The organism is Kribbella sp. NPDC051952 (assembly GCF_040680855.1).
Classification (GTDB): Bacteria; Actinomycetota; Actinomycetes; order Propionibacteriales; family Kribbellaceae; genus Kribbella.
On sequence record NZ_JBFAXQ010000015.1, the window covers coordinates 59,233 to 170,676 of the forward strand.

The following is a 111,444-nucleotide window of genomic DNA, read 5'->3' on the forward strand; positions in this document are numbered from 1 at the left end:
CCGGCAACCTGATCTACCGCGTCTACTTCCCGCGCTGCGGGAGGTATCAGGCGGGGTACAGCACGAGCTTCGTCATCCGGGGGATCTGATGCGAACCCTGCGCGCGGTGCTCACGGCGCTGGCCGTGATCGGGTCGACCCTGGTCGCGATCCCTGCAGCCGAAGGCGTTCCGGACCCCAAGCTGACGGTTACCAGCGTCACGCTCGGACGTACCTCGGTCGCCGTCTCCGGCATGAACACCGTGCCGGTGTCGGTGCGGGTGAAGGCGAGCTACGACTCGGACAGCCCGTATGTTCAGCTGGTCGTGTTCCTGAAGCGCACGGCCGGGACCGGGCAGCTCGCGACGATGATCGCGATCGACCTGGCCCGCGTGTCCGGCACGACCCAGGACGGCGAGTGGCTCGGCACGCTGAACGTGCCCTCGACGGCGAACGGGACCTTCCAGGTGAGCGCCGTACAGGTCGGTCCTTACACGGTGAACGCGAGCGGGAACAATCCGATCGACCCGACCCCGTTCGTCGGGCCGAATCTGACCGTGGCCGGCTTCCATCTGCCGAAGCTGAGCGCGACAGTCATTCCTCGCGTCGTGCCGTTCGGGTCCGGGTTCACGGTCCGGGGCGCGGTGACGGACTCCGCCACCGGGAAGCCGTACGGGACCGGGATCCCGATCCGGCTCCTGGCCGCCGCGTGGTGCAAGCAGATCGCGGTCAGCGAGGGCCCGCGCAGCAACCCGGCCGGGGTGGTCGAGGAGTCGTACACCGGCGGGCTGGCCGACAGCGTCACCTGCGTCCGGCTGATCAACGGCCCGTTCGACAAGCTCTCGCTCACCTTCCTGGTAGCGCGGCCGGGCATCGTGGCCGCGGTCCCATCGAAGGCAAGCGCGTCGGTCGGGACAGTCGTGCCGGTCAACGGCTCGGTCGCCGGTGCGCCCGCGGGTTGTCTCGTCGTCCTGCAGCGACTGCTCGGCGCCACCCAATGGCGCACCGCCAGCCAGGCAGCCGTCCGCTCGAGCGGACGCTTCACCGTCCTCGCCCAGCCGCCGTACGCCGGCAATGTCCTCTACCGGGTGTCCTTCCCGACCTGCACCCGCTACCAGGCCGGAGTCAGCAAGAGCTTCGTCATCCGCGGCCTCTGACTCGGCACTACAGCCCACCACGCAGACTGGGCGTGTGAAACGGTTCCTGCGTCGGCTGCTGCTGGGCATCTTGGCCTTCTGGTTGGCGATCACCATCGCATCGCTCGGCTACAACGCCTTCACGAACGGAACCGCCGAACCACCGCCCGGCCTGAAGTTCGTCCAGACCGGAGACGTCAAGACCCGCTACGACAGCTGGGGTACGACGGGAACGCCGATCGTGCTCGTCCATGGCGCGGTCGAATCGGTCGACACCTGGTCCCGGCTCGTGCCACTGCTGGCGAAGAATCACCGGGTCTATGCGTACGACATCACCGGATACGGCTACAGCGAGCGCAAGGCGCCGTACACGATCGAGCACCTGACCGCGCAGCTCCTCGGGTTCCTGGATGCGATGCACCTGGGTGGTCCGGGCGAGCCGCGGCCGATCCTGGTCGGGCATTCGCTGGGTGCGGGTATCGCGGCCGAGGCGACGCTGGAAGCGCCGGCGCGGATCGGCGGCATCATGTTCCTCGACGGCGACGGACTGCCGCTGCCCAACGACGGACCGCGGCCGTTGGTCGTTCCGCCGTACCGGACCACGCTGCTGCGGCTCGTGCTGGGATCGGACTGGCTGATTCGCAAGATCTACAACGGCGTCTGCGCGCCCGACTGCCCCGCGCCGGATGTTGATCAATGGACCCGGCCGTTCCGTCAGCCCGGCGCGGAGAAGGCGGTCTGGCAGATGACCGCCCACGGCATTCCCGCGGTCTCCGCCGAGCGGCTGACCAAGCTCCGTGACCTCGCGATCCCGAAGTCGGTGGTCTTCGGCGCACTCGACACGAACGGCGGCAACGCGACCGAAACGGCCACTCGCATCGGCGCCCCGCCGCCCACGCTGATTCCTGACGCCAACCACCTGACCCCGATCTCCAACCCGACCGAAGTCGCGGCAGCGATCAACGGTCTCGCTGGAAATCGGGCCGAGGGCGACGGATGATCGAGATATGGCCCGTTACGAAGTGGTTGCGCGTGCGAAGACCGACCGACGACTCTCCGACTCCGACTACCTCAAGCTGTCGCTGAAATCCTTCAGCCTGGACAAGGGCATGCGGCTCCAGCGGGTCGAGGACCTGCCGGACGGTTCGATCGCCGTCGTGCTGCAGCAGAAGTTCTCGCCGCGCAAGCACGACACGGCGTGCGAGATGGCGAACCGCAGTCTGATCCAGCTGGGGATCCCGGCCAGCCAGGTCCAGCAGATCGACCTGCACCGGCTCTCCCGCAACGGCCGGACCCTGGTCCGTTCGTGGGTCGGGCCGAGCACGCCGCCCGGCCCGGATACCGCGGGCGACCGCGAGCCTCGTCGCCCGAAGCCCGCCCCGCCACACCTGAACGCAGCCCTCGACCTACCGCACGAATAGCTCACACGCGGCCGTCGACCTGCCGCGCGAATAGCTCACACGCGGCCCTCGAGCTACCGCGCGAATGGCTAATACGCGGCCCTCGAGCCAGCGCGAGTAGCTGGTCACATGTCGAAGACCTCGAAGCGGGCGCCGTACTTGGTCCCGAGGAGCGTGCCGGTCGGGCGTGACGCGCCTTCGAGGAACTCCTCCGGGTCGAAGTGCGGCCAGTTGAGACCGTCGATGTAAGCCTTGTGCGCCTTCAGCGACTGGACCCCGATGTCGAACGTGTCCGTGGTGTCCACACCATGCTTCGACCCAGGCGATCCACCCGCCCAGACCTGACGTACGCCGCCCCACTTCTCCCCCGCGTCCGGGAAGATCCACCGGTTGGCGGCATCGCGAACGGCGTCCAACGTGGCGTGGCCGGTGTTCATGTGGTCGGCCTGGTTGAGCGTCGTCGCGCCGTCCCAGGTGTCCCGGAAGTTGTTGGTGATCACGATCTCCGGCTGGTGCCGGCGGATCACCTCCGTGATGACCCGGCGGAGCGGTACGCCGTACTCGATCGTGCCGTCCGGCTGGCCGAGGAACTCGACCGCCGAGACCCCGACGATCCGGGCCGACTCGATCTGCTCGGCCTCGCGCAACGGACCGCACTCGGCCGGCGCGACGCCGTCGATCCCGGCCTCGCCGGAGGTCAGCATGCAGTACACGATCTCCTTGCCCTGCGCCGTCCACCGCGCGATCGCCGCCGCCGTCCCGAACTCCAGATCATCCGGGTGTGCGACCACCGCGAGTGCCTTCTGCCAATCCTCGACTACCGGTTCGAGCCCCTCCACAGCATTCATGTCGGCAGACTAACCTGATCCGGAGCCCGGGCTCAGCCGAAAATCTGGCGGGTGTACGGGTTCTCGAAGGTTCGCCGTGGATCGAGCCGGTCGCGGACGGCGAGGTAGTCCTCGAAGTGTGGGTAGCGGGTCCGAAGGTCGGCGGCGGTAAGCGTGTGCAGCTTCCCCCAGTGCGGACGACCGTTGTAGTCGGCCACGATGCGCTCGAACGCACGGAAGTACGGCTCGTGCGGCAACCGGTGGTACTGGTGGATCGCGACGTACGCCGTGTCCCGCCCGGACGCCGTGGACAACCAGATGTCGTCCGCCGCCGCCACCCGGACCTCGATCGGGAACGGGAAGTGGTGACCCGAACTGTCGATCCAGTCCCGCAACCGGCGGATCACCTCGACCACATGCTCCCGCGGTACGGCGTACTCGGACTCGCGGAACACCACGTTGCGTTCGGAGCAGAACACCTTGTACGACGCGTCGACATACTCGCGGGCGGACAGTGCACGGGACGCGAGCCCGTTGATCCGCGGAACCAGGCCGGGTCGTCGCATCGCCAGCCGGTTGGTCAGCTCGAAGACCTTGTTGGACAGGAGTTCGTCGTCGATCCAGCCGCGGACCCGGCCGACCGGGGACGCCTCGACGCCGGCCGCGACCCGGTTGTTGCGTTTGGTCAGCGCGATGTCCGTGTGCGGGAACCAGTAGAACTCGAAGTGATCGTTGCCATCGACAAACTCATCGAACCCCTGCAGCACGTCACCCAGCGGAAGCGGCATCTCCTGTGCCCGCAGGAGGAATGCCGGCACACACTGCAACGTGAGTGAACTGATCACGCCGAGCGCACCGACCGACACTCGGGCGGCCGCGAAGACATCCGGATTCTCCTCCGCCGAGCAGTGCAGCACCGAACCGTCCGCCGTGACCAGGTCTAGCCCAACGATCTGGGTAGCCAGACCACCGAGGCGCGCACCGGTGCCGTGGGTCCCGGTGGAGACCGCGCCGGAGATCGTCTGTTTGTCGATGTCGCCGAGATTCGCCATCGCCAGATCGAAGGCGGCGAGGCCGGCATTCAGCTTGCGCAGACCGGTGCCCGCGCCGACCGTGACCAGCCCGGATCCCTTGTCCGCATGGAGGATCGAGGACAGGCCCTCCATCCGGATCATCACCTGCTCGGGCACCGAGCAGCCCGTGAACGAGTGGCCGGCACCGACGGCCTTGAGCTTCTTGCCCTGCTCGGCGGCGGTCTTCACCGCCGCCGCGAGCTCGTCGACCGAAGTTGGTTGCAGGACCTCCACACCGGTGGCGGACTCGGTGCCCGCCCAGTTCCGCCAGGTGCTCATCCGAAGTTCTTCCCCTCGCCCCGGTAGGTGGCGAGCTCCGTCAACTCGTCACCATCGATCGCGTGCACGACCTCGAATCTCTCCAGCATTTCGCCCGCCTTCGCATAGCGCATCCAAACTCTGTCTCCAAGATGCAGCCCAGCGGCGGAACTCCCAAGGACCGGAGTCTGCACTTCTCCGGCACCTTCTGTGCCCAAAAGCTTCAAGCCGGCCGGCCACGTCGGCGAAGGCAGGCGCGATTTCTTCGCCGGGCCCGAGGCGACATAACCACCACCGAAGAGCGTGGCGATCCGCGGCGCAGGACGGCGTACGACGTCCAGTGCGTAGGCGACCGCGTGTTCCGGCTGGAATACGTCGTACTTGTCGAAGAGGGTCGGTCCGTAGAGGCCCGAGCCCGCGGTGACCTCGGTGACGACCGGGTCGGCGCTGCTGACCTCGATGCTGCCGGTGCCACCGCTGTTGACGAGGCGGAGCGGTGCGAACTGCTTGACCGCGTCGACCACCGCACCACGGCGGTCGGCAAGCTCAGCGGCCGAACGGCGCTTCACCCAACGCACAGCCGGTGAGGTGTCAGGGAGTCCGGCGATCTGGGCCTCGTAGAACATCACCCCGACCAACTCGAAGGCGTCGTCCGCGGCGACCGTACGAGCGAGGTCGGCGACGTCAGCCGGGGTCCGCAGCGGAGAACGCCGTACGCCGAGATGCTGGCCGAAGACCCGCAACGACGCGTCCACGTCCAGGCAGACCTGGATGCGCGCGCTCCCCGTGGCGACCGACTTGATGAACTCGAGGTGCTCAGGCGAGTCGATCATCAGCGTGATCCGACCAGCCGCCTCGGAGTCCTCGGAGAGGGCTCGCAGGGCGGTGCGGTGCGTAGTCGGGTACCCGAGCAGGATGTCGTCGACACCGTTCTGAGCCAGCCAGAGCGCCTCGGGGAGCGCGTAACTCATCACGCCGTGGAACCCGGGCCGCTCGAGCGCCGCCGCGATCAGGGCGCGGCAACGCACCGACTTGGAGGCAATCCGGATCGGCGTCCCGTTGGCCCGCCGGACCAGATCGTCCGCGTTCCGGCGGAACGCGGCCAGGTCGACCACCGCGTACGGCGCGTCGAGGTCCGCGGTCAGGCGGGCATACCGGTCGAAGTCACCCATAACCGGAGTGTAGGTCAAGGAATACTGAAAGGTAATACAGCTTCTACGGCGAATCCATCACGGCTTCGAAGGCTGGTACGACGCCGTGGGCCCAGTCGGCCTGCGTGTCGGGCTTGTCGGAGGTCGCAGCGAGCAACGCGAGCGTCGACCCGTGCATCACGGAGACGTCGACGTACGACTCGGCTCCCGCGTACGTCCGAACGGCCGCCGCAGCACTGTCCTCCGACCACAGCCCCTTGACCGACAGATCCCCACCGGATCCGCACGCCTTCATCCGACTCTGATAGCCAGTGAAGTACGCCGTCGCCTTGGCAGCGTCAGCGAACCGCAGCAGCAACGCAGTCGCGGGCTGCGTGTCCGACGTGCGATAAGTGCCGGAGAGCGCGTACTGCGGGACCGGCAGCGACCCCGCGACCGGCTGCCCCGAGCACCCGGAGGGCAGCGCCTCGTACGACGCCTGATGCGCATCCCGGCGACGGGTCCAGGTCTTGTTGCCCAAGAACCCCGCCTCCGCCCCACCCGGGTCGACGTACGTCTTCCACCCGGCCCCGAGCTTGTCCGGCGTCGGCAGGTTGCGCCCACTGAGCGGACCGGCCGTAGCCGGAGGCGGTGCGGTCGCCTGCTCCGGCACCTCCGGCGGAACGGCCGCATCGGTCGGCTTCACCGTGCTCAACGTGTTGGTCGGCACCGGCACCGTCCCACCCACCGTGCTGGGGATGACCGGAGTCGGGGTCGCGGACGGCTTGGACTCGGCCGCTTCCCCCGAGCCGCTGCAGCCCACCAGCAGGACTGAGAAGACCGCAGCGGCTACGAGTGCTTTCACTTCGGCTCGAAGTGCTGGTAGTCAGGCTTGGCCCAGCCGGCGCCCCAGAAATAGCCCTGGGCAACCAGAGACTTCGTGGCCACGCTGCTCGCGAAGAGCATGCCCGGACGCGCCGGCGTGCGGGTGCGGTACGAGAGACCGTTCGACGGGTACCAGACGCCATTGGCGGCCAGGTACGGGTTCTCCACGGTGTTGATGTCGATCGCCCAGCCGTACGAGTGCGGTGAGAGCGAGTAGGGGTCACCGGTGACCCGGCGGCAGTTGAAGGCCGAGGTGTTGTCGGCGGCCATCGACTTCACGTCGCTCCCGCCGAACACGTCCACCCGGCGCATCTGCCGGATCGGGAACTTCGAGTTGAACGTCGCGGTCCAGACCGTGATCATCTTCGCCACAGCGGCGTCCCGCAGCACCAGCTCACCCCGGTGCACCTTGCCGTCGAAACCCCAGTAGTTCAGTTGCAGCAGCCGCAGTGACGCCGGCTTGACCGGGCAGCCCGCCCGGTAAGTGTTCGCGACCATCGCGGCCGACACGGCGTACACCTTGGGGTTCAGTGCAGCCTTGATGACGATCTTGGCGAGCCCTGAGTACTCCATTGCCGGCTGGCTGACGTAGCGGGTCAGCACGCGGACGGTCCGGGTGGACGGGAGGTCGTCGGGGACCCGGAGCCGGAAGTTGCCCTTCGTATCCATCTTCGCGATGCCCAGCAGCCGCCACTTGCCGCTGCCGAGGTAGTCCTGCAGTGCGAGCTCCTTGCCCGGCTCGGCCGGAGTCATCCGGCCGGTCACGGACACACCGGTCAGCGTCGCGTACCAGGCGGCCGGGGTGTTGATCACGATCTTCCGGTCCTGGATCGGCACGGTCCGGTACGCCGAGATCGCCAGCGCAGTCGTGTCCTTGACCCCGATCATCGTGCGGAACGCCCAGGACCCGGTGTACGCCGACGTGTAGCTGAACTTGTACACGCCACCAGCGGTGGTCCGGGTGGAACCGCGCAGCACCCACGCACCGGGGACCCGCTGCCACAGGGTGATGTACGAGCCGGTGATCGGCTGGCTGATCTTCCCGGTGAACACCGTCGGCTTGTCCTCCCAGGACGCCGCCGGCTGGTCCAGCGTGATCGACCAGGCCGCCGCCGGAGTGACCGGCTGCGAGGGGGTGACCGGCTGCGTCGGGGTGACCGACGGGGACTCGGCGGCGGGCGGAGGCGTCACCACCGAGGGATCAGCAGTCTTCCCCACCGAAGGCGGTGGCGTCTCGGTCGCCGGAGACTCGGTCGCCGGCGACGATGGTGTTACGGATGGATCATCTGCCGCCTGGGCGGTGCCGACCGGCACCATCCCGAGCAGAAGCACCCCCACCACCCCGATGGAACGCCACGTGTTGCGCATGCCTTCCCCTCCATTGAGTTCACCTACCCCCTTAAGAGGCAGTCACACAGGAAGACGTCACACTCGACGTGGAAAGTTCTCTTATTCGTGCAGTCTTTTCACTGCAGCATCGATCCGCTCGTCGGTCCCGGTCAAGGCCACCCGCACGTGTCGCTCTCCCGCGGTGCCGTAAAAGGCGCCCGGCGCAACCAGGATGCCCCGGTCGGCCAGCGCTCCCACCGACCCATAAGCGTCGTACGACGGGTGCGAAGCCCACAGGTAGAGCCCACCGTTGGACAGGGTGATCGCCCAGCCCGCAGCGGTCAGCGCATCCCGCAGTACCGACCGGCGGCGCAGGTATCGAGCCCGCTGCTCCTCCACGTGCGTGTCATCCGCGAACGCAGCAGCCATGGCAGCCTGGATCGGCGCGGGCACCATCAGACCAGCGTGCTTGCGTACGGCGAGCAGCTCCGCCACCACCGTCGGATCACCGGCCACGAAGCCACCCCGGTAGCCGGCCAGGTTGGACCGCTTGGACAGCGAGTGCACCGCGAGCAGGTTGTCGAAGCTGCCACCACAGACGTCCGGGTGCAGCACGGACACCGGCCGCTCGTCCCAGCCGAACTCGGTGTAGCACTCGTCGCTGACCAGCAGTACGTCGTTCGCCCGGGCCCACTCGACCGTACGGCGCAGCTCGTCGGCCGAGGTGATCTCACCGGACGGGTTGCGCGGGGAGTTCAGGTAGGCCACCCGGACCGGCCCGTCGTACGTCGTCGGGTCCGCAACGGGGACGCTCGTCGCACGGGACAGGGCAGCGCCCGCCTCGTACGTCGGGTAGGCCAGGTCCGGGATGAGGACCGTGTCACCCGCGCCGATGCCCAGCAGCGTCGGCAGCATCATGATCAACTCTTTGGTCCCGATCACGGGCAGTACGTCGGTCTGCGGGTCCACTCCGGTGACGTCGATCCGCCGGGCCATCCAGTCCACAGCCGCCTGCCGGGCGGCCGACGTACCGAGGGTGGTCGGGTACCCAGGGGCGTCCGCCGCGTCGGCCAGGGCCTGCTTCACCAGGTCCGGGACCGGGTCCACCGGGCTGCCGATGGACAGGTCGACGATGCCGTCAGGATGCTCGGCCGCCTTCTGCTTGTAGGGGGCGAGCTTGTCCCACGGAAAATCGGGCAACCGGCTGGAGGTCTCGAAGATCACCCGGCCATTGTCTCCCGATCGGCTCAGCAGGGCTTACCCGGATCGACCCTTGAGAGGATCTGGTCGGCGATGACCTTGAGCTGGGCGAGTTGCTCCGGGGTGAGGCCGGCGATGACGTACTCGCGGACCGTCGTGACGTGACCCGGCGCCGCGGCGACGAGAACCTCGTAGCCGGAATCGGTGATCGTGGCCACGGTGATCCGGCCGTCGTCCTCGGCCGGCCGACGGTCGACGAAACCGCGCTGTTCGAGCCGTTTGACCACGTGCGAGAGCCGCGACAACGAGCCGTTCGCGAAGCCGGCCAGGTCGCTCATCCGCCGCGACCGGCCGGGCGACTCCGACAGCCCGGCGAGCACGAGGTACTCGAAATGGGTCAGCCCGGAGTCACGCTGCAGCTGGTAGTCCAGGACGCCGGGCAGCTTGAACATCAGGGCGGCCAGCGACATCCACGTCGCCAGCTCGTCCGGCTCCAACCACTCGGTCTCCCCCGCCACGGCATTAGTCTACCCACTTAGTTGACGCTTCAAGTCATCCGGTCTAGGTTTGAGTTGATACATCAACCAATGACCGAGAGTGGGATATGAACATCTTTCTGTGGATCGTCGCGGGGGTCCTGGCCGCCTTCTTCCTCGCCGCGGGGATCACCAAGCTGTCGCAGTCGAAGGAGAAGCTGCAGGCCGGGCAGATGAAGTGGGTCGAGGACTTCTCGGCCGGCACGGTCAAGTTCATCGGAGCCGTCGAGCTCCTCGGCGCGATCGGGCTGATCCTGCCCGCCGCCCTCGACATCGCCCCGATCCTGGTCCCGCTGGCCGCGACCGGACTCGCCGTGATCATGATCGGCGCGATCGTGACCCACGGCCGCCGCAAGGAGTTCCCGCCGGTCGCGATCAACGTGGTCATCCTGATCCTGGCCTTGCTGGTGGCGATCTTCCGGTTCGGCCCGAACAGCTTCTAGGCCTGCCAGGTCCACTGCCCGGCGACGAGTGTCGCGTGCACGGGGGTGGTGCGGAGGTCGTCGATGCCGGCCGTCACCGGATCGGCATCGAGTACGACGAGATCCGCCGTACCACCCTCGACCGGCGTCCGCCCGCCGCGCGTCGACGCATCCAGCGCAGCCGTCACCGGGATCTCCTGCTCCGGATGCCACGACTCCCGCCCGTCGTCCGACCGCCGTACAGCAGCCGCCATCGACAGCCACGGATCGAGCGGCGCGACCGGCGCATCGGACCCCAACCGCAGCTCGGCTCCGGCCGCCAGCAGACCAGCAAAGGCGAACGCGCGATCCGTCCGCCCGGACCAGTGCCGATCCGCCACATCCCGGTCGTCCAGCGCGTGCACCGGCTGCACGCTCGCCGCCACTCCCAGCTGCTTGAACCGCGGGAAGTCCGCCGGTGCGATCAGCTGCGCATGCTCGATCGTCCCGCCAATCCCAAGCGTCTCGAACGCATCCAGGACCAGCCCGTTGGCGTGGTCCCCGATCGCGTGGATGGTGCTCGCGATCCCATGCTCGTGCGCCTTCCGCATCAGCGGCACCAGGACCTCAGGCGGTACGACAAGCAGCCCATAGTCGTCCAGTCCCGGATAGGGGTCGTGGCAGTACGCCGTACGCGTGTTGAGCGACCCGTCCGTCATCACCTTCAACGGCCCCATCGTGACCAGCCCGCCGGTCTCCGGTACGACGTCACCCGTCCGCAGCCCCTGTGGCCTGCGCGGCCTCTGTCACCAAGGCGGTGGACGGTGCGGCGCTCTGCATCAGTGCCATCACCGGCGCGAACTCGGTCTCCCGCACCACACCGCTCGGTCGATCCGCGGCACCGATCAGCCGAAGCGCTGCGCTGTTCAGCCAGCCGCTATGTAGGTCTGCACTCGCCAGCGCGACGGGTACGTCCCCAGAGACCTCGTCGAGCATCGATTTGAGCGGCTGGTCCGGCCAGAGTCCGTCGCGGAACCCGTACCCGAGCAGTCCGGCTCCGGCTGAGGGCGGGTTGGTGGCGAGGCGGTCCCGGACCCGATCGGCGACCTCTCGGGCGGACGTCGTACCGGACAGGTCGAGGTGCTGCCGGGACAACGCCCACTGCTGGAAGTGCACGTGGTGGTCCCACAGACCGTTCATCAGGTAGCGGCCGTCCAGGTCGACCACCTCACCGACGGACTCGGTGCCGACCGGGCTGACGCGCGCGATGGTCCCATCGGTGATCAAGACATCGACCGGATCGGCAGCCAGGCCAGCACGGACCAGGCGGACGCGCCGAAGCAGAAGGTCAGTCATGGCCCTTACTCTGCATGTTCAGGAGCCGACGCAGGTTCAGCAGCCCACGCGAACGGAGTGTCCATGTACGTCGACCCTGACTACGCCGAACCCGATCTCGACGAGGTCGCCCGGCTGATCGAGGCCCACCCCTTCGCGACCCTGATCACGGACGAGCCCGAGCTGCGGATCGCCCACGTGCCGGTGCAGGTACGCCGGGACTCCGCCGGCGGACTCGAGTTGGTGGCACACGTGGCCGGGCTGGACCCGTTCGCCGAGTCGATCCGGCAACAGGCGCGGATCCTGGTCAGCGTGGTCGGTCCTTCGGTGTACGTGAGCCCGGCGTGGTACGCGAGCCGCGGACTGCCGACGTACAACTTCGTCGCGATCGAGGTACGCGGGCAGGCGGTCCCGATGGACGATCCGGACGCCGTACGGGTGCACCTGATGCGGCTGGTCCAGGACCACGAGCAGGCGCTCAACCCAGACGATGCGAAGGCCCGGTGGCGGGTGGACGAGTGGGCGCGCGACCGGACCACCGAACTGCTGCCGGAACTGCAGGCCTTCACGCTGCGGGCCGAGCAGGTCACCGCGAAGGTCAAGATGGGTCAGAACCGAACCGAAGGCGACCGGGTGGGCACGATGGCCGCACTGCACGATTCAGCACGCGCGGATCACCAAGCAGTGCAAGGCTTGATGCGCGACCGGTACGACGGTGAGGGTCGCGTAAAGGGGTGACGATGACGTACGACGTGGCTGTGGTGGGGGCCGGCGCGATGGGGTCGGCGGCGGCGCGGGCACTGGCGGCTGCCGGGCGTGAGGTCGTCGTACTGGAGCAGTTCACGCTCGGCCACGACCGGGGTGGATCGCATGGCGGCACCCGGCTGTTCCGGCCGGCTGCGGACAACGCCGACGTGGCCCGGCTGACCGAGCAGGCTCGACCGCTGTGGCAGGAGCTGGAGTCGGACTCCGGGGAGACGCTGTTCGAGGTCACCGGCGGCATCGACCACGGTCTCGACGACAAGGGCATCGAGACGTTCCGATCGTTGCATGCGGCAACTGGTGAGGTACTGACCCCGGCGGAAGCGACTGAGCGCTGGCCGGGCTTCCGCTTCGAGACACCGGTGCTGTACCAGCCCGGCTCAGGCCGCCTGTACGCCGATCGCACGGTGAAGGCACTGCAGACCGTGGCAACCCGGCTGGGTGCGGAGTTCCGCGTGCAGTCGCCAGTGCGGTCGCTGCGGGTCCACGACGAGCTGGTAGAGCTCGACGTACCGGGCGGTGCGGTGCGGGCGCGGCACGTGGTCGTGACGGCTGGGTCGTGGGCGCCCAAGTTGCTGACCGGACTGGTGCCACTACCGGAGCTGACCGTGACTCAGGAGCAGCCTCGGTTCTTCACGCCTAGGTCAGACGAGCTGGAGTGGCCGAGCTTCGTGCACTGGGGTCCGGACGCCTATGGGCTGTTCGAGGCCGGGTCCGGTGTGAAGGTCGGACTGCATGCCAGCGGGACGGTCGTCGACCCGGACACCCGGGACTTCTCGGTGGAGCCAGAACGAGACGCCAAGCTCGTGCGGTACGTCGACGAGTGGTACCCCAGCCTGGACAGCAGCAGGTCGACAGCGATCAGCTGCCTGTACGACAACACCCCGAAGGACAACTTCGTCATCGACCGGGCCGGACCGATCACGGTCGCGGTCGGCTTCTGCGGCCAGGGCTTCAAATTCGTGCCACTGATCGGCACCTTCGTCCGCGACCTGGTCATCGGCGAGGCCGAGATACCCGCACGCTTCCGGCTGGCGAGTCATGCTGCCTGACCTGCCGCTGATCGACCATCACGTGCACGGCGTGGTGACAGGTCCCCTCGATCGGGCCGGGTTCGAGCAGCTCATCACCGAGTCGGACCGGCCGGTTCCACCGGGGATGTCGACGTTCGACTCCCAACTGGGGCTGGCCATCCGCCGACACTGTGCACCGCTGCTCGAACTGGATCCACATGCCTCGGCCGACGACTACCTGGCCGCTCGGGCCCAGCAGGACCCGAGTGTCTTCCTCCGCGCCGCAGGTGTCAGCGACTACCTCGTCGACACCGGTTATCTAGGCAACCTGGACGACTTGGCGACGCTGAGTGGAGCGCGTACGCATGAGGTAGTCAGGCTCGAGTCGGAGCTCGAGTACGTCGCGTCCCACGAATCCAGCGCGGCCGCCGTACCTGATGCCTTCGTACGGCGGTTGGCGGAGCGGACCGCGGATGCGGTCGGACTGAAGAGCATCGTTGCCTACCGCCACGGCTTCGACCTCGACCCGACCGAGCCGAGTGCCACCGAGGTCCTGACCGCGCTCGACCGCTGGTACGCCGCCGGAGCCGAGCGGGTCACCGACCCGGTCCTGCTGCGGTGGTTGCTGTGGATGGGGGTACGACGAGGTCTTCCGCTGCAGCTGCATACGGGCTTCGGCGACCCGGATCTGAACCTCCACACCGCCAATCCCCTCCTGCTCACCGAGTGGCTGCGCCTCGTCGAGCCGCTCGGCACACCGGTCGTGTTGCTGCACTGCTACCCGTTCCACCGCGAGGCCGGGTATCTGGCGCAGGTCTTCCCCCACGTGAGCTTCGACGTCGGCCTCACCACCATGTACGTCGGTGCCCGCGCAGCCGCCGTCGTCGCGGAGTCCCTCGAGCTGGCGCCCTTCGCCAAACTCCTCTACTCGTCGGACGCCGCCGGCCCAGCCGAGCTGCACTACCTAGGAGCCGCCCTGTGGCGCCGCGCCGTCGACACAGTGCTCAACGGCTTCGTGGAGCAGGGTGAATGGTCGCGCGCAGACGCCGAACGAGTAGCCCGGCTGTGGGGCCGCGAGAACGCCCAACGCCTCTACCAGATCTAAAAGGCGGCTCTACCAGATCTAGAGGTAGAGGCCGGTCTGGCCGTCTTCGAGGCGGCCGGCCGCTACCGCGTGCAGGTCGCGCTCGCGCAGCAGGATGTAGTCGTCGCCGCGGACCTCGACCTCGGCCCGGTCCTCCGGGTCGAACAGGACCCGGTCGGCCACCTCGACGGTCCGCACGTTGGCACCGACCGCGACCACCTTCGCCCAGGCGAGCCGGCGGCCCATCTGCGCGGTGGCCGGGATCAAGATGCCGGCCGACGACTTCCGCTCGCCCTCCTGCTCGACCGAGACCAGCACCCGGTCGTGCAGCATCCGGATCGGCAGCTTGTCGTCAGAGAGCTTCTTGCGAGGCGTCACCGGCGACCCACCAGCCGGCGGATCAGCAGCAGGACGCCGATCACGCCGACCGCCGCACCGGCGACCGCCACGATCTTCTGGGTGCGCAACTGGCCGCTCTCGTCGAACACCTGGGACTTGGCCTGCTCGACCTGCCGCAGGGCCACGTTCTTCGGGTTCGCCCGGTCGACCAGCTCGTCCACGGTCGAGGCCAGGCGCGCACGGGTGGCGGCGATGTCCGCCTCGATCTGCTCGGCGGTCCGAGCCTTCGTGTCCGACACCTGTCGGCGCTCCCTTCCGGGCCTGCCCCGGGATGGCCGGGCCTGCCCTGTCTACTGCCCATCCTTGCAGGTCATCCCCGCAAGTCCACGACCACCTTGATGTCATCCGGTTCCCGGACCAATGCGGACGGCCAGTCGGACAGCGGGACGGTCCGCGTGATCAGCCGCTCGAGCCAGGACCGGTCGGCGGCGCCCAGTACGTCCACAGCGTCCGCGTAGTGCCGTTTACCGGCATTCACCGTCCCGACCAACGCAGCGTTGCGCACCACCAGTTGGCGGACCAGCGCATCGAGCTGTACGTCGATCGTCGCCGGACCGGGGTGGATTCCAGCTAGGCACATCACCCCGGCCGGCGGCAGCAGCTGGGCGCAGTCGAACACAACCTGCCCCACGCCGGTCGCCTCGATCACCACATCAGGTACGACGCTCAGCTGCTGGAGGTCGGTGAGATACGTCCCGCCCAGCGCCCGCACGAGCTCGGGCTTCGGCCCGTCCACGACCCGGTCCAGGACATGTACGCCGTACCCGCGTTGCGTCGCGATCAGTGCGGCGAGCAGTCCGATTGGTCCGGCGCCCGTGATGAGCACCTGCTCCGGTCCGTACCAGGAGCGCGCGCCGACCCGGTCCACCTGTTCCCACGCCTTCGTGAGGATGCTGGTCGGCTCGACGAGTACGCCGAGGTGCCCTAGCGCAGCCGGGACGGGTACGGCGAAGTACGGGTCGACGCGCCACCGCTCAGCGCCGTACCCGTCCATCTCTTTGATGCCGCGCTCGGTGTAGAGCCCGTTGCGGCAGAAGTCCCACTCACCACGCGCACAGGCCGCGCAGGGCTCCGGATCGGGTCTACGGACCACTCCCGCGACCAGATCGCCCGGACTGAAGCCAGAGCCCGCAGGGGCTTCCAGCACTCGACCCAGCGACTCGTGGCCGATAACCAAGTGGTCCGAGCCCGGTCTGCCGGTGCCGAACAGACCGGAGACCAGCTCGATGTCGGTCCCGCAGATCCCCGTGAAGAGACCCTCCACCAGAACCGAGCCGTCATCCTCAGGTGGCTCTGCTACTTCGCCGAGCTTTGCCGAGTCGGCTTTTCCCGGCGTGACTGTCATGGCCCGCATGCGTTCAGGCTAACCGGGTCGTGCCGACGGTCACCTCAACGGCCGTCGCCGTACCGCCGGAGCAGCTGCCCTCCGCACGTAACATTGCCCGCAGTTCACTCGATCCCCGTGGAGGGCCTGATGTCCGAACGTCTGTCGGCCGGCGACACCGCACCCGATTTCACCCTTCCCGATGCCGACGGCAACGACGTCGCGCTGAAGGATCTGCGCGGGAAGAACGTGATCGTCTACTTCTACCCGGCCGCGATGACCCCGGGCTGCACCAAGCAGGCCTGCGACTTCCGGGACTCGCTGGACTCGCTCCAGGCCGCCGGCTACGCCGTCCTCGGCATCTCCCCCGACAAGCCGGCCAAGCTGGCCAAGTTCCGTGAGCGCGACGGCGTGACGTTCCCGCTGCTGAGCGACCCGGACAAGGAAGTACTGCAGGCGTACGGCGCCTTCGGTGAGAAGACCATGTACGGGAAGAAGGTGACCGGCGTGATCCGGTCCACCTTCGTCGTGGACCCCGAGGGGAAGGTCGCGATCGCGCAGTACAACGTCAAGGCGACCGGGCACGTGGCGAAGCTGCGCCGCGACCTCGGGCTGTGAACTCTGTGGTGACCCTGGTGTGAAAGACAACCTTGTCACTCACGTCTTCGGAGGGAAACCTTCGACCGTTTCATGACGAGTGGTCCATGAGACGGTCGTTTGAGCAAAGTCGTAGTGTGATTTGGATCACACCCACTTCTCACCACACCGCAGCCGTCACGCTACGTACGGTGATTTTTACAGCGTTCTTGTGAAAGAGCGGTACTGGCGGGGTCTCCGGCGTTCATCGAACGGTGTGTCAAGAACGGTTGCGTCTTTCGCCGCTACCTGCCGAAACCGGGTAATCTGCGCGCGCAGTCAGCCTCTGGGAGGGAGCACTGCCGCGATGGGAAAACATTCCTCTGCGGTGACACGAAGTAACACCAACAACAACCGCCGTACGGTGTACATCACCGCGGTTGGTCTGCTCGTGCTGTCGCTGGGTGCCGTGTTCGTGGTCCGGTCGTTCGGATCCGAGTCGGGGGCCGACGGCTTCCTGGGCGGCAGCAAGTCGTGTGACGACCCGACGCAGATCCAGTTGACCACCACACCGGAGATGCAGGGCACGCTGGAGACGGCGGCCAAGTCACTGGCGACCAAGGGCGGTAAGAACAACACTCCGTGTCTGCAGTTCACCATCACCTCGGCGCCCTCGTCGAAGGTTGCCCAGGACGTCGCGAACGGCAGTGACAGCCGGCCCGACCTGTGGGTGCCGGACTCCTCGCTGTGGGTGGCCCAGGCCGACGACGGCGACAGCGTGCCGACCATCGCCGTACCCTCCATCGCTACCTCACCGATGGTCCTGGTCGGGCAGAAGTCGGCCTTCGCCGACACCTCCTCCTGGCTGCGCACGATGGCGTTGCCGAACGAGGCGGCGCTGCTGGACCCGCTGAGCACGTCGGCCGGCGCGCTGACGCTGCTGGCGATCCAGTCGGAGCGGCAGAAGACCTCCACGTCCGACGGCCAGGTGTCGGAGGTGATCGTGCCGCTGGCGCAGGCCCTCGGCTCGATGGCCAAGCCGCTCACCGATGGCAACGCCCTGCTCAGCCGGGCGGCCGTCGAGGGCAGCAAGTCCGTCGTACCGACGTCGGAGCAGGCCTTCGTGAAGTGGCAGGCAGCCAACCCGAACGCTCAGCTCAAGCCGATCGTGCCGAGCACCGGCACGCTGTTCCTGGACTACCCGATCGTCGTGACGGCGAAGTCCGAAACCGAGCAGGCCACCTCGGCCGCCAACGCCCTGGCCGCGGAGATGCTGTCCGACAGCTACTCCCAGGCCCGGGCCGACGCCGGCTTCCGGGACGCACAGATGAGCCCGCTCAGTGGCGGCCGCGGCGTCGGCGACGTCACTCAACTGGCCAAGCCGACCAGCCAGGGCATCGACAAGGCGCTGCTGAACTGGACCCGCCTGTCGTTGTCCACCCACTCGCTGGCCGTGATCGACGTGTCCGGGTCGATGGCGGAGAAGGTCGGCAACAAGACCCGGATGCAGCTGACGATCGAGGCAGCCATGGGTGGTCTGTCGCTGTTCCCGTCGAGCGCATCGCTCGGCCTGTGGACGTTCTCGACCACGATCGGCACGGACAAGGCCGACTACAAGGAACTGGTCCCGATCGCTCCGCTGTCGGACAACCAGCGCGGGAAGATCCTCGGTCAGCTCAAGATCCAGCACCCGATCCCCAACGGCGGCACCGGCCTGTACGACACCGCGATCGCGGCGGTGCGCCAGGTCCGCCAGCAGTACGACCAGTCCGCGGTCAACACCGTCCTGCTGTTCACGGACGGCAAGAACGACGACCCGGGCAGCCCGACGCTGCAGGAGACGGTCCGCCGGCTCAAGGCCCAGGCAGACGAGACCCGCCCGGTCCGCATCATCGCCCTCGGGATGGGGCCGGACGCGAACCCGGACGAGCTCCGCACCCTGGCCGCGGCCACCGGCGGCCAGGCCTACGTCGCCCGCGACCCGGGTGACCTCCGCAAGGTCTTCATCGACGCCCTGCAGAGCCGCTAGACAGCACCGCTGTGCAGAACCGCTAGGCAGAACCGCTTGGCAGACCGCTGGGCAGACCGGCGAAGCCGCTAGATCGGGGCTGCTCCCCTAAGATGTCTCACCGAGGGGAGCAGCCCCCTCCAGCCAGAGTGGTGGAACGGCAGACACGCCGGCTTTAGGTGCCGGTGCCCCCGGGCGTGCGGGTTCGAGTCCCGCCTCTGGCACCGGATTGCGACACGATTCCGGTCGAGCCGTCGATGGTGACGGGTTCGCCGTCGGCGAGGTAGGTCATGGCGTCGGGGACGCCCAGGACCGCGGGGATGTGCTGTTCGCGGGCGACAATCGCCGCGTGCGAGAGGACTCCGCCGATCTCGGTGACGACGCCCGCGACGATGCGTAGCAGCGGTGTCCAGGCCGGGTCGGTGAAACGGCAGACGAGGATGTCGCCGGGCCGCACCCGCCGGAAATCTCCTGGCCCACGAACGATCCTGGCCGGGCCGGTCGCCGTACCGTGGCTGCCCGGAGTCCCTGTACTGGCGCCACCCGGTGGAGGTGGCGCGGTCACCGGGCGGGACTGCAGGAGCCAAAGGTGGCCGTCGGCAACCGTCCACTCGATGTCCTGCGAACTCCCTTGTACGGCGGCAACCTCATACCCCAGGTGTGCCAGCCGTACAGCGGTTTCGTCGGTGAGTGTGGGCTCGTCCACGATCGTGCGGGTGACGGAATCGTCCGCAGCGACGCGGTAGGCGTCCGGCGTGACCCGGCCCTCGACGACATTCGGCCCGAGTCCCCAGGCCGCCTCGATCAAGGTGTCGCCGCCTGGATCCGCCGGCGTGAACATGACGCCGGAGACCTCTCCGTCCACCTGTCGCTGCACGATGACAGCCATTGATGGACAGTCAGCCCCGTCTCGATACGCGATGGCGCGCGGCGTCCAGAGCGACGCCCGGCAGGCGCGCACGGCCTCCACCACCGCCGCGACACCCTGCACCCTGAGGAAGCTGTCGTGCTGCCCGGCCGCGGACGTCGTTGTGGTGTCCTCGTTCGCAGCGGACGAACGGACCGCGACGACCGGATCGCCCGCAGCCTCGAGCCACCGCCCAAGCTCGTCTACAAGTGGCTCGCCGTCGTACGGCACGACGATCCCGTCCGGGACCGGGAGGTGAGCCCGGATCAGCGCGCCAAGACCGCCCGCCTTGCCACCGCACGTATCGGCGGTTGCCGCGGCCAACGGAATCAGCATCCGGCTCCTCCTATCAACACAACGTTGACAACGTTTTGTTGATGATCCATCGTGTGGGCATGCGACGCAAGCCGGACCCAGCCCGGGCAGCCCAAGCCGATCAGGCCCAAGCCCAGCGCCAGCGAGGAGCGCGAGTACGTCTCCTCGATCGGGGCGCGGACGAGCTGCCCGCGCGGCCGTGGCGGCCCGAGCCGATGCCGTTGTCCTCGGTCGACTTCGTGCAATTCGCGCTGTCGCGATCCTCCGAGCTGGACCTCGACGACCTGCTCGCCGCGCTCGCCCTGTTGCCGGCCGCGCGGGCCGAGGTCGAGGAGCTCGAGTCCGGCCTGTACTTCACCGCTCGGAGCGCCGGCCTGACCTGGGCGGAGATGGCCACGGCGATGGGGTTCTCCTCTCCGCAGGCCTGCCAGCAGCGCTTCAACCGGCTGACCGCACGGATGGACTCGTGACCCGGCCGATACTGCTGGCGTTGCACGGCGTACGCCTGACAGGGTTTGCGGAGACACCAGTAGTTGCCCGGCGCTTCGGGCTTGCGGCTGAACAGATCGACGAGCTGTTGCGCGACGCCCAATCGCAGGGGTGGGTCGAGTACTCCACCTTCGCCGGCACGAGCGGATGGTCGCTGACCGAGGAAGGCCGGCAGCAGAACGAGCACCTACTCGCGGCTGAAGTCGCGGGTGCCGCAGACGCCGTACGGGCGGTCTACCAAGACTTCCTGCCGCTCAATGCCCTCCTGCAACGCGCCTGCACCGACTGGCAACTGCGCCCGACCTCTACCGAACCACTAGCCGCGAACGACCACTCCGATCCCGAGTGGGATGCCGGCGTACTGCATGAGCTGGCTGTGATCGACCGCGCCCTCGGCCCGCTCGCCGCCCGCCTCGCCGGCATCCTCCCGCGCTTCCGCGGCTACGACACTCGCTTCACCGCCGCGCTCGCCCGCGCGACCGCGGGCGAGACAGCGTGGGTAGACCGCAGCGACGTCGACTCCTGCCACCGCGTCTGGTTCGAGCTGCACGAGGACCTCCTCGCGACCCTCAACCTGCACCGGGGCGACTAGCTGACCAGGCAGGGCTGCAGCACCGCGTCCCCAGGCTGCAAGCCGAAGTAGGCAGCGGCCGACCCACCTCGGATCACCAGCTCGGTGAAGTCGGAGCCGGAGCTGCCGGGGATCAGGCCTGGGGTGTCGCGAGGCACGGCGGTCAGGTGCGGGTAGTAGGTGACTTCAGTGTGGTCACGTCCGATCGGAACGGAGTCGCCCGGGACGAGCTCGAGTCGCCGGTCCAGCTTGCAGTTGCCGAAGTTGTCGACCACGCTCACGGTCGGCTCCCCGTCCAGCACCTCGGGTACGGCGGTTGCCGTCGACGGGACCGCATGCCCGTCCGCGACCCACTTCGCCAGCAGAGGTAGGTACCACAGGCTGCGGAACTGGGTGGTGACGATCTTCTCGAGTTCCGCCGTACTGAAGTCGGCCCATGCCCCGGCCGCGTCCATGACCTCGCGGATGTCGGTGACGTGAACCCGGTCGATGCCGAGCTCACGCCGTACCAAGGACAGCGCGCGGGCGTTGAAGGTGCTGGCGACGATGTGCTGGCCGTAGGTGAAGTAGCAGAACGGGACGCCGTTCGGCCAGACGCCGTCGCGGGGTGCGATGTTGAGCAGCGTGATGGTCGGATGGCCGGCCGCACCGAGGGACTCGGTCGATCTCAGACAGTCGAGCAGGGTGAGTGCGGCGAACGACTCCGGATCGGGTCCGTCGGCCGCGACGATGATCGGCGACCGGCCGAACAGCGCGCCGATCCGGGTGCTGAGTCTGGCGCGGGCATTGCCGTCGAAACAGTCGGTGACATAGGTGATCGGGTACATCGAAGGCTCCTGGGTGGTTGCAGCTGTGGGGAAATGAAAGAGGCCCCCGACACAGGGGGCCTCTCTCGCTGCAAGCACATGTGCCTACGCCGCTAGAGTCCTCCGCATCGAGGGCTCAGCATTCGCAGTGCGGCGTACCGGGTCACATCCGGGATGCTACCTCAACGCACCTGGCCGTTGTCGAAGTAGTTGATCAGGGTCTGGTCGAGCGGCGGGATGTCCATCGGGGTGCCGTTCGAGCGCAGCGACATCGTGGCTGCGTACCCGGCAGCGACCGCGGCCCGGGCCGCGACCGGCGACGTGAGCGTCGCGCCGCCGTCACGGACGAACCGGATGAACTCGGCCACCAGATGCGGGTCCGCACCACCGTGGTGCTCGGTCTCGCCGGCGATCTCGACGACCTGGTCGGCGTCCTCGCGGTAGCCGGAGCGGCGGCTGTTCCACACCTTCACCACACCGCCGGCGGTGTCACCGAAGTTCTCCAGCCGGCCGTGCGTGCCGATGACCGTGTAGTTGCGCCAGTAGTCCGGCGTGTAGTGGCACTGCTCGTAGGTCATCAGTACGCCGTTGTCCAGCAGGAGATTCGCCGTCGACAGGTCCTCGACGTCCATCACCGGCGCGAGGCCCTTCTGCTCCAGCGGCGGCCAGTTCGACTCCGACACGAAGTCGCCGAACCGCTGGTCCGAACGGTCGAGCCGGTCCTCGATCCCGCCGTACAGGGTGAGGGCGCCCATCGCGTTCACGCGGGTCGTATAGCCACCGGCCAGCCAGTGCATCACATCGATGTCATGGGCACCCTTCTGCAGCAGCAGTCCGGTGCTGCGGCGGCGGTCGGCGTGCCAGTCCTTGAAGTAGAAGTCGCCGCCGTGGCCGACGAAGTGCCGGCACCAGATCGCCTTCACGTCGCCGATCGCGCCGTCCTGGATCAGCTGCCGCATCGTCAGGACCACGGGCATGTGCCGCATGTTGTGGCCGACGTACAGCCGGGCGCCGGAGTCGTACGCCGCCCGCAGCACCCGGTCGCAGCCCTCCGTGGTGATCGCCAGCGGCTTCTCCACGAAGACGGACACCCCGGCCTCGAGGAAGTCGATCGCCGGTCCCTCGTGCAGGTCGTCCGGTGTGGTCAGGAAGACCCCGTCGAGCTTCAGGTCGAGCAGCTCGGTGTGGTCGCCGTACGCCGTCGCGTCCGGGTACCGCTCGAGGGTCAGCTCCCGCTGCGGGGCGGACGGGTCGGCCACCGCCACGATCGCGGAGCCCTCACCGGGCCGGTGTGCGTACTGCGCCAGGCGGCTCCGGGACCCGAGTCCGACCAGACCAAACCGAAGATCACTCATCAGCTAGCAACTCCTGCACATAGTTGTTTGCAACAGCCTAACTCCGCGCAATTCCGCCACTCAATGGTGACCTGTCTCTCGCTGCCCGGACCCCAATGCTCGGTTGGTGTTGACATGACGGCAACCTCGGTCTCACCGGGATCTCGCTCCGTGCGCCCACCATGGCGGAATGTGAGCCTCCACTACGTGGCACTGGGGGACTCGACCACCGTGGGTGTCGGGGACCCGATGAACGGCAGCAGTACGACCGACCTATCCGGTGCCGGCGCGCGCCCGGGCGAAGGGTGGCGGGGCTGGGCCTCGCTGCTCGCCGACTCCCTGGCCAGTTCCCACCGTGTGACGTTCTCCAACTACGCGACCAGCGGCGCGACCGTGCCCCTGGTCGCGACCGAGCAACTGCCCGATGCCGTCTCCACCGGCCCGATCGACATCGCCTCGCTCATCGTCGGGGTGAACGACACCCTGCGCTCCACCTTCGACGCCGGCCGGATCCGCGCGCACCTGAACCTGTGCGCCGAGCAACTGACCGCCCGCGGCGCGCTCCTCCTCACCGTCCGCTTCCACGACCACGGCCAGGTGTTCGGCCTGCCGAGGTGGCTGCGCCGGCCGCTGTGGAACCGGATCGAGCAGGTCAACCTCGCGTACGACGACCTGCACGCCAGGTTCGGTGGTATCCGGCTGGACATGGCCGACTACCCCGAGGTGTACCGCCGGGACTTCTGGAGCATCGACCGACTGCATCCGGGTGAACGCGGTCACCGCAAGCTGGCCAGGGCGTTCGCGGACGAACTCGTCCGGCGTGGCGTGCAGATCGACGTACGGCCGGAGCTGGACTGCGCCTACAAGTCGCCGGGTAAGTGGGCGGACGCCGTCTGGCTGGTCAAGGAGGGTGTGCCGTGGCTGGGGCGCCGGGCCAACGACCTGCTGCCTTGGGCGGCCCGGATGGCGGTCACCCAGTTCCGTCCCTCGCCTGGTCCCCTCGTGCTTCCGCCATCGTCCGGCATGGCGTCCGGCATGGCGTCCGGCATCGCGTCCGGTTCGGAGGTCCAGCGCCTGGAGGCATAGGGTCTGGTCCATGGCGCGTATTGATGGACGTACGGCGGATCAACTGCGGCCCGTGACGCTGACCCGGAAGTGGCTCGACCATGCCGAAGGTTCGGTGTTGGTCGAGTTCGGGCGGACCCGGGTGCTGTGCGCGGCGAGCGTGACCGAGGGCGTGCCGCGGTGGCGGAAGGGCTCCGGGCTCGGCTGGGTCAGCGCGGAGTACGCGATGCTCCCGCGGGCGACCAACACCCGCTCGGACCGCGAGTCGGTGAAGGGCAAGATCGGCGGCCGGACGCACGAGATCTCCCGGCTGATCGGGCGTTCGCTGCGGGCCGTGATCGACTACAAGGCCCTTGGTGAGAACACGATCCTGCTCGACTGCGACGTACTGCAGGCCGACGGCGGGACCCGGACCGCGGCGATCACCGGCGCGTACGTCGCCCTCGCCGACGCGGTGTCGTTCCTGCGGGAGAAGAAGCTGCTGAAGAGTGAGCCGCTCACCGGGACTGTGTCCGCGGTGTCAGTCGGGATCATCGACGGCGCCCCGATGCTCGACCTCTGCTACGAGGAGGACGTCCGGGCCGAGACCGACATGAACCTGGTGATCACCGGCGACGGCAAGTTCATCGAGGTGCAGGGCACGGCCGAGGGCGCGCCGTTCGACCGCGCCGAGCTGGACAGCCTGCTCGAGCTCGGTACGGCGGGATGCGCGGACCTGGCCAAGCTGCAGCAGGAGGCGCTGGCGTGAGCCGAGTCCTACTGGCGTCGAACAACAAGAAGAAGCTCGAGGAGCTGCGCCGGATCCTGACCCCGATCGTGCCGGGGATCGAGGTGCTCGGGCTGGGCGACGTACCGGCGTACGCCGAACCGGCCGAGACCGAGCCGACGTTCGAGGGGAACGCGCTGTTGAAGGCCCACGCGGCCCTCGCGGCGACCGGCCTGCCGTCGATCGCGGACGACAGCGGCATCTGTGTCGACGCGCTGAACGGGATGCCCGGCGTACTGTCGGCGCGCTGGTCCGGGCCGTTGAAGGACAACCACGCGAACAACCAGCTGTTGCTCGGGCAACTCGAGGACGTGCCGGACGAGCGCCGGGGCGCGTCGTTCATCGCGGCCGTCGCGTTCGTCCGTCCGGATGCGCCTGACGAGCTGGTGCTCGGCGAGATGCGCGGATCGGTGATCCGGGAGCTGCGCGGCACCGGCGGCTTCGGGTACGACGTCCTGTTCCAGGCGGACGGGTACGACCGCACCACCGCGGAGCTGTCGATCGAGGAGAAGGACGCGATCAGCCACCGGGGCAAGGCGCTGCGTGCGCTCGCCCCGATCGTGGCGAAGGCGCTGGGAGGCTAGGACCATGTTGTTTGCCGGATCAGATCGCGACGGGGTTGCGGACGGGAAGATCACCGTCGCGTACCGGCGCTGGGCCGAGGCCCGGGTGGTCGAGGGGCGGATCTACCGCACCAACGCCGGCCGGATCGAGATCGACAGCGTCCGCCAGGTCAACCCCGACCTGATCGCGGACACCGACGAGGACGTGGCCGCCGCTGACCGTCGCAACGCCAAGGACGTCCGCCGGCGCCTCCGTGGCGACGACTCCCAGCCGACCTTCCTGATCAGGTTCCACCTGGTCGAAGGACCGGACCCCCGAGAAGAACTGGCCGCCCAGTCTGAGTTGTCCGCCGACGACCTGGCCGACCTGACCTCCCGCCTCACCCGCTTCGACGAGCTGAGCCACCACGGCGCCTGGACCACGGACACCCTCCGCCTGATCCAGTCCAAGCCCGCCACCCGAGCCGCAGACCTCGCCGCCTCGGTAGGCCGCGAAACGGCCCCCTTCAAACTCGACGTCCGCAAACTGAAAAACCTAGGCCTGACCCAAAGCCTCGAAGTCGGCTACCAACTAACCCCCCGAGGCGAAACCTACCTATCCACGCTCGACGGGTAGGACCTTTCTCGGACGGTAGGAGCTACTTCTCGAAGGGTAGGCCTGCGGCTAGGTGGGTGAAGGCTTTGTCGATGGTGGCCATGTATTCGGGGAGGGGGGCTTCGGTGGCTTCCTGGTAGGTGGCCATGACTACGCCTACTACGGCGCCGGCCCAGGCTCGGGCGGCGAAATCGGTGGGGGGTACGCCGACTCGCTCGGCAGCTAATGCGGCGAGCAGGTCGATGCCGGCGTACAGCTGGTCGAGCATCCGGACGCGGAGTTCGGGAGCGTTCATGACGAGGCGCTGGCGTTGCGACTCGAGTTCCCATTCCTCCGGTGACAGGGTGTCCACGCTCTGCCGGATCGCCGCGCTCAGCGCCTCGGTCGGGCTCAGCTCGGGCGGCTGAGACCGGAACAGGTCGATCATCACCGGGTCCAGCCGGTCCAGGACGATCGTGTCCTCCTTGGTCGGGAAGTACCGGAAGAACGTCGCCGGGGAGACCTCCGCCGCAGCCGCGATCTCCTGGACGGTCGTCTCGACGTACCCCTGATCGCGGAACAGCCGCAGCGCGTGCTCCTGGATGGCCGCCCGGGTCTTCGCCTTCTTGCGCTCGCGCAGCCCGGCCGGCTTGTCCCCTGGCGCGGTGAAAGGCTCAGTCATAAGGCGATTGTGGCAACTTCTTCCGGCTCAGGCTCGGCAATCGTCGTACGGCGTGGCAGGAACGCCAGCGCGAGGACGAGCCCGAGGGTGGCGACCGCCGCGCAGGTCCAGAGGGTCGCACTCATGCCATGGACGAACGCGTTCCGCGCCGACTCGGCCAGCGCCGGCAACTTCGCCTGCGCCGCGATCGCCACCGCACCGGACGCACTGTCGCGCGCCGCATGCGCCGCTGCCGGCGGCAGGCCGGTGACGTCGAGCCGATCCCGGTACGCCGAGTTGAGCACCGTACCGAGGATCGCGACGCCGATCGTGCCGCCGACCTGACGCAGTGCCTGGATCAGCGCCGATCCGGATCCACTCCGCTCCCTGGTCAGCGCGCCGATCGCCAGATCCATCACCGGCGGCAACGTGAACCCGATGCTCAGGCCGACCACACTGACCCAGATCGCGGTGTATCCGTACCCGACGTCGACCCCGTTCGCAGCGCCGAGCGTAAGCCCGCCAAGCATCAGTGCGAACCCGACAGCAACCGTCAACCGCGCTCCGATCGCGAGCGAGAGTCGCTCGGCCACCTTGGCGCCGACGAGCAGCCCACCGATGATCGGCAGCAGCCGCAGCCCGGTGTGCAGCGCATCCGCACCCTGCACCGCCTGGAACAACTGCGGCAGGACGAACAGCAACCCCATCAGCGCGAACGACGCGAGCGTCGCCAGCACCGTGCCCCACGTGAACGGCCGCGACCTGAACAGCGCGAGCTCGACCAACGGATCCGTCACCCGCGCCTGCCACGACACGAACCCGAGCAGCAGCACCAACCCACCTGCGATGCACCCCAACGTGAGCGGATCGCCCCAGCCGCGCTCGCCGGCCTCGACGAATCCATACGTGACCGACACCAGCCCAGCCGCGGACAACAGAATCCCCGGTACGTCGATCCGTCCGGACCGGTGACCGCGGGTCGACGGGATGAGCAGCGCCACCGCCACCAGTCCGATCGCGACGAGCGGCAGGTTGATCAGGAACACCGATCCCCAGCGGTAGTTGTCCAGCAGCCAGCCGCCGAGCACGGGTCCGAGCGGGATGCCGAGCGAGTTCGCCATCACCCAGATCGTCATCGCCCGAGCCCGCTCCCCCGGCGCGAACAGCACGTTGAGCAGCGACATCGACAACGGGATCAGGAACGCCGCCCCGATCCCCAGCGCCGCGCGGGCCGCGATCAGCTGACCCGGCGACGACGCGAACGCACACGCAGCCGACGCGAGCCCGAACATGGCCAGTGCCCCGATCAGCAACCGCTTCTGCCCGAACCGATCCCCGAGCAGCCCGGCCGGCAACAGCAGCGCCGCCAGCACGAGCGTGTACGCGTTCGCGAACCACTGCAGCTGACTCGTCGACGCCTCGAGCTCGGTCGCCAGCGTCGGCAACGCGACGTTCAGCACGGTCAGATCCAGTCCGATCACGATCAGGCTGAGCGACATCGCCCCCAGCGCCCACCACCGGCGCGGGTCGAGCGTAACTGTGGACATGGCGAACACCTTTCTGAGATCAGCTCTTTTTTGAGAGTAGATCTCAGAATTGCGTTTTGTCCAGTGGCGGTCAGATGTCGAAGACGGCGTCGGGGGTGGCGATCTCGATCGGGCCGGGGAAGGTCCGGCTCGCGTTCTCGGCTTGGGTTTCGCGGTCGTACCAGGGCGGGACGTGCGTGATCACGAGCCGTTTCACCCCGGCCTTCTTCGCATGTTCGCCGGCGTCCGCGGGAGTGAGATGCAGGTCGGTCGGATTGTCCGGATCGTTGTCCTGCAAGGCGGCCTCGGACAGGAACAGGTCCGCGCCGCGAGCGATCTCGACAAGCGCTTCATTGGGTCCGGTGTCACCGGTGTAGACGATCGATTTGTTGCCGTGCTCGACCCGGATCGCGTACGCCGGAACCGGATGCACCATCGACGCGGTCCGGACGGTGAAGGGACCGATCTGCTGAACGTCCTGCCAGGCATGGAATTCCAGCTCCTCCTCCATCCCGGGATCGAGCGGCAGGTCGTACGCGAGCGCCATCCGGTACGCCGCACCGGGCGGGCCGAACACCGGGATCCGCGGGATCGGTGCCCCCGGCGCGTACTTGGCCGCGACGTACAGCCCGCACAGGTCCATGCAGTGGTCAGGATGCAAGTGGGACAGGCCGATCGCACCGATCTCCGGTACGGCGAGATGCCGCTGGAGCGAGCCGAGCGCGCCACTGCCGAGGTCCAGGATCAGGTTGAAACCGTCGGCGGTGAGCAGATAGCTCGAGGCGGCCGAGTCCGGCCCGGGTACGGACCCGGAGCAACCGATCACGGTGAGCTTCATACCTGGAACACTACCGGCGGGTTCCGACGTTCGCAGGGAAGCCGGTGGCGTCGATCCGGTTACCTGTCAGCGATTCCGGCTCGTTCCGGTGCCCTCGACAACGTCCGGTGCGACCCACGTCACACGCCCGCTAACGGATCCAGGCGAACTGGTCGACGGCCGACAGGACCGGGCCGAGGAACCGCGACCCGATGGCGGCGAACTCGTCGGGGCTGCCGGTGGTGACGAAGCGATGCCGGGGCTCGGGCAGGTGGTCCGGGCGGAGCAGGCCGGTCTTGGTGAGTACGCCGTACACATCCTTGGCGCACTCTTCCGCGCTGCTGACCAGGGTGACGTTGTCGCCCATCACGTACGAGATCACGCCCGTCAGCAGCGGGTAGTGCGTGCAGCCGAGGATGAGCGTGTCCACGCCGGCCTCGACCAGCGGATCGAGGTACTCATGCGCGGCCTCGAGCAACTCCGGTCCGGACGTCACCCCACGCTCGACGAAGTCGACGAACTCCGGGCAGGCGCGAGTGATCAGCTCCACCTGCGGCGCGGCCGCGAACCCATCTTCATAAGCAAGCGATTGCGCAGTCGCACGAGTGCAGATCACGCCTACGCGCTGATTCCGCGTCGCGGCAACGGCCCGTCTCGCAGCAGGCAGGATCACTTCGACCACGGGTACGTCGTACCGCTCGCGCGCATCGCGCAGCATCGCGGCACTGGCCGAGTTGCAGGCGATCACGAGCATCTTCACGCCGGCCTCGACCAGGTGATCGAGACACTCCAACGCGTACTCACGGACCTCGGCGATCGGCTTGGGTCCGTACGGCTGGCGGGCGGTGTCGCCGAGATACAGGATCGGTTCATGGGGCAACTGATCGAGCACCGCGCGGGCGACGGTGAGTCCCCCGAAGCCTGAATCGAAGATCCCCACCGGTGCGTCTGCCACAGGACAGAGCTTATACGGGTCCGATCGCGGGCAGTTCAGAAGCCAGCCTTACCTAACCCGGTCGAACGACACGCCGTGCTTGTCCACATCTTTACGTTATGGAATTGCCTTTTCGCGTGACGCGCGCCACTCTGGAGCGATGTTCGTTCGACCGCCCCTCGTGATGCCATGAGTCTGGCGCACCACATCGCGGTGGTGCTGAGCACCGCCGCCGCACCGAATCCGCACCCCAACGACGCCACGGCGGCCAACCAGGCCGCGGCCAGTCAGGCTGCGGAAACGCACAGCACCGCCGCGGACATCATGACGGCCCTCGGGCCGACAGGAATGATGCTGGTGCTGGCCATGGCGGCGTTCGCCTTGTACGTCGTCTCGTTGTCGCTGCACCCGAACGCCAAATGCGCCCGCTGCAAGGGCGCCGGCCGGCACCGCGGCGCACTCTTCAGCTACGCCCAACGCCCCTGCAACAGCTGCAAGGGCCGCGGCGTCCACCCCCGACTAGGACGCAAAGTCCTGTTCAAGCAGCCATAGGAGCCCACAGCAACTATCAGGCCCAAATCGGTCTGACCAAATCAGTCCGGGCCGATCGGTCTGGCCTCACCGGTCAGGCCCAGAGTTGGCCTTCGAGGCGATCTTCGGCTTCGTCGATGGTGCCTTCGTACGCGCCGGTGGACAGGTACTTCCAGCCGCCGTCGGCGACGACGAACGCGATGTCTGCGGTCTCGCCCTCGCGAACGCACTTGGCCGCCTGGCCCAGCGCCGCGTGCAGGATCGCGCCGCTCGAGATGCCGGCGAAGATGCCCTCGTTGTCGAGTAGTTCGCGGACCCGTCGTACGGCGTCTCGTGGGCCGACCGAGAACCGGGCGTCGATGAGCGTCTCGTCGTACAACTCGGGGACGAAGCCCTCGTCGAGGTTGCGTAGCCCGTAGACGAGCTCGCCGTACCGGGGTTCGGCGGCGACGATGCGCACCTCTGGTTTGTGTTCGCGGAAGAAGCGGCCGGCGCCCATCAGCGTGCCGGTGGTGCCGAGGCCCGCGACGAAGTGGGTCACCGACGGCAGGTCCTCGAAGATCTCGCGCGCAGTGCCGTCGTAGTGCGCGGCCGCGTTCGACGGGTTGCCGTACTGGTAGAGCATCACCCAGTCGGGGTGGTCCTCCGCGACCTGCTTGGCCACCCGGACCGCCTCGTTCGAACCACCCGCGGCCGGGGAGGAGATGATCTCGGCTCCCCACATCCGCAGGATCTGGCGGCGCTCCTCGGAGGTGTTCTCCGGCATGACGCAGACCATCCGGTACCCGCGCAGCTTCGCCGCCATCGCGAGCGAGATGCCGGTGTTGCCGGAGGTCGGTTCGAGGATCGTGTTCCCCGGCCGGAGCCGCCCGTCCTTCTCGGCGTCAAGGAGCATCCGCAGCGCGGCCCGGTCCTTGATCGAGCCGGTCGGGTTGTGGTCCTCGAGCTTGGCCCAGAGCCGGACATCGCCCGACGGGGACAACTTCGGAAGACCGACCAACGGCGTACCGCCGACCGAGTCGAGCAGGCTGTCGAAGCGCATCTCCTTGGCCCGGTCCGTCAGCCGCCGGCGACCGCGGGCAGTACGACGACCACGTCGCCGTCCTTCACGCTGGTCTTCAGTCCGCCGGTGAACCGGACGTCCTCGTCGTTCACATAAACGTTCACGAACCGGCGCAGCTCCTCCGGCTGTCCCTCGACGATGCGCTCCTTCAGGCCCGGGTGGGCGCCTTCCACATTGTCGATGAACTCGGCCAGTGTGGCGCCATCGCCGTTGACCGCCTTCTCACCCTGGGTATACGTGCGCAAGATCGTCGGCACGCGCAGCTCGATCGCCATATCAGTGCTCTCCTTCAGTCTCTTCATAAGAACCAACCACGCGTACTTCTTCTTCCACGACCTCGCCGTCGATGATCCGGTACGAGCGGAACTCGACAGGTCCGTCGTACGCCGGAGAGTCCGCACCGTCCCGCGTCGACACCAGCACGTAGTGCGCGCCGGGCTCCTGGGCCAGGTTGATATCGGTGCGCGACGGGTACGCCTCGGTGGCCGTATGCGAGTGGTAGATCACCACCGGCTCCTCGTCCCGCTCGTCCATCTCCTTGTAGAGCTGGAACAGATCACCGGAGTCGAACTCGTAGAACGTCGGCGACATCGCCGCATTGAGCATCGGCACGTACCTGGTGGCCCGGTCCGACCCCGCAGGCCCGGCCACCACGCCACACGCCTCGTCAGGGTGATCCTTACGGGCATGCCCGACGATCGCGTCGTACGTCGCCTGCTCGATGATCAACACAACACCACGGTAGTTGCCCGAAACGCCCCATCCGGACGACCGCACTCTGTGTCCGGATGCTGGATGGTTTCGGAGAGCGATTATCCGGTGATATTGCGTGACCATTAGGGATCGCGGAAGTACAGGGCCGAGACCTGGGCCGGGCAGCTCTGCCGGAACAACGCGGGCGGGATCTTGATGGGGTGCAGCTACCGGCAGCACAAGTGGCAGAAGCTGAAGCTCGCCTTCGTCCCGCGTCGCTGGAGGGAGCTGAACAAGGGGCTCTGGGTGAGCGGCGGGAAGATCCTGGCGACGCTCAGCGCGATCCTCGCCATCATCTCCGGCATCGTCAGCACGACCCTCGCGGTGGTCAACTCCTGAGGTTCACCAGCGATCGTGGATCTGAGGGCGAATGAGGTCGTCGTAGGTCTGGCGTACGGCTGCGAGCTGGTCCTCGGTGAGCGGCGGCAACGTCGCGGCGGAGAGGTTGCCGGTGACCTGAGCCGGGTTGCGGGCGCCGGGGATTACTACCGTGACGCCGGGCTGGTCGAGGATCCAGCGGAGGGCGAACTGGGCCATCGTGGCGCCGGCCGGCAGCCAGGGCATCAGGCGGCGGACGGCTTCGAGGCCGGTACCGAAGTCGACACCGGAGAAGGTCTCGCCGACGTCGAACGCCTCCCCGTGACGGTTGTAGGTGCGGTGATCGTCGGCTCCGAAGACGGTGTTCTCGTCGTACTTGCCCGACAACAGACCACTCGCCAGCGGGACGCGCGCGATGATGCCGACGCCGGCTTCTTGTGCCGCCGGGAGGACCTCGTCGAGAGGCTTCAGGCGGAGGGCGTTCAAGATGATCTGCACCGATGCCACGTTGGGTCGCGCGATCGCGGTCAGCGCCTCGGCGCAGGTCTCCACACTCACCCCGTACGCCGCGATCCGGCCCTCATCGACCAGGGTGTCGAGCGCGTCGAAGACCTCGTCCGTCGAGTAGACCGGCGTCGGTGGGCAGTGCAGCTGGACGAGATCGATCGTGTCGACGCCGAGGTTCGTGCGGGACCGGTCGTTCCATGCGCGGAAGTTGTCCAGCGTGTAGTTCTCCGGCACCTGGTCCACCCGGCGACCCATCTTCGTCGCTACCGTCAGGCCGCCAGAACTGTTGGACGCGGTCCCTTTGAGCACCTGCCCAACAAGCCGCTCGCTCCGTCCATCCCCATACACATCCGCGGTATCAACAAACGTGACCCCACCTTCAACCGCGGCACGCAACACGCCTAGGGCATCACCTTCATCAACCTCACCCCAGTCGGCCCCCAACTGCCAGGCCCCCAGCCCAACCACACCCACATCCCGCCCAGTCCGCCCCAACCGCCGCATCTCCATGCCCGCCACCTTAAGCCGCCCGCCACCTCCCAAGCCCACGCCCTACGATCGCTCCGCTCCGCGAACAGCTGGCCTTCAGGTACGCGTCGCCACTCCGAATACACGCCGCCACTCCAAATCGCTGCCTCTGACGGCTCCCCCGACTCAAGCGCGACGGTTGGCGGACAGTGCTCCTCTAGGAAACCGACGGTCGGACCTAGAACAGCGGCGGATCACCTGTCGCGGGAGCAGTTCGGCGGGACAGCTTCTCAACGGATGCGACGGTCCAGACCTAGAACGGCGGCAGATCACCGCTCGCGGGAGCATGCCTTTCGTCACGACTCGAGTGATCCTCGCCGCGACTCGAGTGATCGACGCGGCTTGAACGATCGTCGTCGCGGTGCGGGTGATCCTCGCGGCTCGCGTAACTCTCGCGACTCAGAGGATCGGCGTGGTGACTTGAGTTGCCGTGGCGGTTCAAATGAACGTCGTCGCGGCTCGCGGGATCCGCAGGGCTCGCGTGATCCTTGCGGCACGGGTGATCGTCGTGGCTCGTGGGATCGGGATTGGTGGGTGGGGTTGAGCGGGAAGAGGTTGGCGAGAGGGGTTGGGTGATTGGGCCGCGGGCGGTTGGGACAGTCCTGTGGCGATGGCCGGTGGGTGTGGTGAGGGTGATCGAGCCGTCGGGGTGGCTGGTGGTGGTCCAGCCCCAGGCGGGGGTGTCTTTGATGACGTGGTGGTACTCGCAGTACGGCGCCAACCCGGTAAGGCTCGTCGTACCAGTCCGGGCGAACGGCGTCGTGTGGTCGCGATCGCAGTCTCGCGAGGTCCGGTTGCAGCCGGGCCACGCGCAGACGGGATACCTGGCGAGCAGGGTCTCGCTCACGATCGCGCCGGGATCGTGGCGGGTGGTTGATGCTTCCAGGACGGCACCGTTCATTGGGTCGGTCAGCAGCCGCCGCCAGGTGCCGTCGTGGGCGATACGGCGAGCCATGTCAGCAGGCACTGGACCGTAGCCGGTGAGCTCAGCAGGGTCGTCGTCCAGGCCCAGCAGGGTCGACGCGGGTACGACGACTTCGATGTGGGGGCGGCGCCGGTGTTGATCGGGGAGCCGGCGGCCGAGCCAGTCAAGGCCGTTGCGCAGGATGTGTTCGAACAGGTCCGCAGCAACGTCAGCCCGACGCTGCTCGGCGTTCCGCTCATCCTTAATCGACGCAGCAGCCTCAATCCTGATCGGACCAGCAGCCTCAGCCCTCATCGAACCAGCGACCTGAGCTTTGATCGGAGCAACAGCCCCGGCCCTGGTCGGTGCAGCAGCCTCAACCCTCATCGGACCAGCAGCCTCGGCCCTGGTCGGTGCAGCAGCCTCAGCCCTGGTTGGAGCGGGAACACCGCCCTCGATCGGCTTGCCGCTGATCGGGTCGGCAGCCGAGTCTGCGGTGCCGGGAGCTGAGGTGTTGGCGTTCGTGGCTGAGTCGTTGGTCGGCGGGTTTGGTGTGGCGGATTCTCGTTTGGCGAGGTTTGCGATTGCTTGGATGGTGACCCACATCTGCTGGACCTTGTCGGCTGTGTGGACGATCCAGAGACCGGCCATGCCATCAGCTAGCGGGACCATCTTGCAGGTGCGTTCGGTCACGGCGGCGTGGTATTTGGCAGCGGCTTCGTGGGTGGTGTGTTTGGCAACTTGCCGGTGTAGAGATCTGACCAGGTTCTGATGAGTCTGCGAACTGGCGCGCTTCAGTACGTGGGCTTCAACCGCTCGGGCCGCGTCGTCGGGCAGGTCGCTGGTGGCTTCGGATATGGCCAGTGCCTTGCCCCAGGTCAACGCGCCGCATTTGAGCCCGGTGTGAGTGGCAGACAGCGTGGAGGTCAGCCGCAGTGCCGTGTCGACCCGGCGGCCGACGGTGCTGGGCGAAAGGCCGAGAGCCAGGGCGATCTCGCCGTACCAGGATCGCTCGGGGTCGATCGGGCGACCCTTCGAGTCGATCTGAATCGGGCGCGGTGATTCGCGATGCTCGGCTTGGCGCTGCCGGTAGAACGACGCCATCGCGGTGGCCTTGATCGACTCGGCCCAACCCGACAGGCGGTTGGCGCTCTTCATCAATTCGACCAGGGCCATCGGCGACATCGCCTCGGGTCGAGTCTCTTCCAACGCGGTTGCCAACTCACCGCCGGGCGGCAGGAACACCCACGCCGGGGCGTCGCGCCGCAACATCTCACGCTCCGCCTCGTCCTGTTCGATCCCGTTCCAGAGCTCCCAGTCCAACGCATCCACGCGCGAGAACCTGTCCCGGCCCAGGACCGCATCCAGCTCGGCATCCCACCGGTCCTGGTCGCTGAGGTACCGCGGCTCCGCCGGATCATCGGGTATGTAGGTATGCAGGTAGGCATCGGGGATGGCGGCGTCGGCTGGCATCAGCGGGCCATCAGTCAGCGCGAGGACCCAGGCGGGGACATCGCCGGGCACAGACAGAACGCCGACCGCAGTGCCGTCCGGCGCGATCATGCCGTCCGGCGCGATCATGCCGTCCGGCGCGGTCAAGCTGTCGGGCGCCATCATGCGGTCGGGCGCGATCGTGCAGTCGGGCACGGTCGAGTTGCCGGGCGCGATCGTGCAGTCGGGCGCGGTCGAGTTGCCGGGCGCGATCGTGCAGTCGGGCGCGGTCGAGTTGCCAGGCGCGATCATGCGGTCAGGCGCGGTTGCGCTGCTGGGCGCATCCGCGGCGGCGGCTTGGGTGTCCGCGCCGCCCGACCGAAGGACCGACGTTCCTCTCATGCGCAAATACTAGAACATGTGTTCGATTAAAAGAAATCCGCAGCAGAGCGTTGGTCTGAAGTTGGCGTTGTGGAACTGTGTCCGCGGCACGGCAGCAGGTGTGCGTGGGGTCAGAGGCCGATGAGGAGGAGTACGCCGGCGACGAGTAGGCCGATCTCGACCAGGAGGACGAAGATGCGGTCGCTGATGCGGCCGACGATCTGCTTGCCCGCCCAGGCGCCAAGTAGCGTTGCGGGAGTCAATGCGATGCCGTACAGCAGGACTTGGCGTGTGAGCAGGTCACCGGCTCCGTAGGTGGCGATCTTGGTGAGGTGCATGGTCAGGGCGCTGACTGCTTCGGTTCCGATGTAGGCCGCGCGGGTGAGTCCGTAGGCCAGGAAGAACGGCGCAGTGAGTGGGCCGACCGAGCCGAGCAGCGCCGAGCCGAGACCGGATGCTGCGCCGACCGCGGCAAAGGCCGGATCGTCGGGTTTACGAGGGTGTGGCTTGAGCCGTCGCCAGATCACCACGCCGATCAGGAATACACCCAGCAACCGCTTCAGTGGCGCGAGTGGTGCGTGCGCGAGCAGGAGACCGCCGGCGACCGCGCACGGCACCGCGCCGAGGGCGAACCAGCCGATCAGCGGCCAACGGAGTTCGCGCCGGTTCAGCCAGGCCCGCGACCCGTTGCTGGACAGCTGGGTCAGGGTCAGCATCGGCACCGCCACCCGCAGGCCGAACAAGGCAGTGAACACCGGCAGCAACAGCACCCCGCCCCCGAAGCCGGCGACCGCTGACAACGCGGCCAGCCCGAACGCCGCCGCCGAGGCGAGGAGCAGGGTGGGCAGCAGGTCGGTGAGCATGTCTCAGGAGACCGCAGGGAGCGCAGCGAGGAGCAGGGTGGGCAGGAAGTCGGTGAGCATGTCTCAGGAGACCGCAGGGAGCGCAGCGAGGAGCAGGGTGGGCAGGAAGTCGGTGAGCATGTCTTAGGAAACCGCGGGGAGGCTAGCGAGGCGACGTACGGCGGCGAGGCCGTCGGGTGACCCCGGCCAGTGTCGGTCCAGCGCGGCCGGTCCGGCGCGGCGGGTGACGGACCGGAGCGCGAACGCGACGATGACCGCGTCGTCCGCGTAGCCGATCACCGGGATGAAGTCGGGCACCAGGTCGAACGGCATTGCGAGATAGACCAGCAGGAGCCAGAGCCGGATCCGTACCCCGCGAGGCAGTGTCCGATCGCCTGCCAAGCGCCGTAGGAGCAGTACCAGGTCGGGCAGCAGCCGCAGCGCGTCACGGATGCGCAGATCGTCGGGTCGCACGAACCACAGAGCCACGATCAGCGCTATCCACAACAAGACAACGCCACCCACGACGCCCGCCACCGCAGACCACCACCACGACGCTGTCACCTCGCTCATTGTGCCCGCAGGCGCTGTGAGGGCGGTCTGTAACGTCAGCCGCGGCGGCCGGTCCATCGCGGCGGGTCGAGCACCCGCGACGCGCCGGGCGCCGAGAGGCTGTCGTCGCAGGAGGCGGTGACCTGCCACGGTCGGCTCTTCCCCACGGTCTGCGCCGCGCCGGAGGCGTCAGACGCTGTGACCTTCCGCCGGTGGAGGTGGAGGTGGAGGTGGGGGTGGGGGTTACCTCATGTTGTGGAGCAAGGCTGATTGGAGGTAGCCGAGCCAGTCGTAGAGGTCGTAGGTGAGGCGGCGGGGGTCGTCGTCGGGGAGTTTTTCCCAGGTGGAGTAGTCGTCTTCTTCTTTGATGTCCAGGCGGGTGCCGATGGCCAGACGGAGGTCGTTCAACGCCCGGAGCCAGGAGAGTTGCTCGTCGGGCTCGAGGGCGATCTCGTCAGCGCCTGACTCCTCCAAAGCCGACAACACCCGCCGCGCGTCGGTCACCTTGCCCTCACGCAGACCACGCTCGGTGAAGCGACGGAACTCCGACGACGCCATGTCGTCCTGCTTGTACGCGTCCGGCAGCAACCGTTGGAGTACGACGTCCTCCGGCGGCGACGTAGGTCCGTCGCTTTCGAGCAGGGCGGCAAGCGGGTCGCTGGTGTCGGTGGCGCGGGGTGGGAGGCCGTCGTACAGGAGCTCCACGAGGTTGCGGAGGAGGTTCGCCAGGATGTCCGCCTCGTGCTCGGCGAAGCTGACGACGACGGTCTTGCGGCGCTTGCGGAACCGGGTCACGACTTCTCGCAGGTGGCCCACAGGCCGTAGGTGTGCATCGCTTCGACGTCGCGTTCCATGGCCTCACGGTTGCCGTTCGACACGGCCGATTTGCCCTCCTGGTGGACCTGCATCATCAGCTTCTCCGCCTTCTGCTTGGAGTAGCCGAAGTAGGTCTGGAACACGAACGTGACGTAGTCCATCAGGTTCACCGGGTCGTTCCAGACGATCGTCACCCACGGTGGGCTCAGCTCGATCGCCTCGTCGACCTCGGGGCTCTCGAGTTCGCTGGGTGCGGTGCTCACCGGTCCATTCTCTCCATCATCGGTTCGTCGTTCGCAATAGGCTGCCTCTGTGACCAACACTGCGACGCAGTCGACCGCTCTGCTCACGGACCACTATGAGCTGACCATGCTGCAGGCAAGCCTGGCCGACGGCACTGCGCAGCGCCGCTCGGTCTTCGAGCTGTTCGCCCGCCGCCTGCCCGACGGCCGCCGGTACGGCGTGGTCGCCGGGGTGAACCGGCTGCTCGACGCGCTGGAGCGGTTCCGCTTCGACGAGTCGGCCATCGCCTTCCTCGCCGATCGCGGCGTCGTCGACCAGGCTACCCGTGACTGGCTGGCCGACTACCGGTTCAGCGGCGACATCTCCGGTTACGCCGACGGCGAGATCTTCTTCCCCGGCTCCCCGGTGCTGGTGGTGGAGTCGAGCTTCGCCGAAGCCGTCCTCCTGGAAACCGTGTTCCTGTCCATCCTGAACCACGACTCCGCGGTCGCCTCGGCCGCCTCCCGGATGACCTGGTGGGCCGGTGGGCGGCCCTGTATCGAGATGGGCTCGCGGCGGACCCATGAGGAATCCGCGGTCGCGAGTGCGCTGGCGGCGTACATCGCGGGGTTCGCGACCACCTCCAACCTGGAGGCGGCGCGCCGGTACGGCGTCCCGAGCGCGGGTACGGCGGCGCACTCGTTCACGCTCCTGCACGACACCGAGAAGGAGGCGTTCACCTCGCAGATCGATGCCCTCGGCAAGGGGACGACGCTGCTGGTGGACACGTACGACGTGGCCGAGGCGGTCCGGACCGCGATCGAGATCACGGGTCCCGAGCTCGGCGCGGTCCGGCTCGACTCCGGCGACCTGCCGTCGCTGGCCGGTCAGGTCCGTGAGCAGCTCGACGCGCTCGGCGCCACCAAGACCCGGATCATCGTGACGAGCGACCTGGACGAGTACCAGATCGCCGCGCTCGCGCCGGCGCCGGTCGACGGGTACGGCGTGGGTACGTCGCTTGTGACCGGGAGCGGGTATCCGACCTGCGGGTTCGTGTACAAGCTGGTCGCCCGGGAGGACTCGAGCGGCAAGCTGGTCCCGGTCGCTAAGAAGAGCCCGGACAAGATCTCCATCGGGGGTCGCAAGTGGGCGTTGCGGCGTCGCTCGCCCAGTGGAGTCGCCGAGATCGAGCTGATCGGTGTCGGCGAGCAGCCGGTCGACGACGGTGACGACCGGCTGCTGCTCAAGTCGCTGGTCGAGGCCGGGAAGATCGTCGGGCGTACGACGCCGGCCGAATCGCAGGCGCATCACCTCAAGGTCCGGGACGAGCTCCCCCGGTCCGCCAGCCAGCTCAGCCGCGGCGAACCGGCCATCCCGACCGAGTACACCGGCGACTACGACGCCCGCAATCCCTTCCTCGCCCGGAGCCACACATGAGCACGGACCAGACCGAATGGCCTGCCGATGCGCCGGCCAGTGAAGCTGATGTGATCATCGCGCTGCGGTTTGCGGACAGGGCGGCTCGGAAAGCTGTGACCGAGGAGCTGGCCGGCACGGGTCTGCACACCGGCCAGGAGCTTGTCCTGGCCAAGCTCCTCCACCTCGGCTCGCTCCCGGTCGCTCAGCTTGCCAAGGTCCTCGACGTCGAGGTCCCGACCGCGACGAAGACCACCCAGCGGATGGAAGCGTCGGGCCTCGTTCGCCGGGTCAAGAGCAGCACCGACGCGCGCCAGGTCGGCATCGAGCTCACCGACCGGGGTACCGAGCTGGCCCACACCGTCCAGGAGGTCTACGACCGCGCCGGCCGCCGGGCGCTGGCCAAGCTCACGCCCGAGAACCGCCGGATCATGCGCAACCTCCTCTGGACGATAACGACGACCCTTGAGCCTTAGCGGGCGTCGAATACCTTCGCCAGCACGCTCAGGGCTTCCCGCAGCAGCTCGGGTGGCATCACCAGCGGCGGCAGGAACCGAAGCACGTTTCCGTAGGTGCCCGCCGTCAGCACCACCAGCCCCTCCGCGTGACAGGCCTTGGCAATCGAAGCAGTCGCCACCGGATCCGGGTCACCCGACGCATCGACCAACTCGACCGCGATCATCGCACCGCGCCCGCGAACATCCCCGATGACCGGATGCCGCGCAGCCAACTCGGTCAGCGCCGGCACCATGATGTCGCCAATCTCCCGTGCCCGGGCCGGCAGATCGTCCGCCTCGATGGTCGCGATCGCCGCGAGCGCAGCCGCGCATGCGACCGGGTTCCCGCCGTACGTTCCGCCCAGGCCGCTCACGTGCGGCGCGTCCATGATCTCGGCCCGCCCGGTGACCGCGGCGAGCGGGAGCCCGCCGGCGATCCCCTTCGCCAGCGTGATCAGGTCCGGTACGACGCCCTCGAAGTCCGAAGCAAACAGATCGCCGGTCCGCCCGAACCCGGTCTGGATCTCGTCGGCGACAAACACAACCCCGTGATCCTGACACCACGAAGCGACAGCAGGCAGGAACCCAGGAGCCGGTACGACGAACCCGCCCTCCCCATGGATCGGCTCGATCACCACGCACGCCACATTCGAAGCACCGACGTACTTCTCGATCGCCGCCACCGACCTCGCCGCCGCGTCCGGCCCACTCAACCCGTCCCGATACGGGTACGACGTCGGAACCCGGTACACCTCGGGAGCGAACGGCCCGAACCCGTCCTTGTACGGCATGTTCTTCGCGGTCATCGCCATCGTCAGGTTGGTGCGGCCGTGGTACCCGTGGTCGAACACCACCACCGCGTCCCGCTTCGTGTGTGCACGGGCGATCTTGACCGCGTTCTCGACCGCCTCCGCGCCCGAGTTCAGCAGCACCGACCGCTTCTCGTGGTCACCCGGCGTGATCCGGTTCAGCGCCTCACACACCTCGAGATACCCCTCGTACGGCGTGACCATGAAGCAGGTGTGGGTGAATCGCGCCACCTGCTCCTGCACCGCCTCAACCACAGCAGGTGCCGCGTTCCCGACGTTCACCACGGCGATCCCGGACCCGAGATCGATCAACTGGTTGCCATCAGCATCGACCAGGATGCCGCCACCTCCGTCGGTCACGAACACCGGCAGCGTGATCCCGATCCCCTTCGCAACCGAGCGCCGTACCCGCTCCATCAGCTCCACCGAGCGCGGCCCGGGAATCTCCGTAACCAACTTCCGTTCCTGCCCCACGGTCATCGTCCAGCTCCTAGTGATTCGGCGTCGCCTGAGAGTTTTTGTGCCAGCCAGACCGGGATGACCGAGAAGACGATCAGCGCGGCGGCGACCACGTTGACCACCGGTGCCTGGTTGGGCCGGAACAGGTTGTTGAAGATCCAGATCGGTAGCGTCTGCTGGTTCGCGCCGGCCGTGAAGGTGGTCACGATGATTTCGTCGAACGACAGCGCGAACGCGAGCAACGCTCCCGCAAGCAACGCCGACCGGATCATCGGAAAGGTCACCAGCCGGAACGTGGTGAACCCGGACGCGCCCAGATCGGCCGACGCCTGCTCCAGCTGTACGCCGGTACGGCGCAGCCGCGCGATCACGTTGTTGAACACGGTCACGATGCAGAACGTCGCGTGCGCGATCACGATCGTGATGAACCCGAGCTGCCACCCGAAGATCGTCCGGAACGCGTTGTTCAGCGCGATCCCGGTGACGATGCCCGGCAGCGCGATCGGCAGGATCACCAGCAGTGAGACCGCGTCCCGCCCGTAGAAGTCGAACCGTTGCAGCGCGAACGCGATCATCGTGCCGAGCACCAGCGCGATGACGGTCGCGGCCAGCCCCACCCGCACACTCACCCACAACGCGTCCAGCGCACCCTGGCTCTCCGCCGCCCGGCGCCACCACTCCAAGGTGAACTCACGCGGCGGCCAGGCGAACGTCTTGTTCACATTGAACGAGTTCACCAGTACCAGCAACAGCGGCACATAGATCAGCCCGAGTATCAGTACGGTCAGCACCCGCAGCACGATCCGGGTCGAACGGGAGATCGTCATCACAGGCTCTCCATCGCTCCGGTACGCCGTACCGCGGCCAAATACGCCAGCATCACCACAACCGGCACCGTGGCAACCGCCGCGGCGAAGGGCAGGTTGTTGGCGGCACCCACGTTGTCGTAGACAACGTTGCCGAGTAGCTGATTGGTGCCACCGACGATCCGGACCGCGATGTAATCACCCAGGGACAGGCTGAACGTGAAGATCGACCCGGCAACCATCGCCGGGATCACCATCGGCACGATCACCCGGCGGACCGTCTGGGCGGTCTTGCCACCGAGGTCAGCCGATGCCTCCAGCAACGAGTTCGGCAACCGTTCCAGCCCGGTGTAGATCGGCAGGATCATGTACGGCAACCACAGATACGCCAGCGTCACGATCGTTGCCGTCAGCCCGTACCCGGGTGACTTCAGCCCGACCGCCTCGAACGCCGACGACACCAGCCCACCCTCGGAGAACATCCCGCGCCACGCGTACGCCTTGACCAGATAGCTGGCCCACAACGGCATCAGCACCGCCACCAGCAGGAATCGCCGCAGCCCAGGCCGCGCCACCTTCGCCATGTACAAGGCGATCGGGAACGCGACCACTGCGTCGATCACGGTCACCAGGACGGCGACCGCGATCGTCCGCAGCGCGATCGTCCGGTACACGTCGACGGTGAACAGCGTCTTGAAGCTGTCCAGCGTCCACTCCCGCTCGATCAGCCCGGTGAACCCGTTCTGCGACCAGAGGGCGGTGACGAACAGCGCCGCCAACGCCCCCAGGTACGCAACCCCGAGCCAGACCATCGGTGGCCCCAGCAACAAGGCCAGCCGAGCCTTTGGGTGACGATGTAGCGTGCTCATCCCTTGATTTGCGTCCAGGCTTGGGTCCACTTCGTGTAGTCGGCGCATTTGACGTCGGTGCGGCCGTCGAGGCATTGCTCGATCGGCGTGGTCCAGTACCAGATCTTCTTCGAGTAGGCCTCGTCGCCGGCATGGAAGGTCGTGCAGTGGTTCTTGTCGGCCGTCTTCGCGCAGGCCTTGCCGTTGGCGGGCGACTCACCGAAGTACTCGGCGACCGCGGCGTTCGCCTCCGGGCTGATGATGTGGTTCATCCACAGGTACGCACAGTTCTTGTTCTTCGAGGTCGCACTGACCATCCAGGTGTCCGACCAGCCGGTCACGCCCTCGGTCGGCACGGTCACCTGCACCGGCACCTTCTCGCCGGTCGCCACGTTCGCGATCACCTGCCAGGTGGTGCCGATCACCGAGTTGCCACTGGTGAACGCCTGCACCTCCTTGAGGTAGTCCGACCAGTACTCCGACACGAGCGTCTTCTGCTGCTTGAGCAGGTCGACCACGGCCGTGAACTGCTTGTCGTCCAGGGCGTACGGGTTCTTGATCGCCAGCTCCGGCTTCGTCGCCATCAGGTACATCGCGGCGTCGGCGATGTAGATCGGTGAGTCGTACGCCGTCACCGCGCCCTTGTACGGCGAGTTCGGGTCGAAGACCGCGCCCCACGAGGTCGGGGCCGGCGTCACCTTGTCGGTCCGCCACATCAGCAGGTTCGCGCCGTACCCGTGCGGTACGCCGTACATCTGTCCCTTGACCGAGTTCCACGGCCGGTCCTTGAGGAACGGGTAGATGTCGGCGTAGTTCTGGATCAGGTCGGTGTTCACGGGCTCGACCTGACCGCCCGCGATCAGCCGCAACGACGCGTCGCCGGAAGCGGAGACCACGTCGTACTGACCGGTCTTCATCAGGCTGACGGCCTCGTCCGACGTACCGAACGTCTTCACCGTCACCTGGCAGCCGGTCTGTTTCTCGAACGGCGTGACCCAGTCGACCTTCGGGTCGTTCGTCCCGTCCTCGGCGTACCCGGGCCAGGCCAGCACGCTGAGCTTGCCCTCACCAGTCCCGAGCTTGTCGAGCTTCGGCAGGTCCGGGGCGGTGAACCCGCTGTCGGCAGCCGCCGCGTTGCCGTCGGAACCACCACCCGATGTGCCGCAGGCCGCAGCCAATGCGAGCACTCCCAGGCTCGCCACCAGACTGAGTCTCTTCATGAGAACCTCCTGAGTTCGGGGCGGAAGTTGAAGGAAGGAAAGAAGAAGGAGGGCGGGGGCTCGGGGGCGGGGTTGAACGGAAGGAAGAAGAAGACAAGGAGGACGGAGGGCGGAGCTCAGGGGCGGGGTGAATCGCTAGGGCGGACCGCCGATGGGGACGGTGTGTTCTTTAGGCCAGGTGAGGCGGACCTGGGTGCCTCGGAGGTCGAGCTTGTCCTGCACGGATCCGTGCTGGTTCTGCTGCAGGACGATGAGTGATCCACCGGCATCCAGGTCGACGACGGACTGCGTGGCCGAGCCCAGATACACGACCTCACGGACCACTCCGGTCGCCGTGCACAACCCTGGTTCGGCCGCGACCTCCCGCAATTGCAGCGAGATCTTCTCGGGCCGCACGGTGAACAACCCGGCAGTCCCAAGAACAGCCTTCGCGACCTCGCCCTCGAGCAAGTTGGACGTCCCGACGAACCCAGCCACGAACGCACTGGCCGGGTGCTCGTACAACTCAGCCGGCGCCGCCAACTGCTCGATCCGGCCACCGTTGAACACGGCGATCCGATCGCTCATCGTCAGCGCCTCTTCCTGGTCGTGCGTCACGAACACGAAGGTGATCCCGACGTCACGCTGCATCGCCTTCAGCTCGATCTGCATCTCCCGGCGCAGCTTCAGGTCAAGCGCCCCGAGCGGCTCGTCGAGCAGCAGCACCTTCGGCCGGTTCACCAGCGCCCGCGCCAATGCAACCCGTTGCCGCTGGCCACCGGAGAGCTGACTCGGGCGGCGATCGCCGTACCCCTCCAGCCGGACCGTCTCCAGCGCCTCGACGGCCCGCGTACGGCGATTCCGCTTGTCGATCCCCTTCACCCGTAGCCCGTACTCGACGTTCTGCAGGACATTCATATGCGGGAACAGCGCGTAGTCCTGGAACACCGTGTTCACATCACGGGCGTACGGCGCCTGGTCGGTGACGTCGACGCCCCCGAGCAGGATCCGGCCGGCCGTGGGCACTTCGAAGCCGGCGATCATCCGCAGCACCGTGGTCTTGCCGGAGCCGGACGGCCCGAGCATCGAGAAGAACTCACCCTCGGTCAGATCCAGGTCGACACCGTCGACCGCGGTCACCTCGCCGAAGGTCTTCCGCAACCCGCGCAGGCTGACGGCGGTGACGTCGGTCGCCACCGCCTTTACCTGTTCGCCTGTTGCCGAAGTGCTCATCCGACCGCCGACATGACGTGCTTGATCCGCGTGTAGTCCTCGACGCCGTACAGCGAGAGGTCCTTGCCGTAGCCCGAATGCTTGAAGCCACCGTGCGGCATCTCGGCCACCAGCGGGATGTGCGTGTTGATCCACACGCAGCCGAAGTCGAGGTCCTTGGACATCCGCAGGGCGCGGGAGTGGTCGGCCGTGAACACACTCGACGCGAGCCCGTACTGCACGCCGTTGGCCAACGCCAGCGCCTCGGCCTCGTCAGCGAACGACTGCACGGTGATGACCGGCCCGAACACCTCGTCCTGGATCATCTCGTCGTCCTGGCGCAGCCCGGTGACGACCGTGGCCTCGAGGAAGTAGCCGTCCGCAAGCGCTCCGCCCGGCCGCTCGCCGCCGATCGCGATCGTCGCGTGCTCGGGCTTCCGGGTCAGGAACCCACGGACCCGATCGAGCTGCAGCTTGCTGTTCAACGGGCCGAAGAGTGCGTCGGCGTCGTCGGCCAATCCCGGGCGCGCGTTGTCGCGGGTCCAGTCGACCAGGGTCTGCACGAACTCGTCATGGACGCTCGCGTCGACGATCACCCGGCAGGCCGCCGTACAGTCCTGGCCGGCATTGAAGTAGCCCGCCACACCGATCGCCTCGGCCGCCGCGGCGAGGTCGGCGTCGGCGAAAACCACCACGGGCGCCTTGCCGCCGAGCTCCAGGTGCGTGCGCTTGAGGTCGAGGGCCGCCGTACTCGCGACTTCGGAGCCGGCCCGGGTCGAGCCGGTGATGCTGACCAGTCCTGGCGTGGGATGCGCGACGACCGCCTGACCGGTCGCACGGTCACCGCAGACGACGTTGAAGACGCCGTCCGGCAGGATCCCGGTGGCGATCTCGGCCATCAGCACCGTGCTCACCGGCGTCGTCTCGGCCGGCTTCAGGACCAGCGTGTTGCCGGCGGCAAGCGCCGGGCCGATCTTCCAGACCGCCATCATCATCGGGTAGTTCCACGGCGTGATCTGGCCGACGACGCCGATCGGTTCACGCCGGACCCAGGACGTGTGGCCGGCCATGTACTCACCGGCCGACTTGCCCTCGAGCAACCGGGCCGCACCGGCGAAGAAGCGCAGCTGGTCGACCATCACCGCGAGCTCCTCGGTGCGGGTCAGCTCCAGCGGCTTGCCGGTGTTCTCCGACTCGGCCGCGACCAGCTCGTCGCCGCGCGCCTCGACCGCGTCCGCGAACTTGAGCAGCATCCGCTGCCGCTCGCCCGGCGTGATCCCGGCCCAGCTCGGCAATGCGGCGGTCGCGGCCTGGTACGCCGCATCCACGTCGTCCTCACCGGACAACGGCGCCGTACCGAAGACCTTGCCGGTGGATGGGTCGATCAGCTCGCTGGTGGCGCCGCTGCTCGCGTCCTGCGATGTTCCGTTGATCAGGTTCCGCACTGTTCGCATCAAAGGTCTCCCTGGGCGCTGGTTGGCGGTAAACATATGAAATCAGATGTTAAAGTTCAAGGGATCGGCGAGAATGTCCTGGATCTGTTCCGGAGTTGTGTCGTAGAGGTGGGTGAGACGGGATGGCGCTACGGTTCTACGGCAGTGGCGCGGCGGCGGTTTTCGCACCGCTGGAGCCGCTGAGCCGATCGGAACTGGTGGCGCGACGGTTGACCGACGCGATCGCGCTCGGCCTGATCCCGGACGCCGAGCAGCTCCCCGGCGAGTCCGACCTGGCCGGCATCTTCGGCGTCTCCACCACGACGATCCGCGAGGCACTGTCGTCCCTGCGGCTGCGTGGCCTGATCGACACCCGGCGCGGTCGCGGCGGCGGCAGCTTCGTCCGTGCGCAGGAAGAGATGTCCACCGCGATCGTCCGCGACCGGCTGGAGGAGCTCAGCCTCGCGCAGTTGCGCGACCTCGGCGACCACTACAGCGCCATCGCGGGCACGGCGGCCAGACTCGCAGCCGAGCGCGCGACGCCGGTCGACGTACGGCGGCTTGTCGCGGTGTGCGACAGCCTGGAGAGCGCCGAAGGGCTCGGCGGGCGGCGACGGGCCGATGCCCAGTTCCACATCGAGGTCGCCGCGACCGCACAGTCCACCCGGCTCTACCGGGCCGAGGTCAGTCTTCAGGCCGAGGTCGGCACCTTGCTCTGGCTCGCGTTCGGCGATGACGAGAGCCACCGCCGGACCGTGCAGAGCTGCCGGGATGTGGTTGCCGCGATCGACCGCACGGACGGCGATGCGGCCCGGGCCGCGGCCGAGGAACGTGTGGCTGACTCGACGGCACGCCTGATCGACCTCAGACTGGCCTTGGAGGTCCCATGAGCACGGAAGCAGCCGCCCTGACCCTCGACGCGGGGCTCGAAGCCGTCCTCGACGTCGTCGAGTCGGTGGTCGGCGAGGCGTTCGGGCTGGCGGAACAGGTCGCCACGCAGGTCGGCGAGGTGTTCGCCGACAAGGCTGGTGTGCACCGCACCGACCTGACCGACGTCGCGACCCTGGTCCATCCCGCGTTGACCGGTCCGGACGGCCGGGTCCAAGGCGCGGGCTTCATTGCCGCTGTCGATGCACTTGCCGACTCCCGCTGGTGGCTCGAGTGGTTCATGCTCAGCAACGGCGCGGCCGAGCGGCTGATCGTCGACACCGATCCGCGCGGGGAGAACTTCTACGACTACGAGTCCTTGCCCTGGTACGACGTACCCCGCACGACCGGGCGCCGCTACATCACCGGGCCGTACGTCGACTACCTCTGCACCGACGACTACACATTGACCTTCACCGTGCCGGTCCTGGCCGGCGACCGGTTCGTCGGCGTGGCCGGTGCGGACGTCCGGGTCTTCACCTTCGAGAAGGCCGTCCTGCCGTGCTTGCGAGCGGCGCGCCGGACCGTTGCCATCGTCAACGATCAGGGCCGGGTCGTGCTCAGCAACAGCGCCCGCCATGTCAGCGGGACGCTGATCCGGGCCCCGTTCCCGTCGTACCCGATCGACGACCTGCCGCTGTCCTTGGTAGAGCTCAGCTAGGCAGGAACGTGTCCAGGTAAGGGTTGCGGAACTTGCCGGCCGGGTCGTACTTCGCCGCGAGGGCGATGAACTCGGGCACCTTCGGGTAGCGCTGTCGCAGCAACGCGGCGTCGGCCGCGAACACCTTGCCCCAGTGCGGCCGCACGTCCAGCGGGTCGAGCGCCTCCTCGAGGGTCGCGACGACCGGACGTACGGCGGCCTCGTCCTGGATCCAGGTGAAGTGCAACGCGACCGTGTCCCGGCCCTGGCTCGGACTCAACCAGAGTTCGTCAGCGGCGATCGTGCGTACCTCAGAAACCTGGATGACCGGCGCGAACTGGTTGCCCAAGGCCCGCAACACCTCGAACGCCTCCGCGGCCAGCTCCCGCGCGACGAAGTACTCGGACTGCAGTTCGTCGCCGTTGCTCGGGGTGAACTCGAGCCGGAAGTGCGGGAGCCGCTCGTTCCACGGACCGGGTACGCCGCCCTGCTGGGTGGCGTAGTCCGCCGGCATCACCTTGATCGGGTGCCGCGGCCCGTCCGCAACCGTTGCCCCGAGCCAGGTCGGCTGGATCGGCTCGTGGCCGCGCTGCTTGCGCCACACCATCACGTCCGGGTCGACCCAGTCGGTGAACGCGCTGACGCTGTACGCACTCCCCATCACGTCGGCGAAGTCTGTGCTCAGCCGCTCCACCGGCAGACCGTCGTACACGACCTGACTGACCTGGTACGACGGTTGCACGTCAAGCGTCAGGCTCACCGTCACGCCGAGTGCACCCAGCGAGATCACCGAGCCGGCGAAGTCCGCGTCGTCCCGGGTGAGCGTGACCAGCTCCCCGCGAGCGTCGACGAACGTGATCGAGTTGACCGCGTCCGCCAACGGACCGTTCCCATCACCCGACCCATGCGTCCCGGTCGAGCAGGCACCGGCCACCGAGATGTGCGGCAGCGAACCCAGGTTGTGCAGCGCGAGCCCCTGCTGCTCGAGCGCCGCCGTGATCTCGCCGTACCTGAGTCCGGCCGAGACCGTCACACCCCGCTCGCCGACCTCGATCACCTGGGGCAGGTCCGCGACGCTGACCAGTACGCCGGTGCTGTCCGCGATCCGGTTGAACGAGTGCCCGGTGCCCAGCACGCGGACCTTGTCCGACCGGCCGACGAGCTCCTGCAGCTCCTCGACCGTGCGCGGTCGCTCCAATGCACTCGCGAAGCTGATGTTCCCGGCCCAGTTGGTCAGCGTCATGACCCGACTCTCGCACATCACCCCTTGAGCCTGCGCCGTACCGGCGCTGCGAGATGGTTGGATAGCGGCGATGTACGCCTTCTTGATCGCCGGGTTCTGGTTCGTCGTCTTCGCGATCAGCTTCTTGCGCGATCGGCGGCTGTTCAAGAACGCGATCTTCCTGGTACTGACGCTGATGTTCGCCGGGATCGGCATGATCTTCGTGGTCGACGCGCTCAACGACACCGCGGCCCGCTGGCTGGTGCTCGCGATCCTGGCCGCGATCCCGCTGGCGATCGCGGTGCTTGCGGTGTTCCTGGTGGTCAACGGCATCACGATGTTGCGCCGGGAGGGCCGGCGACCGAGCAACCTGCTGTCGTTGCTCGCCGGGCTCGGCATCATCGGGTTCGTCGTGTTCAGCGTCGCGGTGCAGAAGATCGGCTGGGAGCCGCTGGCCGCGCTGCGGTCGGCGCTGATCGGCGTACTGACCTACATCGCGTTCCTGTTCGTCTGCTTCCTGGTCTATGCCTTCGTCTACAGCCGGGTGCGGTCGTCGCGGAAGGTCGATTTCGTCATCGTGCTCGGCGCCGGACTGCGGGGATCCCGGGTGCCGCCGCTGCTCGCCAGCCGGCTCCACCGCGCGAAGCTGGTCTACGAGCGGGCCAACCGCAGGGGGCGGTCGCCGATCCTGATCACGTCGGGTGGGCAAGGCGCGGACGAGGAGATCCCCGAGTCGCATGCGATGGCGTCGTACCTGATCGAACGCGGGGTGCCCGAGGACCGGATTCTGCGCGAGGACCGGTCGACCAGCACGTTCGAGAACCTGACCTTCAGCCGCGAGCTGATGGTCGCCCTGGTCCCGAACTACCGCTGCCTGATCGTGACGAACAACTTCCACGCGTTCCGGGCCGCGCTCACCGCGCGCAAGGCCAAGGTCAACGGCCAGGTGGTCGGTTCCCCGACCGCGGCGTACTTCTGGCCGACGGCAACCATCCGCGAGTTCGTCGCGATCCTCTTCAGCCACAAGTACCTGAACGGCGGCATCTGCCTGCTGATCGCGGTCGCCGCGATCCTGCAGCACATCTAGGTGAGCATGAGTACGGCGGCCACCACGCCGGCGATCACGATCAGACCGCGGAGCAGGCCGTCCGGGAGGCGGCGGCCGATGTGGGAACCGACGTACCCACCGATGACCGAGCCTGCGGCCAGCAGACCTGAAGCCGTCAGGTTGAGGTCCGCGATGAAGACGAAGATGATGCTCGCGACCAGGTTGGCCGCCAGCAGGGCGAGGGTCTTGAGGGCGTTGACGATCCGGAGCTCCAGGTCGAGACCGAGCCCGAGCACCGCCATCATCATCACGCCCGCGCCGGCGCCGAAGTAACCGCCGTACACACCGGTCAATGCGGTGAAGAAGGTCGTCGGAGGCGTCATCGTCAGCCGGGTGCCGTGCGGTTGTTCGTGCCGGGACCGCAGCCAGCGCGAGATCCACGGCTGGATGCCGACGATCAGGCAGGTGAAGAGGATCAGCCAGGGCGCCGCCGCCGCGAACACGCCGGGCGGCAGAGCCAGCAGCAACACTGCGCCCCCGATCGCGCCGATCGCACAGGTCAGTACGACGATGATCGTGGTCGGCCGGGAGACCTCGCGCAGCTCACGGCGGTAGCCGATCGAACCACTGAGCGCGCCTGGCAGCAGTCCGATGGTGTTCGACGCGTTCGCGACCACCGGCGGGATTCCGAGCGCGATCAGGGCCGGGAAGCTGATCAGCGACGCGACTCCGACGGTCGAGGTGAGAATGCCTGCCGCGAATCCCGCGGCGATGACGGCCAGATGCTGCAGCCCTGTCACGAGAGACCCGTCACTTGAGCTTTCACCCGGACAGCATATGGACAGGCCGAGCAAGCGATTGCTGGGTGGTCCCGCCACAAGGCAGACTGCGGTGGGTGAGTGCGCCGTTACGGATCGAGCTGCTGGGACCGCTGCAGATCCGCTGGCACGGGCAGACGATCGCGGTCGGAGCACAGCGGCTGCAGACGCTGCTCGCGGTACTGGCGCTGCGGGCCAACCAGGTCTGCACGGCCGAGGAGCTCCTCGATCTCGTCTGGCACGACAACCCGCCGGGCACCGGCCTCAAGGTGCTGCCGCCGTACATCTACCGGCTGCGTCGGATCCTCCCCGTCGACGTCCTCGAGCGCACCCCGGACGGCTACCTCCTCCGGCTCCCGGACAACGCACTGGACCTCACCGAGTTCGAGACCGCCGTACGCGCGGCAGCCGGCGAGCGGGATCGTGGTGAGCTCGACGCGGCGGCGGCCGGCTACCGGCGCGCGCTCGACCTCTTCCGCGGTGAACCCCTCAGTGGGCTCCCCGGTCAGTACCTCGCGGCCCAACGACTCCGCCTGGTGGAACGCCGCGACAAGATCTTCGGCGACCGCGTCGATGTCGACCTCGACCGCGGCCAGGCAGCCGAACTGATCGCCGAACTCGTCCCGGCCGTGGCCGCCAAACCGTTCGACGAGCACCTGGCCGGTCAACTCATGCGCGCCCTCGCCGCCGACGGTCGCCAAGCCGATGCCCTCGACGTCTACACCCGCACCCGCGACACGCTCATCGACGAACTCGGCGTCGAGCCCGGACCGGCCCTCCGCGAGATCCAGCAGACCATCCTGCGCAACGACGAGACGGCCCGGACCCCCGACGAACTCCCGTACGCCGCCGCCACCTTCGTCGGCCGGGAAGCCGAGCTGGCCCGGCTCATCCAGGCACTCAGCAGCACTGACGCGTCCGCTCCCCCGATCGTCGCGATCGACGGCATGGCCGGTGTCGGCAAGACCGCCATCGCCGTCAACACCGCCCGCCGCCTCACCACCCGCTACCCCGACGGTCTGCTGTTCGTCGACCTGCACGGGCACACGCCCGGCCACCCACCCCGCGACGTCAAGGCCGCGCTGGACCATCTCCTAGCCGGCGTGGGCATCGGACCGAAATCCATTCCGCAGGAGCTCGAGGATGCCCAAACCCTGTGGCGATCCACGGTCGCCGGACGCCGCCTCCTTGTTGTCCTCGACAACGCGCCGGGCAGTACGACGGTCCTGCCGCTGCTCCCGGGATCGCCCAGTTGCGGCGTACTGATCACCAGCCGGAACCAGCTGACCGGTCTCGACACCCGCGACCGCCTGCACTTGGACCTGCTCGTCCCGGCCGACGCGGCCGCTCTCCTGGCCCAGCTGGCCGGCCAGGACCGGGTCGCGGCCGATGTTGCTGCCAGCAACGACCTGGTCGAACGCTGCGGCCATCTGCCGCTCGCGATCCGGATCGCCGGCGCCCGGCTCCGGCATCGCCCGGCTTGGACCGTTGCCCACATCAACCAGCGACTCGACCGGGTCGGCCGGCGCCTGACCGAGCTCAGCGCCGACGGTGTCGGCGTGGCGGCCGCCTTCGAACTGTCCTACGAGCAACTGGCCCCCGACCAGCAACGACTCTTCCGCCTCCTCAGCCAGCTCCCCGGCCGCGACCTCGACCAGTACGGCGCGGCCGCGCTCGCCGATCTGGATCCTGACGACGCCGCCGACCTGGCCGAGTCCCTCGTCGACGCCAACCTCCTCCTCCAGCCCGTGCCTGGTCGGTACGAGTTCCATGACCTGCTCCGTGAGTACGCCACCCACCTGGCCCGGGCCACCGACTCTCCGGAAACCCTGGAGGCGGCGACCGATCGGCTGCTCGAGTACTACCTGCAGGCGACGTTCCATCCGCTGTCCGTGCAATCGGGCATGAAGTACTTCGACCCCGGCCCGCGGCCGCCGTGCGCGGTGCCGGAGCTCGACACCCTGGAGAAGTCGATCGCGTGGGGAGACGCGGAGGCGGACAACCTGGCCGCGGCGGTCGAACGCTCGGCCGCGAGCGGGCAGCACACCCGGACCTGGCAACTAGCCCTTGCCTCAGGCAACTTCCTGGAACGCCGCGGCAAGGTCCAGCAACAAGATCTGGTCCTCGAGCTCGCGCTGGCCGCGGCCGTCCAGCTCGGCGATCCAGAGGTGGAGGCCCGCGTCCTGCACACCGGCGCCGGGCTGATTCGCGCACAGCGCGGTCTCCGGGCGGCGGCCGACCGCTTCCGGCAGGCGCTGGACCGGCTTCCGGACGACGGCGATCTGTTGCTCCGGGCACAGATCTACTCCGGTCTGGGAAACGTCCTGCAGAACCTCGATCCGTACGGCGAGGCGCTGCCGACGTTGCTGGAAGCCATCCGCCTGGCACGAGAGCTGAACAACCGGCGGCTGCTCTCGCAGTGCCTGACGTACACCGCCATCCTGTACGCCAATGCCCTCGACCACGAGGCCGCCACCGCGACCTTCGAGGAAGCCCTCGGGATCTTTCGGCAGCTCGGTCCGACCGGGTTGATGGCCGACGCGCTGAGCGGGCTGACCCATAGTTATGCGGACGCCGGCCGGATCGAGGATGCCATCGCGACGGGCACCGCGGCGTACGAACTGGCCCTCGAACTGAAGAACGTCTTCAGCCTTCCGTGGGCACTGGGCGCTCTGGGACTCGCGTATCGCCTCCGGGGCGACCTGGAGCGTGCCCTCAGTCTCCATCGCGAGGGCCTGCTCGCCGCCGAGCGGTGCGGCTCGATCGCCGCCCGTTGGTCGCTGCTGCTCAAGCTCGGCGACAGTCTGCTCGCGGTCGGCGACACCGCCGCCGCGCTGGACTGCTTCGAGCAGGTCCTGGACGCGTCGATGGCCGACAAGACCCATCTCTACATGGTCGAAGCCTGGGAGGGTCTCGCTGCGCACGCGACGGCGGTCGGCGATCCGGTGACCGCCGCGGGCCACCTGAACCAGGCGCTGGCCGTCAGCGAGGAGTACGGGCTGCCCCACGCCAAGCGCATCCGAGCGAGGCTGGCCGAGCTCAGCGAGTGAGGCAGTCCGTCGCGTTGTTGCGCCAGCCGTGGTTGTAGCGGCCGGGGACTTTGGTGGCGAAGGTTTCGACGGCTTGTTCGTCGACGGAGGGAAGCTTCTGGAGCCGTTGCCAGGCGGTCAGGGCGATGCCATGGCCGAGTTGCGGGTACGGCGCGACCACGACGTCGCGTGGATAGCGGCGGCCGATGCGTTCCAGCTTGTCGATGTCGGCCGGCGTGACGTCGTCGGCGTACTGGAGCAGGACGTGACCGTGTTCGAGGATGTGGACCTGGAGTTCGGCCGGGATCGGGGCGCGGTAGATGCCGGGGATCACGACTCGGGGTGAGTGTGGTCCGGAGGTGGGCGGGTTGGTGCGGTACGGGTCGTGCGGAGCGCCCTGGTAGGCGAGATGACGGTTGCCTTCGAAGGGTTCCGGCGTACCTGGGACCTGGTCGCAGGACAACGCGGCACGGTCTCCGAACTGGCCGAGCAGTACGCCGAACGCGAGACTCGACATCGTCAGCACACTCAACGCGGTGACACCGATGCCGACCAGCAGACCGAAGCGCTTCCTCATGCCGTTGCCCTTCTCCGGTTGCGAATCGCGACGCCGAGCGGCAGGAACACGTTCAACGAGGTGAAGGCGAGCAGCGCGAAACCTTCCCACCAGTAAAGGCTGAGCGCCGGGGCCTGGATGAGTACGCCGAAGGCCCAGCCGAACGTCACCTTCGCGCTCGGGACGATGAAGTGGATGGCGAACCAGATCATCCAGATCAGACCGGCGACGTACAGCAGCCGGTACCAGCGCGCGACCCGCAGGTCCTGGGTGTGCGCGGTGCTCAAGACCGTCTCCTCGTCCGGCGTGAGTCTCCGGACCAGGCGTTTGAGTGATAGCCGGGTGACCTGGTGCAGGTTGCCGCAGCCGGTCGCCGTCGCCATCACGAGATACATGTCCGTGCGGAGATAGGCCAACGTCTGGAACGCGAGTTTGGCGACCTGGCTGAGGACGACCATCGCGAGGATCCGGATCAGCAGCGGCGGCAGGTCGATCCAGCCACGCGACCAGGCGTAGCGCGGTCCGACCGCGAGGAACAGCACGACGCTGTCGACCGCCATCCCGGCGAGGAACGGCCCATAGCGCCGTACCGGTGGGAGCGCCCAGAGGCCGGACAGGTCGGTCTCGAGCACCGGGAAGATCCCACGCCGCTCGAGTCGTAGCCGGGACGGTACGCCGACAGCCGCGCCGGCGAACGCGTGCCAGCTCTCGTGCAGGAACGTCAGCAGGATCACGACCACGTTGGTCACGACCAGACTCAGCACGATGTCCGGAAACACGAAGGTGTCCTCGTACGTCGGCCGCAGCGACGGCTCGACCACGAACATCACCAGCGTGACCACCAGACAAGCCGCATAAACCGTCCACGCCACCGGACCGAAGAACGGCTTGACCAACCAAGTGGGGACCTTGGAGATCGCCCATTGGTGCTGCTCCTCGGTCTCGCGCGCGACCCCTGACTCGAGCAGCACCTGCGCGAAGTCGGCCGCGTCGATCGACTCACCGGTCTCGCGCTCGACGTCCGCGGCCGCCTCCTCGACCGTGCGCCCGGCCGCGAACAACTCCACCAGCCGCGCACCCACTTCGGGTACGACGATGAAGTTGCCACTGGCCGGATCACCGACGACGTACTCGCCCTCGGCCTCCTGCCGGATCACCACGTGGGCGAGATTCATGTCCACCCGCACGTTGGGCAGGTGGTGCCGGGAGTCGGACGGACGACGTAGTGGTAGGTCAGGTCGGTGAGGCTCAGGTGGAACATCACCCCGCGCGTGGTGGTCGGGATGCCGGTCAGGTGATAGATCGCGTCGAGGGCGGCGAGGTGGCCGGTCAGGTTGGCGGTCGGCGCGATCACCGCGTGCCCGGTGAACGGGAACAGGTCCTCGGGCTCAGCGCCGTACTGGTCACGCAGACGGTCGCGGACGCTCGGCAGGCAGTCGGGACAGCACGTCTCCCCCGGTACGAACAGGCCGACGACGGCCATCGGACCGGCGTACTGCGCGAGCATCCAGGGCGTACCGGTCCGGAGCGCGGCCTCGTTGGTCCACTCGCGGATCGTGTGCATCGGCTGATCCGCGCACAACATCAGCAGGTCGCCCTGATTCATCAGGTGTACGACGGCATCGGCGGAGTCGACCTTGATCTCTTCGCCGGTGACGATCGTGTGCTTGTTGATCCGGCTCAACCGCTCGACCGCGACCGGGATCTTCGGCCGGCCGAGATCGTCCTCGGTGTAGAGGAGTTGCCGGGTGAGGTTCCCGGCCTCGATCACGTCGAAGTCAGCGCAATGTACGGCGCCGACGCCGGCCGCGACGAGTGATGCGGCGACCGCCGACCCGGTCCCGCCGAGTCCGAGTACGACGACCTTGCTGGCCTTGAGGTGCGCCTGCACGTCGTACCTGGAGGTGCGTGGGGTGAGGTCGACCCAGGCGTAGTAGGTGAGGGCCCGGTCGTAGCGGTCGAGCTCTTCCGGGCTGAGGCTCGGCGGTGGTGGTGCGGCCGCGTCCTCGACGTACCCGGCGTCGATGATCGCCTGCAGTGCGGCTTCGGCGTCCTCGGGCGTGACGTCGGGGCGCTCGGCGGTCAGGTCGGCGATGATCTCGGCGCGGGTCCGGCTGCCGTCCATCAGGGCGAGCAGTCGCCAGACCATGCCGTCCTCGTCGTCGATCTCGGCGCCGATCCCCTGCTGCCGTCCGCCGATCGTCACCAGTGCCGGCGTCAACCGCACCGGCTTGTGGATCCCCTTGATCCGGGGCTTGTCCATGGCATCTCCCCAGGAGCAGAACCGGGGCGCGGATCACTCCACGCCCCGGTCCGGGCGATCAACTAGCCGCAGACCTCGTTGCGGCAGCCGGGGTCGGTGACGATGATCGCGGTGGTCTCCAGCTTCTCCAGCCGGCGGACCAGAACCTTGCGCGGCTCCGGCTTGTTCTCGACCTTCTGCTCCATGACGCATCCCTTTCAACTGGGCGGAATCTCCGAATGCGGTGGGCCCCCCGCGCCAGTCATTAGAGCATCACTCCGAACCAATTCCATGGGGAATTCCGGGGCATTTACCCTTATTTAGATCTAGGCAATTCCCCACGGTTCAAACCACCGAATCACCCCTCCCGGGTAGTCGCCACCCACATTCTCCCGCGCCCGAGCGGGGACAGCTTGAGCGCCAACGGCGACAGGAACAGCCCGAGGACGGCGATCACGAGCGCCGTCCGGATCCCGAGAGTCGCCGCGGCCGCTCCGCCCAGCAGTGCGCCGAACGGGGTCAGGCCGAGCCCGAGGAAGTTGATCGTGGCAACGACCCGCCCCTGGACCTCGAGCGGTGTAATCGCTTGCCGGATTGCCGTCACGACGACGTCGACAGTCTGGCTGAAGACGCCGTACAGGACGTTGATCGTGATCAGTGCGGCGACCGTCCAGGGACCGGAGCCGTGGACGGCCGCCGTGCACAGCATGACGAGATCGGCGATCAGGGCAGCCAGTACGACGACCCGGCCGAAGCCGAATCGCCGGGGCAGCCAGGCGGACAACAGCGATCCGATCAGCACGCCCGGACCGAAGGCAGCCAGCACCAGACCAACGACGGCGGCCGGCAAATTCAGTGCCCTGGTCAGAAACAACAACTGCACGGTGGTCAAAGCCGTGAAAGAGAACTGATATGCGCAGGTCCCCGCGGCGATCGCCCGCAGCGAACCGTCGTGGACCACGATCCGCAACCCCTCGCGGATCTGCCCCAGCACGCCACCCGATGACGCGGACACCGCACCCCGCAGACCTCGGATGCGCCCGATCGACACACTGGACGCGGCGAACATGACGGCGCTCGCGAGCACCGCGATCGGGGCGGTGAGTACCGAGACCAGCGCACCGCCCAGCGCCGGACCGCAGATCTGCGCGGCCGACCGGGTGGTCTCCAGCATGCTGTTGCCTTGAGCAAGCTGATCTCGCGCGACCAGCCGCGGCAAGGATGCTTGGTACGCGACGTCGAAGCAGACGGTGAACATGCCGACGTTGAAGGCCACGAGGTACAGGAACGGCATCCCGAGCATCCAGGCGATCGGCACCAGGGCCAACATGACCGCCCGGCCCAGGTCGGCGTACATCATCACGGAGCGGGCCCGCCAGCGGTCGACGAGTACGCCGACAAACAACGAGAACAGCAGGATCGGCACCTGCTGCACGGCGCGCAGTACGCCGAGTTGCGCGGCACCTGCTCCGAGTGCGGTGACCGCAACGAGCGGCAGGGTTACCTGGCTGGCGAAGGACGCCAATTGCGAGGCGGTCTGACCGATCCAGAGTCGGAGGAAATCACGATCCGCCCAGAGCTTGGGCGTACGAAAAGAAGACAGCGGCACGAGAGGAAGTCCCTTGAGACACCCGGCATGACGATGCGCGGGCAGGCGAAATCGCGGTGCCGCTCAGTGAAGGCAGCACGCGGTGACAGGTGAGTCAGCGCGTGCGAGATCTGCCGGGCATGTCCCAACTCCTCGAAGGTCGGCTGGCAGCTTACCCCGGCTGCCGCCGCGGCCGCACGAGATTTGACTCGTAGGCGGCGATCACCAGCTGCGCGCGGTCACGCGCGTGCAGCTTGGCGAGCAGGTGACCGATATGGGTCTTGACCGTGCCGTTGCCGACCCGGAGATGTTCACAGATCTCCTGGTTGGACAGCCCCCGGGCGATCAGCGACAGTACCTCCCGCTCGCGGTCCGTCAGGACCTCCAACCCGGCCGGCGGCGTCTGACCGGGCTCGGCCAGCCGGGCGAACTCGGAGATCAGCCGGCGCGTGATCGACGGAGCCAGCAGACCATCACCGGCCGCCACCACCTTGATTGCCTGCAGCAACTCGGTCGGCGGCACATCCTTCAGCAGGAAACCACTCGCGCCGGCCCGCAGAGCGGCGTACACGGAATCGTCCAGATCGAACATGGTCAGGATCAGGACCCGTACGCCGGCTGTCTCGGGCGACGTACACAGCTGACGGGTCGCCCCGATCCCATCGAGCCGGGGCATCCGGATGTCCATCAGGACGACGTCCGGCTGCTCCCGTCGCGCGATCTCGACCGCCTCAATCCCGTCCGCGGCCTCGCCGACCGTGGTCAGCCCGGGCGTCGAGTCGATCAGGACGCGGAAGCTCCCCCGCAACAACGCCTGGTCGTCCGCCACCAGCACCCGGATGTCGCTCATACGCCCACCCGTTGGTACGGCAGCCGTACGACGACCTCGAACCCGCCACCCGACCGTGGGCCGGCCTGGAAGGACCCGTCGTACATGCCCACCCGCTCGCGGATCCCGATCAGCCCATGCCCTTCCGCAAACGACCCGCCAACCCCGTCGTCGGTCACCTCGACCTGTACGGCGTGGGCATCGCCAACGACCGCGATCCGGCAGGTCCGGGCGCGCGCGTGCTTGGTCACGTTGGTCAGGCACTCCTGCACGATCCGGTGAACAGTCAGGCCCACCGCCTCCGGAAGCGGAGTCACCTCGACGACCAGCTCGACCCGCACCCCGGTCGACTCGACCCGCGCGACCAAGTCGGGTAGCGCGGCCAGTCCGGCCGGTGGCGCGAGGTCGGCCGGCTCGTTCGACGTACGCAGGAGACCCAGCATGTGTCGCAGCTCCACCAGGGCGTCCCGGCTCGTCGACTCGATCACCGACAGCGCATCGGACACCTCCTCCGGGCGCACCCGCAGGACGTGGTTGGCGACACCGGCCTTGACCGCGATCAACCCCATGCTGTGGGCAACGATGTCGTGCAGGTCGCGCGCGATCCGCAACCGCTCCGCCGCAACCGCCTGCTCGGCCAACGCCGTCGCCGCCCGTGCTGCGGCCGCGCGACGATCGCGGACGACAACCCCCAGCATCCAGGCGCCGTACAGCGCAGCCGCGCCCGAGATGATCAGCGCGCCGCGCAGATTCGGCGACCCACCGACCACCGAAACCATCAGCACGACCGAAGCCACGACCGCCGCGGCCGACAGCAGTCTGCGCGTGGTCACCGCCCGCCGCGATTCGCGCGTCAGCGCAACCAGATAGAGCGCACACGATGCCGCCAGCAACGGATCCCGCAGTACATCGAGCGCCAACGCCACCACGGAGATCGCCAGCGCCGCCGCAAATACGGGTCGCGGCCAGAGCCGCCGTACGGCGATCGAGACCGCCAGAGCCGCGGTCACTGCCACCGACCACCGGGCCACATCGCTCGGCGTGCTCAGCACCAGCAGTACGCCGTACACGAGCCCAGCCACGCAGTCGGCGAGGATCAACTGTCGCCGGCTCAGGAGGTGGTCGCTCACCCCCCGAACCTAACCGACCTGCCGTTTCACCTCATCGGACTCAGGGCTGACATCCCGTCGTCCGAGGCCGGTTCAGCGAACCCTGACGGTCGCGGCCTTGCCCTTGGTGACGTTGCGGCCGTCGCTGACCTCGACGTGGTAGGCGAGGGTCTGACGACTGCTGAGCCCGGACTCGGTGGTCGTGATCGTGGTCGGCGTCGTCCAGGAGTTGGAGTAGCGCGACCAGCTCCCGATCTTGGTCTTGCCGCGGTACAGCGTGTAGGTCAACGCGGTGTTGTCGAGGTCGAGGACCGTGGTGAAGCTGATCGTCACCTTGTTCGCCCGGCTGTTGGCGACCTTCGGTGCAGCGGGCAGAGCCGGCCGAGCCCCGCCCCGAGCGTTGGTGAACCGGGTCAGGCCTTCCTGCGGTACGCCGTTCACCTCGGTGAAGTCACCACCGGCCCACAGATCGTTCCCGCCGGACGCGAACGCCAGCGGACCGACCAGGGTCTCGCCACCCGCGTCGGTGTTCGGGAACCAGGGACCGAGTTTGCCGTCGGCGGTGCTCTCCACCAGCAGGTGGTGCATCCCGGTCTTGTCCGGGAAGCCGCCGTCCTCGCTGCAGTCGTGCGCGTGGGAGCCCTTGTAGAGCCAGTTGCCGATCGCCTTGATCGCCTCGGTCGCACCCAGGCAGTGGTTCTGCCAGATCAACTTCCCGGTGGTGACGTCGGCCGCGAGTACGCCGTCGTAGCAGCCGATGCCGCTGCCGGCGTTGGCCACGAACACCTTGTTGCCCTGCACCTCGAGGTCCTTGACCCGGCTGTCGCAGTCCTGTGTCTCCTCCGGGATCGCCGCCGCGGCCGGCATCTTGAAGGCGTCACCCGTCGTCGAGTTCACCATCGCCAGCGCGTGGTGGTACTCGCCCTTCAGTTCGGTGAAGCCGCCGCCGACGAACACCCGCTTGCCGTCGGTCGAGACGTCGATCGCGTGCACGTCGTCGTCCGCGTCCGGGTTCCACGGCAGCAGGGCGCCGGTGCTCAGGGAGAAAGCGGCGAGCCGGTCGCGGGTCACCTTGTCGACGCGGCCGAACGAACCACCGACGTACACGGTGTTGCCATAGATCCGCAGGGCCGCGACGCGGAAGTTGATCGCCGGGTCCCAGCCGGCCACAAGCTTGCCGGTGGCAACGCTGAGCAGCGCGATCCGCTCGCGGGGCTGGTTGTTCACGACGGTGAAGTCGCCGCCGATCACCACCCACTTGCCGTCCGCGGAGGTCGCGACACTCCAGACCGGCCCGTTCACCTGCGGTGCGAACCGGGTCGGTACGCCGGTGGTCCGGTTGAAGGCGGCGAAGTACTTCCGGGCCGCGTCCCCCACCCCGGCCGCGTTACCCGGCGGCCGGACCCGGGTGAACAGCCCGCCGGCGAACACGGTGTTCCCGGCGACCGCGAGGGCGTTCACACTCGCGTTCGTCTGCCACGTCGTCTGCTTGACCGCGGACAGGGCCGAGCCGAAGCCCGACGGCGCGGACTTGGCTTTGTTCGTCGCTGCCACCACCGGCCGACCGGACGGTACGAGCGCCGCCGCGACCACGGCCGCAGCAGTGACAACTACGAGAAGTGCCTTCTTCATGAACTCCCCCGAGTGACTGTGTGCCAGCACACGATAACTGTCTGCTCATCTACTCCTGCACAGCGGGGGGTTGACCGGAAATACTTAGTCGGCTAACTTCTCTGCTTAGCCGACTAACTATTTCACGAGGAGCGGTTCATGGAGCTGGGGCTGAAGGACGCGGCGGTGCTGGTGACGGGCGGGTCGTCCGGGATCGGGCGGGCCACCGCGATCGCGTACGGGCGGGAGGGCGCGCGGGTCGCGATCACCTACAACTCCCGCAAGGACGCGGCCGAGACGGTCGCCGGTGAGATCGAGGCGGCCGGGGGTACGGCGTACGTCGTACCGATGGATCTGGCTGCGCCGGACACGATCGCCGCTGCGGTGGCGTCGACGATCGACCGGTGGGGCGGGCTCGACGCGGTGGTGGGGAACGCGGTGAACTGGGGCAGCCTGGGCTTCCACGGCCGGCCGGAGAAGGTCGAGGACGCGCCGCTGGACTGGTGGACCGACATCTTGCGCAGCAACCTCGAGGGCAACTTTCACCTTGTCCAGCAGGTGGCTCCGGCGCTGCGGCGGTCGGAGCACGGGCGGTTGGTGCTGCTGTCGACCGATGTCGCGGTGCGTCCGCTGCCGGGTTCCTGGCCGTACGGCGCCGCCAAGGCCGGGCTGCACGGACTGGTCACCGCCCTGCAGCACGATCTGGGCGCGGACGGGGTCCTGGTCAACATCGTGATGCCCGGAATCACCCTGGAGAACGGCGAGCACCGGGTCATCCCCAAACCGGCCCTCGACCAGATCGCAGCAGGCTTCAGCGCCCGCAAGCTGCCCGACGCCGACGAGCTGGCGAACACCATCCTGTTCCTCACCTCACCGCGGACGACCGCGATCCAGGGCGAGATCGTGCGCGTGACCGGAGGGCAGCTGCTGGCCGGGTGACCCACCGGTGGTCGCAATAGCGGTCTGAGGGCGAAAACGCTTGTACCGTGGGCCTAAGACACCTGGCAAAGGAGCGTCACGATGGCCCGCGCACTGATCGTGGTGGATGTGCAGAACGACTTCTGCGAGGGCGGAAGCCTGGCGGTCAGCGGTGGGGCGAATGTCGCGTTCCGGATCGGGGAGTTGCTGCACAAGTGGCACGAGGCCGAACCGGTCGACCGCCAGTACGAGTACGTCGTGGCCACCCGGGACCATCACATCGACCCGGGTGACCACTTCTCCGCCGAACCCGACTTCGTGCACTCCTGGCCGCGGCACTGCGTCGCCGGCACCGACGGCGTCAGCTTCCACCCGAACCTGGATCCGCAGCCGTTCGACGCGATCTTCGACAAGGGCGAGTACGCCGCCGCCTACTCCGGCTTCGAGGGCAAGTCGCACGAGGGCGGGCGTGGACTTGCCGACTGGCTCCGGGAGAAGGGCGTCACGGACGTCGACGTCTGCGGGATCGCCACCGACTACTGCGTCCGCGCCACCGCCCTCGACGCCGCTGAGGCAGGTTTCGGCACGACGGTCCTGACGACGCTGACCGCGGGAGTCGCGCCGGGCAGCACCGAGCAGGCACTGACCGACCTCCGCGCGGCCGGCATCAACGTCACCTGAGCCGTTATCTCACTGGTGCTCCCGGACCGAGAGGTATCCCGAGCGCCCACCACGCCAGGAACAGCAGCGTCCACGCGACCGTCATCGCGATCGCCAACGGCACCGTGTACGACGCCAACGTGCCGACGCCGGCGTCCTTGCGATATCGCTGCAGGAACCCAAGTGCCATCACGAAGTACGGACTCATCGGCGTGATCGCCGTCGACCCCGAGTCGGCGATCCGGAACAACGCCTGCGTGGTCTCGGCCGGCACACTCAGCAGCAACATCATCGGCACCAGGATCGGCGCGGTCAGCGACCACATCGCCGAACCACTCGTCACCAGGACGTTGATCAGCGTCAGCAGCACCAGGATGCCGAGGAAGATGACCACCTTCGGTGCACCGAGATCACCCAGGACCCGCGCCGACTCGGCCGACAGCAGGTCACCGATGTTGCTCCAGTCGAAGTACGCGAGGAACTGCGCGATCGCGAAGAACAGCACCAGCACCGGCGCCATCTGTTTGATGCCCTCGGCCATCAACTTCGGCACATCGGCCGCCCGCGTGATCGCCTTCACCGTTACGCCGTAGGTGATTCCGACCAGGCCGAACAGGACGGCGACGACCATCGCGATGCCGTCCAGGAAGGGCGACTCGACGATGCTTCCGTTCTCGCCTCTGAGTGGCGAGTTGTGCGGGACGAGGATCGCGACGATCGCCACGGCGGCGATCAGGAAGACGATGCCGGCCCGGCGCAGACCGGTGCGCTCGGCAACAGTCACCTTCAGCTGGTCCGGATCGTCACCAGGTGCGTCCGGATCCGCGTCGAGGTCGTCACGCTTGCTCAGCACCAGGCGCGTGACCAACGTGATGACGAGGGCCAGCAGGATGGACGAGGCGATGTTGAAGAACCAGTTCGACAACGGCGACACCGAGGCCGCCGGGTCGACGGTCTTCGCGGCGGCCTCGGTGATACCCGCGAAGATCGCGTCGTTCGGGGTCGGGATCGGACTGGCGTCGTACCCGGAGGCGATCGCGGTATAGGCGACCACGATGCCGAGGATCGGCGACCGGCCGACCGCGCGGAACGCGAGCCCGCCGAGCGGGACCAGGATGATGTACGCCGCTGCCGACGCGACGTGCGCCATGGTCCCGGCGAACGCGACCGCGAACACCACCATCGAGGTCGGCACCCGGGACACGCTCACCCGCATCAGCGCCTGCAGGAACCCGGTCCGTTCGGCGAGCGCGACGCCCATGATCACGACCACGATCGTCGCCATCGGCGGGAACTCGGCGAAGTTCGAGATCGCCGTGGAGACCGCCATCTGCAGTCCGTCGCCGGACAGCAGGTTCTGCACCGCGACTTCCTTGCCGTCCTTCGGCGAGATCACCGAGGCGTCGAACCCGGCCAGGATCGCGCTCACCACGCCGAGGATCGCGGACAGGATCCAGAACAACCAGAACGGATGCGGCAACGCGTTGCCGGCCCGCTCGATGACGGCCATCGCCCTGACCAGGCGAGGCAGCTCCCTCGTGTCAGTCGCCGTACTCATGTCATGACCTCAGCTTGTGGGACTTGAAGAACGCACCGATCAGCTCGTGCGCCTCGAAGGTCTGCGTCACGTAGCCCGGACCGGACGACGCGTCGGATCCCGGCCAACTGTGCCCGCCATCCGTGACCGCGACGTGGACGACATCCGCCTTGCAGCCCTTGTAGGTGAACGTGAGTACGTCGTCTCCCAGCTGGCTGGTCCTCGGCGTGGGATCGCAGTGGTCCCGGACCGACCAGTCACGGACCCAGGTCTGGACACTCGGCAGGTCGCGCTCACCGTCGCCGCCGTACGGAATGGTGGTGTCGCCGGTGCCGTGGATGTCGAGCACCGGAACCGGGCGGCTCGGCGCGCAGTGCGTGCCCTGGATGTAGAACGCGCCGGAGACCGGTGCGATCGCGGCGAACCGGTCCGCCAGCTGGCAGGCCAGGATGCCGGTGAAGCCGGCGCCGTTGGACTTACCGGTCGCGTAGACCGCGTTGGTGTCGACGCAGAGCTTGCTCTCCAGCTGGTCGAGCAGGTCGGCGGTGAACTTCACGTCGTCGACACCCTTGGCGGCGTACGGCGCACCCTGCCAGGCCTGCTTGTCCTCGTCACCGATCACACCGTTGGGGTAGGCAACGATCGCGTCGAGTTTCGAGAGATCGGAGAACGCCTCGGTCTGGGCGCCGGTCTTGCCGCGACCGTGGAAGGTGAGGATGAGCGGATAGGTCTTGCCGGCGTTGTACTTCGCCGGGACGTGGAGTCGATAGGTCCGGGTGAGGCCACCACTGACCACGGTGTAGTCGCCGGTCACGACGGCCGGCTGACCACATCCGGCTGAACGGCTCGACGGTCCGGCAGCGGTTGCCGAGGGCAACGCGGTGGCGGCGGTCACCAGGCCGGCCGCGACCAGCAGCGCCGCGACCACGCGGGCGGGCGATTTCGGGCGTGCGAGGTTCATCGGGGTGCCTCCTAGGGCAGTGCCTGCGGGCGGGCAGGCTCACGCCTGGACCTCCCTGAGCGGGGTCCAGCGAGCTCGTGCGGTGAGTTTGGTGCGGTGAGTTTGGTGCGGTGAGTTTGGTGCGGTGAGTTTGGTGCGGTGAGTTTGGTGCGGTGAGTTTGGTGCGATGGGGTCAGGCCGACAGCAGTTCGTCGGCGAAGGCGGCTATCCGGTCGGCGGCGGTCTCGACCAGGAGACGGCCGTCCTCGGCAGTGGCACGGCGGGGATCTCCCAGCACGCCACGCTTGTGGTACTCGTCGAACCCGACGGACAGCCGCGGTCCACGCGTCTGCCGGGACAGCCGGGCCGGTGTGCTCAGTTCGTCGAGCGTGGTCGCCCCCGGCTCCAGGCGATCGGCCTGGACCAGGTCGGGAGCCAGATAGAGCATCTGCGCGGTCTCCGCCTCACCGGCGTGACCGTGCACTGCGCTGACGTCGGTGATCAGGTCCGACACCACGGACGTGATCGGGGTCCAGGCGAACAGCAGCTCGCTGCGGACGTACTCCTGCGCGAGCACGGACAGGGCCGCGTTGTTCCCACCGTGCCCGGTGATCACCAGGAACCGTTGCCAGCCATGGCTTTGCAGGCTGGCGATCAGGTCCCGGACGATGCTCATGAAGGTTGCCGGTGACAACGACATGGTCCCGGCGAAGGCGAGATGATGCGGCGAGACGCCGTACGGGACGACCGGGGCGATGACGGCCCGGCCGGCCAGTCGCTCGGCGACGCGTTCGGAGACACCGACTGCGCGGACGGTGTCGGTGGACATCGCCATCCCACCGCCGTGTTGTTCCTGCGCGCCCACGGGCAGGATCACCAGCGGCGAACGGCGTACGGCCTCCTGCGCCTGGTCGGTCGTCATCTCGGCGAGCTTCACGGCAGCTCCGGGAAGGTCGCGGCCTGTACGGCGTTGCGAATGTTGTCGAGGTGCTCACGGGTCAGGCGCTCGGCTCGCTCCGCATCCTGCGCCTTCACCGCCTCCACGATCGCTTGGTGCTCTTCGTGGTCTCGCCGGCGGTTGTCGTAGAGGGCCCGGATCTGTTGCTGTTCACGGACTCGCACCTTGAGCAGGGACGCCAGTACCTCTTGCAGGAGGGGGTTGCCGGACGCGGCGGCCAGCTCGATGTGGAAGTTCAGCGCGAAGGTCGGGCCGCCGGGTGGGATCAGGGCGTTGGTGACGGCAGCCTCGAGGCGTTCCAGGTTGGCCGGCTGCCGGGCGGTGGCGGACTGGGCGGCGATGGCCGGCTCGATCACCAGGCGGGCGCTGATCAGCTGCAGCACGGACTGTTTGGTGATCGGGGGTCGATGCGGGTTCGCCAGTACGACGTTGTTGATCGTCGGGCCGACGTACGTCCCGGAGCCGTGCCGGAACTCGACCGCGCCGGTCGCCTCGAGCTTGCGCAGCGCCTCCCGCACGGTCGGCGTGGTGATCGCGAACCGCTTCGCGAGCTCACGAGCCGACGGGATCGCGTCACCGGGACCCAGGCCGCCGTCCCGGATGATCCCGAGAATCGACTCGGTCAACCGGTCGGACAAACTGGGCGGCAGCTCCGCAGCTGAGTAACTCACAAACTGACTAAATCACTTAGCCTCTTCGTCGGTCAAGGCCTCAACCGAGTAGTTCTCCCCAAGCGACTGGCCCAGACCAGCTCATACCGTCGTGCCATGGGACGAACGCGGAGAGAGCTCAGCTGGGGAACGGCGCTCGGCATCACCGTCGCCGGCGCACTGGGCAACGGCTTCGGCGTGGCCGTGGTGGCCGCGATCATCGGGGTGAAATTCGCGTCGGAGGAGTGCGCACCCGACGCCGAGGAGTGCATGGCGGGCCTGGCCGGCTTGTTCTACGGCCTGCTCGCCGGCATCACCGCCGCCGCGATCACGGTCCTGGTGCTGGCAATCTGGCTGCGGGTCGGACTGGCCTTCGGAATCGGAGCCGCGGCGTCGCTGCTCGCACTCGCGGGCGCCGTGTGGAAGTACGAGCAGGCAACGCTGCTGCTGTTCTTGGCCGCCCTCGCGCTCGTCGGTGGCATCATCGCCGCCAAGCCCACACGCACGACAGTCCTCGTCGGGATCGGCGTCGTGCTGCTCGCCGCCTTCCCGGTCGGGTCCAAGCTGATCTCGGTGTGGTCGGAGCAGCGGAAGATCGAGGCCATCGTCGACACTCCACTGCAGTCCACTCTGGACGGCACCAGCCCGTCGAGCGTTCGCTACTCGAGCACGGGCGTCGAGTACGCCGTACTCGACGCTCCCCTGCCGACCGGTGAGCGGTTCGCCAGGGTCAACGTCACCGTCCGCACGCTCGCCGCCGACCAGGAGCCGTGCACCGGCTTCACCGACAAGACCGAGGCGCCGATCGTGCGGTGCACGCAACTCGGCCCGAACCTGTGGCAGGCGAGCGGCCGCCAGACCTGGTACTTCGTCCACGCCGACGATCGCCAGTGGGCCTTCGTGAGCGCCGGATCGTACGGCAACGCCGAGAAGCAGCGTGGAGAGGACGCGAGAGCCGAGGAGATCGCCCGGTCCCTGGAACCACAATCCGCCTGGCCCCTGGCCGCCGACACAGCCGACTGTGGCTTCTGCGAATGGGCCTCCTAGCGCTTGGGTGAGACGAAGAGGATGACTTCCTTGTCCTTGTGGAGGAAACCGTCCTTGACGAAGTAGGTGCCGGGCACCTTCTTCGGTGACCCGGTCGCGTTGTTGCCCGCGAGCCGGTACTCCGGAACCGTGTAGCCGCGCTGGGTGAGGATCTTCAGGACCTGACTGACCTGCAGGTTCTTGTACTTCACGCCGTTCAGGGCCTCGCCCCGGCCGTCGATCGGTCCGCCGAACTGAATGTCCTCACCGGGACGGGCGGCTCGGGCGATCACCAGCCCGGCCTCGCCGGAGTAGTCCTTCGGGACCAGGAACTGCGGTACGCACGGAACGGTTCCGGCTTCGGCGCACCCGGGCGGATCGTCACTCTGCTCGATGTTGGCCGAACCGTCCCCGAACGCGGCTGCCGGACTCTGACCGACGATCGAGGGCGAGCCGGGCATCAGTTCCAGCGTGATGTTCAGATGCCGCTTCTTGAACTCCTTGTTGTAGCGCGCGGTGTCGGCGTACGGGTCGACAATCCGGACTCTCAGGAAGTTCCCCTCCGGGCTGAACGACAACGCCGGGCTGAGAGCCTCCTGCCGGGAGTCGCCCGGCAGTTCGACGACGGTGATCGCCGCGGCAGCGACAACGGTGGCTGCCACGAGCACGGGGACCAAGCGCCGCCGTCGGGCCGAGCTTTTGGAGGCGGAACCTCTGGAGGCGGGACCTTTGGAGGCGGGACCTTTGGAGACAGTGCTTTTGGAACCTGCCTGTGGGGTCTGCGTGATCCGGGTGAGCATGTCGCTGCGGGTGTCGGCCTGGACCGCCTCGCCGGGGTCGTCGGTGGCAATCGGGTCCAGCCGGCTGAGCAGCTCGATGCTGCTGTGCTTGCTCATGATTGTTCTCCTCGGACGGTGGCCGGCATCCGGCCGGTACTGGGCTGATTCAGCAGGCGTTCCAACCTGCGGCGGGCCCGGTGCAGGCGGACCATGGCGGCGTTGCGCGAGCAGCCGAGAGCGGCTGCGAGTTGGGCGGTGTCGAGACCTTCCCATGCGACCAGGGAGAGCAACTCCCGGTCAGCGTCGGAGAGCTGCCGGAATACCTCGGCGGCGTGCTGCAGCTCGCCGGTGGGTTCGAACTCCACCGGCGTCGTCCGCAGGTCGTCCCGGAGCTTGTCGGCGAGCCCGTGCCGCCGCGTCTCGCCCCGGCGGTGGTTGGCGAGCACCTTCCGGGCGACGCCGTACAGCCACGGCAGCGCCTGGTGCTGCGGTACGTCGTCCATCCGCCGCCAGGCGATCAGGAAGGTCTCGGCCACCAGATCGGCCGCGTCCTCCCGGATCTCCAGGCGGCGTACGACGTACCGCAGCACGGCGTCGTGATGAGAGGTGAACAACTCCTCGAAGCGGGCCATGCGCATACCAGCTTTGTGTCCGGACGCGACCTGCTCTTACAGGCTCAGTCCAGAATTCCCCGCCGGCGGGTCAGGCGGTGACGGTGATTGGGGATCCGTTCGAGGTTAGGGACCAGTCGATGGTGTGGAAGGTGGCTGGGTCGACGGTGCCGGTGGTGCTGACGTAGTCGATCATCAGTTGGCGGATCTCGACCTGGCGGTTGTAGACGACCGGCGCGGTCGACACGTGCGGGAAGTTGCCGCCGCCGGACTGGCGATAGTTGTTCACCGCGACCACGAACTCCTGGTCGGCGGCCACCACGGTCCCGTCGTACGCAAGGTCCGTGATCCGCGAGCCCACCGCCTTGGCGATGTCGATCGTGTAGGTCAACGGCTTCGTCAGGCCGCCCATGATGTCGTAGTTGTAGTCCGGCGTACCGGTCGGCGCGGTCGGGGTCGGCGCGTTGGTGACCTGGTCGGACGGGAACGGCCCGGTGCCGGTGATCTGCTTGAAGTACTGCGCGGAGAACTCCAGGTAGGCCTTGATCTGCGTACCGGTCATCGTCACCGCGAGCAGCGTGTTGTCGAAGATGTACAGCCCGGCCACGTCCCGGACCGACACGTCTCCGGCCGGGATCGCCGCAGCCCGGTTGAACGGTGCCGCGATCGCCAGCACGGGCAGCGACGCCTGCGGCGTACCGACGAGCGCCTTCGAGACCGCGTCGGCCTGGACGAAGTTGACGAAGTCCAGCGCGGCGGTGTCCTCCCACGGCGCGGTCGCCGCGGACATCGCCTCCTTGGAGGTGCCGATCTTCCCGTTCACGTACTCGACGACCTTGTCGTGGTCCTTCTGCAGTACGGCGACCACGCGCGGGTCGGCGTCGACCGTGTTCGCGTTCAGCACCTGGCTGTGCCGGCCGACCACCTTCCACCGGCCGCGGACCTTCTGCAGGTCCAGGTCGATCAGCGACAGCCGCATGCCCCACTTCAACGGCTCGCTCAGTACGACCTGCTCGCCCGTGGTCTTGTTCGTCACCAGGCGCTCAGGGATCTCGAGGTGCGCATGCCCCACTAGTACGGCGTCGATGCCGGGCACGGTCTCGGCCATCAGGACCGACGCGTTCTCGGGCACCGGCAGCGCGTCGCCGTACGACGAGGACAGGTCCATCCCGGAGTGAGCGGACACGATCACCACGTCGGCACCGGCCTTGCGGACCTTCGGGACCCAGATCTTCGCGAGCTCGACGATGCCGCCGAACTTCAGCTTGTTCTCGACGTTCGCCTTGTCCCAGATCGCGATCCCCGGGTTGGTCAGGCCGAGGATGCCGACCGTGATCGGCTTCTCGCCCGGCACGTGCACCCGCTGCAGCACGTACGGCGGGAACGCGGGCAGACCCGTCGTCCAGTCCTGCGCGTTGGCCCCGAGCAGGGGGAACCGCAGCTGCCGCTGGAACTTGCGCAGGATGTCCAGCCCGTAGTTGAACTCGTGGTTGCCGAGCGCGGCGGCGTCGTACCCGATCACGTTCATCGCGGCGGCCATCGGGTGGATGTGACCACCGGTGATGGGCTCGATCTTCGCGAAGTAGTACGCCAGCGGAGTGCCCTGGATGGTGTCGCCGGCGTCCAGCAGCAGCGGGCGTGGCGCGTGCCGGTCGGCGGCGATCCGCTTCCGGACGGCGGTGACCAGGGTGGAGATCTTGGCCAGGCCGATGTCGTTGTGCGCGGTGTCGTCGTACTCGGTGTTCTTGAAGTAGTCCCAGTTGAAGACGTTGCCGTGCAGGTCGGTCGTGCCCAGCACGGACAGCCGGACCGTCTTGTCACCGTGCCCGTGCCCACCACCGGCGTACGCCGGCACCGCCTCGAAGCCGGCCGCGGCCAGCGCCGCGGCGCCGCCGATCACTGTGCGTCGTGTCATCGTCGTCCGCTCACCGCTGTCCGTCATGCGTCCGCCTCACGGTTCGTCTTCGCCGGGGTCTCCGGCGCTGAGGCCCCACCCTACGGGCGACACGGCCCGGCCCCGGTGCCCGGATGGCCCTGCTGACGCGAGAGGATGCCGCTCATGACCAAGCCGCCCGGCAAGCTCCTGCCGTTGGTCGCCGCCCTGCTCTGCGGTGCCGTCCTCGCCCAAGCTGCCACGCCCTCCGACCACTCCGTCACCACTTCCGCGCCCGCGATCAAGACCACGTCCGCGCGCGCGTCGCTGGGTTCGCCGATCACGCACAAACAAGGCACGCCGTCCGGGTCGAAGAAGAAGCCGGTGCGATCGACGCGCCCGATCCACCCGACCGGTACGACGGCGCCGGACGACTGGAACCTGACCGCGCACGGCAAGGTTCTCTACCTGACCTTCGACGACGGCCCGCAGCCCGAGTGGACCCCGAAGGTGCTGCAGGTACTGCGCAAGCACAACGCGCAGGCGACCTTCTTCGTGCTCGGCATCCAGGTCGCGCAGTTCCCCGACCTGCTCACGCTCGAACGGGCCGCCGGTCATCACGTCGGCAACCACACCTACGACCACAAGACGCTGACCCATCTGCCCGACGCGAAGATGCGGCAGGAGATCACGATGGGCGTGAAGTCGAAGTGCCTCCGGCCGCCGACCGGCGCCACGAACGCCAAGATCGAGGCGGCCGCGGCGGCGTACCACCAGCGCCAGGTGCTCTGGGACGTCGACACCGAGGACTGGACCAAGCCCGGTGCCGCGAAGATCGAGCACGCGATCCTCACCGGCGCACGTCCCGGCGCGATCATCCTCATGCACGACGGCGGCGGCAACCGCTCGCAGACCGTCGCGGCCCTCGACCACGCCCTGACCAAACTCACCAAGCAGGGCTACACGTACCAGTCCCTACCCTGTTAGCGGGCTACCGCGGCCAGTCCGTTGGAGAAGTGGCGGAGGGCTTGGTCGATGGCCTCGACGGGCTGGTCGAGTGAGGCGACGCCGTAGAAGCCGGCGGTCTTGATCAGCTTGCTGGGTTGGAGCGTTGCGCGCGCGGCCGGCTGGTCCAGGCCGCTCACACCCGGGCTGGACGGCGTGACGCCAGGCTGCAGGACGACTTCGAGGACGGGCTGACCGAACCGCCGCTGCTGCCGAAGCCCCACCACGGCCGGCCATGGCAGCACCACGGGAGCCGGTGCGCCCTCAACGCCGAGCTCCAGCGCCGCGGGCGTCATCCGCATCGCGTACGGCGGCAACTCGGCGGCGTCGTACCAGCGTTTGAGCGCGACGCTCTGCCGGACCGAGCGGAGCCCGCTCCACGCCAGGATGACCATCGCGGCCACCATCGGCAGGCCGATCATCCAGTAGTCGCCGAGCATGATCATCAGAACGACCGACAATCCGAAGCCGACCGCGGTCATCACCAGCGTGATCGAACCGCCGATCATCCGGACCCGCCGTACCGCCGCGCGACGGCGCAGCACCTCGTCCCGCCTGAGACCGACCACGAAGCTCTCGTCCATGACCCGAGCGTGGCAGGTCGCGAGGGTCAGCAAAGGGTCAGGAGGGGGTCAGGTGCGGACTCCCGCACCGCCGTTGGAGAAGTGTTTCATCGCCTCGTCGATGACGTGAACCGGCTGGTCCAGCGCCTTGACCAGGAACAGTCCGGTCGGCCGCAGCAGCGGATTCGGCTTCACCACCGCACGGACCGACGGCTGGTCCAGACCGCGGACCCCGGCCGTGGTGGCACCGACGCCCGGCGCCAGATCGAGCTCGAGCGCGTACTGCCCGAGCAGCTTCTCCTGCCGGAACCCCTTGACCGCTGCCCAGGGCAGTACCACCGGGAACGCCGCGCCCTCACAGGCCAGCTCGAGCCCTTTGAGGGTCATCCGCATCGCGACCGGCTGGAGCTCGTTGGCGGCGTACCACTGCTGTCGCTCGGCCTGCAGCCGCAGCGCCATCAACGTGCTGAGCACGAGCGGAATCATTGCCACGATCAACAACAGCGCGAACGGCCACATCCCCGAACCGCGGTACGCGACCAGCGCGTAGATCGCGGCAACGATGCCGACGGCACCGATCGCCAGGGTCGCCCAGGCACCGCGCCGCTCGACCGTGCGGACCACCTCACGCCGGCGCAGCGCGGTCTCCCGGTCGAGACCGACGACAAAGGCTTCCCCGTCCTCACTCACCGGCTAAGAATCGCATACTCAGGGTTTCCGGCGACCCGCCCAGGTCCAGGCATACACACCGTCGTCGACCGCCTGACCGCCCTCGCCCAGCTCCAGCGGGCGGAACGTGTCGACCATCACCGCGAGCTCCTCGAACCGCTCGGCGCCCAGCGACGCCTCGATCGCCGACGGCTGCGGACCGTGCGCGTACCCGCCCGGGTGCAGCGAGATCGAGCCGAGCCCGATCCCGGATCCCTTCCGGGCCTCGTAGTCGCCGCCGCAGTAGAACATCACCTCGTCGGAGTCGACGTTCGAGTGGTAGTACGGCACCGGCACCGAGAGCGGGTGGTAGTCCACCTTCCGCGGGACGAAGTTGCACACCACGAAGTTGTAGCCCTCGAAGACCTGGTGCACCGGCGGCGGCTGGTGGATCCGCCCGGTGATCGGCTCGAAGTCGCTCACGTTGAACGTGTACGGGTACAGGCAGCCGTCCCATCCGACCACGTCGAACGGGTGCGTCGCGTACGTCATCCGCGACCCGACGATCCCGCCGGGCCCGCTCCCCCGGTGCTTTACCAGCACCTCGACGTCCGTGCCCTCGACCATGAACGGCTCGGCCGACGAGTGCAGGTCCCGTTCGCAGTACGGCGAGTGCTCGAGGAACTGCCCGTACCGGGACAGGTACCGCTTGGGCGGCGCGATGTGGCTGTTCGCCTCGATGCAGTACGCGTGCACGCCGTCCGGGCCGGGCAGCCATCGGTGCGTGGTGGCCCGCGGGATGATCACGTAGTCGCCCTCGACCGCGTTCAGCACCCCGAACACCGTCTCCACGGTCGCCGAGCCCTTCTCGACGTACACACACTCGTCGCCGATGGCGTTGCGGTAGTACGGCGAGGGTTGCTCGGCGACGGCGTACGAGATCCGGACGTCACCGTTGCCGAGGATCAGCCGCCGGTCCTCCACGGCGTTGCTCTTCGAGGTGTCGGTGAAGAGGTCGTGCAGCTTCAGGTGCCGTGGCGTGAGTGGGTGGTTGGCGACGGTGGCAAGGTCCGGCAGGCCCCACACCTGGGAGTCGACGATCGCGGACGGTACGCCGGCGTGGTACAGCAACGTGGAGTCTGACGAGAACCCCTCCTCTCCCATCAGTTCCTCGTAGAACAGCCCGCCATCAGGCTTGCGGAACTGGGTATGCCGCTTCGGCGGAACTTCCCCGACCTGCCGGTAGAACGCCATCAGAAAGACTCCAGGGTGTACGTTAATCGAACGCATGCGTCCGCTTACCGAAAGCATCCGTTAGGCTCAGACTCATGTCAACCGTCCCTGCCCTGTTCCGGCACCTGGTCGACGACGCCGCGACCTTCCCACCCGGAAACCTGCCGCTGCCCGCCGCGGTCGCCGCGCACCGCGCCCATCTGGAGTCCGGGTACGCCGATCTCGTCGGGCCGTTCGTCTGCACCGACGAGGACCTGATGAAGGTCGCCGCGGAGGCCGAACGCACCGGCTCCGAACCGCTGCGCGTCACCGTGGTGATCTCCGGCGGCGCCGGTGGGATCGAGCCGGTGATCAAGTACGGCGACCGCTCCAAGTGGCTCACCGTGGCGGCGATCGAGGTCCGGCTCCGCGACGAGGAGGACCTGTCCCGGAACGCGATGCGGGTGGTCCGTGCGTGCGACGACTGCCTCGACGACGAGACGGCGTACGTCGAGATCGGCCTGGACGGCGCGTGGGAGCGCGCGCTCGGCGTGGTCGCCGACGCCGGGTACGCGGCCAAGCTGCGGACGGGCGGCGCGGACGCAAGCTTGTTCCCGTCCGAGGACCAGGTCGCGGCCTTCATCACCCAATGCCTCGATTACGAGGTCGCCTTCAAGTGCACGGCCGGGTTGCACAACGCGGTTCGGCATACCGCGAGCGACACCGGGTTCGAGCATCACGGGTTCCTCAATGTGCTGATGGCTACCCGGGCATCGTTGGACGGCGCCTCTCGGGACGAGCTGACGCAAGTGCTGGCTTGGCGTGACGCTCTCGAGCTGGCCGGGCGGGCGCGTGAGTTGACCGAGGAGCGGGCTGCTGGTGTGCGGCGGTGGTTCACCTCCTTCGGGTCGTGCAGCATCGATGAGCCGCGTCAGGACCTGAACACTCTGAACCTGCTGGGGGACCTGTGAGCTGGATCGACATCCCGGCCGACTCGCCGTTCGGGCCGGAGAACCTGCCGCTCGGCGTGTTCCGGCACGGGGACGAGGAGCCGCGGGTAGGGGCCGCGATCGGCGACCAGGTCATCGATCTCGCGCCGCTCGCGTCCGCGCAGATGCTGGACGGCGCGCAACTGTTCGCCGAGCCGACGCTGAACGCGTTCCTCGCGCTCGGGCGGCCGGCCTGGCGTGCGACGCGTAACTGGCTGCTCGAACTCGTTCGCAATGAGAATGATCGCGACACGGTCGAGCCGCATCTGATCCCGCAGTCCGCGGTGACGATGCAACTGCCGTTCGAGGTCGGCGACTACGTCGACTTCTACGCCTCCGAGCAGCACGCGACGAACCTCGGCCGGCTGTTCCGCCCGGACTCCGAACCCCTGCTGCCGAACTGGAAACACCTCCCGGTCGGCTACCACGGCCGGGCCGGCACGATCGTTGCCAGCGGCACCGACATCGTCCGGCCGTCGGGTCAGCGCAAGGCGCCGGACGCGGCCGCGCCGACGTTCGGGCCGTCGCAGCGGCTCGACATCGAGGTCGAGCTCGGGTACGTGGTCGGTACGCCGTCACAGTTGGGGAAACCGATCCCCGTCGATGCTTTCGAGGAGCACGTCTATGGGGTCGTGCTGGTGAACGACTGGTCTGCCCGGGATCTGCAGGCTTGGGAGTACGTCCCGCTGGGCCCGTTCCTCGGCAAGTCCTTCGCGACCTCGATCTCGCCGTGGGTCGTCTCGCTGGACGCACTGGCGGCGAGCGCGGTGCCGCTTCCGGAGCAGGATCCGCCGGTGCTGCCGTATCTGGCCGGCTCGCAGTTGGTCAACTACGACATCACGTTCGAGGTCTACCTCAACGGTCACCTCGTGAGCAGTCCGCCGTACCGCGACATCTACTGGTCCCCCGCGCAGATGCTCGCCCACACGACCATCAACGGCGCCTCCGTCCGCACCGGCGACCTCTACGCGTCCGGCACGGTCAGCGGCGCGGAGAAGAACCAGCGCGGCTCCTTCATCGAACTCAGCTGGGGCGGCCGCGAGCCCCTGATCGTCGACGACAAAGAACACACCTTCCTCGAAGACGGCGACACAGTCACGATCACCGCCTGGGCCACCACCCCCACAGGCACCCGCCTGGGCCTCGGCGAAGTAACCGGGACGATCATTCCTGGCTAAAACTGTTCATAACTGTTCGTTTCTCTTGACCTAACGTCTGTTACGTGCGAACTTTCTCCGCATGAAACGTTCAGTGGGGTGTGGAGTACTGGCTGTGACGCTGGTTGCCGGGGTCCTGAGCGTGCCTACCGGCGCGCACGCCGCCGGCGACCTGACGTTGCGGTCGCGCGAGCTGACGGTCACCGTGGGAGCCGACTTCCCACGGGTGATCACGTACGTCGACAACGCCTCAGGCCAGGCCCTCGGTGGTCAACCGGACGCGATCTCGACCGTCACCATCGACGGAGTGGCCCGCACCGCGCACCTCTCCGACCCACCCACGGTCCGCGGCGGGCGAGCGACGTACAAGCTGGCCTTCGACGCCCTGCCTGGTGTCGAGCTGGACGCGAGCCTGAGCGTGACCGGCCGGGTGACGACCTTCGCGATCGACGCGGTTCGCGACACCGAGGCCACCCGGGTGCACACGATCGACATCCCGAACCACGACCTCGTCTCGGTCGCGAGCACGAACGCCGGTGCGACCACCGCCTTCACCACGCTCGACCCCGACTCCACCCGGACCGCGGACAAGATCACGCCCGTCACCGCAGCGACCGCGGCCGAGCCGTCCGCGACGGGAGCGGCGTACGCGTTCGTCAACACCAGCGGTCTCGCCGCCGGCATCGAGACGAACTCGACGTACGACAAGCCGGCCGGCCAGTCCGTCGACGACGGCGCCCGGTTCTGGCACCAGGCTCGTAAGGCCTCCGACGGCAGTACCCGCGTCGGGGTCTGGAGCGGCCAATGGACCTACCGCGCCGACACCTCGCCGTACACCGAGCCCTTGCCCTGGGCAAAGGTCGTGGTGACCCCGGACGCGAACAAGGACAAGACCGTCGACTGGGAGGACGGCGCGATCGCGTTCCGTTCGATCATGACCGAGCCGCAGGGCGGCGATCAGGTCAAGGACCGGGTGATCACGCACATCCCGTTCAACTTCGCCAGCCAGGCCACGCATCCGTTCCTGCGGACGCTCGACGACGTGAAGCGGATCTCGCTCGCCACCGACGGCCTCGGCCAGATGGCGATCCTGAAGGGGTACGGCGCGGAGGGCCACGACTCGGCGCATCCGGACTACGGCGGCAACTACAACACTCGCGCCGGCGGTCTCACCGACCTCAACACCCTGCTGAAGAAGGGCAAGGCCTGGAACGCCGCCTTCGGTGTGCACGTGAACGCGACCGAGTCCTACCCGGAGGCGAACGCTTTCAGCGAGGACCTCGTCGACAAGACCGCCAAGGGCTGGAACTGGCTCAACCAGAGCTACTACATCAAGCAGCGCCCTGACCTTGCCTCCGGCAACATCGTGAAGCGGTTCCAGCAGCTCCGCGACGAGACCGACAAGAACCTGCAGGAGCTGTACATCGACGTGTACTACCAGTCCGGCTGGCTCGCCGACGGCCTGACCCGGCAGCTCGCCGGTCAGGGCTGGCAGATCGCGACCGAGTGGGCCGATCGGCACGAACGGACGTCGCTGTGGTCGCACTGGGCCAACGACCTCGACTACGGCGGCGCGACCAACAAGGGCCTGAACTCCCAGATCATCCGGTTCGTCCGCAACCACGAGAAGGACGTCTGGAACAGCGACCCGATCCTCGGTCAGTCCGCGATCGTCGAGTTCGAGGGCTGGACCGGCGAGACCGACTGGAACGCGTTCTACACCAACATCTGGCAGCGCAATCTGCCGGCCAAGTTCCTGCAGCAGCAGAAGATCACCGACTGGAACAGCAACGACATCGCCTTCACCGGCGGCGTCCGCGGCACCCTCGAGAACGGCAAACGGACCGTGTACGTCGGCGCCGCCAAGGTGCTCGACGGCGACAAGTACCTGTTGCCCTGGGACGACAACAAGAAGCTCTACCACTACAACCCGGCCGGCGGTCGCACCACCTGGCAGTTGCCCGCAGCCTTCGCGGGCGTGAACACGTTCACCGCCTACCAACTGTCGGACACGGGCCGGGCCAAACCCACCACCGTCCGGGCTCACCACGGCAGCATCACGCTCGACGCGGTTGCGGGAAAGCCGTACGTCCTCTATCCGGTAGCTGCTCCGAAGGCCCGGACCGCCGATTGGGGTGACGGCACACACCTCAAGGACCCCGGCTTCAACGCCGGCAACCTCTCCGCCTGGAACGGAACCGGCGGCGCCACCATCGACACCCTCGAGAACGGCCAGCACGTCGCGTCCCTCGGTACAAAGCCTCTGCGCCAGCGCATCACCGGCCTCACCCGCGGCCGCACCTACAGCGCCTCGGCGTGGATCGAGATCGAACCGGGCAAGTCCCGTTCAACCTCAATCACCGTGGACGGCGTCAGCAACACCATCACAAGGTCGACCGCGGAGAACATGGTTGCCTCTGACGACAAACAGGGCGCCAACTACCAACGCGTCCGGGTTCTCTTCACTGCCAAGGGCAACAGCGCCGACCTCAGCATCGGCGCGGCAGCCGGAGCTGCGAAGGTCCGGACCGACGACGTCCGCGTGGTCGAGACTAAGCGGGCCGCGGCCGGTCTGATCGACGACTTCGAGAACGTGGACCAAGGCTGGGGTCCCTTTGTGAAGGGCGATGCCGGCGGAGTCACCGACCCACGGACGGTGCTGGCTCGCAAGCATGCGCCGTACACGCAGGCCGGTTGGAACGGCAAGCTCGTCGACGACGTACTCGACGGCGAGTGGTCGCTCAAGTCCCACGAGGAGAACGCGGGTCTCGTCTACCGGACCGTGCCGCAGACGGTGAACTTCAAGCCGGGACACAAGTACAAGGTCAGCTTCGACTACGCCAGCGGCCGGGCCGGGCAGTACGCCTGGGTCCAGGGTGTCGACCGCCCCGACTCGGTCGAGGTGAAGTCCACACCGATCGGTGAGCAGCGCACGAAGGCGACCTTCAACCAGGAGTTCGTGGCCGGCTGCGGCGGCGACTACTGGGTCGGCCTCCGCAAACTGTCCGACGGCGGCGACCAGACCGACTTCATCATGGACAACTTCGCCGTCACAGACCTCGGTACGACGTCTGACCCGGCCGACTGTACGTCGGTCGCGGTGTCCGGCCTGACCGGTCTCGTCTCCGGAGAGGCGAACACCGTCACCACCACCTTCACCAACAATGACGTCATTGCCGCGAACAACATCACGCTGGGTTTGACCGCGCCGGAGGGTTGGACAGTCGCGGCAACTACGCCGGCGACGCATGCAACAGTTGCCCCCGGCGCCACCGCGACGACCAAGTGGGACGTCACTCCGCCGGCCGGGACACCTGAAGGCAAGTACGTGCTGACGGCAACGGGTGGCCGGGCAACGATCAGCGCGGAGGCCACCGTGCTACCGCCAGGGATCGTGCCGCAGTCCCGGATCACCGTCGCGGACGTGAGCAGTGAAGACGTCGGCACCGGTGGTGCGGCGACGGAGGCACTGGACGGAAACCCCAGTACCATCTGGCATTCCGCGTGGTCGGAGGTGCCGACGCCGGCGACCTATCCGCACCACATGACGCTCGACCTCGGGTCGACGTACCAGGTGGACGGCTTCAGCTACCTGCCCCGGCAGAGCGGGACGAACGGGATGTTCAAGGGCTACGAGCTCTACGTCAGCACGGACGGCCAGACCTGGGGTACGCCGGTCGCGACCGGTGAGTTCCCGAACTCGATCGCGGCCCAGCGGGTGAACTTCACCGCGAAGTCCGGCCGGTTCGTGAAGTTCGTCGGCACCAGCTCGCTCAACGGCGCCGTCTTCGGATCGGCGGCGGAACTCAACGTCTACGGCACGCACTAGACGGCAAACGGCGCCACTCCCCGCCCCTTGGGGAGTGGCGCCGTTCAGCATTCACTTGGTGATGGTGACGTTCACCGTGGCGCTGGCCGTCTTCGCGGAGACGACGCGGAACTTGTTCACGCCGACGCGACCGCTCTGCACCCACACCGAGTAGGTGGCCTTGCTGGTCACCTTGGTGGTGACCGGGAAGTTCACCCACTTGCCGTTCTCGAAGCGCTGCACCTGGACGACGGTGTTCTTCGCGATGCCGGTGGTCCTGCCGGTGAACGAGACCTTGCTCCACGCCTTCGCGGTGGCCTTGTCCGACTTGATCGTGACCGACTTCGCCGCCACCGTCGTGGTGGCCGCGGTGACGTGCGTACCGGCCGCGTCGGCCTGCAGGGCTCCGGCGATACCCAGACCACCGGCAGCCAGTGCGACACCCGCGACGACAGCGGCCGAACGACGTACGAACAGAGAACGCATGATGGTGATTTCCCCTCGTTTTATTGGGCTTTCCTTGGTGAGCCCGACGCAAGAGGAGACGCCATGGCGGCGCGAAATGTTGTGTTACGACTCCGTCTCAGGTTCCGCCGGCAGGACCAACCGGGCCAGTGCACCGCCGCCAGGAGCTGCCCCGAAGGTCAATTCGGCGCCGAGCACCTTGGCGTGACCGGCCGCGATGGTCAGGCCGAGACCGTGGCCGACACCACGCTCGGCCATCCCGGACCGGAACCGACGCGGGCCCTCGGCAATCAATTCCTCCGGATAGCCGTTGCCGTGGTCAACTACCTCGACGGTCCGGCCGGTGACCGTGACCTCGACCGGCGGCCGGCCGTGCCGCAACCCGTTGACGATCAGGTTGGCCAGGATCCGCTCGATCCGGCGCGAGTCGGTCGACACCGTGACGTCCCGTCCGACCTGATGCACGACCACGCTGTCCGGTGCGAGGGACTGCTGCATCCGCAGCCGGCCGACCGCCGATCCGACGAACGCGCCCAGCCCGACCAGCTCGAGGTCGGCCTGCTCGACACCTGAGTCGAACCGGGCAATCTCGAGCAGGTCCTCGACGAGCCGCCGCAGGACCTTGGCCCGGTCCCGGACCAGCTCGCTCGGACGTCCGGGTGGGAGCAGCTCAGCGGCGGTGGTCAGCCCGGTGACCGGTGTACGCAGGTCGTGGGCGACGTCGGCTGTGAAGCGCCGTTCGGCCTCCAGCTGTCCGCGCAGCGAACTGGCCATCGTGTCCAGCGCGGTGGCGAGCGACTGGACCTCGTCCTTGCCCTTGCCGACGGTTTCGGCCGCGGATGCGTCCAGATCGCCGGCGGCGATCCGGCGCGCGGTGCCCGCGACCGCGACGATCCGCTTGGACAGGCTGCCGGCCAGGATCACGCTGACCAGGGCGACCAGCGCGACCGTGCCGGAGCCGCCCAGGATCAGCGCCTGCCGCAGCGCCTTGATCGAGTCGTCGCTGGTCTCGTAGTCCTGGTCGATCGAGAGGATCTGGCCGTCCTTGACCGCGACCGCCGCCCACATCTTCGAGTGCGGCGATCCGGTCTTGAAGGTGGCCCGCTTCCCTTCCATCACAGCGTCGCGCAACTGCGGTGGAAGATCAGGATCGTCCAGTTTGGCACCGAACACAGCCACGGTGTTGGTGTCGTAGCTCTGCGCCGCCAGCCGGATCCGCTCGTCCGCGAAACTGCGCGTCCGATCCAGCCGGGCCGACTGCGCCTGCGTGTAGACCGCCACGCAGAGCACGAGAATCGCCAGCGAGGAGACCAGCAGGAAGATCAGACCTATCTTGCCGCGGAGGCCCATGTCATGTCCTCCGTCCGGAAGTCAGTAGGTGGCTACCATCTAAGCCCTCAGCTTGTAGCCGAATCCCCGGACGGTTTCGATGCGGTCGGCACCGATCTTGGTGCGCAGGCGTTGCAGGTGGACGTCGACGAGCCGGCCGTCGCCGCCCCACTCGTAGTCCCAGACCCGCTGGAGCAGGGTCGACCGGCTCAGCACCACACCAGGATTGTTGGCGAACTCGATCAGCAGCTTGAGCTCGGTCGGCGTCAGCTGCACGGTCGTGCCACCACGCCGCACCTCCAGTGCCTCCCGGTCCAGCTCCAGATCGCCGAACGACTCCACGCCGGAGCCGGCCGCCGGTGCCGGGCGCTCCGGATCGGAGACCGCGCGCCGCATCACCGCCCGCAACCGGGCCACCAGGACCTGCGTGTCGAACGGTTTGGTCACATAGTCGTCCGCGCCCGCTTCCAGCCCGAGTACGACGTCGAGCGCGTCACCACGCGCGGACACCATCACGACTGGAACCGTGCTGGTCTCCCGGATCCGGCGACAGACCGAGATCCCGTCCAATCCGGGCAGCATGATGTCGAGCATCACGACGTCGGGATGGATCTTCTCGAATCGCTCGATCGCTTCCAGGCCGTCCTCGGCCGTGGTCACGTCGTAGCCGTGCCGCTCGAGGGTCAACTGGGTCGCCTCACGGATCACCGCGTCGTCCTCGACCATGAGAATGCGCGCTGCCGGTTCTTCCGGTACCACCGAACTTCAGTCTCCCTTATTGGTCCGTCGAGCTCACCTTGGTCATCTGCCGACCATTCCAACGGTAGACCTCGACCCGCCGGCCGGAGGGGCAACAGACCGGGTCGTCGATCGTGAAGATCTTCGACTCGACCACGAGGTCTCCCTGCGGGCTGGCGTTCACGGTCGGCTGATCGACCTTCAGGTTCCAGATCGGCCGCGGTACGCCCGAGGGCGTGACGGCGATCAGGAAGAAGCCGAAGACGAACTTCTCCAGGGTGTGGATCAGGACGATCTGTTGAGGTGAACCGCTGTGCATAACATCAACGGTCGTACCCCTGCTCAGGCAACGCGAAATCACCGTGCAATTCACGAGCACTCTGCGTGCCTGCGGCGGAAGGTGCGAGTCGGCGAGCAGTTTGAGCCTGACCTGGGCCAGATTCACGGCCGGCTGCGGGGTCTGTTCGGGCTTCGGCTTGAAGCCGTTGGTGCCCATCACGGTCGACGGCGTCGGGCTGCTCGGAGGCGCCTCGGCCCCCTCGACCCGGAGTCCGCCGCCGTTGCCGCAGGCGGACAGGACGGCCAGCGCGGCGAAAGTTGCGACCGCAGCGACCAGGCGACGCCTCGCATGCCGCATGCGCATAGGACGCCTCCTACCCAGCCTCATCGTTCCCCCGGAGATTCAGACAACTACCTTCCATAGTGCTGGCCGGACGTCACAGCCGGCGGCCACGAACGTCGAATGGCCTCGGCAGTTCCGTTGCGGTTGGGTCACAACCCTCAGTCCGCGACGATCTTGCCCGGATTGAGGATGTTCTTCGGGTCCAGGGCGGTCTTGATCGCCCGGTGGACGTCGATCGCGACCGGTCCGATCTCCTCGACCAGCCAGGTCCGCTTCAGTACGCCGACACCGTGCTCACCGGTGATCGTGCCACCGAGCTCCAGCCCGATCGCCATCACCTGCTCGAACGCCATCTGGGCGCGCTCCGCCTGGGCCGGGTCGGTCTGGTCGAAGACCACCGTCGGGTGCATGTTCCCGTCGCCGGCGTGCCCGAGGACGCCGATCGTGATGTCCAGCTCCGCCGACAACTGCTCGAGGCGCCCGATGAACTCGGCCAGCCGGGACCGCGGTACGGCGACGTCGTCGATCATCGTCGTACCGAGTTGCTCGAGCGCGGTCAGCGCGACCCGGCGGCCCTCGAGCAGCAGCTCGCCCTCGGCGTCGTCCTCGGCCTCGATGCACTCCAGCGCGCCGTTGTCCCGGCAGAGCTTGGCGACGGTGGCGACGTCTGCCGCACCCGCCTCGCCGCCGGCGTCGGACTGGGCGATCAGCATCGCGCCGGCCTCCTCCGGGAGGTCCATCCGCTTGTACTTGTTGACCGCCTGGATCGTGGTCCGGTCCATGATCTCCAGCAGGCTGAGCGAGACGCCGCTGCGGATGATCTCCAGGATCGCGCCGCCCGCCTCGACACCGTCGGCGAACAGCGCCGCCATCGTGCGGGGCTTGGCCGCCGCCGGGCGCAGCGCCAGGGTCGCCTCGGTGATGATGCCGAGCGTCCCCTCGCTGCCCACGATCAGCTTGGCCAGGTCGTACCCGGCGACACCCTTGACGGTCTTCCGGCCGGTCCGCAGCACCCGGCCGTCCGCGAGGACGACCTCCAGGCCCAGCACGTAGTCCGTGGTCACGCCGTACTTCACGCAGCACAGGCCGCCGGAGTTGGTGGACAGGTTGCCGCCGATCGAGCAGAACTCCCAGCTGGACGGGTCCGGCGGGTAGAACAGCCCCTGCTCGGCGACCGCGCGGGAGAGGACGGCGTTGTACACGCCGGGCTGGGTCACGACGTACCGGTCGACCGGCTCGATGGCCAGGATCCGGTCCATCTTCTCCAGCGAGATCACGATGCAGCCGTCCAGCGCGTTGGCCGCTCCGGACAGGCCGGACCGGGCGCCCTGCGGCACGATCGGTACGCCGGCCTCGCTCGCGATCCGCACCGCCGCCTGCACGTGCGCCGTCTCACGGGCCAGAACGACGGCAAGCGGCATCCCGGCCGGGCAGAACATCGCCCGGTCGTACCGGTAACTCTCCATCCGGTCCGGATCCGTCACCAGTGCCTCGGGAGGCAACGCTGCCCGTAGCCGCTCGACAACCTCACTCATACTGCGAGCCTAGTAGCTGCCCCCGACGTGACGCGCGAGTAAGGGTGTCCGCTTCCGGAAATCACCCCACACATCCCCCCGCCGGGTGGGCGGCCCGGCAGGGATCAGCGGGTGCGTCTGGTGGCGTTCTCGGAGATCTCCTCGTAGCCGCCGCCGTAGTTGTGGTACTCCCGGCCGATGGCGGCGAAGGTGATCCCGCTGCCGCCCTTGACCTTGGGCGTGCGACAGGTGCGCTGGCCCTGGATCACCGAGCCGTTGCCGCCGCTGCTGTCACAGCTGAGCACCCGGCCGGCGTTGGCGCCGCCGTACTGCACCACGAAGCCGTTGGCCTTGGCGTTGGCGACCAGCGGCGATGCCATCGTGATCTCGGCCCAGTACTGCGAGCAGTTGTCCCGGACCAGCCGGACAGTGCCCCAACTGGGTGGTCTGTAGTCGCGCAGCATCGGTGCCGACGCGATGGAGCGCGCGCCCGAACAGGCAGCGACCGCATCGGTCGCCTGATTCGGACTCGCGGCCAGGGCCGGCGTCGCGGTGAGAGCGAACGCGCCCACCCCGGCCAGGCCCGCAGTGCTGAGCAGAATGCCCAGAGTCTTCATGACAAACCCTTCCTGAGCGTACGCCCCGACGCACACTCAGGAAGGCACACTACGCGAACAGCCCCTGCCTCAACAGTCATTCCGGTAATCGGACGGCGACACGCCGTATCCAGTTGCTTCCGGCAAGGTCAGAAGGTTCCAACCGCTCTCAAAGGTTGCCTCGTCGCTCTTGTTCGCGCTCGATCGCCTCGAACAGCGCCTTGAAGTTGCCCTTGCCGAAGCCGAGCGAACCGTGCCGCTCGATCAGTTCGTAGAACACCGTGGGCCGATCACCGATCGGCGCGGTGAAGATCTGCAGCAGATAGCCGTCCTCGTCGCGGTCGACCAGGATGCCGCGGGACTGCAGGTCCTCGATCGGGACCCGTACCTCACCGATCCGGGCGCGCAGCTCGGGGTCCTGGTAGTACGAGTCCGGTGTGTTGAGGAACTCCACGCCGTTGGCCCGCATGATGTCGACGGTGCGCAGGATGTCGTTCGTCGCGAGCGCGATGTGCTGGGCGCCGGCGCCGTCGTAGAACTCCAAGAACTCGTCAATCTGCGACTTCTTCTTCGCGATGGCCGGCTCGTTCAGCGGGAACTTGACCCGGTGGTTGCCGTTGGCCACGACCTTGCTCATCAGCGCGGAGTAGTCGGTGGCGATGTCGTCGCCGATGAACTCCGCCATGTTCACGAAGCCCATCACCTTGTTGTAGAAGGTGACCCACTCGTCCATCTTGCCGAGCTCGACGTTGCCGACGACGTGGTCGACGGCCTGGAACAGCCGCTTCGGGTGTCCCTCCGGCCGCGTCACCTGGGTGGTTGCGGTGATGAACCCGGGCAGGTACGGGCCGTCGTACTTGCTCCGGTCGATCAGCGTGTGCCGGGTGTCGCCGTACGCCGCGATCGCGGCCCGGCGGATCGTGCCGTGCTCGTCCGTGACGTCGTTCGGCTCCTCCAGTACGACGGCGCCGACCTTGCGGGCGTGCTCGATGCACTTGTCCACGTCCGGGACCTCGAGCGCGATGTCGGCGACACCGTCACCGTGCTTGCGGTGGTGTTCGAGCAACGGGCTCTTGGGGCTGACGCCACCGGAGATCACGAAGCGGGCCGAGCCGGCCTTGAGCACGAACGACTTGCTGTCCTTGCTGCCGGTCTCCGGGCCGGAGTACGCGACCAGATCCATGCCGAAGGCAAGTTGGTAGTACTTCGCGGTCTGGGTGGCGTTGCCGACCACGAAGACCACCGCGTCCATCGCTGTGACCGGGAACGGGTCGGTGCTCTCGTCGTACGGCACCAGGCCGACGAGCTGCTTCAGCTGGTCGAGATCGAGATCGGCGTCGAGCTCTGCTGGGGTGAGGTCGGTGCTGGTCATCGTGATCCTCCCGGGTCGTGTTCGTGCACCGAACCCTGTCGTGAGGACGCAGGTTGCGCAACAGTTCCTAGTTTCACTGCACAGCTTGACCAGTATGCTGGCCACACTGCTGGACTATTTGGTCAGTCTGACCACCTCAGGAGAGATGCCATGTCGGTGGACGCGCTGGATGCCCGGATCCTGAAGCTGTTCGCGGCCGAGCCGCGGGTCGGCGTACTCGAGGCGTCGCGCCGGCTGGGCGTTGCGCGCGGGACCGTGCAGGCGCGGCTGGACCGGCTGCAGCGCGACGGCGTGGTGCGTGGGTGGGGTCCGGACATCGACACGACCGCGATCGGGTACCCGGTCACCGCGTTCGCGACGCTGCAGATCGAGCAGGGCTCAGGTCATACGACGGTCGCGGAGGCGCTGGCCCGGATCCCGGAGGTGCTCGAGGTCCACACCATCACCGGCGCCGAGGACCTGTGGTGCCGGATCGTGGCGCGCTCGAACGCCGACCTCCAGCGCGTGATCGATCAGGTCGTCATCGTTCGGGGCATCCAGAGAGCATCCACGGTGATCGCCCTGGCGGAACAGATCCCCCATCGGGTGCTTCCGTTGGTCGAGGCCGCGACCTCGGACTAGAGCCTCGGATCAGGCGAGGCGCTTGGCTACTTCTACTGCGGCCCGGGCGACCCGGGGGCCGACGAAATCGCGGTCGAGTTTGCCGAGGACAACCACGCCGATCGAGGCCTCGACACCTGGTACGCCGAGAACCGGTGACGACACGCCCTGGGCACCGGCCTGCAGCTCGCCGGAAGTGACGACGAACGGGCGACCGGCCGGATCGGGCTTGCGACGGCCGGCCAGGATCGCCTTTCCGGCGGCTCCCTGGTCGAGAGCGTGCCGGGATCCCATCCGGTACGAGACGTGGAAATCGGTCCAGCTCGGCTCGATCACCGCGATCGCGAGCGCCTCGTCGCCGTCGGCCACGGTCAGATGAGCGGTCGCGCCGGTGTCCTCCGCGAGTGATCGCAGCACCGGCAGGGCGGCATCACGGAGTGTGGGCTGGACCCGGCGGCTGTAGTGCAGGACGGCCAGCCCCAACCGCGCCCGCCCCTCGCTGTCGCGACGCACCAATCGGTGCAGCTCGAGGGTGTTGACCAGGCGGTAGACAACCGTCCGGCTGACCCCCAGCGCGGCCGCCAACTCGGTGATGGACAGGCCGTCGGGGGCGTCGGCCAGCAACTCGAGGACGGTGAGTCCCCGGTCGAGCGTCTGGGAGGTCTCTGCTGGCACCTTCGAAGCGTATCCGTTTTTCGGGCGCGGCCCGATGGCCCCGTATCTTGCTGCCGTGCGAAATTACTGGTCGCTCCTGCCCGCCATCGCCGTGATCGTCGTGCTCATCCTGGTCTATGCCATTCCGACCTGGATCAATCCGCAGTGGACGAGCACGATCCTGGCGCTGTTCCGCCAGCACCCGGAGGAGCAGCAGGCGACCCCGGCGACCGGTGCAGCGGCCAGTACAGCGGCCGGCGCAGGGGGCGGCACAGGGGGCGGTGCTGCGGCCGGTGCAGCGGAGCCGTCGGAGGCCCAGCGAGCGGCCGGTGTACTCGGCCCGCAGCAGGTCAAGTCGCGGCGGATGCTCGCCATCGCCATGGTGGTCGGGGCCCTCGCACTGATCGGCTTCAACGTGTCGCTGAACCGGGAGGCGAACGGCTGCTGGATCGCCTCGACGGCGTGGGGCGCCCTTCCGCACTCGCAGGATTCCGACGATCCCTGCGTCGACATGATCTACGGCAGCTTCTTCGGGGACGGCGGCGGCGAGTCCTTCTCGGACAAGCAGCAGCCGCTGGAGCACTACCAGCTGGTGAAGAAGAAGAAACCGAAGTACCTGAAGTGGATCCAGAACTCCCCCGGCTACGACGCGGACATCCTGGTCGGGACGGGCCTGAGCTGCAACTTCGACCTGAAGGTGAACGAGAAGGACGACGAGATCAAGATCTACGTCGACAGCGACGCGCCGTGCCCGCAGGAGAGCAACACCTCGCTCACCGCGGTCAAGCTGAAGAAGCCGATCGGCGACCGCAAGATCGTCACGCTCGACGACAAGCCGATGACCGAGATCCATCCGGACGCGGACTCCTGGCCGACCGTCGTGAAGAAGCTGGTGACCGGAGGCTGATCAGCCGAGCGCGCGGGTCTGATCAGCCGCGCGGGTCTGATCAGCTGAGCGCGCGGGTCTGCGAGTCGTAGACGCGGAACGGCCGGTTCCGGGCCAGCAGGATCAGCAGCCCGACGATGCAGGCGGTCGCACCGCCGATCAGCGCGATCGTCGGGGTCGTGAGGGAGGCCGACGTACCCACGACGAAGTCGCCGAGGCGCGGCCCGCCGGCCACGACCACGGTGAACACGCCCTGCAGCCGCCCGCGCATGGCGTCCGGAGCGGCGGACTGCAGCACGGTGTTGCGGTACGCCGAACTCACCATGTCGGCCGCCCCCGACAAGGCGAGCAGCGCGACGCCCAGCCAGATCGTCCGGGCCAACCCGAACAGCCCGACCGCCGTGGCATAGACCGTGATCGCGACCACGATCGCCACGCCTTGCCGACGGACCCGGCTGACCCAGCCGGAGAACACCACGCCGATCAGCGCGCCGATCGCCGGTGCCGCCTGGAGCAGACCGACGGTACGGACGCCGCCCGCGAAGAACGCGCCCGCGACAGCCGGGAACAGCGCGCGGGGCTGCGCGAACACCATCGCGAAGATGTCCGCCAGGAAGGTCGCCAACAACGCCGGTGCTGCCCGGAGGAACGTGAACCCTTCGAGCACCGACCGCAGCCCGGCCCGCCGGACCAGACCGGTCGGCGGCACGGCCGGGAGCCGGAACAATGCGTAGAGCGCCGCGGTGAAAGTGATCACGTCGACCAGGTACGCCGCCGCGAACCCGTGCCAGGCGATCACCGCCGCACCGAGCAACGGCCCGACGGTGAAGCCCAGGTTGAACGCGGCCTGGCTGAGCGTGTTCGCGGCCGGCAGCAGCTCGGGCCGGATCAACCGCGGGATGATCGCGGACCGGGCCGGGCCGTTCACGGCGAAACACGCCGACTGACAGGCGACGACGGCGTACAGGATCCACACCTGGCCCCAGCCCAGCTGCGACTGCAGCACCAGGATCATCGAGAGCAGCCAGAGGCCGGCCGACGAGACGAGGGCGAGCATCCGCCGGTCGATCGCGTCGGCCATCGCTCCGCCGTACAGGCCGAAGATGACCAGCGGCACCAGTGCGCACAGCCCGACCGCCCCGACCGCGAACGTCGAGTGCGTCAGCGCGTACACCTGGATCGACACCGTCACCGCGGTCATCTGCGTCCCGAGCTGCGAGACCGTCGACCCGACCCACAACCGGCGGAAATCCGGCGACTCCTTCAGCGGGCGGATGTCAGTCAGCAGAGGCACGCTGACAACTTATGTCACGCCGTGAAAAATTAAACAGTCGGGAAAAGCTCGTGGTCGAGCCGTTCGCCGACGGTAAGGCCGACGCCGTCGGTGACCACGTGGCCGGCACCGGTGTACGTGGCCTCGGCGTCGACGTAGATCGCTACGTGCGCGATCCGCGGGTCGTCGGTCAGGTTCGGCGTCGCGGAGTGCGCCAGGTAGGCGTTGTGGAAGGTGCAGTCGCCGGCCCGCAGCGGGATCGTCAGCCGCTCCTCCCAACGCAGGTCGGGCGCGGCCCGGAACATGTCGTCACGGTCGGCCAGGTCCTGGCTGCGCAGGTTCTGGTGATCCTGCGAGCCGGGGATGAAGGTCATGCACCCGCGCTCCACCGGTACGTCGACCAGCGCCACCCAGGCGGACAGCGAGTGCCGCGACCCACCGTGCGGCCAGTACGGCGCATCCTGGTGGAACTCGGTCGCCGCCCCGTTGTGCGGCGGCTTGATCAGCAGTTGGTCGTGCCAGATCCGCAGTGGCACCCCGGCCAGCGCGGTCGCGGCGGCCGCCAACCGCGGGTCCAGCGTGAGCTCGCGCAGTACCGCGTTGTCCCGCCAGACGTTGACGTGCTGCTTGAAGATCGGCGACCCCTTCGAGTAGTCGGCCGCCGCGGCACTCTCCTCGACGGCGGCGTCGCGGAACCGGGCCGCCTCGTCCGCGCCGATGATGTTCCGGATCCGCACCACCCCGTCCCGGCGGTAGGCGGAAATGGTCTCTTCATCCAGTACGGCGGGTGCCGTAGGGTCGGTCGTGGTCATCGGAGGGCTCCTCGAAGTCCGTTGACGGGAAGTACTTCCAGCCTGCGGCCTGGGAGCGCCGAGTGACAGGCAGTGGTTGACCAGGACTTGACTGTTCTTGACCTGTGGAGGCTCGAGTGCACAACGTGCTGAGCAGTGAGGTCTTCCCCGATCAACGCCTGCCGGTGGCCGGTGAGCGGCTCGAACTGGTGGCCGATGTCGCGCCGCACAGTCACGCGTTCTTCGAGATCGCGGTCGTCGTCGCCGGTCGCGGCACCCATGTCTCGGCGGCCGGCGAGGTCGCGCTGCAGCCGGATTCGGTCGTCGTGCTGCGGCCGGGTGAGTGGCACGGGTACACCGACTGTGCCGGGCTGGTGGTGCGCAACGCCTATCTCGGGGCGGACGTCTTCGGGTTGCTGTCCGGCGCGCTGGTGCCTGGCGGCGGAGCGCAGGATCGGACGCATCCCGCCGTACAGCATGCGATGCGATTGCTGGAGGCAAGCATCGACGAGCCGTGGACCCTGGACCGGCTCGCCGCGCGGGTGAACCTGGCGCCCGGGTACATGGTCCGGCTGTTCGGGAAGACCGCGGGGATCTCACCGATGGCGTATCTGAACCGCCTCCGTGCTGAGCGGGCGGCGGGTCTGCTGATCGAGACGGAGTTGCCGGTCGCGACCGTCGGGGCGATGGTCGGGTGGCACGATCCCAGCCACGCCACCCGCCGCTTCCGCTCCACGTTCGGCCTGAGCCCCTCCCAGTACCGGTCCGCTTTCAGACCGTAGAGCGGCCCGCCGCCGCAAGGACTACAGCGGGTAGGCAAAGATGTGTTCATGACGTCTGTTCGTACGCCTGACCCGAACCCCGGCTGGCTGTCGGAGTTCGCGCTCGCCGAGACCCGCTCGCGGGTTCCGATCCTGTACGTCGAGGCCGTGCCGGCTCGCGTCGACACCCAGGGCCAGATCGAGCACATCGGAGTGCTGCTGCGGACCTCGGCCGCGACCGGCGAGATCACCCGGACCCTGGTGTCCGGCCGGGTCCTGCACGGCGAGTCGATCCGCGAGGCCCTGCAGCGCAACATCGAGAAGGACCTCGGCCCGGCCGCGTTCCCGCGGCTGCCGCTCAGCCCGGTGCCGGCGACCGTCGCCGAATACCTCCCGTTCCCGGGCGTCTCGCCGCTGCACGACCCCCGTCAGCACGCGGTCGCGCTGGTGTACGTCGTACCGGTCACCGGCGAGTGCAACCCGCGCCAGGACGCCCTCGAGCTGACCTGGCTGACGCCGGCCGAGGCCCTGCAGCCGAGCCTGCTGGCGGACCTCGAAGGTGGCCGGGGCCAGCTGCTCAAGCAGGCGCTGGCCTGGTCGGGCGCGATCGTTTAGAGCTCACCAGGGCAGGCGGCCCTCCTCGGCGTACACCTCGCCGGTCGGGCCGTCTTCTCCGAGGGTCGCCAGCCGCACCGCGACGGCGGCACCCTCGGCCGGCGTCCGCGCCGCGTCCCAGCCACCCATGTCGGTGGCGCAGTTCCCGGGGTCGGCGGCGTTGACCAGGATGCCTGTTTCGCGCAGCTCGTTGGCCAGCATCACCGTGACCATGTTCACGGCCGCCTTCGACGAGTTGTAGCCGAGCGTCAGTACAGTCGACATCCGCGACTCCGGATCCCCGACCTGCGCGAACGACGCGAGCGAGGTCGACAGGTTCACGATCCGCGCCCGGTCGGCCTTGCGCAGCAGCGGGAGCAACGCCTGCGTCACCCCGACCAGCCCGATCACGTTCGTCTCGAAGGCTGATCGCAGTACGCCGGTCTCGATCCGTGACGCCGCATCATCGCCGGTGGGGATGATTGCCGCATTGTTGACCAGGACGTCGAGCCGACCGTAGGTGCTCTCGACCTGCGCGGCGGCGGTTCGCACCGACTTCTCGTCGGTCACTTCCAGCTGGATCCCGACCGCATCGAGGCCGTCGGCAAGCAACTCCTTGACGGCGAGCTCACCCCGGGCCAGGTCCCGCGAACCCACCAGCACGGTGAAGCCGGCCTGGCCGAGCTGCCGTGCGATCTCCTTGCCAATACCTTTGTTGGCGCCCGTGACGAGCGCGATCTTGTCCGTGTTCATGCGTCCAGACTCGAGGGCATGAGCGAGGCGAGGCAGAGCGAGCTGAGCCTGGGACCGGGAGTCCCTGGTTGCCGCTGGACCGGGCTGGGATCCTGGGACCATGGACCGGGACCAGTTGGCGGAGTTCTTGCGGGTACGGCGGGAGGCGTTGCAACCGTCGGACGTCGGGCTGCCCGCCGGACTGCGACGCCGTACGCCGGGCCTGCGCCGGGAGGAGGTCGCGAGTCTCGCGACGATGTCGACCGACTACTACACCCGGCTCGAGCAGGGCCGTGGTCCGCATCCGTCCCGGCCGGTGCTGACCGGGCTCGCCCGGGCGCTCCGGCTGTCTGATGCCGAGCGCGATCACCTGTTCCGGCTGGCCGGCGAGCAACCCGGTCCGCCACCGGGTCCACCGGCCGAGGTGCGTACCGGCGTACTGCGGATGCTTGCGCGTCTCGACGTACCAGGGCTGGTACTGGACGCGAAGTACGACGTACTCGCCTGGAACCCGTTGGCCGCGGCGTTGATCGCGGACTTCTCCGGGTTGGCGCCGCGGGATCGGAACTTGCTGCGGCTGCGGTTCCTGACCGATCGGCAGACGGAACTGTTCGGCGAGGACGCGACCCTGGAGTTCGCCCGCGAGGCGGCGGCCGACCTGCGGGCCGCGACCAGCACGTACCCGGACGATCCAGCCATCGCGCGGTTGGTGGCCGACCTGATCGACGGCAGCGCGGAGTTCGCCGCGATCTGGGCGCTGCACGAGGTGGGCCGGCAGGAGTCCCTGTGCCAGACGATCTTCCATCCCGAGGTCGGCCGGGTCGACGTGATCTGCGAAGTGCTGGTGATCCCGGAGCGCGATCAGCGGGTCGTGCTCTACACGGCCGAGCCCGGATCCCCGTCCGACCAGGCCCTTCGCCTCCTCGACGTCATCGGCACCCAGCAGTTGACCCAGGGCTGAGGCCCCGCATCTCGGGACGGGTGCGGGGCCTCGGATTCACCGGGGCGGGGCTATTGCCCGGTGAAGGTGAAGGACGAGCCGGGTTCCTTGACGATGTCGCCGTCGCGGGAGTTGGTGACCACGACGTTGGTCAGGTTGGCGTTGCCGCGGGCGCCGCCCATCGCGAGGATGCCGGAGCCGTTGTTCGACTTGTCGATCCGGATGTTGGTGAGGGCAACGTTCGGCATCTCACCACCACCGGTCTTGAACTGGATCCCGTCGTAGGTCGAGTCGTAGATCTCGGTGTCGCGGATCGTGACACCTGGGATCGGCAGGTTCGACGGGAACAGGGTGATCGCGCCGAACTCCTGGTCCTCGTTCCAGAACGCCCCGCCGCACCGGTAGAGCGCGTTGTTGGCGATCGTCGTCGTACCCGAGAACGGCAACGGGTCGTGGTCGGTCGCCAGCATGATGCCGGGGTAGTTCATCGTGTCGTAGATCAGGTTGTTCTCGATCTTGTTGCCGTAACCGCCGTAGATCGCGATGCCGTTCGCCCGCCACGGCAGCTGGACGGTGTTGTTGGTGAACGCGTTGTCGTGGCCGATGTCGACCGACTGATCCTTGACATACTTGTTCGCCCAGACCGCCAGCGCGTCGTCGCCGGTGGTCCGGAAGGACGAGTTGAACACCTTCGAGTTGCGGGTGCCGTTGGTGAAGTTGATCCCGTCGGCGTAGGTGTCGCGGATCCGCATCCCACTGAACTCGAGTCCGTCGGCCGGGCCCCACAACTCCTGGATGTTGTCGTAGTCGCGGCCGACCCAGACGCCGACGTTCGCGTGCTCGATCCAGACGTTGCTGATCTTCGTCCCGGTACCGAACCGGCCGTTCAGCCCGACGCCACCTTCGGCGTTCCCGTCACCACCACGGATCCGGCCGGACCCGAAGATCGCGATGTCGGACAGTTGCACATTCTTGTCGATGTCGAAGCCGAAGTTGCCTTCGTGCGGATGGTTGATGCCGCCGGCGTTCTGCGGCTCGATGGTCGAGTAGAGCTGCGAGTACCACATGCCCGCGCCGCGGATCGTGGTGTTGCTGATCCCGACCTGGTTGTACTGACCCCGGTTCAGCGGGTCGTCGGTGAGGATCTTCTTCTCCTGCCGCCACTGACCGGACGGGATCCAGACGCAGCTGATCACGCCGTTCTGGTCGTCGGTCACAGCCCGCTGGATCGCGTCCGCGTCGTCGAGCCCGTCGTTCGGCACCGCGCCGTACTGCGTGATCGACGTACAGCCGGCCGGTTGGGTCAGGGCCGGGGCGACCTGCTCGAGGTCGACCATGTCGATGATGTAGAACGACGCCGAGTCGCCGGAGTCGCGCTGCAACTTGAACTTCGTGCCGGACGGGTAGGACTCACCAAGCAGTGCGTGGGACTCGTCGAACAGGCGGCGTGCGTCCCCGCCAGGGGTGTTGGTGAGTGCCTCAGGTCCGTCGCTGTTGCCGTAGAGCCAGCTGTTGTGCGAGCTCAGGGTGAGCTTCTGCTTGAAGGTGCCGTCGACGTACAGGCTGATCGTTGCCTCGAGCCCCTGACCGTTCGCCGCGTCGGGGATCGAGTTGCGGACGACGATCGAGTTGGTCGGGACGGTCGAGGTGAACTCGACGAACTGGCCGGTCGAGTTCAGCCGGACCGACTGCCGGCCGGACGACTCGGTCGCGAAGTTCGTGTGACCGAAGGTGCGCAGGGCATCGGCCGTGAGCAGGGTTCCGTTGTAGTTGGCGGCTTCCGCCTCGTACGACGTGTACGGGACGGCGGCGCCGCGGCCGACCACGATCGACCGGGCCAGCGTGTTGTTGGACTCGTTGGTCTCGGCAACTGTGTTGGTCGCGTCGGCGGTTGCGGTCAGGGTGGCGCCGCCGTTGGTGGCCGTCCAGGTGCCGGTCATCGCGACGTTCGTGGTCGCACCGGCTGCGATCGCTGCGGTGTTAGTGTTCAGGGTGGTGCCGCCGACGGTCAGCCGGGTGACGCTGGCGGTGGAGGCCGTCGTACCGCGGTTGTTGACGGCGACGGTGAAGGAGACCTGGGTGCCGGGGGCCGGGTTGGCCGGGGTGGAGGTGATGTTGGTGATCTGCAGGTCGGGACCGGCGGCCTGTCCGACGGTCAGCTGGGTGGGCGATTGGAGGGTGTTGTTGGTGTCGTCCTGTTCGACGACGGCGTTGGTGGGATCGGCTACCGCGGCAACGGTGTAGTTGCCTTGGGCACGGGTTCCGGCGTTCGCAGTGACGGTGGTGGAGGCGCCGGCGGCGAGAGCTCCGACGGAGGCGGTGCCGGCGGTGCTGCCGCTGAGGAGGAAGTTCAGGCTGCTGGCCGGTGCGGCCGCGGTGCCGTTGTTCTTGACGGTGGCCTGGAGAGTGATCGGCGTGGTTTCGGTCGGGTTGGCCGGGGTCCAGTTGACCGCGGTGACGACGAGATCCGGGTTTGGTGCCGCCGTACCGAAGACCTGGAAGTCGGCGACCTGACCGCCGGGTGCGCCGGTGTTGGTGAAGAACTGCAGGCGGATATCGGCGTACTGGCCGGTGACCGGGATCGTGATCGAGTTCTGGTTGCTCGAGGCATTGAACTGGTAGTCGGTTCGGGCCACGAGTGAGGTGAAGGTGGTCGCGGACTGCTCACGGCCGAGGACCTGGATGCTCTGGGTTCGTGGGCCCCAGATCGGGTCGGGGTTGAGCTTGACGACCAGTGAGCTCAGGGTGGCGTTGGCGCTGAGCTTGACGGTCAGGGTGGAGGGGAAGCCGTTCGACTCCCAGTAGGTGCCGATGTCACCGTCGTTGGCGTTGGCGGCGACGAAATTCTGTACGGCGCTGGAGGCCTCGATCGGCTTGCCGGTGGCCAGGTTGGTGCCGGTCGGAGGTTCGATCGGCCCGCCACCAGGTCCGGCCAGGTCGAACTCCGAGAGTTGAGCGGCCGGCCAGCCGGTGTTCGCGGTGAACGACAGCCGGACGTAGCGCGCCGAGGTGGCGGTGAAGTTGATCGTGACGGTGTTGGATCCGCTGAACGAGTACGCCGTACTGCCGACGATCGTGCTGAAGGTGGAGCCGTTGGTGCTGGCCTGGACCATGAGGGTCTGGCTGCGGGTGCCCCAGCCTGCGGGGAGTTTGAGCGTGACCTGGTTGACGTCGGTGGCGGCGCCGAGATCGGCCTGGATCCATTGCGGGAACGCGTTGTTGTTGCTCTCCCAGTAGGTGTTCGGGTTGCCGTCACCGGCGTTGCTGCCTGGATACGGCCCGATCGAGCTACTGACGGACAGAGTCTTGGCGAGATTAGCGGTGGTGGCCGCGGTCGCGTGACCAGGCAAAAGGCCGACTGCCAACACAGCCAGCACCAACAGCAGCGGTCGAACTTTCTTCCAACGATCCACGAGAAGTCCTCCGAGATGGGCGGTGGGAGGTGACCCGCTCTACAGAAATTGCACGACTTTGACGATTTCTTGCAGCACAGGTAGTCGAATGTTGCAGCACGCTCCGCCCCCGGTCAACACCTCACAACCCAAAAACACCCACCCCTCCTCACCTCCTCAACAGAACCCGGTGGGTTTAGGGAGGAGAAGGACGCACCGCACCAACAGGAAGTGCAGGGCAGTTGCGTCGAGGTGCGCGAAGGCGGGTGTGGGGTGTTGGGTTTAGTGCTTTGTGGTTGTCAGGCTTGGCGTTGGGTGGCCCAGTGGCGTAGGAGGTCTATGCGTTCTTTGAGTTGGAGGGAGGAGGCGTGGGCTGCGGCGGGGCCGCCCAGTTTGCGGCGGAGGTCGTTGTGGATCACGCCGTGGGGCTGGCCGGTGCGGTGGTGCCAGGCGGCTACCAGGCCGTTGAGTTCGCGGCGGAGCAGGGAGACCTGCTCGTGCGTCGCCAGCTCGGTCGGCGTCGGGTCCTCGCGTTCGTCGGACGATCGCCTGGAGCCCTTCTTCTGCGCCGCCACCGACTTCGCCTGCCGCTTCTGCAACAACTCCCGGACCTGATCAGGCTCCAGCAACCCCGGCAGACCGAGGAAGTCCAGCTCCTCGTCCGAGGCCTGGTCCCCACCCGTCCCGTAGTCACCACCGTCGAACACGACCCGGTCGAAGCTCGCATCCGACCCGAGCGCCTCGAACTTCGCCTCGAGCTCATCGCTCGCGCCCTCGGCCTGGTTCGCCTTCGCGAGCAGATCGTCCTCGAGCGCGAAGATGTCACCGTCCTCGTTGGAGTTCTTCCGCCCAAGCACGTGATCCCGCTCGACCTCCATCTCGGCGGCGAAGCTCAGCAATCGCGTCACCGACGGCACGAACACCGACGCCGTCTCGCCCCGCTTCCGGGCCCGCACGAACCGCCCGACCGCCTGTGCGAAGAACAGCGGCGTCGACGTCGGCGTCGCGTACACCCCGACCGCCAACCGCGGCACGTCCACACCCTCGGACACCATCCGGACCGCAACCATCCACCGCGAGTCCCCCTCGGAGAACTTCGCGATCTTCTTGCTGGCCGCCTTCTCGTCGGACAGTACGACGGTCGGCGCCTCGCCGGTCAGCTCACGAATCGTCTTCGCGTACGCCCGAGCCGTGTTCTGATCACCCGAGATCACCAACGCCCCGGCGTCCGGCATATGCCGCCGTACCTCGGTCAGCCGTTTGTCCGCCGCCGCGAGCACCGCCGGCATCCACTCACCGGCCGGGTCCAGCGCCGTCCGCAGCGCCTGCGCGGTGAGGTCCTTCGTCAACGGCTCACCCAGCCGCGCCGCGATCTCGTCACCGGCCTTCGTCCGCCACCGCATCTCACCGGAGTACGACATGAAGATGACCGGTCGTACGACGTGATCCTGCAGCGCGTGCCCGTACCCGTAGGTGTAGTCGGCCTTGCTCCGCGCCACTCCGTCATGCCCGTGCTCGTACGTCACGAACGGAATCGGGTTGTCGTCGCTGCGGAACGGCGTACCGGTCAGACAGAGGCGGCGGGCCGCGGGCTCGAACGCCTCGCGGACGCCTTCACCCCAGCTCAGCGCGTCGCCGCCGTGGTGCACCTCGTCGAGGATCACCAGCGTCTTGAACCGCTCGGTCCGGACCCGGAAGGCCAGCGGGTTGACCGCGACCCCGGCGTACGTGACAGCGACGCCGGTGAAGTCCTTGTTGGTCTTGCCCCGCCGCCCGGCGAACGCGGGGTCGATCGCGATCCCGGCCTTGTCGGCCGCGTCGGCCCACTGCACCTTGAGGTGCTCGGTCGGCGTCACCACCGTGATCCGCTCGATCAGCCGCCGGTGCAGCAGCTCGGCGGCCACGGTCAGCGCGAAGGTGGTCTTACCGGCGCCCGGCGTCGCCACCGCGAGGAAGTCCCGCGGCTGGCTGTCGAGATAGAGCTTCAGCGCCTCCGCCTGCCAGGCCCGCAGCTTGCTGGCGGTGCCCCAGGCGGCACGGTCCGGATACGCCGGCGGGAGAACGGCTGGTCCCGTTGGCAGGCTCGAATCCACGGACGGCATACTCCCCCGTTAGTCGACTGTCGGCCGTGCAGGAACGTTACCTGACTTCGGTGACAGATCCGACTCGCGTCGCTCGAGGTACGAGCGTTCTGTGGAAAAAGTTCCCGGATCGACTGGTGCGGCGGCCTACACTCGGGGGCATGAGTACTCAGCTGACCCCGGGCGCCGAGACGGTTGTCGACGAGCGGACCCAGCCTGCGCCGGCCGAGCCCGGCGATCACGAGCGGTTCTCGCACTACGTGCCGAAGGACAAGCTGACCGAGGCGATGGTGATGGGCACGCCGGTGGTCGCGCTCTGCGGCAAGGTGTGGGTCCCGAGCCGCGACCCGCAGCGTTTCCCGGTCTGCCCGGAGTGCAAGGAGATCTGGGAGTCGCTCAACCCCGGTGACGACAAGGGCGGCGACGACGGCGAGTGAGCTCGCCCGTCAGTTGAGCGTGGGGTCGTCCGGGTACGTCGCCAGATACGCCATCTGATCGTTCTGCCGGCGCAGCACCCGGCGCCACAGCGTGTCCGGGTGCAGCCCGAACACGTCGTCGGGCTCGGACTCGACGACGTACCAGGCGCCCTCGGTGATCTCACCCTCGAGCTGCCCGCTGGACCAGCCGGCGTACCCGGCGAAGATCCGCATCCGCTGGATCGCGCCCTCGAGCAGCGCGGGCGGCACGTCCAGGTCGATCAACCCGATCCGACCGAAGCACTCCCGCCAGCCGGGCGGGTCGGCGGACTCGATCACCTCTGCGACGGCGAGTGCGCTGTCGGTGCCGACCGGGCCGCCCATGAACAGCACACCGGGCTCGTTCACGGTGGTGGACCAGCCCGGGAGCACCCGGTCGACGCTCAGGTCGGCGGCGCGGTTCACCACCACCCCCAGGGCGCCGTCGTCGTCGTGATCGAGCAGCAGGATCACCGACCGGCGGAAGGGCGGCTCGTCGAGCAACGGGGTCGCCACCAGCAGCGAACCGGTCAGGGTCGAGGCCGTCATACCCCCATCATGTCGTACGACGGAACCAGCGCAGCCCGAGCCAGGCCCCGAGGGCAACCCCGGCCAGGTCCGCGAGGGCGTCGAACACGTCGCCGTCGCGCTGCGGCAGCAGGTAGTGCTGCACGAACTCGCTGACGATCGCGTTCGCCACCAAGGCTGCCAGCAACCAGCGTGCCGGGAGCCGAACCTTCAGCCCGAGGAACGCGACCGAGGCGAACAGGAAGCAGTGCGCGATCTTGTCCACCTGCGGGATGCCGACGTGCGGTCCCGCCTCCCGCGGCGCGTAGACGCCGTACAACTGGAGCGCGACCGCCGCGACGAACAGGATCCGCCAGAACCAGATTTTCGTCCGTTCGCCGGACTCCACTGTCGACGAAGTCACAGCGCCGGGGAGTCGTCCGGGAACAGCTCCGCCGCCGGGGCCTTGCCACCGGCCGCGTCGCGGACGGCGTGCGCGACCATCGTGTGCACCTCCGGGTGGAAGACGCTCGGCACGATGTAGGTCGCGTTCAGCTCCTCGTCGGTGACGACACCGGCCAGCGCCTTCGCGGCGGCCAGCTCCATCTCGATCGAGACCTTCGACGACTGCGCGTCGAGCAGGCCGCGGAAGACGCCCGGGAAGACCAGCACGTTGTTGATCTGGTTCGGGAAGTCGCTGCGGCCGGTTGCCATCACGGCCGCGTGCTCGCCGGCCTCGATCGGGTCGATCTCGGGGGTCGGGTTGGCCAGCGCGAACACGATCGCGCCGTCGTTCATGGTGGCGACGTCGGCGCCGGTCAGGATGTTCGGCGCGGAGACGCCGATGAACACGTCCGCCCCGGCGAGGGCGCCCTTGAGGTCGCCGCTGTACTTGGCCGCGTTGGTGTTCTCCGCGATCCAGCGCAGCTCCGGCGACAGACCGTCGCGCTCCAGGTGGATGACGCCGTCGACGTCGGCGACGGTCGCGTCCTTGAGCCCGGCCGCGAGCAGCAGCTTGAGGATCGCCGTGCCGGCCGCACCCGCGCCGGACAGCACCACCCGGACGTTGCTGATGTCCTTGCCGACCACGCGGAGCGCGTTGTACAGCGCGCCGAGGACGACGATCGCCGTCCCGTGCTGGTCGTCGTGGAAGACCGGGATGTCCAGCTCCTCGCGCAGCCGGGCCTCGATCTCGAAGCAGCGCGGCGCGGAGATGTCCTCCAGGTTGATACCCGCGAAGCCCGGTGCGATCGCCTTGACGATCTGGACGATCGCGTCCGGGTCCTGGGTGTCCAGGCACAGCGGCCAGGCGTCGATCCCGGCGAACCGCTTGAACAGGGCCGCCTTGCCTTCCATCACCGGCAGCGCGGCCTTCGGGCCGATGTTGCCGAGGCCCAGTACGGCGGAACCGTCGGTGACGACCGCGACGCTGTTGCGCTTGATGGTCAGCCGGCGGGCGTCCTCCGGGTTGGCTGCGATCGCCAGGCAGACCCGCGCGACACCTGGCGTGTAGATCATCGACAGATCGTCACGGTTGCGGATCGGGTGCTTGGCCTCCATCGAGATCTTGCCACCGAGGTGCATCAGGAAGGTCCGGTCCGAGACCCGGCCGATCTCGACGCCCGGCACCGCGCGCATCGCCTCGACCAGCCGACCGGCGTGCTCGGTGTCGGCGGCCGCGCAGGTGACGTCGATCCGGAGCCGCTCATGGCCGGACGCGGTCACGTCGAGCGCGGTGACCAGACCGCCGGCCTGCTCGACCGCGGTCGTCAGCTTGCTCACCGTCGAGCCACCCGCGGGCACCTCGAGGCGAACGGTGATGGAGTACGAAACACTCGGCAAGGCAGTCACGCGGGTGATCCTCTCACGCCACTGGTAAGGCGCCGGGATTACGTTCGTAAAGTGCACGGCAGAAGGCTGGGTAATCCATTACCCGACCGGCTACCCTTCCGATCAGAGAGGGGTTGAGAGGTGCCGACTATCAGCGATGTGGCGGCGCGGGCCGGGGTGTCCACGGCGACCGTGTCCCGCGCGCTGAACGGCAAGCCCACCGTCGACCCCGACCTGGCGTCTCGGGTCCGCGCGGCCGCGACCGAGCTCGGCTACCAGCCCAACGGCCCGGCCCGGAACCTGCGCCGGCAGGAGGCCGCTGTGGTCGCGCTGATCATCTCCGACGTGGAGAACCCGTTCTTCACGGCGATCGCCCGCGGTGTCGAGGACGTCGCGCACGAGGTCGGCTACTCGGTCGTGCTGTGCAACTCGGACGAAAGTGGTGAGAAGGAGAACCGCTACATCGACATCGCGATCCAGGAACGCGTCGCCGGTGTCATCCTCTCCCCCAGCGGTACGGCGACCTCCGTGGCCAAGCTGGCGAACCGGGGTACGGCGTACGTCGCGGTGGACCGGCCGCTGCCCGGTCAGGACAGTGATGTCGTACTGGTCGACACCCGGCAGGCGGCTCGTCAGGCCACCGCCCATCTGATTGCCCAGGGCTACGAACGGATCGGCTGCGTCACCGGGCCGACCGGCGTACGCACCGCCGACGATCGTCTGGCCGGCTATCGCGACGCGTTGAAGGCCGCGCGACACCGGAGCACTCCCAAGCTCGTACGCCGGACCGAGTACAAGGCAGCCGGCGCCCACCGGGCCACCCTCGACCTGATGTCCCAACCCGAACCGCCGGACGCCCTCCTGGTCGCCAACAGCGCCATGACCGTAGGAGTTCTCCGAGCCTTGCAAGAGTTGACAATCCGCCCGGGCACCGACGTAGGCCTGGTCTCCTTCGACGACGCCCCCTGGGCCGAACTCGTCGATCCACCGCTCACCGTCGTTGCCCAACCGGCGTACGAAATCGGCGCCGCGGCGGCCCGGCTGTTGCTGGCGCGGATCGCCGACAACAGCCGCCCGCCGACCACGACGACGCTGGGCGCTCGACTGATCGAGCGCGCCAGTTCACACCTCTAGCCCGCGGGGTTCTCCTCGGCGTAGATCTTGGCTGCGTTGGAGGGGTCGATCAGGCGGGTCGGGAGGGTCTGGGTCTTCTCGATGGTGCCGCAATCGATCAGGAGCTTCTTGGCGGCGGCAATCGCTTCCTTGCCGTTCGTCGGGTAGGTGAAGGTCGCGCTGAGGCGGCCCTGCTCGACGGCCTTGATTCCACCGGACGGGATCGGCAGCGCGTCGATGCCGGTGAACTTCATCTCCTTCTCCCGGCCGACCGCCTTCGCCGCCAGGTACGCACCCTCGGCCATCGGGTCGTTGTGGGAGTAGACCACGTCGATCTTCGGGTTCGCCTTCAGCAACGCGTCCATCTGCGCCTGGCCCTTCTCCCGCAGCCAGTCACCGCTCGCGGCCGCGATCACCTTGACCTTCGGGTTGCCCTTGATCCCGGCCAGGAAGCCCTCGTGCCGCTCGGCCTGCGGGGTGGCGCCGGCCAGGCCCTTGAGCTCCACCACGTTGCCACCCTGCGGCAGCAGCTTCTCGGCGATGTACTTGCCCGCCTCGGTGCCGATCTGCACGTTGTCGCCGCCGATGAACCCGGTGTAGGCGTCGCCCTCGACCTTCCGGTCCAGCACGATCACCGGGATGCCCTTGTCGTAGGCCTTCTTCACCACCGCGGTCAGCGGCTTCGCCTCGTTCGGGCTGATGATCAGCAGGTCGATCTGCTGGGTCAGGTAGTTCTCCACATCCGCGACCTGCTTGGCGTTGTCCTGCGCCGCGTCGGCGAACTTCACGTCGAACTGCGGCACGTCCTTGGCCGCGGCCTTGATGTCGTCGTCCATCCGCTGCCGGTACGGCTCGGCCACGTTGGCCTGGCTCATCCCGATCGTGTAGTGGCCGTCGGCCCCCTTGCACGACTTCGACGACCCGGGCGACTCGCTGCCCGAGGTCCGTTCGTTCGTGGTCCCGCAACCGGCGAGAACCAGGGCGGCGACGGCCGCAGCGGCCAGGGGGATTCTCAGTGCACGCATGACGCGAACCTTCCTCAGGAGGTGGGGCGGAGTCGCTGCAACGCGGCCGCGGCCACGATGACGAGTCCCTTGATCAGGAGCTGGATGTTGGAGTCGATGTTGTTCAGGGCAAGGATGTTGTTCAGTACGCCGAGCAGCAGCGCGCCGGCGACCGTCCCGGCCACCGAGCCCCGGCCACCGGCCAGGCTGGTCCCGCCGATCACCACCGCGGCGATCGCGTCCAGCTCGTAGCCGATGCCGTCGTTCGGGCTGCCCTGGTTCAGCTGGACCGCGTGCACGATCCCGGCCAGCGAGGCGAGCAACCCGCAGATCGCGAAGACCGCGATCTTGACCCGCACCACCGGTACGCCGGACAGCCGGGCCGCCTTCTCGTTGCCACCAACGGCGTACAGGTGCCGCGAGAACGCGCTCACCCGCAGGAAGACGACCGCGGCGATCGCGACCACCGCGAAGATCAGTACCGGGATCGGGACCGTTCCCCCGAAGGTGCGTTCGCCGAGCAGGGCGAACGATGACGGCGCCTCGTTCGGACCGTCGCCGTACGCGATCGCGACGCCCTGGCCGCCGGACCAGATCCGGGCCAGACCGCGCGCTATCTGTAGCCCTGCCAACGTGACGATGAAGGACTGGATCCCGATCATCGCGGTCGCGATCCCTTGCAGCGCGCCGAACACCAGGCCGATCGCCAGCACCAGCAGGACGGACGGCAGGAAGCCCCAGTCGTTCTCGACCATCAGTACGGCGGATCCGACCGCGGCCAGCCCGAGTACGGCGCCGACCGAGAGGTCGATGCCGCCGATCAGGATCACGAACGTCATCCCGACCGCGATGATCCCGATCTCCGACACCGCGCGGACCACGTTGGCCAGGTTGTCCGCGCTGATGAACAGGATCTCGCCGTCCTTGCGCGGCGAGAAGATGATCGCCGCGATGAACACCGCGAGCAGCCCGAACACACTCTGGAACCGGAACAGCGTCGCGACCACTCCACCGGCGGACTGCTCCACCGGCGTCGCAACAGCAGCCTTGTCCTGTACGTCGGTCACTGGGCTCCTCCGACTTCCTCGAACACTGCACCTTGTCCCATCGCCGCCGCCAAGAGATCTCCTTCGCCGGAGTCCGCCGTACTGAACGACGCCACGTCCCGCCCGTCCCGCAGGACGACGACCCGGTCACACCCGCCGATCAGCTCCGGGAGCTCCGACGACGCGAGCAGTACACCGATGCCTTGACCGGCGAGCTCTCCGAGGAGCCGGTAGATCTCGGCCTTGGCGCCGACGTCGACGCCGCGGGTGGGTTCGTCGAGCAGCAGCAGCTTCGGCTCGGTCAGCAGCATCCGGCCGAACACGACCTTCTGCTGGTTTCCGCCGGACAGCGTGCCCACCTCGTCCTGCAGCCGGCCGAACTTCAACCGCAGCCGATCCGCCATCCGCACCGACGCCGCGCGTTCCATCCGGCGCGCGATCACACCCAGACGTCCGTACGACGGGAGGCTCGAGACGACCGTGTTCGCGAGGATCGAGTGGAACAGCACGAGCCCGGACGCGCGCCGGTCCTCCGGGACGAACCCGATGCCATGGGCAAGTGCCTGCCGTGGCCGACTGGGGTGGATCTCCTTGCCCTCCAGCAGAATCCGGCCGGTCCGCGTGCCGGCGGGCGCGACGCCGTACAGGGTCTCGAGGAGTTCGGTCCGGCCTGCACCGAGCAGACCGGCGAGGCCGACGATCTCGCCGGAACGGACGGTCAGTGAGATGCCGTCGGGGTCGCGGCGGCCGGGCCGGGGGCGGCGTGCCTTCAGTGCCAAGTCATCGACGCGGAGGAGTTCGTCGCCGGTGTCTGCATCGGGGGTGGTGAACATGGTCTGGACCGGGCGGCCGACCATCGCCTCGACGACTTCCGCCGTACTGAGTTTGCGCGGGTCGAAGCTGGTGACGATCTGGCCGTTGCGCAGCACGGTGGCGCGATCGGCGACCTGCGCGATCTCTTCCATCCGGTGCGAGATGTAGACGATGCCGACGCCGTTGCGGCGCAGCTCGCGGATGACCTCGAAGAGCCGCTCGACCTCGGCGGTGGTGAGGGCCGAGGTCGGCTCGTCCATGATCAGCACGCGCGCGTCGAGCGAGATCGCCTTCGCGATCGTGACGAGTTGCTGCTCGCCGACGCGCAACTCGCCGACCGGCCTTCGCGGGTCGAGCGCGACGCCGCTGCGCTGGAGCAGGTCACGGGCCTCGCGGTCCATCCGGCGGCGGTCGACGGTGTTGAGCCGCGTGCGGAGTTCGCGGCCGAGGAAGATGTTGTCGGCGACCGACAGGCCGGGGACGAGGTCGAGCTCCTGGTGGATCATCGCGATCCCGGCCGACTGCGCGTCGGTCGGACCGTTGAAGCGGATCGGCGCACCGTTGATCTCGATCGTGCCGTCGTAGTCGGTGACGTCGCCGGACAGGATCTTCATCAGCGTGCTCTTGCCGGCGCCGTTCTCGCCGAGCAGCGCGTGCACCTCCCCCGCGCCGAGGGAGAAGCCGACCTCCCGGCACGCCTGTACGCCGCCGTACCGCTTCCCGATCCCGGTCATCCGGACCAGCTCAGCGCCCTCGGTCTTCGGCCCCGTCATCGCACCTCCGCCCGGGTGAGTAATCGATTTCCCGGACGCTAGACCGCGCCCCTCCAGCCCGTCAACCCCTCACCAGGTCTACGAACCGATCCGTGACCCAGCTTCGTCGCCGAACCAGCTGGAGAGGCACCTATTCGATCTGCGTGAAATGGTCCGTCAGCTACCCGAAACGGAGACCTTCGCGAAGAGTGGGCGGCCGCTCGGGGGCATCACGAAGTTCTGCACCCGGCTGCGCACGGCGGAGTTCGAGGCCAGGTCGGCCGGGAAGACACCGACCGCGTCGTCCCACATGATCTGACCGGCCTGCTCGTACAGCTTCGGTCGCTGCGCCTGGTCCACCGTCGACCGCGCGTCGAGGAGGAGTTTGTCCAGCGCCGGGTTGCAGTAGCCGTTGCGCTTGGCGCTGCAGACGTACAGCCGGGCCAGGGTGTAGTCGGCGTCGCCGGTGCCGGTGACGTTGGTCTGCAGGTTCATGTCCCAGTTGAGCTTGCCGAAGTCCTCCAGCCATTGGGCGCGCTCCTTCTCCAGCGGCTTCACCGTGACGCCGATCTTGGCCCAGTCCGAGATCATCGCCTGCGCCAGCGCCCGGATGTTCGGACCACCTTCCAACGGCCACTGCATCGACGTACTGAACCCGTTCGGGTACCCGGCCTCGGTCAGCAGCTGCTTCGCCTTCGCGGGGTCGTAGCTGTACGGCGCCAGCTTCGGCGCACCGATCACGCCCTGTGGCACCGGCGCCTGCGCGACCGACGCGAGATCGCCGAAGAGATCCTTGATCGTCCCGTCGAGGTTGAGTGCGTGCCACATCGCCTGCCGGACCCGCTTGTCGTTGAACGGCTTCCGGTTCGAGTTGAACCAGTCGAAGTAGTACGTCCAGCTCGGCGAGGTCGAGTAACTGATCGCGTCACCGCCCTTGACCGACCCGACCTGATCGGGCGGGATCTGCGTGAGCACGTCGACCTCGCCGTTCTCCAGCGCGGTGATCCGCCCGCTGACCTCCGGGATGTTCACGAAGTCCAGCTTGGCCAGCTTCGGAGCTCCGTCCCAGTACGTCGGATTCGCCGCCAGCTCGAGCTTCTCGTCGGGCTTGAACGACGTGACCACGAACGGCCCGGTCCCGATCGGCTTGGTGGCGAACCCATCGGTGTCGACCTTCGCGGCCGGCCCGATGAACAGCAGTGTCAGCGAACTCAACAGGGTGCCCAGCGGCTTACTCGTCTTCACCGTCACGGTCTGGTCGTCGGTCGCCGCGAACGACGTCACCGTCGAGTACAGCGGCACCAGCGGACCGTCGAGCTTCTTGTGCCGTTCGTACGACGCCACCACATCCTTGGCGGTGAACGGCGTACCGTCGGAGAACTTCACGCCGGAGCGCAGCTTGAAGACCCAGGTGCTGGGGTCCGGGTTCTGCCACGAGGTCGCGAGGACCGGCACGATCTTGCCGTCGTCGACCCGGACCAGCGGCTCCATGACCTGCTGGATCGTGGTCTGCACGCTCTCCTCACCGGCGTACTTGTAGGTGTCCAGCGACACCGGGAACATGGCCGGCGCGTAGACCAGCGACTGTTCACCGCCGCTGCTGCTACTCGGTTCACTCGCCGGCGAACACGCACTCAGCGCGGCCAGGGCGGTCACGGCGACGGCCGCGACTAATCGCTTCCTCAACACAGGGGTTCTCCTCAGGGGTGATGCCGCGGCACGGTGTAGGTGGCGACGACCGGGTAGTGGTCGGAGGGAGCACGGCCGTCGTGGAAGAAGTCGACGACCTCACTGGTCCGCGCGGTCAGTGGGCCGCGGGCGAAGATCCAGTCGATCGCCTTCGGTGGTGAGGCGAGCGGCGACAGCCGGGTCCCGATCGGACCGGTGGCGACCGTCGGCACGACCGGATGGGTCACCGGTGAGTGCCGGCCGAGGGCGGTGAAGCTGTCCAGGAACCCGGCGTTCCCGAGCTCCCACTGCGGTGGGCCGATGTCGTTGATGTCGACGGTGAACAGGCAGGCTCCGTCGCCGGCCAGCCGCTCGAGCTCCGCCGCGATCGCCTGGGCCTGGGTGACCCGGCGGTTGACGTGGTCGGTGCGCTCGTCGGGATGCCCGGGCCAGG

General features: G+C 67.9%; 113 protein-coding genes and 1 tRNA gene (2 of these 114 cut by a window edge). 39 read left to right on the plus strand and 75 right to left on the minus strand.

Annotation, left to right across the window (positions count from 1 at the left end; genetic code table 11):
* The 4 genes in view from AB0L70_RS26100 to AB0L70_RS26115 are tightly spaced (at most 34 nt apart) and all read left to right on the plus strand, a layout consistent with a single transcriptional unit that may run on beyond the window.
* Positions 1-89 carry the 3' end of a hypothetical protein gene (locus tag AB0L70_RS26100; protein ID WP_363688486.1) on the plus strand. The gene continues 991 nt to the left of window position 1, outside the view, so 89 of the gene's 1,080 nt are visible here — the last part of the coding sequence; the start codon falls outside the window, past its left edge; its stop codon occupies positions 87-89.
* Positions 89-1,135, plus strand: coding sequence for a hypothetical protein (locus AB0L70_RS26105; RefSeq protein WP_363688488.1), 1,047 nt, complete (start codon positions 89-91; stop codon positions 1,133-1,135). Before AB0L70_RS26100 ends, AB0L70_RS26105 begins: the two co-directional genes overlap by 1 nt.
* A gap of 34 nt (positions 1,136-1,169) precedes the next feature.
* Positions 1,170-2,114 (plus strand): alpha/beta hydrolase, encoded by a 945-nt coding sequence (locus AB0L70_RS26110; protein ID WP_363688490.1) that lies wholly within the window; start codon positions 1,170-1,172, stop codon positions 2,112-2,114.
* Between the two features lie 7 nt (positions 2,115-2,121).
* Entirely contained in the window at positions 2,122-2,535 is a 414-nt protein-coding gene (locus AB0L70_RS26115; RefSeq protein ID WP_363688492.1) for a hypothetical protein, read from the plus strand.
* 104 nt (positions 2,536-2,639) lie between these two features.
* Here the strand turns inward: AB0L70_RS26115 and AB0L70_RS26120 are convergent, their stop codons facing one another.
* The 7 genes from AB0L70_RS26120 to AB0L70_RS26150 form a co-directional block, all read right to left on the minus strand.
* Entirely contained in the window at positions 2,640-3,362 is a 723-nt protein-coding gene (locus AB0L70_RS26120) for a PIG-L deacetylase family protein (protein WP_363688494.1), read from the minus strand.
* A 32-nt stretch (positions 3,363-3,394) separates the two neighbouring features.
* Entirely contained in the window at positions 3,395-4,693 is a 1,299-nt protein-coding gene (locus tag AB0L70_RS26125) for a D-arabinono-1,4-lactone oxidase (RefSeq protein WP_363688496.1), read from the minus strand.
* Complete coding sequence (locus AB0L70_RS26130) at positions 4,690-5,844, minus strand: amino acid deaminase/aldolase (RefSeq protein ID WP_363688498.1); 1,155 nt, start codon at positions 5,842-5,844, stop codon at positions 4,690-4,692. The genes AB0L70_RS26125 and AB0L70_RS26130 overlap by 4 nt, the downstream gene beginning before the upstream one ends.
* A 43-nt stretch (positions 5,845-5,887) precedes the next feature.
* Positions 5,888-6,667, minus strand: a complete 780-nt coding sequence (locus AB0L70_RS26135) for a hypothetical protein (protein WP_363688500.1) — start codon at positions 6,665-6,667, stop codon at positions 5,888-5,890.
* Positions 6,664-8,055, minus strand: a complete 1,392-nt coding sequence (locus AB0L70_RS26140) for a M15 family metallopeptidase (RefSeq protein ID WP_363688502.1) — start codon at positions 8,053-8,055, stop codon at positions 6,664-6,666. Before AB0L70_RS26140 ends, AB0L70_RS26135 begins: the two co-directional genes overlap by 4 nt.
* Positions 8,056-8,136: 81 nt before the next feature.
* Entirely contained in the window at positions 8,137-9,237 is a 1,101-nt protein-coding gene (gene dapC, locus AB0L70_RS26145; RefSeq protein ID WP_363688790.1) for a succinyldiaminopimelate transaminase, read from the minus strand.
* Positions 9,238-9,263: 26 nt separating this feature from the next.
* The gene (locus AB0L70_RS26150) at positions 9,264-9,734 is read right to left on the minus strand and encodes a MarR family transcriptional regulator (protein ID WP_363688504.1); all 471 of its coding nucleotides are present in this window, start codon (positions 9,732-9,734) and stop codon (positions 9,264-9,266) included.
* An 86-nt stretch (positions 9,735-9,820) separates the two neighbouring features.
* Here AB0L70_RS26150 and AB0L70_RS26155 point away from each other — a divergent pair, with 86 nt between their 5' ends.
* The gene (locus AB0L70_RS26155; protein ID WP_363688506.1) at positions 9,821-10,195 is read left to right on the plus strand and encodes a DoxX family protein; all 375 of its coding nucleotides are present in this window, start codon (positions 9,821-9,823) and stop codon (positions 10,193-10,195) included.
* Here AB0L70_RS26155 and AB0L70_RS26160 read toward each other — a convergent pair.
* Both AB0L70_RS26160 and AB0L70_RS26165 read right to left on the minus strand, forming a co-directional pair.
* Positions 10,192-10,890 (minus strand): amidohydrolase family protein, encoded by a 699-nt coding sequence (locus AB0L70_RS26160; RefSeq protein ID WP_363688508.1) that lies wholly within the window; start codon positions 10,888-10,890, stop codon positions 10,192-10,194. The two genes, AB0L70_RS26155 and AB0L70_RS26160, sit on opposite strands and share 4 nt — an antisense overlap.
* Positions 10,891-10,921: 31 nt before the next feature.
* Positions 10,922-11,509 carry an amidohydrolase family protein gene (locus tag AB0L70_RS26165; RefSeq protein ID WP_363688510.1) on the minus strand — a complete coding sequence of 196 codons (588 nt, stop codon included), beginning with the start codon at positions 11,507-11,509 and terminating at the stop codon, positions 10,922-10,924.
* 63 nt (positions 11,510-11,572) lie between these two features.
* On the opposite strand from AB0L70_RS26165, the gene AB0L70_RS26170 reads away from it, so the two are divergent.
* From AB0L70_RS26170 to AB0L70_RS26180, 3 genes are read left to right on the plus strand one after another with little or no spacing between them, the layout of a single operon-like run.
* Complete coding sequence (locus AB0L70_RS26170; RefSeq protein WP_363688512.1) at positions 11,573-12,226, plus strand: FMN-binding negative transcriptional regulator; 654 nt, start codon at positions 11,573-11,575, stop codon at positions 12,224-12,226.
* Between the two features lie 2 nt (positions 12,227-12,228).
* The gene (locus tag AB0L70_RS26175; RefSeq protein WP_363688514.1) at positions 12,229-13,302 is read left to right on the plus strand and encodes an FAD-dependent oxidoreductase; all 1,074 of its coding nucleotides are present in this window, start codon (positions 12,229-12,231) and stop codon (positions 13,300-13,302) included.
* Positions 13,292-14,368, plus strand: coding sequence for an amidohydrolase family protein (locus tag AB0L70_RS26180; RefSeq protein ID WP_363688516.1), 1,077 nt, complete (start codon positions 13,292-13,294; stop codon positions 14,366-14,368). The genes AB0L70_RS26175 and AB0L70_RS26180 overlap by 11 nt, the downstream gene beginning before the upstream one ends.
* An 18-nt stretch (positions 14,369-14,386) precedes the next feature.
* Here AB0L70_RS26180 and AB0L70_RS26185 read toward each other — a convergent pair whose 3' ends face one another.
* The 3 genes from AB0L70_RS26185 to AB0L70_RS26195 all read right to left on the minus strand — a co-directional run bounded on the left by AB0L70_RS26185 (position 14,387) and on the right by AB0L70_RS26195 (position 16,100).
* Positions 14,387-14,680, minus strand: coding sequence for a co-chaperone GroES (locus tag AB0L70_RS26185; protein WP_363688792.1), 294 nt, complete (start codon positions 14,678-14,680; stop codon positions 14,387-14,389).
* A 41-nt stretch (positions 14,681-14,721) separates the two neighbouring features.
* The gene (locus tag AB0L70_RS26190; RefSeq protein ID WP_363688518.1) at positions 14,722-14,985 is read right to left on the minus strand and encodes a DUF3618 domain-containing protein; all 264 of its coding nucleotides are present in this window, start codon (positions 14,983-14,985) and stop codon (positions 14,722-14,724) included.
* Positions 14,986-15,056: 71 nt separating this feature from the next.
* The gene (locus AB0L70_RS26195) at positions 15,057-16,100 is read right to left on the minus strand and encodes a glucose 1-dehydrogenase (RefSeq protein ID WP_363688520.1); all 1,044 of its coding nucleotides are present in this window, start codon (positions 16,098-16,100) and stop codon (positions 15,057-15,059) included.
* Positions 16,101-16,220: 120 nt separating this feature from the next.
* Between AB0L70_RS26195 and bcp the strand changes: the two genes are divergently transcribed.
* The 3 genes from bcp to AB0L70_RS26210 all read left to right on the plus strand — a co-directional run bounded on the left by bcp (position 16,221) and on the right by AB0L70_RS26210 (position 18,878).
* A complete protein-coding gene (gene bcp / locus AB0L70_RS26200; protein ID WP_363688522.1) occupies positions 16,221-16,688 on the plus strand; it encodes a thioredoxin-dependent thiol peroxidase in 468 nt (155 codons plus the stop codon).
* Positions 16,689-17,034: 346 nt separating this feature from the next.
* Complete coding sequence (locus AB0L70_RS26205) at positions 17,035-18,675, plus strand: substrate-binding domain-containing protein (RefSeq protein ID WP_363688524.1); 1,641 nt, start codon at positions 17,035-17,037, stop codon at positions 18,673-18,675.
* A 122-nt stretch (positions 18,676-18,797) separates the two neighbouring features.
* Positions 18,798-18,878: transfer RNA gene (locus AB0L70_RS26210), tRNA-Leu, on the plus strand.
* Here the strand turns inward: AB0L70_RS26210 and AB0L70_RS26215 are convergent.
* On the minus strand, positions 18,830-19,897 hold the full coding sequence (locus AB0L70_RS26215) for a PEP/pyruvate-binding domain-containing protein (protein ID WP_363688794.1): 1,068 nt from the start codon (positions 19,895-19,897) through the stop codon (positions 18,830-18,832). The two genes, AB0L70_RS26210 and AB0L70_RS26215, sit on opposite strands and share 49 nt — an antisense overlap.
* A gap of 59 nt (positions 19,898-19,956) precedes the next feature.
* On the opposite strand from AB0L70_RS26215, the gene AB0L70_RS26220 reads away from it, so the two are divergent.
* Together AB0L70_RS26220 and AB0L70_RS26225 are read left to right on the plus strand one after the other, a co-directional pair.
* Positions 19,957-20,346, plus strand: coding sequence for a hypothetical protein (locus AB0L70_RS26220; protein ID WP_363688526.1), 390 nt, complete (start codon positions 19,957-19,959; stop codon positions 20,344-20,346).
* Positions 20,343-20,957 carry a transcriptional regulator gene (locus tag AB0L70_RS26225; RefSeq protein WP_363688528.1) on the plus strand — a complete coding sequence of 205 codons (615 nt, stop codon included), beginning with the start codon at positions 20,343-20,345 and terminating at the stop codon, positions 20,955-20,957. Before AB0L70_RS26220 ends, AB0L70_RS26225 begins: the two co-directional genes overlap by 4 nt.
* On the opposite strand, the gene AB0L70_RS26230 is transcribed toward AB0L70_RS26225, so the two are convergent.
* Both AB0L70_RS26230 and AB0L70_RS26235 read right to left on the minus strand, forming a co-directional pair.
* Positions 20,954-21,763 carry an SAM hydroxide adenosyltransferase gene (locus AB0L70_RS26230; RefSeq protein WP_363688530.1) on the minus strand — a complete coding sequence of 270 codons (810 nt, stop codon included), beginning with the start codon at positions 21,761-21,763 and terminating at the stop codon, positions 20,954-20,956. The genes AB0L70_RS26225 and AB0L70_RS26230 overlap by 4 nt on opposite strands.
* A 161-nt stretch (positions 21,764-21,924) precedes the next feature.
* On the minus strand, positions 21,925-23,097 hold the full coding sequence (locus AB0L70_RS26235; protein WP_363688532.1) for a Gfo/Idh/MocA family oxidoreductase: 1,173 nt from the start codon (positions 23,095-23,097) through the stop codon (positions 21,925-21,927).
* Positions 23,098-23,283: 186 nt separating this feature from the next.
* Here AB0L70_RS26235 and AB0L70_RS26240 point away from each other — a divergent pair, with 186 nt between their 5' ends.
* Genes AB0L70_RS26240 through AB0L70_RS26255 form a run of 4 tightly spaced genes read left to right on the plus strand, consistent with a single transcriptional unit; the run spans position 23,284 to position 26,086 of the window.
* Complete coding sequence (locus AB0L70_RS26240; RefSeq protein ID WP_363688534.1) at positions 23,284-24,162, plus strand: SGNH/GDSL hydrolase family protein; 879 nt, start codon at positions 23,284-23,286, stop codon at positions 24,160-24,162.
* A 10-nt stretch (positions 24,163-24,172) separates the two neighbouring features.
* A complete protein-coding gene (rph, locus tag AB0L70_RS26245; RefSeq protein WP_363688536.1) occupies positions 24,173-24,889 on the plus strand; it encodes a ribonuclease PH in 717 nt (238 codons plus the stop codon).
* Positions 24,886-25,491, plus strand: a complete 606-nt coding sequence (gene rdgB / locus AB0L70_RS26250) for an RdgB/HAM1 family non-canonical purine NTP pyrophosphatase (protein WP_363688539.1) — start codon at positions 24,886-24,888, stop codon at positions 25,489-25,491. Before rph ends, rdgB begins: the two co-directional genes overlap by 4 nt.
* A 4-nt stretch (positions 25,492-25,495) precedes the next feature.
* Entirely contained in the window at positions 25,496-26,086 is a 591-nt protein-coding gene (locus AB0L70_RS26255) for a hypothetical protein (protein WP_363688541.1), read from the plus strand.
* 22 nt (positions 26,087-26,108) lie between these two features.
* Here the strand turns inward: AB0L70_RS26255 and AB0L70_RS26260 are convergent, their stop codons facing one another.
* The 4 genes from AB0L70_RS26260 to murI form a co-directional block, all read right to left on the minus strand.
* Positions 26,109-26,726, minus strand: a complete 618-nt coding sequence (locus AB0L70_RS26260) for a TetR family transcriptional regulator (RefSeq protein ID WP_363688543.1) — start codon at positions 26,724-26,726, stop codon at positions 26,109-26,111.
* Complete coding sequence (locus tag AB0L70_RS26265) at positions 26,723-28,252, minus strand: DHA2 family efflux MFS transporter permease subunit (RefSeq protein WP_363688545.1); 1,530 nt, start codon at positions 28,250-28,252, stop codon at positions 26,723-26,725. Before AB0L70_RS26265 ends, AB0L70_RS26260 begins: the two co-directional genes overlap by 4 nt.
* A 70-nt stretch (positions 28,253-28,322) precedes the next feature.
* Positions 28,323-29,069 carry an MBL fold metallo-hydrolase gene (locus AB0L70_RS26270; protein WP_363688547.1) on the minus strand — a complete coding sequence of 249 codons (747 nt, stop codon included), beginning with the start codon at positions 29,067-29,069 and terminating at the stop codon, positions 28,323-28,325.
* A 130-nt stretch (positions 29,070-29,199) separates the two neighbouring features.
* Complete coding sequence (murI, locus tag AB0L70_RS26275) at positions 29,200-30,003, minus strand: glutamate racemase (RefSeq protein ID WP_363688549.1); 804 nt, start codon at positions 30,001-30,003, stop codon at positions 29,200-29,202.
* A 168-nt stretch (positions 30,004-30,171) separates the two neighbouring features.
* Between murI and AB0L70_RS26280 the strand changes: the two genes are divergently transcribed.
* The gene (locus tag AB0L70_RS26280; RefSeq protein WP_363688551.1) at positions 30,172-30,534 is read left to right on the plus strand and encodes a hypothetical protein; all 363 of its coding nucleotides are present in this window, start codon (positions 30,172-30,174) and stop codon (positions 30,532-30,534) included.
* Positions 30,535-30,607: 73 nt separating this feature from the next.
* Here AB0L70_RS26280 and AB0L70_RS26285 read toward each other — a convergent pair whose 3' ends face one another.
* From AB0L70_RS26285 to AB0L70_RS26295, 3 genes are read right to left on the minus strand one after another with little or no spacing between them, the layout of a single operon-like run.
* Complete coding sequence (locus tag AB0L70_RS26285; protein ID WP_363688553.1) at positions 30,608-31,555, minus strand: cysteine synthase family protein; 948 nt, start codon at positions 31,553-31,555, stop codon at positions 30,608-30,610.
* A gap of 17 nt (positions 31,556-31,572) precedes the next feature.
* The gene (locus AB0L70_RS26290; protein WP_363688555.1) at positions 31,573-31,851 is read right to left on the minus strand and encodes a MoaD/ThiS family protein; all 279 of its coding nucleotides are present in this window, start codon (positions 31,849-31,851) and stop codon (positions 31,573-31,575) included.
* A gap of 1 nt (position 31,852) precedes the next feature.
* On the minus strand, positions 31,853-32,308 hold the full coding sequence (locus AB0L70_RS26295) for a M67 family metallopeptidase (protein ID WP_363688557.1): 456 nt from the start codon (positions 32,306-32,308) through the stop codon (positions 31,853-31,855).
* A 177-nt stretch (positions 32,309-32,485) separates the two neighbouring features.
* Here AB0L70_RS26295 and AB0L70_RS26300 point away from each other — a divergent pair, with 177 nt between their 5' ends.
* Complete coding sequence (locus AB0L70_RS26300) at positions 32,486-32,668, plus strand: hypothetical protein (protein ID WP_363688559.1); 183 nt, start codon at positions 32,486-32,488, stop codon at positions 32,666-32,668.
* Between the two features lie 3 nt (positions 32,669-32,671).
* Here AB0L70_RS26300 and AB0L70_RS26305 read toward each other — a convergent pair whose 3' ends face one another.
* The 6 genes from AB0L70_RS26305 to clpS form a co-directional block, all read right to left on the minus strand.
* Positions 32,672-33,664, minus strand: coding sequence for an aldo/keto reductase (locus AB0L70_RS26305; RefSeq protein ID WP_363688561.1), 993 nt, complete (start codon positions 33,662-33,664; stop codon positions 32,672-32,674).
* 271 nt (positions 33,665-33,935) lie between these two features.
* Complete coding sequence (locus AB0L70_RS26310) at positions 33,936-36,419, minus strand: DUF222 domain-containing protein (protein WP_363688563.1); 2,484 nt, start codon at positions 36,417-36,419, stop codon at positions 33,936-33,938.
* Between the two features lie 110 nt (positions 36,420-36,529).
* Entirely contained in the window at positions 36,530-37,261 is a 732-nt protein-coding gene (locus AB0L70_RS26315; protein WP_363688565.1) for a sulfite exporter TauE/SafE family protein, read from the minus strand.
* A gap of 123 nt (positions 37,262-37,384) precedes the next feature.
* Entirely contained in the window at positions 37,385-37,804 is a 420-nt protein-coding gene (locus tag AB0L70_RS26320; protein ID WP_363688567.1) for a YkvA family protein, read from the minus strand.
* Between the two features lie 231 nt (positions 37,805-38,035).
* Positions 38,036-38,587: a DUF2017 domain-containing protein gene (locus AB0L70_RS26325; RefSeq protein ID WP_363688569.1), complete on the minus strand. Its 552-nt coding sequence runs from the start codon at positions 38,585-38,587 to the stop codon at positions 38,036-38,038.
* On the minus strand, positions 38,584-38,871 hold the full coding sequence (clpS, locus tag AB0L70_RS26330; RefSeq protein ID WP_363688571.1) for an ATP-dependent Clp protease adapter ClpS: 288 nt from the start codon (positions 38,869-38,871) through the stop codon (positions 38,584-38,586). The genes AB0L70_RS26325 and clpS overlap by 4 nt, the downstream gene beginning before the upstream one ends.
* Before the next feature lie 49 nt (positions 38,872-38,920).
* Between clpS and AB0L70_RS26335 the strand changes: the two genes are divergently transcribed.
* Together AB0L70_RS26335 and AB0L70_RS26340 are read left to right on the plus strand one after the other, a co-directional pair.
* Positions 38,921-40,267 (plus strand): nicotinate phosphoribosyltransferase, encoded by a 1,347-nt coding sequence (locus AB0L70_RS26335; RefSeq protein ID WP_363688573.1) that lies wholly within the window; start codon positions 38,921-38,923, stop codon positions 40,265-40,267.
* Positions 40,264-40,722, plus strand: a complete 459-nt coding sequence (locus AB0L70_RS26340) for a MarR family transcriptional regulator (RefSeq protein WP_363688575.1) — start codon at positions 40,264-40,266, stop codon at positions 40,720-40,722. The genes AB0L70_RS26335 and AB0L70_RS26340 overlap by 4 nt, the downstream gene beginning before the upstream one ends.
* Here AB0L70_RS26340 and gabT read toward each other — a convergent pair.
* The 6 genes from gabT to AB0L70_RS26370 all read right to left on the minus strand — a co-directional run bounded on the left by gabT (position 40,719) and on the right by AB0L70_RS26370 (position 47,530).
* A complete protein-coding gene (gene gabT, locus AB0L70_RS26345; protein WP_363688577.1) occupies positions 40,719-42,032 on the minus strand; it encodes a 4-aminobutyrate--2-oxoglutarate transaminase in 1,314 nt (437 codons plus the stop codon). The genes AB0L70_RS26340 and gabT overlap by 4 nt on opposite strands.
* Positions 42,029-42,838, minus strand: coding sequence for an ABC transporter permease (locus tag AB0L70_RS26350; RefSeq protein WP_363688579.1), 810 nt, complete (start codon positions 42,836-42,838; stop codon positions 42,029-42,031). The genes gabT and AB0L70_RS26350 overlap by 4 nt, the downstream gene beginning before the upstream one ends.
* Complete coding sequence (locus AB0L70_RS26355; RefSeq protein ID WP_363688581.1) at positions 42,838-43,686, minus strand: ABC transporter permease; 849 nt, start codon at positions 43,684-43,686, stop codon at positions 42,838-42,840. The genes AB0L70_RS26350 and AB0L70_RS26355 overlap by 1 nt, the downstream gene beginning before the upstream one ends.
* On the minus strand, positions 43,683-44,885 hold the full coding sequence (locus tag AB0L70_RS26360) for an ABC transporter substrate-binding protein (protein ID WP_363688583.1): 1,203 nt from the start codon (positions 44,883-44,885) through the stop codon (positions 43,683-43,685). Before AB0L70_RS26360 ends, AB0L70_RS26355 begins: the two co-directional genes overlap by 4 nt.
* Positions 44,886-45,020: 135 nt before the next feature.
* On the minus strand, positions 45,021-46,061 hold the full coding sequence (locus tag AB0L70_RS26365) for an ABC transporter ATP-binding protein (protein ID WP_363688585.1): 1,041 nt from the start codon (positions 46,059-46,061) through the stop codon (positions 45,021-45,023).
* Positions 46,062-46,093: 32 nt separating this feature from the next.
* The gene (locus AB0L70_RS26370) at positions 46,094-47,530 is read right to left on the minus strand and encodes a gamma-aminobutyraldehyde dehydrogenase (protein ID WP_363688587.1); all 1,437 of its coding nucleotides are present in this window, start codon (positions 47,528-47,530) and stop codon (positions 46,094-46,096) included.
* Positions 47,531-47,652: 122 nt separating this feature from the next.
* On the opposite strand from AB0L70_RS26370, the gene AB0L70_RS26375 reads away from it, so the two are divergent.
* Positions 47,653-48,399, plus strand: coding sequence for an FCD domain-containing protein (locus tag AB0L70_RS26375; protein WP_363688589.1), 747 nt, complete (start codon positions 47,653-47,655; stop codon positions 48,397-48,399).
* Positions 48,396-49,097, plus strand: a complete 702-nt coding sequence (locus AB0L70_RS26380) for a cache domain-containing protein (RefSeq protein ID WP_363688591.1) — start codon at positions 48,396-48,398, stop codon at positions 49,095-49,097. Before AB0L70_RS26375 ends, AB0L70_RS26380 begins: the two co-directional genes overlap by 4 nt.
* On the opposite strand, the gene AB0L70_RS26385 is transcribed toward AB0L70_RS26380, so the two are convergent.
* Complete coding sequence (locus AB0L70_RS26385) at positions 49,090-50,319, minus strand: FAD-binding protein (RefSeq protein ID WP_363688593.1); 1,230 nt, start codon at positions 50,317-50,319, stop codon at positions 49,090-49,092. The genes AB0L70_RS26380 and AB0L70_RS26385 overlap by 8 nt on opposite strands.
* Before the next feature lie 70 nt (positions 50,320-50,389).
* On the opposite strand from AB0L70_RS26385, the gene AB0L70_RS26390 reads away from it, so the two are divergent.
* Positions 50,390-51,385 (plus strand): ElyC/SanA/YdcF family protein, encoded by a 996-nt coding sequence (locus AB0L70_RS26390; protein WP_363688595.1) that lies wholly within the window; start codon positions 50,390-50,392, stop codon positions 51,383-51,385.
* Here AB0L70_RS26390 and AB0L70_RS26395 read toward each other — a convergent pair.
* Complete coding sequence (locus AB0L70_RS26395) at positions 51,382-52,146, minus strand: sulfite exporter TauE/SafE family protein (RefSeq protein WP_363688597.1); 765 nt, start codon at positions 52,144-52,146, stop codon at positions 51,382-51,384. The two genes, AB0L70_RS26390 and AB0L70_RS26395, sit on opposite strands and share 4 nt — an antisense overlap.
* A 95-nt stretch (positions 52,147-52,241) precedes the next feature.
* Between AB0L70_RS26395 and AB0L70_RS26400 the strand changes: the two genes are divergently transcribed.
* Complete coding sequence (locus tag AB0L70_RS26400) at positions 52,242-55,214, plus strand: BTAD domain-containing putative transcriptional regulator (RefSeq protein ID WP_363688599.1); 2,973 nt, start codon at positions 52,242-52,244, stop codon at positions 55,212-55,214.
* Here the strand turns inward: AB0L70_RS26400 and AB0L70_RS26405 are convergent.
* The 8 genes from AB0L70_RS26405 to AB0L70_RS26440 form a co-directional block, all read right to left on the minus strand.
* Positions 55,204-55,770: a DUF3105 domain-containing protein gene (locus AB0L70_RS26405; RefSeq protein WP_363688601.1), complete on the minus strand. Its 567-nt coding sequence runs from the start codon at positions 55,768-55,770 to the stop codon at positions 55,204-55,206. The genes AB0L70_RS26400 and AB0L70_RS26405 overlap by 11 nt on opposite strands.
* Entirely contained in the window at positions 55,767-56,924 is a 1,158-nt protein-coding gene (locus AB0L70_RS26410; protein WP_363688603.1) for a hypothetical protein, read from the minus strand. Before AB0L70_RS26410 ends, AB0L70_RS26405 begins: the two co-directional genes overlap by 4 nt.
* Positions 56,921-58,012 carry a ThiF family adenylyltransferase gene (locus AB0L70_RS26415; RefSeq protein WP_363688605.1) on the minus strand — a complete coding sequence of 364 codons (1,092 nt, stop codon included), beginning with the start codon at positions 58,010-58,012 and terminating at the stop codon, positions 56,921-56,923. The genes AB0L70_RS26410 and AB0L70_RS26415 overlap by 4 nt, the downstream gene beginning before the upstream one ends.
* 62 nt (positions 58,013-58,074) lie before the next feature.
* Positions 58,075-58,197 carry a hypothetical protein gene (locus AB0L70_RS26420; protein ID WP_363688607.1) on the minus strand — a complete coding sequence of 41 codons (123 nt, stop codon included), beginning with the start codon at positions 58,195-58,197 and terminating at the stop codon, positions 58,075-58,077.
* A gap of 152 nt (positions 58,198-58,349) precedes the next feature.
* Positions 58,350-59,600, minus strand: coding sequence for an MFS transporter (locus tag AB0L70_RS26425; protein ID WP_363688609.1), 1,251 nt, complete (start codon positions 59,598-59,600; stop codon positions 58,350-58,352).
* Positions 59,601-59,751: 151 nt separating this feature from the next.
* Positions 59,752-60,429: a response regulator transcription factor gene (locus tag AB0L70_RS26430; RefSeq protein ID WP_363688611.1), complete on the minus strand. Its 678-nt coding sequence runs from the start codon at positions 60,427-60,429 to the stop codon at positions 59,752-59,754.
* Positions 60,426-61,538 (minus strand): histidine kinase, encoded by a 1,113-nt coding sequence (locus AB0L70_RS26435; protein WP_363688613.1) that lies wholly within the window; start codon positions 61,536-61,538, stop codon positions 60,426-60,428. The genes AB0L70_RS26430 and AB0L70_RS26435 overlap by 4 nt, the downstream gene beginning before the upstream one ends.
* 72 nt (positions 61,539-61,610) lie before the next feature.
* Complete coding sequence (locus AB0L70_RS26440) at positions 61,611-63,149, minus strand: fibronectin type III domain-containing protein (RefSeq protein ID WP_363688615.1); 1,539 nt, start codon at positions 63,147-63,149, stop codon at positions 61,611-61,613.
* A gap of 138 nt (positions 63,150-63,287) precedes the next feature.
* Between AB0L70_RS26440 and AB0L70_RS26445 the strand changes: the two genes are divergently transcribed.
* The gene (locus AB0L70_RS26445; protein WP_363688617.1) at positions 63,288-64,067 is read left to right on the plus strand and encodes an SDR family oxidoreductase; all 780 of its coding nucleotides are present in this window, start codon (positions 63,288-63,290) and stop codon (positions 64,065-64,067) included.
* Positions 64,068-64,148: 81 nt separating this feature from the next.
* Positions 64,149-64,727: a nicotinamidase gene (locus AB0L70_RS26450; RefSeq protein WP_363688619.1), complete on the plus strand. Its 579-nt coding sequence runs from the start codon at positions 64,149-64,151 to the stop codon at positions 64,725-64,727.
* Between the two features lie 4 nt (positions 64,728-64,731).
* Here the strand turns inward: AB0L70_RS26450 and AB0L70_RS26455 are convergent, their stop codons facing one another.
* From AB0L70_RS26455 to AB0L70_RS26470, 4 genes are all read right to left on the minus strand, one after another.
* Entirely contained in the window at positions 64,732-66,264 is a 1,533-nt protein-coding gene (locus tag AB0L70_RS26455; RefSeq protein ID WP_363688621.1) for an AbgT family transporter, read from the minus strand.
* A 1-nt stretch (position 66,265) separates the two neighbouring features.
* Positions 66,266-67,204, minus strand: coding sequence for a prolyl oligopeptidase family serine peptidase (locus AB0L70_RS26460; RefSeq protein ID WP_363688623.1), 939 nt, complete (start codon positions 67,202-67,204; stop codon positions 66,266-66,268).
* 172 nt (positions 67,205-67,376) lie between these two features.
* The gene (locus AB0L70_RS26465; RefSeq protein ID WP_363688625.1) at positions 67,377-68,120 is read right to left on the minus strand and encodes a creatininase family protein; all 744 of its coding nucleotides are present in this window, start codon (positions 68,118-68,120) and stop codon (positions 67,377-67,379) included.
* Positions 68,117-68,812: an FCD domain-containing protein gene (locus AB0L70_RS26470; RefSeq protein ID WP_363688627.1), complete on the minus strand. Its 696-nt coding sequence runs from the start codon at positions 68,810-68,812 to the stop codon at positions 68,117-68,119. The genes AB0L70_RS26465 and AB0L70_RS26470 overlap by 4 nt, the downstream gene beginning before the upstream one ends.
* A 96-nt stretch (positions 68,813-68,908) precedes the next feature.
* Between AB0L70_RS26470 and AB0L70_RS26475 the strand changes: the two genes are divergently transcribed.
* Positions 68,909-69,838 carry a hypothetical protein gene (locus tag AB0L70_RS26475; protein WP_363688629.1) on the plus strand — a complete coding sequence of 310 codons (930 nt, stop codon included), beginning with the start codon at positions 68,909-68,911 and terminating at the stop codon, positions 69,836-69,838.
* Here the strand turns inward: AB0L70_RS26475 and AB0L70_RS26480 are convergent.
* The 3 genes from AB0L70_RS26480 to AB0L70_RS26490 all read right to left on the minus strand — a co-directional run bounded on the left by AB0L70_RS26480 (position 69,835) and on the right by AB0L70_RS26490 (position 73,149).
* The gene (locus AB0L70_RS26480; RefSeq protein WP_363688631.1) at positions 69,835-70,713 is read right to left on the minus strand and encodes a hypothetical protein; all 879 of its coding nucleotides are present in this window, start codon (positions 70,711-70,713) and stop codon (positions 69,835-69,837) included. The genes AB0L70_RS26475 and AB0L70_RS26480 overlap by 4 nt on opposite strands.
* Complete coding sequence (locus tag AB0L70_RS26485; RefSeq protein ID WP_363688633.1) at positions 70,710-71,228, minus strand: RNA polymerase sigma factor; 519 nt, start codon at positions 71,226-71,228, stop codon at positions 70,710-70,712. The genes AB0L70_RS26480 and AB0L70_RS26485 overlap by 4 nt, the downstream gene beginning before the upstream one ends.
* Before the next feature lie 70 nt (positions 71,229-71,298).
* A complete protein-coding gene (locus tag AB0L70_RS26490; RefSeq protein ID WP_363688635.1) occupies positions 71,299-73,149 on the minus strand; it encodes a 5'-nucleotidase C-terminal domain-containing protein in 1,851 nt (616 codons plus the stop codon).
* Positions 73,150-73,266: 117 nt separating this feature from the next.
* Here AB0L70_RS26490 and AB0L70_RS26495 point away from each other — a divergent pair, with 117 nt between their 5' ends.
* Positions 73,267-74,067 carry a polysaccharide deacetylase family protein gene (locus tag AB0L70_RS26495; RefSeq protein WP_363688637.1) on the plus strand — a complete coding sequence of 267 codons (801 nt, stop codon included), beginning with the start codon at positions 73,267-73,269 and terminating at the stop codon, positions 74,065-74,067.
* On the opposite strand, the gene AB0L70_RS26500 is transcribed toward AB0L70_RS26495, so the two are convergent.
* Genes AB0L70_RS26500 through AB0L70_RS26510 form a run of 3 tightly spaced genes read right to left on the minus strand, consistent with a single transcriptional unit; the run spans position 74,064 to position 76,550 of the window.
* Entirely contained in the window at positions 74,064-74,669 is a 606-nt protein-coding gene (locus tag AB0L70_RS26500) for a hypothetical protein (RefSeq protein WP_363688639.1), read from the minus strand. The genes AB0L70_RS26495 and AB0L70_RS26500 overlap by 4 nt on opposite strands.
* 48 nt (positions 74,670-74,717) lie before the next feature.
* Positions 74,718-75,338 (minus strand): hypothetical protein, encoded by a 621-nt coding sequence (locus AB0L70_RS26505; protein WP_363688641.1) that lies wholly within the window; start codon positions 75,336-75,338, stop codon positions 74,718-74,720.
* Between the two features lie 18 nt (positions 75,339-75,356).
* Positions 75,357-76,550 carry a homogentisate 1,2-dioxygenase domain-containing protein gene (locus AB0L70_RS26510; RefSeq protein ID WP_363688643.1) on the minus strand — a complete coding sequence of 398 codons (1,194 nt, stop codon included), beginning with the start codon at positions 76,548-76,550 and terminating at the stop codon, positions 75,357-75,359.
* A 74-nt stretch (positions 76,551-76,624) separates the two neighbouring features.
* Between AB0L70_RS26510 and AB0L70_RS26515 the strand changes: the two genes are divergently transcribed.
* The 3 genes from AB0L70_RS26515 to AB0L70_RS26525 all read left to right on the plus strand — a co-directional run bounded on the left by AB0L70_RS26515 (position 76,625) and on the right by AB0L70_RS26525 (position 82,483).
* A complete protein-coding gene (locus tag AB0L70_RS26515) occupies positions 76,625-77,479 on the plus strand; it encodes a hypothetical protein (RefSeq protein ID WP_363688645.1) in 855 nt (284 codons plus the stop codon).
* Entirely contained in the window at positions 77,476-78,675 is a 1,200-nt protein-coding gene (fahA, locus tag AB0L70_RS26520; protein ID WP_363688647.1) for a fumarylacetoacetase, read from the plus strand. The genes AB0L70_RS26515 and fahA overlap by 4 nt, the downstream gene beginning before the upstream one ends.
* Before the next feature lie 61 nt (positions 78,676-78,736).
* Entirely contained in the window at positions 78,737-82,483 is a 3,747-nt protein-coding gene (locus AB0L70_RS26525; RefSeq protein ID WP_363688649.1) for an endo-alpha-N-acetylgalactosaminidase family protein, read from the plus strand.
* 51 nt (positions 82,484-82,534) lie between these two features.
* Here the strand turns inward: AB0L70_RS26525 and AB0L70_RS26530 are convergent, their stop codons facing one another.
* From AB0L70_RS26530 to hppD, 7 genes are all read right to left on the minus strand, one after another.
* Positions 82,535-82,948 carry a hypothetical protein gene (locus AB0L70_RS26530; protein WP_363688651.1) on the minus strand — a complete coding sequence of 138 codons (414 nt, stop codon included), beginning with the start codon at positions 82,946-82,948 and terminating at the stop codon, positions 82,535-82,537.
* A gap of 84 nt (positions 82,949-83,032) precedes the next feature.
* On the minus strand, positions 83,033-84,277 hold the full coding sequence (locus tag AB0L70_RS26535) for a HAMP domain-containing sensor histidine kinase (protein WP_363688653.1): 1,245 nt from the start codon (positions 84,275-84,277) through the stop codon (positions 83,033-83,035).
* A 39-nt stretch (positions 84,278-84,316) separates the two neighbouring features.
* Positions 84,317-84,982, minus strand: a complete 666-nt coding sequence (cseB, locus tag AB0L70_RS26540) for a two-component system response regulator CseB (RefSeq protein ID WP_363688655.1) — start codon at positions 84,980-84,982, stop codon at positions 84,317-84,319.
* 49 nt (positions 84,983-85,031) lie between these two features.
* Entirely contained in the window at positions 85,032-85,637 is a 606-nt protein-coding gene (locus tag AB0L70_RS26545; protein ID WP_363688657.1) for a hypothetical protein, read from the minus strand.
* Positions 85,638-85,774: 137 nt separating this feature from the next.
* Entirely contained in the window at positions 85,775-87,151 is a 1,377-nt protein-coding gene (locus tag AB0L70_RS26550; protein ID WP_363688659.1) for an FAD-linked oxidase C-terminal domain-containing protein, read from the minus strand.
* A gap of 104 nt (positions 87,152-87,255) precedes the next feature.
* Positions 87,256-87,747: a hypothetical protein gene (locus AB0L70_RS26555; RefSeq protein ID WP_363688661.1), complete on the minus strand. Its 492-nt coding sequence runs from the start codon at positions 87,745-87,747 to the stop codon at positions 87,256-87,258.
* A 148-nt stretch (positions 87,748-87,895) separates the two neighbouring features.
* Positions 87,896-89,098 (minus strand): 4-hydroxyphenylpyruvate dioxygenase, encoded by a 1,203-nt coding sequence (hppD, locus tag AB0L70_RS26560; RefSeq protein ID WP_363688663.1) that lies wholly within the window; start codon positions 89,096-89,098, stop codon positions 87,896-87,898.
* 150 nt (positions 89,099-89,248) lie between these two features.
* Here hppD and AB0L70_RS26565 point away from each other — a divergent pair, with 150 nt between their 5' ends.
* Complete coding sequence (locus AB0L70_RS26565; RefSeq protein WP_363688665.1) at positions 89,249-89,719, plus strand: Lrp/AsnC family transcriptional regulator; 471 nt, start codon at positions 89,249-89,251, stop codon at positions 89,717-89,719.
* Positions 89,720-89,728: 9 nt separating this feature from the next.
* Here the strand turns inward: AB0L70_RS26565 and AB0L70_RS26570 are convergent, their stop codons facing one another.
* A complete protein-coding gene (locus AB0L70_RS26570) occupies positions 89,729-90,373 on the minus strand; it encodes a helix-turn-helix domain-containing protein (RefSeq protein ID WP_132150562.1) in 645 nt (214 codons plus the stop codon).
* Between the two features lie 55 nt (positions 90,374-90,428).
* On the opposite strand from AB0L70_RS26570, the gene AB0L70_RS26575 reads away from it, so the two are divergent.
* The gene (locus AB0L70_RS26575; protein WP_363688667.1) at positions 90,429-91,259 is read left to right on the plus strand and encodes a hypothetical protein; all 831 of its coding nucleotides are present in this window, start codon (positions 90,429-90,431) and stop codon (positions 91,257-91,259) included.
* Between the two features lie 40 nt (positions 91,260-91,299).
* Here AB0L70_RS26575 and AB0L70_RS26580 read toward each other — a convergent pair whose 3' ends face one another.
* Entirely contained in the window at positions 91,300-92,532 is a 1,233-nt protein-coding gene (locus tag AB0L70_RS26580; protein ID WP_363688669.1) for an MFS transporter, read from the minus strand.
* A gap of 29 nt (positions 92,533-92,561) precedes the next feature.
* The gene (locus AB0L70_RS26585) at positions 92,562-93,323 is read right to left on the minus strand and encodes a phytanoyl-CoA dioxygenase family protein (protein ID WP_363688671.1); all 762 of its coding nucleotides are present in this window, start codon (positions 93,321-93,323) and stop codon (positions 92,562-92,564) included.
* A 116-nt stretch (positions 93,324-93,439) separates the two neighbouring features.
* Between AB0L70_RS26585 and AB0L70_RS26590 the strand changes: the two genes are divergently transcribed.
* Together AB0L70_RS26590 and AB0L70_RS26595 are read left to right on the plus strand one after the other, a co-directional pair.
* Positions 93,440-94,084 (plus strand): AraC family transcriptional regulator, encoded by a 645-nt coding sequence (locus AB0L70_RS26590; protein WP_363688673.1) that lies wholly within the window; start codon positions 93,440-93,442, stop codon positions 94,082-94,084.
* A 48-nt stretch (positions 94,085-94,132) separates the two neighbouring features.
* Complete coding sequence (locus AB0L70_RS26595; RefSeq protein ID WP_363688675.1) at positions 94,133-94,678, plus strand: NUDIX hydrolase family protein; 546 nt, start codon at positions 94,133-94,135, stop codon at positions 94,676-94,678.
* 3 nt (positions 94,679-94,681) lie between these two features.
* On the opposite strand, the gene AB0L70_RS26600 is transcribed toward AB0L70_RS26595, so the two are convergent.
* On the minus strand, positions 94,682-95,410 hold the full coding sequence (locus AB0L70_RS26600) for an SDR family oxidoreductase (protein WP_363688677.1): 729 nt from the start codon (positions 95,408-95,410) through the stop codon (positions 94,682-94,684).
* Between the two features lie 100 nt (positions 95,411-95,510).
* Between AB0L70_RS26600 and AB0L70_RS26605 the strand changes: the two genes are divergently transcribed.
* Positions 95,511-96,350 (plus strand): helix-turn-helix transcriptional regulator, encoded by an 840-nt coding sequence (locus tag AB0L70_RS26605; RefSeq protein ID WP_363688679.1) that lies wholly within the window; start codon positions 95,511-95,513, stop codon positions 96,348-96,350.
* Between the two features lie 50 nt (positions 96,351-96,400).
* On the opposite strand, the gene AB0L70_RS26610 is transcribed toward AB0L70_RS26605, so the two are convergent.
* Together AB0L70_RS26610 and AB0L70_RS26615 are read right to left on the minus strand one after the other, a co-directional pair.
* Positions 96,401-99,742, minus strand: a complete 3,342-nt coding sequence (locus AB0L70_RS26610; RefSeq protein WP_363688681.1) for a CARDB domain-containing protein — start codon at positions 99,740-99,742, stop codon at positions 96,401-96,403.
* Positions 99,743-100,020: 278 nt separating this feature from the next.
* Positions 100,021-101,814: a DEAD/DEAH box helicase gene (locus tag AB0L70_RS26615; protein WP_363688683.1), complete on the minus strand. Its 1,794-nt coding sequence runs from the start codon at positions 101,812-101,814 to the stop codon at positions 100,021-100,023.
* Positions 101,815-101,963: 149 nt separating this feature from the next.
* Between AB0L70_RS26615 and AB0L70_RS26620 the strand changes: the two genes are divergently transcribed.
* Positions 101,964-102,239 (plus strand): DUF3039 domain-containing protein, encoded by a 276-nt coding sequence (locus AB0L70_RS26620; RefSeq protein WP_363688684.1) that lies wholly within the window; start codon positions 101,964-101,966, stop codon positions 102,237-102,239.
* A gap of 9 nt (positions 102,240-102,248) precedes the next feature.
* On the opposite strand, the gene AB0L70_RS26625 is transcribed toward AB0L70_RS26620, so the two are convergent.
* From AB0L70_RS26625 to AB0L70_RS26635, 3 genes are read right to left on the minus strand one after another with little or no spacing between them, the layout of a single operon-like run.
* Positions 102,249-102,806: a YqgE/AlgH family protein gene (locus AB0L70_RS26625; protein ID WP_363688685.1), complete on the minus strand. Its 558-nt coding sequence runs from the start codon at positions 102,804-102,806 to the stop codon at positions 102,249-102,251.
* Between the two features lie 7 nt (positions 102,807-102,813).
* Entirely contained in the window at positions 102,814-103,188 is a 375-nt protein-coding gene (locus tag AB0L70_RS26630; RefSeq protein WP_363688687.1) for a VanZ family protein, read from the minus strand.
* Positions 103,185-104,615: an NAD-dependent malic enzyme gene (locus tag AB0L70_RS26635; RefSeq protein WP_363688689.1), complete on the minus strand. Its 1,431-nt coding sequence runs from the start codon at positions 104,613-104,615 to the stop codon at positions 103,185-103,187. The genes AB0L70_RS26630 and AB0L70_RS26635 overlap by 4 nt, the downstream gene beginning before the upstream one ends.
* A 120-nt stretch (positions 104,616-104,735) precedes the next feature.
* Between AB0L70_RS26635 and AB0L70_RS26640 the strand changes: the two genes are divergently transcribed.
* Entirely contained in the window at positions 104,736-105,728 is a 993-nt protein-coding gene (locus tag AB0L70_RS26640) for a LacI family DNA-binding transcriptional regulator (protein ID WP_363688691.1), read from the plus strand.
* Here AB0L70_RS26640 and AB0L70_RS26645 read toward each other — a convergent pair.
* The 5 genes from AB0L70_RS26645 to AB0L70_RS26665 all read right to left on the minus strand — a co-directional run.
* Positions 105,725-106,732 (minus strand): substrate-binding domain-containing protein, encoded by a 1,008-nt coding sequence (locus AB0L70_RS26645; protein WP_363688693.1) that lies wholly within the window; start codon positions 106,730-106,732, stop codon positions 105,725-105,727. The genes AB0L70_RS26640 and AB0L70_RS26645 overlap by 4 nt on opposite strands.
* Positions 106,733-106,746: 14 nt before the next feature.
* A complete protein-coding gene (locus AB0L70_RS26650; protein WP_363688695.1) occupies positions 106,747-107,778 on the minus strand; it encodes an ABC transporter permease in 1,032 nt (343 codons plus the stop codon).
* Positions 107,775-109,343 carry a sugar ABC transporter ATP-binding protein gene (locus AB0L70_RS26655; RefSeq protein WP_363688697.1) on the minus strand — a complete coding sequence of 523 codons (1,569 nt, stop codon included), beginning with the start codon at positions 109,341-109,343 and terminating at the stop codon, positions 107,775-107,777. Before AB0L70_RS26655 ends, AB0L70_RS26650 begins: the two co-directional genes overlap by 4 nt.
* 156 nt (positions 109,344-109,499) lie before the next feature.
* Positions 109,500-111,008 (minus strand): ABC transporter substrate-binding protein, encoded by a 1,509-nt coding sequence (locus AB0L70_RS26660; RefSeq protein WP_363688699.1) that lies wholly within the window; start codon positions 111,006-111,008, stop codon positions 109,500-109,502.
* A gap of 14 nt (positions 111,009-111,022) precedes the next feature.
* Positions 111,023-111,444: the 3' portion of an endonuclease/exonuclease/phosphatase family protein gene (locus tag AB0L70_RS26665; protein ID WP_363688701.1), read on the minus strand. Its footprint extends 367 nt past the window's final position; only the last 422 of its 789 coding nucleotides appear in the window; the start codon falls outside the window, past its right edge; it ends in the stop codon at positions 111,023-111,025.

What these genes read in the sequence shown, in the direction of transcription:
- AB0L70_RS26305 (WP_363688561.1), bottom strand. Translation starts at nt 33,664, where the DNA reads ATGGAGATGCGGCGGTTGGGGCGGACTGGGCGGGATGTGGGTGTGGTT.
- AB0L70_RS26375 (WP_363688589.1), top strand. Translation starts at nt 47,653, where the DNA reads ATGGCGCTACGGTTCTACGGCAGTGGCGCGGCGGCGGTTTTCGCACCG.
- AB0L70_RS26600 (WP_363688677.1), bottom strand. Translation starts at nt 95,410, where the DNA reads ATGAACACGGACAAGATCGCGCTCGTCACGGGCGCCAACAAAGGTATT.
- AB0L70_RS26555 (WP_363688661.1), bottom strand. Translation starts at nt 87,747, where the DNA reads ATGAAGACTCTGGGCATTCTGCTCAGCACTGCGGGCCTGGCCGGGGTG.
- AB0L70_RS26115 (WP_363688492.1), top strand. Translation starts at nt 2,122, where the DNA reads ATGGCCCGTTACGAAGTGGTTGCGCGTGCGAAGACCGACCGACGACTC.
- AB0L70_RS26475 (WP_363688629.1), top strand. Translation starts at nt 68,909, where the DNA reads ATGGGACGAACGCGGAGAGAGCTCAGCTGGGGAACGGCGCTCGGCATC.
- cseB (WP_363688655.1), bottom strand. Translation starts at nt 84,982, where the DNA reads ATGGTCGAGGACGACGCGGTGATCCGTGAGGCGACCCAGTTGACCCTC.
- AB0L70_RS26235 (WP_363688532.1), bottom strand. Translation starts at nt 23,097, where the DNA reads ATGAGTGATCTTCGGTTTGGTCTGGTCGGACTCGGGTCCCGGAGCCGC.
- AB0L70_RS26140 (WP_363688502.1), bottom strand. Translation starts at nt 8,055, where the DNA reads ATGCGCAACACGTGGCGTTCCATCGGGGTGGTGGGGGTGCTTCTGCTC.
- AB0L70_RS26440 (WP_363688615.1), bottom strand. Translation starts at nt 63,149, where the DNA reads ATGAAGAAGGCACTTCTCGTAGTTGTCACTGCTGCGGCCGTGGTCGCG.
- AB0L70_RS26405 (WP_363688601.1), bottom strand. Translation starts at nt 55,770, where the DNA reads ATGAGGAAGCGCTTCGGTCTGCTGGTCGGCATCGGTGTCACCGCGTTG.
- AB0L70_RS26420 (WP_363688607.1), bottom strand. Translation starts at nt 58,197, where the DNA reads ATGGAGCAGAAGGTCGAGAACAAGCCGGAGCCGCGCAAGGTTCTGGTC.
- AB0L70_RS26280 (WP_363688551.1), top strand. Translation starts at nt 30,172, where the DNA reads ATGAGTCTGGCGCACCACATCGCGGTGGTGCTGAGCACCGCCGCCGCA.
- AB0L70_RS26510 (WP_363688643.1), bottom strand. Translation starts at nt 76,550, where the DNA reads ATGGCGTTCTACCGGCAGGTCGGGGAAGTTCCGCCGAAGCGGCATACC.
- AB0L70_RS26370 (WP_363688587.1), bottom strand. Translation starts at nt 47,530, where the DNA reads ATGCGAACAGTGCGGAACCTGATCAACGGAACATCGCAGGACGCGAGC.
- AB0L70_RS26160 (WP_363688508.1), bottom strand. Translation starts at nt 10,890, where the DNA reads ATGGGGCCGTTGAAGGTGATGACGGACGGGTCGCTCAACACGCGTACG.
- AB0L70_RS26550 (WP_363688659.1), bottom strand. Translation starts at nt 87,151, where the DNA reads ATGAGTGAGGTTGTCGAGCGGCTACGGGCAGCGTTGCCTCCCGAGGCA.
- AB0L70_RS26430 (WP_363688611.1), bottom strand. Translation starts at nt 60,429, where the DNA reads ATGAGCGACATCCGGGTGCTGGTGGCGGACGACCAGGCGTTGTTGCGG.
- AB0L70_RS26445 (WP_363688617.1), top strand. Translation starts at nt 63,288, where the DNA reads ATGGAGCTGGGGCTGAAGGACGCGGCGGTGCTGGTGACGGGCGGGTCG.
- AB0L70_RS26595 (WP_363688675.1), top strand. Translation starts at nt 94,133, where the DNA reads ATGACGTCTGTTCGTACGCCTGACCCGAACCCCGGCTGGCTGTCGGAG.
- AB0L70_RS26355 (WP_363688581.1), bottom strand. Translation starts at nt 43,686, where the DNA reads ATGAGCACGCTACATCGTCACCCAAAGGCTCGGCTGGCCTTGTTGCTG.
- AB0L70_RS26605 (WP_363688679.1), top strand. Translation starts at nt 95,511, where the DNA reads ATGGACCGGGACCAGTTGGCGGAGTTCTTGCGGGTACGGCGGGAGGCG.
- AB0L70_RS26460 (WP_363688623.1), bottom strand. Translation starts at nt 67,204, where the DNA reads ATGAACCTCGCACGCCCGAAATCGCCCGCCCGCGTGGTCGCGGCGCTG.
- AB0L70_RS26545 (WP_363688657.1), bottom strand. Translation starts at nt 85,637, where the DNA reads ATGCGCATGCGGCATGCGAGGCGTCGCCTGGTCGCTGCGGTCGCAACT.
- AB0L70_RS26485 (WP_363688633.1), bottom strand. Translation starts at nt 71,228, where the DNA reads ATGGCCCGCTTCGAGGAGTTGTTCACCTCTCATCACGACGCCGTGCTG.
- AB0L70_RS26125 (WP_363688496.1), bottom strand. Translation starts at nt 4,693, where the DNA reads ATGAGCACCTGGCGGAACTGGGCGGGCACCGAGTCCGCCACCGGTGTG.
- AB0L70_RS26265 (WP_363688545.1), bottom strand. Translation starts at nt 28,252, where the DNA reads ATGTCCACAGTTACGCTCGACCCGCGCCGGTGGTGGGCGCTGGGGGCG.
- AB0L70_RS26385 (WP_363688593.1), bottom strand. Translation starts at nt 50,319, where the DNA reads ATGACGCTGACCAACTGGGCCGGGAACATCAGCTTCGCGAGTGCATTG.
- AB0L70_RS26390 (WP_363688595.1), top strand. Translation starts at nt 50,390, where the DNA reads ATGTACGCCTTCTTGATCGCCGGGTTCTGGTTCGTCGTCTTCGCGATC.
- hppD (WP_363688663.1), bottom strand. Translation starts at nt 89,098, where the DNA reads ATGACCAGCACCGACCTCACCCCAGCAGAGCTCGACGCCGATCTCGAT.
- AB0L70_RS26195 (WP_363688520.1), bottom strand. Translation starts at nt 16,100, where the DNA reads ATGCGGGCCATGACAGTCACGCCGGGAAAAGCCGACTCGGCAAAGCTC.
- AB0L70_RS26130 (WP_363688498.1), bottom strand. Translation starts at nt 5,844, where the DNA reads ATGGGTGACTTCGACCGGTATGCCCGCCTGACCGCGGACCTCGACGCG.
- AB0L70_RS26530 (WP_363688651.1), bottom strand. Translation starts at nt 82,948, where the DNA reads ATGCGTTCTCTGTTCGTACGTCGTTCGGCCGCTGTCGTCGCGGGTGTC.
- AB0L70_RS26105 (WP_363688488.1), top strand. Translation starts at nt 89, where the DNA reads ATGCGAACCCTGCGCGCGGTGCTCACGGCGCTGGCCGTGATCGGGTCG.
- AB0L70_RS26620 (WP_363688684.1), top strand. Translation starts at nt 101,964, where the DNA reads ATGAGTACTCAGCTGACCCCGGGCGCCGAGACGGTTGTCGACGAGCGG.
- rph (WP_363688536.1), top strand. Translation starts at nt 24,173, where the DNA reads ATGGCGCGTATTGATGGACGTACGGCGGATCAACTGCGGCCCGTGACG.
- AB0L70_RS26565 (WP_363688665.1), top strand. Translation starts at nt 89,249, where the DNA reads ATGTCGGTGGACGCGCTGGATGCCCGGATCCTGAAGCTGTTCGCGGCC.
- AB0L70_RS26655 (WP_363688697.1), bottom strand. Translation starts at nt 109,343, where the DNA reads ATGACGGGGCCGAAGACCGAGGGCGCTGAGCTGGTCCGGATGACCGGG.
- AB0L70_RS26155 (WP_363688506.1), top strand. Translation starts at nt 9,821, where the DNA reads ATGAACATCTTTCTGTGGATCGTCGCGGGGGTCCTGGCCGCCTTCTTC.
- AB0L70_RS26215 (WP_363688794.1), bottom strand. Translation starts at nt 19,897, where the DNA reads ATGCTGATTCCGTTGGCCGCGGCAACCGCCGATACGTGCGGTGGCAAG.
- AB0L70_RS26315 (WP_363688565.1), bottom strand. Translation starts at nt 37,261, where the DNA reads ATGCTCACCGACCTGCTGCCCACCCTGCTCCTCGCCTCGGCGGCGGCG.
- AB0L70_RS26525 (WP_363688649.1), top strand. Translation starts at nt 78,737, where the DNA reads ATGAAACGTTCAGTGGGGTGTGGAGTACTGGCTGTGACGCTGGTTGCC.
- AB0L70_RS26515 (WP_363688645.1), top strand. Translation starts at nt 76,625, where the DNA reads ATGTCAACCGTCCCTGCCCTGTTCCGGCACCTGGTCGACGACGCCGCG.
- AB0L70_RS26585 (WP_363688671.1), bottom strand. Translation starts at nt 93,323, where the DNA reads ATGACCACGACCGACCCTACGGCACCCGCCGTACTGGATGAAGAGACC.
- AB0L70_RS26415 (WP_363688605.1), bottom strand. Translation starts at nt 58,012, where the DNA reads ATGGACAAGCCCCGGATCAAGGGGATCCACAAGCCGGTGCGGTTGACG.
- AB0L70_RS26490 (WP_363688635.1), bottom strand. Translation starts at nt 73,149, where the DNA reads ATGACGGACAGCGGTGAGCGGACGACGATGACACGACGCACAGTGATC.
- AB0L70_RS26260 (WP_363688543.1), bottom strand. Translation starts at nt 26,726, where the DNA reads ATGACTGAGCCTTTCACCGCGCCAGGGGACAAGCCGGCCGGGCTGCGC.
- AB0L70_RS26255 (WP_363688541.1), top strand. Translation starts at nt 25,496, where the DNA reads ATGTTGTTTGCCGGATCAGATCGCGACGGGGTTGCGGACGGGAAGATC.
- gabT (WP_363688577.1), bottom strand. Translation starts at nt 42,032, where the DNA reads ATGACCGTGGGGCAGGAACGGAAGTTGGTTACGGAGATTCCCGGGCCG.
- AB0L70_RS26410 (WP_363688603.1), bottom strand. Translation starts at nt 56,924, where the DNA reads ATGAATCTCGCCCACGTGGTGATCCGGCAGGAGGCCGAGGGCGAGTAC.
- AB0L70_RS26340 (WP_363688575.1), top strand. Translation starts at nt 40,264, where the DNA reads ATGAGCACGGACCAGACCGAATGGCCTGCCGATGCGCCGGCCAGTGAA.
- AB0L70_RS26350 (WP_363688579.1), bottom strand. Translation starts at nt 42,838, where the DNA reads ATGACGATCTCCCGTTCGACCCGGATCGTGCTGCGGGTGCTGACCGTA.
- AB0L70_RS26170 (WP_363688512.1), top strand. Translation starts at nt 11,573, where the DNA reads ATGTACGTCGACCCTGACTACGCCGAACCCGATCTCGACGAGGTCGCC.
- AB0L70_RS26310 (WP_363688563.1), bottom strand. Translation starts at nt 36,419, where the DNA reads ATGAGAGGAACGTCGGTCCTTCGGTCGGGCGGCGCGGACACCCAAGCC.
- AB0L70_RS26480 (WP_363688631.1), bottom strand. Translation starts at nt 70,713, where the DNA reads ATGAGCAAGCACAGCAGCATCGAGCTGCTCAGCCGGCTGGACCCGATT.
- AB0L70_RS26175 (WP_363688514.1), top strand. Translation starts at nt 12,229, where the DNA reads ATGACGTACGACGTGGCTGTGGTGGGGGCCGGCGCGATGGGGTCGGCG.
- AB0L70_RS26120 (WP_363688494.1), bottom strand. Translation starts at nt 3,362, where the DNA reads ATGAATGCTGTGGAGGGGCTCGAACCGGTAGTCGAGGATTGGCAGAAG.
- AB0L70_RS26645 (WP_363688693.1), bottom strand. Translation starts at nt 106,732, where the DNA reads ATGCGTGCACTGAGAATCCCCCTGGCCGCTGCGGCCGTCGCCGCCCTG.
- AB0L70_RS26230 (WP_363688530.1), bottom strand. Translation starts at nt 21,763, where the DNA reads ATGTACCCGATCACCTATGTCACCGACTGTTTCGACGGCAATGCCCGC.
- AB0L70_RS26285 (WP_363688553.1), bottom strand. Translation starts at nt 31,555, where the DNA reads ATGCGCTTCGACAGCCTGCTCGACTCGGTCGGCGGTACGCCGTTGGTC.
- AB0L70_RS26380 (WP_363688591.1), top strand. Translation starts at nt 48,396, where the DNA reads ATGAGCACGGAAGCAGCCGCCCTGACCCTCGACGCGGGGCTCGAAGCC.
- AB0L70_RS26455 (WP_363688621.1), bottom strand. Translation starts at nt 66,264, where the DNA reads ATGAGTACGGCGACTGACACGAGGGAGCTGCCTCGCCTGGTCAGGGCG.
- AB0L70_RS26180 (WP_363688516.1), top strand. Translation starts at nt 13,292, where the DNA reads ATGCTGCCTGACCTGCCGCTGATCGACCATCACGTGCACGGCGTGGTG.
- AB0L70_RS26450 (WP_363688619.1), top strand. Translation starts at nt 64,149, where the DNA reads ATGGCCCGCGCACTGATCGTGGTGGATGTGCAGAACGACTTCTGCGAG.
- AB0L70_RS26625 (WP_363688685.1), bottom strand. Translation starts at nt 102,806, where the DNA reads ATGACGGCCTCGACCCTGACCGGTTCGCTGCTGGTGGCGACCCCGTTG.
- AB0L70_RS26495 (WP_363688637.1), top strand. Translation starts at nt 73,267, where the DNA reads ATGACCAAGCCGCCCGGCAAGCTCCTGCCGTTGGTCGCCGCCCTGCTC.
- AB0L70_RS26360 (WP_363688583.1), bottom strand. Translation starts at nt 44,885, where the DNA reads ATGAAGAGACTCAGTCTGGTGGCGAGCCTGGGAGTGCTCGCATTGGCT.
- AB0L70_RS26290 (WP_363688555.1), bottom strand. Translation starts at nt 31,851, where the DNA reads ATGGCGATCGAGCTGCGCGTGCCGACGATCTTGCGCACGTATACCCAG.
- AB0L70_RS26535 (WP_363688653.1), bottom strand. Translation starts at nt 84,277, where the DNA reads ATGGGCCTCCGCGGCAAGATAGGTCTGATCTTCCTGCTGGTCTCCTCG.
- bcp (WP_363688522.1), top strand. Translation starts at nt 16,221, where the DNA reads ATGTCCGAACGTCTGTCGGCCGGCGACACCGCACCCGATTTCACCCTT.
- AB0L70_RS26270 (WP_363688547.1), bottom strand. Translation starts at nt 29,069, where the DNA reads ATGAAGCTCACCGTGATCGGTTGCTCCGGGTCCGTACCCGGGCCGGAC.
- AB0L70_RS26220 (WP_363688526.1), top strand. Translation starts at nt 19,957, where the DNA reads ATGCGACGCAAGCCGGACCCAGCCCGGGCAGCCCAAGCCGATCAGGCC.
- AB0L70_RS26185 (WP_363688792.1), bottom strand. Translation starts at nt 14,680, where the DNA reads ATGCTGCACGACCGGGTGCTGGTCTCGGTCGAGCAGGAGGGCGAGCGG.
- AB0L70_RS26500 (WP_363688639.1), bottom strand. Translation starts at nt 74,669, where the DNA reads ATGGACGAGAGCTTCGTGGTCGGTCTCAGGCGGGACGAGGTGCTGCGC.
- AB0L70_RS26300 (WP_363688559.1), top strand. Translation starts at nt 32,486, where the DNA reads ATGGGGTGCAGCTACCGGCAGCACAAGTGGCAGAAGCTGAAGCTCGCC.
- AB0L70_RS26165 (WP_363688510.1), bottom strand. Translation starts at nt 11,509, where the DNA reads ATGACTGACCTTCTGCTTCGGCGCGTCCGCCTGGTCCGTGCTGGCCTG.